Source organism: Desulfovibrio litoralis DSM 11393 (assembly GCF_900143255.1).
Classification (GTDB): Bacteria; Desulfobacterota; Desulfovibrionia; order Desulfovibrionales; family Desulfovibrionaceae; genus Frigididesulfovibrio_A; species Frigididesulfovibrio_A litoralis.
On the sequence record NZ_FRDI01000004.1, the window covers coordinates 1 to 99,142 of the forward strand.

General features: G+C 36.2%; 80 protein-coding genes, 2 tRNA genes and 1 riboswitch. Of the genes, 53 read left to right on the forward strand and 29 right to left on the reverse strand.

Features of this window, described 5'->3' with window-relative positions; translation table 11 throughout:
• The coding region (locus tag BT999_RS04870; protein WP_178139315.1) for a transposase at positions 1–214 on the forward strand (214 nt) is incomplete at its 5' end.
• A 371-nt stretch (positions 215–585) separates the two neighbouring features.
• Here the strand turns inward: BT999_RS04870 and BT999_RS12390 are convergent.
• The 13 genes from BT999_RS12390 to BT999_RS04930 form a co-directional block, all read right to left on the reverse strand.
• Positions 586–1,071: a hypothetical protein gene (locus BT999_RS12390; RefSeq protein ID WP_143145495.1), complete on the reverse strand. Its 486-nt coding sequence runs from the start codon at positions 1,069–1,071 to the stop codon at positions 586–588.
• A gap of 85 nt (positions 1,072–1,156) precedes the next feature.
• Positions 1,157–2,437, reverse strand: a complete 1,281-nt coding sequence (gene sat, locus BT999_RS04875) for a sulfate adenylyltransferase (protein WP_072696668.1) — start codon at positions 2,435–2,437, stop codon at positions 1,157–1,159.
• A gap of 272 nt (positions 2,438–2,709) precedes the next feature.
• Positions 2,710–4,425, reverse strand: a complete 1,716-nt coding sequence (locus BT999_RS04880; RefSeq protein WP_072696669.1) for an FAD-dependent oxidoreductase — start codon at positions 4,423–4,425, stop codon at positions 2,710–2,712.
• 92 nt (positions 4,426–4,517) lie between these two features.
• Positions 4,518–7,163, reverse strand: coding sequence for a response regulator (locus BT999_RS04885; protein ID WP_072696670.1), 2,646 nt, complete (start codon positions 7,161–7,163; stop codon positions 4,518–4,520).
• Positions 7,164–7,310: 147 nt separating this feature from the next.
• Positions 7,311–8,060 carry a transporter substrate-binding domain-containing protein gene (locus BT999_RS04890; protein ID WP_072696671.1) on the reverse strand — a complete coding sequence of 250 codons (750 nt, stop codon included), beginning with the start codon at positions 8,058–8,060 and terminating at the stop codon, positions 7,311–7,313.
• 103 nt (positions 8,061–8,163) lie between these two features.
• Entirely contained in the window at positions 8,164–9,039 is an 876-nt protein-coding gene (gene galU, locus BT999_RS04895; RefSeq protein WP_072696672.1) for a UTP--glucose-1-phosphate uridylyltransferase GalU, read from the reverse strand.
• A 232-nt stretch (positions 9,040–9,271) separates the two neighbouring features.
• The gene (gene glmM, locus BT999_RS04900; RefSeq protein ID WP_072696673.1) at positions 9,272–10,627 is read right to left on the reverse strand and encodes a phosphoglucosamine mutase; all 1,356 of its coding nucleotides are present in this window, start codon (positions 10,625–10,627) and stop codon (positions 9,272–9,274) included.
• A gap of 79 nt (positions 10,628–10,706) precedes the next feature.
• On the reverse strand, positions 10,707–11,426 hold the full coding sequence (locus BT999_RS04905) for a hypothetical protein (RefSeq protein ID WP_072696674.1): 720 nt from the start codon (positions 11,424–11,426) through the stop codon (positions 10,707–10,709).
• A gap of 238 nt (positions 11,427–11,664) precedes the next feature.
• Positions 11,665–12,873 carry an acetate kinase gene (locus BT999_RS04910; RefSeq protein WP_072696955.1) on the reverse strand — a complete coding sequence of 403 codons (1,209 nt, stop codon included), beginning with the start codon at positions 12,871–12,873 and terminating at the stop codon, positions 11,665–11,667.
• Positions 12,874–12,923: 50 nt separating this feature from the next.
• Positions 12,924–15,026, reverse strand: a complete 2,103-nt coding sequence (pta, locus tag BT999_RS04915) for a phosphate acetyltransferase (protein WP_072696675.1) — start codon at positions 15,024–15,026, stop codon at positions 12,924–12,926.
• Positions 15,027–15,258: 232 nt separating this feature from the next.
• Positions 15,259–16,587 (reverse strand): surface lipoprotein assembly modifier, encoded by a 1,329-nt coding sequence (locus BT999_RS04920; protein ID WP_072696676.1) that lies wholly within the window; start codon positions 16,585–16,587, stop codon positions 15,259–15,261.
• Between the two features lie 98 nt (positions 16,588–16,685).
• The gene (locus BT999_RS04925) at positions 16,686–17,990 is read right to left on the reverse strand and encodes a FecR family protein (RefSeq protein ID WP_072696677.1); all 1,305 of its coding nucleotides are present in this window, start codon (positions 17,988–17,990) and stop codon (positions 16,686–16,688) included.
• Between the two features lie 246 nt (positions 17,991–18,236).
• Positions 18,237–19,436 (reverse strand): aspartate aminotransferase family protein, encoded by a 1,200-nt coding sequence (locus BT999_RS04930; RefSeq protein ID WP_072696678.1) that lies wholly within the window; start codon positions 19,434–19,436, stop codon positions 18,237–18,239.
• 415 nt (positions 19,437–19,851) lie between these two features.
• On the opposite strand from BT999_RS04930, the gene BT999_RS04935 reads away from it, so the two are divergent.
• Positions 19,852–20,733, forward strand: a complete 882-nt coding sequence (locus tag BT999_RS04935) for a methylenetetrahydrofolate reductase (RefSeq protein WP_072696679.1) — start codon at positions 19,852–19,854, stop codon at positions 20,731–20,733.
• Complete coding sequence (locus tag BT999_RS04940) at positions 20,730–21,839, forward strand: glycosyltransferase family 9 protein (protein ID WP_245790984.1); 1,110 nt, start codon at positions 20,730–20,732, stop codon at positions 21,837–21,839. The genes BT999_RS04935 and BT999_RS04940 overlap by 4 nt, the downstream gene beginning before the upstream one ends.
• 14 nt (positions 21,840–21,853) lie before the next feature.
• Here BT999_RS04940 and BT999_RS04945 read toward each other — a convergent pair whose 3' ends face one another.
• Complete coding sequence (locus tag BT999_RS04945) at positions 21,854–22,576, reverse strand: sulfite exporter TauE/SafE family protein (RefSeq protein WP_072696680.1); 723 nt, start codon at positions 22,574–22,576, stop codon at positions 21,854–21,856.
• A gap of 256 nt (positions 22,577–22,832) precedes the next feature.
• Between BT999_RS04945 and dapA the strand changes: the two genes are divergently transcribed.
• Positions 22,833–23,711 (forward strand): 4-hydroxy-tetrahydrodipicolinate synthase, encoded by an 879-nt coding sequence (dapA, locus tag BT999_RS04950; RefSeq protein ID WP_072696681.1) that lies wholly within the window; start codon positions 22,833–22,835, stop codon positions 23,709–23,711.
• A 106-nt stretch (positions 23,712–23,817) separates the two neighbouring features.
• Positions 23,818–23,970: a dihydrodipicolinate synthase family protein gene (locus BT999_RS12395; RefSeq protein WP_245790985.1), complete on the forward strand. Its 153-nt coding sequence runs from the start codon at positions 23,818–23,820 to the stop codon at positions 23,968–23,970.
• A 112-nt stretch (positions 23,971–24,082) separates the two neighbouring features.
• Here the strand turns inward: BT999_RS12395 and BT999_RS04960 are convergent, their stop codons facing one another.
• Both BT999_RS04960 and BT999_RS04965 read right to left on the reverse strand, forming a co-directional pair.
• Entirely contained in the window at positions 24,083–24,871 is a 789-nt protein-coding gene (locus BT999_RS04960) for a type III pantothenate kinase (RefSeq protein WP_072696682.1), read from the reverse strand.
• Between the two features lie 151 nt (positions 24,872–25,022).
• The gene (locus tag BT999_RS04965; protein WP_084650597.1) at positions 25,023–25,349 is read right to left on the reverse strand and encodes an IscA/HesB family protein; all 327 of its coding nucleotides are present in this window, start codon (positions 25,347–25,349) and stop codon (positions 25,023–25,025) included.
• Between the two features lie 222 nt (positions 25,350–25,571).
• Here BT999_RS04965 and BT999_RS04970 point away from each other — a divergent pair, with 222 nt between their 5' ends.
• The 12 genes from BT999_RS04970 (at position 25,572) to BT999_RS05025 (ending at position 43,809) form a co-directional block, all read left to right on the forward strand.
• Positions 25,572–26,429, forward strand: coding sequence for a zinc metalloprotease HtpX (locus BT999_RS04970; RefSeq protein WP_072696683.1), 858 nt, complete (start codon positions 25,572–25,574; stop codon positions 26,427–26,429).
• Positions 26,430–26,592: 163 nt separating this feature from the next.
• Positions 26,593–27,249 (forward strand): thiaminase II, encoded by a 657-nt coding sequence (tenA, locus tag BT999_RS04975; protein ID WP_072696684.1) that lies wholly within the window; start codon positions 26,593–26,595, stop codon positions 27,247–27,249.
• Positions 27,250–27,274: 25 nt separating this feature from the next.
• The gene (locus BT999_RS04980; protein ID WP_072696685.1) at positions 27,275–28,495 is read left to right on the forward strand and encodes a bifunctional nucleoside/nucleotide kinase/histidine phosphatase family protein; all 1,221 of its coding nucleotides are present in this window, start codon (positions 27,275–27,277) and stop codon (positions 28,493–28,495) included.
• 233 nt (positions 28,496–28,728) lie between these two features.
• Positions 28,729–28,812: transfer RNA gene (locus BT999_RS04985), tRNA-Leu, on the forward strand.
• 174 nt (positions 28,813–28,986) lie between these two features.
• The gene (gene tig, locus BT999_RS04990; protein WP_072696686.1) at positions 28,987–30,288 is read left to right on the forward strand and encodes a trigger factor; all 1,302 of its coding nucleotides are present in this window, start codon (positions 28,987–28,989) and stop codon (positions 30,286–30,288) included.
• A gap of 145 nt (positions 30,289–30,433) precedes the next feature.
• Positions 30,434–31,036, forward strand: a complete 603-nt coding sequence (clpP, locus tag BT999_RS04995) for an ATP-dependent Clp endopeptidase proteolytic subunit ClpP (RefSeq protein ID WP_072696687.1) — start codon at positions 30,434–30,436, stop codon at positions 31,034–31,036.
• Positions 31,037–31,193: 157 nt separating this feature from the next.
• The gene (clpX, locus tag BT999_RS05000; RefSeq protein WP_072696688.1) at positions 31,194–32,462 is read left to right on the forward strand and encodes an ATP-dependent Clp protease ATP-binding subunit ClpX; all 1,269 of its coding nucleotides are present in this window, start codon (positions 31,194–31,196) and stop codon (positions 32,460–32,462) included.
• Between the two features lie 510 nt (positions 32,463–32,972).
• The gene (locus BT999_RS05005) at positions 32,973–34,208 is read left to right on the forward strand and encodes a lytic murein transglycosylase (RefSeq protein WP_178139316.1); all 1,236 of its coding nucleotides are present in this window, start codon (positions 32,973–32,975) and stop codon (positions 34,206–34,208) included.
• A 78-nt stretch (positions 34,209–34,286) separates the two neighbouring features.
• Positions 34,287–37,574, forward strand: a complete 3,288-nt coding sequence (locus BT999_RS05010) for a PD-(D/E)XK nuclease family protein (protein WP_072696690.1) — start codon at positions 34,287–34,289, stop codon at positions 37,572–37,574.
• Between the two features lie 51 nt (positions 37,575–37,625).
• Positions 37,626–38,732: an NAD(P)H-dependent flavin oxidoreductase gene (locus BT999_RS05015; RefSeq protein WP_072696691.1), complete on the forward strand. Its 1,107-nt coding sequence runs from the start codon at positions 37,626–37,628 to the stop codon at positions 38,730–38,732.
• Between the two features lie 453 nt (positions 38,733–39,185).
• Positions 39,186–42,533 carry a response regulator gene (locus BT999_RS05020; RefSeq protein ID WP_072696692.1) on the forward strand — a complete coding sequence of 1,116 codons (3,348 nt, stop codon included), beginning with the start codon at positions 39,186–39,188 and terminating at the stop codon, positions 42,531–42,533.
• A 202-nt stretch (positions 42,534–42,735) separates the two neighbouring features.
• On the forward strand, positions 42,736–43,809 hold the full coding sequence (locus tag BT999_RS05025; protein ID WP_072696693.1) for a response regulator: 1,074 nt from the start codon (positions 42,736–42,738) through the stop codon (positions 43,807–43,809).
• A gap of 3 nt (positions 43,810–43,812) precedes the next feature.
• Here BT999_RS05025 and BT999_RS05030 read toward each other — a convergent pair whose 3' ends face one another.
• Positions 43,813–45,042, reverse strand: coding sequence for a hypothetical protein (locus tag BT999_RS05030; protein ID WP_072696694.1), 1,230 nt, complete (start codon positions 45,040–45,042; stop codon positions 43,813–43,815).
• A gap of 321 nt (positions 45,043–45,363) precedes the next feature.
• On the opposite strand from BT999_RS05030, the gene mraZ reads away from it, so the two are divergent.
• The 15 genes from mraZ to ftsZ all read left to right on the forward strand — a co-directional run bounded on the left by mraZ (position 45,364) and on the right by ftsZ (position 63,357).
• On the forward strand, positions 45,364–45,822 hold the full coding sequence (gene mraZ, locus BT999_RS05035; protein WP_072696695.1) for a division/cell wall cluster transcriptional repressor MraZ: 459 nt from the start codon (positions 45,364–45,366) through the stop codon (positions 45,820–45,822).
• 141 nt (positions 45,823–45,963) lie between these two features.
• Positions 45,964–46,971, forward strand: coding sequence for a 16S rRNA (cytosine(1402)-N(4))-methyltransferase RsmH (rsmH, locus tag BT999_RS05040; RefSeq protein ID WP_245790986.1), 1,008 nt, complete (start codon positions 45,964–45,966; stop codon positions 46,969–46,971).
• Between the two features lie 11 nt (positions 46,972–46,982).
• A complete protein-coding gene (locus tag BT999_RS12650; protein WP_245790987.1) occupies positions 46,983–47,312 on the forward strand; it encodes a hypothetical protein in 330 nt (109 codons plus the stop codon).
• A 57-nt stretch (positions 47,313–47,369) separates the two neighbouring features.
• Complete coding sequence (locus BT999_RS05050) at positions 47,370–49,481, forward strand: penicillin-binding transpeptidase domain-containing protein (protein WP_072696696.1); 2,112 nt, start codon at positions 47,370–47,372, stop codon at positions 49,479–49,481.
• Positions 49,482–49,485: 4 nt separating this feature from the next.
• Positions 49,486–50,940 carry a UDP-N-acetylmuramoyl-L-alanyl-D-glutamate--2,6-diaminopimelate ligase gene (locus tag BT999_RS05055; RefSeq protein WP_072696697.1) on the forward strand — a complete coding sequence of 485 codons (1,455 nt, stop codon included), beginning with the start codon at positions 49,486–49,488 and terminating at the stop codon, positions 50,938–50,940.
• Complete coding sequence (locus BT999_RS05060) at positions 50,937–52,403, forward strand: UDP-N-acetylmuramoyl-tripeptide--D-alanyl-D-alanine ligase (protein ID WP_072696698.1); 1,467 nt, start codon at positions 50,937–50,939, stop codon at positions 52,401–52,403. The genes BT999_RS05055 and BT999_RS05060 overlap by 4 nt, the downstream gene beginning before the upstream one ends.
• Before the next feature lie 60 nt (positions 52,404–52,463).
• Positions 52,464–53,540, forward strand: a complete 1,077-nt coding sequence (mraY, locus tag BT999_RS05065) for a phospho-N-acetylmuramoyl-pentapeptide-transferase (protein ID WP_072696699.1) — start codon at positions 52,464–52,466, stop codon at positions 53,538–53,540.
• Between the two features lie 36 nt (positions 53,541–53,576).
• Positions 53,577–54,917, forward strand: a complete 1,341-nt coding sequence (gene murD, locus BT999_RS05070) for a UDP-N-acetylmuramoyl-L-alanine--D-glutamate ligase (RefSeq protein WP_072696700.1) — start codon at positions 53,577–53,579, stop codon at positions 54,915–54,917.
• Between the two features lie 2 nt (positions 54,918–54,919).
• Positions 54,920–56,098, forward strand: coding sequence for a putative lipid II flippase FtsW (ftsW, locus tag BT999_RS05075; RefSeq protein ID WP_245790988.1), 1,179 nt, complete (start codon positions 54,920–54,922; stop codon positions 56,096–56,098).
• Between the two features lie 55 nt (positions 56,099–56,153).
• Positions 56,154–57,266, forward strand: coding sequence for an undecaprenyldiphospho-muramoylpentapeptide beta-N-acetylglucosaminyltransferase (gene murG / locus BT999_RS05080; RefSeq protein ID WP_072696701.1), 1,113 nt, complete (start codon positions 56,154–56,156; stop codon positions 57,264–57,266).
• A 36-nt stretch (positions 57,267–57,302) separates the two neighbouring features.
• Entirely contained in the window at positions 57,303–58,676 is a 1,374-nt protein-coding gene (gene murC / locus BT999_RS05085; protein ID WP_072696702.1) for a UDP-N-acetylmuramate--L-alanine ligase, read from the forward strand.
• Positions 58,677–58,934: 258 nt separating this feature from the next.
• Positions 58,935–59,816 (forward strand): UDP-N-acetylmuramate dehydrogenase, encoded by an 882-nt coding sequence (gene murB / locus BT999_RS05090; RefSeq protein WP_178139317.1) that lies wholly within the window; start codon positions 58,935–58,937, stop codon positions 59,814–59,816.
• On the forward strand, positions 59,813–60,664 hold the full coding sequence (locus BT999_RS05095; protein ID WP_072696704.1) for a cell division protein FtsQ/DivIB: 852 nt from the start codon (positions 59,813–59,815) through the stop codon (positions 60,662–60,664). Before murB ends, BT999_RS05095 begins: the two co-directional genes overlap by 4 nt.
• A 66-nt stretch (positions 60,665–60,730) precedes the next feature.
• On the forward strand, positions 60,731–61,957 hold the full coding sequence (gene ftsA, locus BT999_RS05100) for a cell division protein FtsA (protein WP_072696705.1): 1,227 nt from the start codon (positions 60,731–60,733) through the stop codon (positions 61,955–61,957).
• Between the two features lie 53 nt (positions 61,958–62,010).
• A complete protein-coding gene (gene ftsZ, locus BT999_RS05105; RefSeq protein ID WP_072696706.1) occupies positions 62,011–63,357 on the forward strand; it encodes a cell division protein FtsZ in 1,347 nt (448 codons plus the stop codon).
• 321 nt (positions 63,358–63,678) lie between these two features.
• Here ftsZ and BT999_RS05110 read toward each other — a convergent pair whose 3' ends face one another.
• From BT999_RS05110 to BT999_RS05130, 5 genes are all read right to left on the reverse strand, one after another.
• Entirely contained in the window at positions 63,679–63,897 is a 219-nt protein-coding gene (locus BT999_RS05110) for a hypothetical protein (protein ID WP_072696707.1), read from the reverse strand.
• A gap of 443 nt (positions 63,898–64,340) precedes the next feature.
• Complete coding sequence (locus BT999_RS05115) at positions 64,341–65,105, reverse strand: SDR family oxidoreductase (protein ID WP_072696708.1); 765 nt, start codon at positions 65,103–65,105, stop codon at positions 64,341–64,343.
• A gap of 82 nt (positions 65,106–65,187) precedes the next feature.
• Positions 65,188–66,309, reverse strand: a complete 1,122-nt coding sequence (locus BT999_RS05120; RefSeq protein ID WP_072696709.1) for a branched-chain amino acid ABC transporter substrate-binding protein — start codon at positions 66,307–66,309, stop codon at positions 65,188–65,190.
• A gap of 178 nt (positions 66,310–66,487) precedes the next feature.
• On the reverse strand, positions 66,488–67,618 hold the full coding sequence (locus tag BT999_RS05125; protein WP_072696710.1) for a branched-chain amino acid ABC transporter substrate-binding protein: 1,131 nt from the start codon (positions 67,616–67,618) through the stop codon (positions 66,488–66,490).
• A 32-nt stretch (positions 67,619–67,650) separates the two neighbouring features.
• Positions 67,651–68,808, reverse strand: a complete 1,158-nt coding sequence (locus BT999_RS05130) for a branched-chain amino acid ABC transporter substrate-binding protein (protein ID WP_084650598.1) — start codon at positions 68,806–68,808, stop codon at positions 67,651–67,653.
• A 220-nt stretch (positions 68,809–69,028) separates the two neighbouring features.
• On the opposite strand from BT999_RS05130, the gene miaA reads away from it, so the two are divergent.
• Both miaA and BT999_RS05140 read left to right on the forward strand, forming a co-directional pair.
• On the forward strand, positions 69,029–70,003 hold the full coding sequence (gene miaA, locus BT999_RS05135; RefSeq protein WP_072696961.1) for a tRNA (adenosine(37)-N6)-dimethylallyltransferase MiaA: 975 nt from the start codon (positions 69,029–69,031) through the stop codon (positions 70,001–70,003).
• 192 nt (positions 70,004–70,195) lie between these two features.
• The gene (locus BT999_RS05140) at positions 70,196–71,506 is read left to right on the forward strand and encodes a malic enzyme-like NAD(P)-binding protein (RefSeq protein ID WP_072696711.1); all 1,311 of its coding nucleotides are present in this window, start codon (positions 70,196–70,198) and stop codon (positions 71,504–71,506) included.
• Between the two features lie 215 nt (positions 71,507–71,721).
• On the opposite strand, the gene BT999_RS05145 is transcribed toward BT999_RS05140, so the two are convergent.
• Positions 71,722–72,267, reverse strand: coding sequence for a GyrI-like domain-containing protein (locus tag BT999_RS05145; RefSeq protein ID WP_072696712.1), 546 nt, complete (start codon positions 72,265–72,267; stop codon positions 71,722–71,724).
• A gap of 262 nt (positions 72,268–72,529) precedes the next feature.
• Here BT999_RS05145 and BT999_RS05150 point away from each other — a divergent pair, with 262 nt between their 5' ends.
• From BT999_RS05150 to ribB, 3 genes are all read left to right on the forward strand, one after another.
• Positions 72,530–73,357 (forward strand): ABC transporter substrate-binding protein, encoded by an 828-nt coding sequence (locus BT999_RS05150; protein ID WP_072696713.1) that lies wholly within the window; start codon positions 72,530–72,532, stop codon positions 73,355–73,357.
• 181 nt (positions 73,358–73,538) lie between these two features.
• A tRNA-Arg gene (locus BT999_RS05155) sits at positions 73,539–73,615 on the forward strand.
• Between the two features lie 215 nt (positions 73,616–73,830).
• Positions 73,831–73,971: riboswitch (FMN riboswitch) on the forward strand.
• A 92-nt stretch (positions 73,972–74,063) separates the two neighbouring features.
• Entirely contained in the window at positions 74,064–74,705 is a 642-nt protein-coding gene (gene ribB / locus BT999_RS05160; RefSeq protein ID WP_072696714.1) for a 3,4-dihydroxy-2-butanone-4-phosphate synthase, read from the forward strand.
• A 402-nt stretch (positions 74,706–75,107) separates the two neighbouring features.
• Here the strand turns inward: ribB and BT999_RS05165 are convergent, their stop codons facing one another.
• Together BT999_RS05165 and BT999_RS05170 are read right to left on the reverse strand one after the other, a co-directional pair.
• Complete coding sequence (locus tag BT999_RS05165; RefSeq protein ID WP_072696715.1) at positions 75,108–75,464, reverse strand: hypothetical protein; 357 nt, start codon at positions 75,462–75,464, stop codon at positions 75,108–75,110.
• Between the two features lie 46 nt (positions 75,465–75,510).
• The gene (locus BT999_RS05170) at positions 75,511–77,592 is read right to left on the reverse strand and encodes an HD domain-containing phosphohydrolase (RefSeq protein ID WP_072696716.1); all 2,082 of its coding nucleotides are present in this window, start codon (positions 77,590–77,592) and stop codon (positions 75,511–75,513) included.
• 241 nt (positions 77,593–77,833) lie between these two features.
• On the opposite strand from BT999_RS05170, the gene BT999_RS05175 reads away from it, so the two are divergent.
• A complete protein-coding gene (locus BT999_RS05175) occupies positions 77,834–79,054 on the forward strand; it encodes a bifunctional folylpolyglutamate synthase/dihydrofolate synthase (RefSeq protein WP_178139318.1) in 1,221 nt (406 codons plus the stop codon).
• A 61-nt stretch (positions 79,055–79,115) separates the two neighbouring features.
• Positions 79,116–80,588 carry an L-seryl-tRNA(Sec) selenium transferase gene (selA, locus tag BT999_RS05180; RefSeq protein WP_072696718.1) on the forward strand — a complete coding sequence of 491 codons (1,473 nt, stop codon included), beginning with the start codon at positions 79,116–79,118 and terminating at the stop codon, positions 80,586–80,588.
• Between the two features lie 1,509 nt (positions 80,589–82,097).
• Here the strand turns inward: selA and glmS are convergent.
• The 3 genes from glmS to BT999_RS05195 all read right to left on the reverse strand — a co-directional run bounded on the left by glmS (position 82,098) and on the right by BT999_RS05195 (position 85,199).
• The gene (glmS, locus tag BT999_RS05185; RefSeq protein WP_072696719.1) at positions 82,098–83,927 is read right to left on the reverse strand and encodes a glutamine--fructose-6-phosphate transaminase (isomerizing); all 1,830 of its coding nucleotides are present in this window, start codon (positions 83,925–83,927) and stop codon (positions 82,098–82,100) included.
• 117 nt (positions 83,928–84,044) lie between these two features.
• Positions 84,045–84,953 (reverse strand): TIGR00269 family protein, encoded by a 909-nt coding sequence (locus tag BT999_RS05190; protein ID WP_072696720.1) that lies wholly within the window; start codon positions 84,951–84,953, stop codon positions 84,045–84,047.
• Positions 84,954–84,956: 3 nt separating this feature from the next.
• Entirely contained in the window at positions 84,957–85,199 is a 243-nt protein-coding gene (locus tag BT999_RS05195; RefSeq protein WP_072696721.1) for a hypothetical protein, read from the reverse strand.
• A 438-nt stretch (positions 85,200–85,637) separates the two neighbouring features.
• On the opposite strand from BT999_RS05195, the gene BT999_RS05200 reads away from it, so the two are divergent.
• Both BT999_RS05200 and BT999_RS05205 read left to right on the forward strand, forming a co-directional pair.
• Positions 85,638–86,012 carry a response regulator gene (locus BT999_RS05200; RefSeq protein WP_072696722.1) on the forward strand — a complete coding sequence of 125 codons (375 nt, stop codon included), beginning with the start codon at positions 85,638–85,640 and terminating at the stop codon, positions 86,010–86,012.
• 118 nt (positions 86,013–86,130) lie between these two features.
• A complete protein-coding gene (locus BT999_RS05205; RefSeq protein ID WP_072696723.1) occupies positions 86,131–86,784 on the forward strand; it encodes a site-2 protease family protein in 654 nt (217 codons plus the stop codon).
• On the opposite strand, the gene rho is transcribed toward BT999_RS05205, so the two are convergent.
• Positions 86,764–87,999 carry a transcription termination factor Rho gene (rho, locus tag BT999_RS05210; RefSeq protein WP_072696724.1) on the reverse strand — a complete coding sequence of 412 codons (1,236 nt, stop codon included), beginning with the start codon at positions 87,997–87,999 and terminating at the stop codon, positions 86,764–86,766. The genes BT999_RS05205 and rho overlap by 21 nt on opposite strands.
• 303 nt (positions 88,000–88,302) lie before the next feature.
• On the opposite strand from rho, the gene rpiB reads away from it, so the two are divergent.
• The 12 genes from rpiB to nspC all read left to right on the forward strand — a co-directional run bounded on the left by rpiB (position 88,303) and on the right by nspC (position 98,566).
• Positions 88,303–88,752: a ribose 5-phosphate isomerase B gene (gene rpiB / locus BT999_RS05215; RefSeq protein ID WP_072696725.1), complete on the forward strand. Its 450-nt coding sequence runs from the start codon at positions 88,303–88,305 to the stop codon at positions 88,750–88,752.
• 92 nt (positions 88,753–88,844) lie between these two features.
• On the forward strand, positions 88,845–89,630 hold the full coding sequence (locus tag BT999_RS05220) for a DUF1796 family putative cysteine peptidase (RefSeq protein WP_072696726.1): 786 nt from the start codon (positions 88,845–88,847) through the stop codon (positions 89,628–89,630).
• Positions 89,631–89,706: 76 nt separating this feature from the next.
• Positions 89,707–91,029, forward strand: coding sequence for an NCS2 family permease (locus BT999_RS05225; protein ID WP_072696727.1), 1,323 nt, complete (start codon positions 89,707–89,709; stop codon positions 91,027–91,029).
• Positions 91,030–91,095: 66 nt separating this feature from the next.
• On the forward strand, positions 91,096–92,046 hold the full coding sequence (locus BT999_RS05230) for a D-2-hydroxyacid dehydrogenase (RefSeq protein WP_072696728.1): 951 nt from the start codon (positions 91,096–91,098) through the stop codon (positions 92,044–92,046).
• 38 nt (positions 92,047–92,084) lie between these two features.
• Positions 92,085–92,549, forward strand: a complete 465-nt coding sequence (locus tag BT999_RS05235; protein ID WP_143145497.1) for a type II 3-dehydroquinate dehydratase — start codon at positions 92,085–92,087, stop codon at positions 92,547–92,549.
• Between the two features lie 78 nt (positions 92,550–92,627).
• Positions 92,628–93,194: an elongation factor P gene (gene efp, locus BT999_RS05240; protein WP_072696730.1), complete on the forward strand. Its 567-nt coding sequence runs from the start codon at positions 92,628–92,630 to the stop codon at positions 93,192–93,194.
• A gap of 26 nt (positions 93,195–93,220) precedes the next feature.
• Positions 93,221–93,946 carry a Bax inhibitor-1/YccA family protein gene (locus BT999_RS05245; RefSeq protein ID WP_072696731.1) on the forward strand — a complete coding sequence of 242 codons (726 nt, stop codon included), beginning with the start codon at positions 93,221–93,223 and terminating at the stop codon, positions 93,944–93,946.
• Positions 93,947–94,040: 94 nt separating this feature from the next.
• Entirely contained in the window at positions 94,041–94,598 is a 558-nt protein-coding gene (locus BT999_RS05250; protein WP_072696962.1) for a manganese efflux pump MntP, read from the forward strand.
• A gap of 177 nt (positions 94,599–94,775) precedes the next feature.
• On the forward strand, positions 94,776–95,876 hold the full coding sequence (locus tag BT999_RS05255) for a response regulator (protein ID WP_072696732.1): 1,101 nt from the start codon (positions 94,776–94,778) through the stop codon (positions 95,874–95,876).
• Between the two features lie 53 nt (positions 95,877–95,929).
• Complete coding sequence (gene pgl / locus BT999_RS05260) at positions 95,930–96,676, forward strand: 6-phosphogluconolactonase (protein ID WP_072696733.1); 747 nt, start codon at positions 95,930–95,932, stop codon at positions 96,674–96,676.
• A 119-nt stretch (positions 96,677–96,795) separates the two neighbouring features.
• Positions 96,796–97,233, forward strand: coding sequence for an META domain-containing protein (locus BT999_RS05265; RefSeq protein WP_084650602.1), 438 nt, complete (start codon positions 96,796–96,798; stop codon positions 97,231–97,233).
• Positions 97,234–97,354: 121 nt separating this feature from the next.
• Positions 97,355–98,566 carry a carboxynorspermidine decarboxylase gene (nspC, locus tag BT999_RS05270; RefSeq protein ID WP_084650603.1) on the forward strand — a complete coding sequence of 404 codons (1,212 nt, stop codon included), beginning with the start codon at positions 97,355–97,357 and terminating at the stop codon, positions 98,564–98,566.
• Positions 98,567–99,142: the final 576 nt, after the last annotated feature.

The window sequence follows — 99,142 nt, forward strand, 5'->3', positions numbered from 1 at the left end:
AGGTAAGAGTAGCCTTATGATCTATGAGCAGTTTGGCGACCTGAAGTTTAAATATCGCAATAGGGAGTTCTGGTGCCGTGGCTACTATGTTGATACAGTAGGCAAGAATAAGAATAAGATTCAAGAATATATCAAACACCAATTGGAACAGGATAAGCTTGGTTCACAGCTAAGCCTTCCTTACCCAGGAAGCCCGTTTACGGGCGGCAAGTAGCAGAATATGCAAATGCCAGACGGTTATGCACCTGTTAGGGTGCAGCTAGCAACAGAGCCTTACAGGCGCATATGAAAAACCCCCGGCTACGCCGGGGGATATTTATTGTATAAAGAATACCCCCAGCTAGGCTGGGGGTTCTAAAAAGCTTTTAGCTTTGCTTCTGTTATAAAACTCCTTTTGATTTGCTATAACTGACTTGCGGTCTGGCAACTGCATGTCGAACAAATCAAAAGGAGGTCACAATGAGTGACACAAAGAGTTTATCTCATACAAAGTGGAACTGCAAATATCATATAGTTTTTGCTTTGGCGTTGTATTGTTGTTGTCTAGAGGCTTGTTGTAGTTTTTATAACATGTGTTGTCGGTTTTCAATCTCTCATATTAAACTTCATCCATCTTTCCCACGATCTTCTTTCATTTTCTTTGTCCATCTTTTCAATATGGTTTTTTAAAGCACTATCATTCGAATCATCGCTTCGACTATTTCCAAAGTAACCTTCGTCTCTGCAATATTCCGGACCTAGTTTATGAGCTGTTAGTTTGTTGTCTTTGAAAGTAAGTTCGAGAGAGCATAGTCCATAAGGACTGGTGTTTGTATTGAACCACTCCTCAAATATTGTTATATGCTTCGGGGCAGCGTCCCAATGCATACAAAGTTCGTTTTTTTCGTTAACCCAAACTTTTTGTGCTTGACCAAGTATGCGTTCAAAACACTCTTTATCACCACTGTCTTTACATTGCTCGTAAGCCGTTTTTAAAATAGAGGGAAGTACCCCTTGTCGAACTTGTTGAGTCGCACAGCCGGTAAGAAACAAGAATAAAAAAACGACAAAAGCTATTCGTATGATTGGCATATTGTTCTTATTTGTTAATTATTAAAAAAGCGAGAAGTATTAAACTCCTCGCTTTTTATTATTTATTTAACTAAATGTAAGTTAATTACATTTTTGCGCCGGAAGCGGCACCTTGCATTTTGATTTCAACTTTTTCTGTTAAGCCTTCGTAATATTTACGCAAGATAACGAGAACTTCTTCACGTCCAAAGTGATCAGGAATTTCAGCTTTTTCAGAAAGCATCTTACGAAGCTTGGTACCTGAAAGAATAACACGATCTTCCTTGCCATGAGGGCAGGTACGAGCAGAAGCCATACCATCACACTTAACGCAATAGAAAGTCCAGTCAATCTTCATTGGGTCACAAAGAAGTTTTTTCCCGCTATGAGCTGTAGCACAGTCATTTACATAAGGGATACGGTCAAAAATTTCTTGTGCTTCAAACATGCCATAGAAGTCGCCAACGCCAGCGTGGTCACGACCAATAATCATGTTGTTAATACCATAGTTTTGACGGAAGGTAGCGTGTAACAAGCCTTCACGAGGTCCGGCATAACGCATATCAAGCGGGTAACCAGCTTGAATAACATTTTGTTTTACAAAATATTTATCAACAAGAGTATCAATACATTCTACACGTACTTCAGCAGGGATATCACCAGGTTTTAAGTTTCCGATAAGTGAGTGAATAACAACACCATCACAAACTTCAATTGCGATTTTTGCTAAAAATTCATGAGAACGGTGCATTGGGTTACGTAGTTGTAAGGCAGCAACTTTTTTCCAGTTGCGTTTTTCCATTTCAGCACGTAGTTCAGCAGGGCGTTTGTAAACATTAGGATATTTTACAGGATATTCGCCTTCTGAAAGAACTTTAACAGGACCTGCGATGTTATATTTCTTTTGTCCCATAACCATTTGAACGCCGGGGTGATCTTTCAAAGCTGTTTCCCAGAACTTAGCGTCGGCAGAATCGTCTCCGTGTCCTTTAAAGACTTGGTAGCATTCCCATTTTTTGTCGGCTTCGGTCATTTCATAAACTTCTTCAACCTTCATGGTTGCATAAAGTTCATTGTTATTATAAAGAGCCAACTCTTCGCCTACTTTAATATTTTCGTCTGTATCAAGAGTAATAGGAACAGGCCAAAAGGTTCCGTCAGCTAATAAAAACTTTTCACACACGCCTTTCCAATCAGCTTTTTTCATAAAGCCGTTCAGAGGTGAAAAACCGCCAATCCCCATCATGATAAGATCGCCTTTGGCTCTGGCACTGATGTCAATGCGACGTAGTCCGCCGGCTTTTTTAGTTTCAGCTTCTTTTTCTTTGCCTTCGAGCAAACAACAAACGAGACCTTTTCCTCCATGAGGTGGAACGAGTTTAGACATAGCTTTTCTCCAATAAGTTTACATGTTTGTGCCGTGAGCCTTTGGGCATCAACAGCATTGTTAAATACCATACGACTTAACCCAATTATATACTTATCATAAGTTAAAATTATGACAATTATACGATTATTTTAATAAGTATAATCTTTTCAGATTATCTTAGAAGCAAACTCTAACTATATACATGTGAAAAAAAATACAAATTGTCAAGCTTTTGTTATAAGAAAAATAAGGCTGGTTTTAAGCGTGTGAGCTTTTATTATTTTACTAGGCTATTCCAAGCCTCCGAGTTTTTTAATTCCTGCCATACCGCCTTGGACTGTTCTTGTATTATGAAATCCTAGACGATCAAGACTGGCTTGAGCCTCAAATGAACGCAAACCTGTATTACAAATTAAAATTACCGGTTTATCTTTAGGAATTTCGCCAAAGCGTTTGTCCAATTCGTCCTGTGGAATATTATACCAGACATCAGGATATTTTTCAACAAATACCTTTGCGTCTTTTGCGACCCTTGCGTCAATAATTGTATGCCCCGAATGCTTGTTTTCTTTAAAGCCTTTAAGAAAATCTTCTAGGATAATTGGCCTGTTACGACCTTCCAAAATATTTTCCGCAACATTGCCAAGCGTATTGATTATATCCATTGCAGAGGCAAAAGGTGGGGTATAGACAACTTCTAAGTTGCTAAGTTCACTGATATCTGCTTTATTTATCAAGAGGGGAACAACGGGGTTTATTCGAGCAACAACGGCATCGCCGTTTGGTCCAAGGGCTTGAACTCCTAAAATTCTCTTGCTGTTTTTTTCTACTACAAGTTCCATGGACATTAATCCCTTGCCGGGGTAAAAGTGGGCTCTGTCGAGTTGTTCCACATGAACGCTGATTGCGTCAAAACCCTCACGTTTGGCAACTTCAAAAGAAAGACCGGTTCCACAGGCAGAAAGAGAACTTAACTTTATTCCCCAAGTTCCAACAGCCCCTTTAAAGGTAGCTTTTTTGCCTGTTTTATCTGAGGCTAGGTTTGTTCCTATTACTCTTCCTTCTCTGTTTGCCAAAGAGCCAAGGGGATAAAATCCCGGTTTACCGGTTACTAAGTTGCGAATTGTTACACAGTCGCCACCGGCATAAATATCGGGATCAGAGCTTTGGAGATATTCGTTAACGACTATTTGTCCGCGTTCGTTAACGTTAATTCCCGCTTCTTTGGCTATTTCCGTATTTGGCGTAATTCCGGCCGATAATATAACTAAGTCTGCGGGAAGTTCTCTTTTATCGGTAATAACTTTTTCTATTTTTCCGTCTTTTCCTTCAAATTTTAAGACTTTTTCGTTGACAAAAGTATTTATTCCGCCAGCGGTTAAGTCATTTTTTAAGATTTTTGCAAAAGTTGGAGAGACAAAACCCGGTAAAATTTGTGAAGCAATTTCAACAATACTTGTTGGAAGTCCCCACATATCAGCTATTCCAACAGCCATTTCAAGACCAATAAACCCACCGCCGACGACTACAACGTCGTTAACTTTTTGGCTGATAATATTTTTTTTGATCTGTTCGGCTTCATCAAGGTTAGTCGCAGGGCTTATTCCTTTAAGGTCAATTCCCGGAATAGGTGGTTTGTTTGGGCGACTTCCCAGAGCTAAAACCAGCTTGTCATATTTAAGAGTTTTTGTTTCTCCGTTAACCAAGTTTAAAATTTCTACTTCTTTTTTTGCACGATTGATTTTGGTCGCTTGAGTTTGAGTTAATACGTCAATATCTTTGGCAGTTTTAAAAAAAACAGCATCTCTGATTGTTCCGTATGGTGTTTCTTGAAGTTCTTCTACCCTGTTGATTTCACCGGAAACATAAAAAGGAATACCGCAACCACCGTAAGAGATACGGGTTGATTGATCAATTAGCGTAACTTTTGCGTCAGGCATCAAGCGTTTAAAACGGCTAGCGGCTTTTGGTCCAAGTGCAACCGCACCAATAACAACGACATGCATAATTTCTCTCCTCTATGAGGTATGTTGAGGTTTTTGTTGTCGAACAGGGCAACTTTAATACACTTGCATTTTATATTTTATATGAAATTTGGTCAAATAAATATATCGTGTAATTGTTTAACTAATTTTTCATATTCAATAGGTTTGGTCAGGTGGTTATTCATTCCCGCATTTATGCTTTTGTCGATATCTGCTTGTAGAACATGAGCCGTCATTGCTATAATTGGTATATTTTTAATTTCGTTTCTTCCGTTTTTACGAATTTCTTTTGCTGCTGTTAAGCCGTCCATAATAGGCATTTGAATGTCCATAAAGATACAATCAAAGTCGTGGGTTTTTAATATGTCTAGTGCTTCTTGTCCGTTATTGGCTGTTGTAACGTTTATATCGAAATTTTCTAAAAATGAGACTATAATTTCTTGATTTATTTCATTATCTTCGACAACGAGTATGTGCTTGCCGACTAAGTTTTTATTATTTTCTTCTCGTTCTTGTTCTATTAGAATATTTTCTTTTGAGTTTTGAGCTAATTTAAAAGGAATGACAAAATAAAATTCACTACCTTTTTCCGGTTCGCTCTTTATGTGAATACTGCCGTGCATTTGTTCAATCAAAAGCTTGGCAATCATTAGTCCAAGACCAGTACCGCCATATTTTCTTGTTGTTGAGCTATCTGCTTGTGCAAAGGGTTTAAACAGGCTTTGTTGTTGCTCTAACGTCATGCCTATTCCTGTATCTTTTACAGAAAAGTTTAAAGTCATTGTCTCGGAATTTGATTCTATGCAGGTAACAGAGACCGTTACATTACCTTTTTCCGTAAATTTAATAGCGTTTCCACAAAGGTTTAACAATATTTGACTTAATCTCAAATTATCGCCCATGAATTTTATGTTGCTTAATAAATCTTGATCTATATTTTTATTCAGTTTTATATTCTTTTGAAAGGCTAAATGTTCAATAAGGTCAAATACCGGAACCACAACTTCATTTAACGTAAAAGGACGAACCTCTAAGGTTAAGGCGCCTTGTTCTATTTTTGAAAAATCAAGAATATCATTTATAACACCAAGTAATATATTGGCAGAAGACTCGATTTTTTCTAATAAAGTTTTTTGACGAGGAGATGGGCTTTCTTCTAACGCAAGCTTAGTAAGACCAAGAACTCCATTCATAGGTGTGCGGATTTCGTGGCTCATTCGAGCTAAAAAGTCGCTTTTGGCTTTTGTTGCTACTTCAGCAGCATCTTTCGCTTTTAATAGAGCGAGTTCGTTCTTTTTTTGTTCTCTTAAGTCTCTAATATAACTTAAAATACATTGTTGATTGTCAAACTCTACTATTAAGTGAGTAAGTTCGCATGGTAATTGTTTGTGGTTTGGAGTATAAAAATCAACGTTTTCACGCCAAACAGTCTCGTTTTGAATGTTTTTGAAAATAATATTCGCTTTGTTTTGTAAAAAATCTTTTGATTCCCAATAGTTAATAAAGTTTTGTTCTGTTTCCAATTCAAATAATTTTACCGTTCCTTCACTAACGCTCAATATAGTGTTTTCATTCCAAACAATATAACCATCTAAAGAAACTTTAAAAACAGCACGCATAATTGCTTCGAAATTTCTTTTTTTGTTAACGTCTTCTTCTAGTTGGTTGGCATGGGAATATAACTCTGAAAGGTGAGTGCTAAATCTATCTAACAGGTTAGCAATATTGGCTAATTCTTTAATATATATTTTAGGCAACTTTGTGTCTAGTTTGCCATCTTGAATAGCGGCGAGCTTTTCTGATGTTAAACGTAACGGCTTAACAATAAAGACGTATTCTAAAATATAGTATATGGTAAATGAAATAAAAATAAGAAAATATAGCCCTATAGAAGATTGAAAGGCATTATTTGAGGCTGTTGTTATTGACAACATAGAGTTGGCTAAAGAGACTTCGGCACCGGCAGTAACGCTATCGCTCATAATTTTTAAGTTATTGTCTATTTCTTGCCAAATGGTGTTTATTTTTTTGTTTGCTTCAAGTCTATCTTTTTTTATTAGTAGGCTGTGTTCAAAAATACTATTTATGGCTTCTACTTGAGAGTTAATAAATAAGAGCTTGTCCGGGTGATTAATAGAAATTTTTTTGGTGTAATAGTTAACTGTTTGTAAGGTGGTCTTGATTTGATCTTCTAGGTCTTTAAGGTCATTATGGTTTGATGAAAAGACATAATTTTTTTCATTTATCAGCTTGATTATACCGAGGTTGTTTTCTGTGGCTGTTGTGATGTTTGCAAGAGTGATGAGGGTGTTGCTATAGTTTGTTTGAAGTTCTAAGATATTTTGATTTATTTTATCGACTTCGCTTTTTGCCTCAACCAAATCTTTCATAGCAACAACAATTGTTTTAGCTAATTTTTTAAAGTTTGGGTCTTGTTCAAAAATAGATTCTGAGGCAAAGGCTTCTGCGCTAATTCGTTTATTTCTTCTTTCTTTTGGGTTATCGCTACTGCGAATAACTTCAGCAATATATCTAAGTCGTTCAATATTTACTAAGGTTTTTTGGTTTTCGACAAAAGCCGGTAGTTGTGTTCTTGCAATTTTTTCTGAATTATTTTTTATTTTAAAGATACTTTGCAATTCTTTAACGCCAATAATCGCAAAAATAATAAACGCTATTAAAAAACATAATCCTTTAAATACAGCAATACTCAGTTGAAATGTTTTGTGAGAATCATTATATTTCTCCGGTCTGTCCATTCAATCTGTCCTAGTCATGATATAATTGTGTATTGCCATATTATAATGACAATACACAATATATTTTTTATTTGGGTTATAATAAAAAGGTTATTAACAGGTATTTATACAACAAAAGGATTTTTGAAAAACAGTCGCCTCTTAATTTTAATAGATGTCAAATTCAAAATATTTTCTGTTGATTTGTTGATATTCGCCACTATTGCGTAATTTTAAGATTGCTTTGTTGATAGCATCACGCTCTTGTGTCAGTTTTTTATCTAATACAACACAAGAACCGTCGCCTAGTTTTATGGGTTCGCCGGCAATATCAAATTGTTCACCTTTAGGAGTTCTAAGAAATTCATATCCGGGTAAACCGTCAATAAAGGCAAGATCAATATCTTTATTTATAGCCGCTTGAATAATATCGTCAAAACTTTTCATTGGCACGATAGTCGCTATATCGCCATAAGATTTTTTGAGAAAATCTTCTTGAGTGGTTTGGCTTTGCACTCCAATTTTCTTACCTTTTAAAACTTCAGGAGTAATTTCTTTAATACTGGAAAGAGAAATGAACATACTGCTAGAGCGAAAATATTTATCGGAAAATAAAACAAGAGCTTCTCTTTCCGGTTTTTTTGCCATGCCTGCAACACCAATATCAAGTTTACCTGCTACAATATTAGGAATAATATCATCAAAAGGGACAACGCTAATTTCACACTTGCGATTAAGTTCTTTGCATAAGGCTTCTGCCATATCGAAATCAAACCCGGTTAACTTACCTGTTTTAGGGTCGTTATAGGCAAAAGGAGGATAGGGTGCATCAATACCAATGCGCAAAACAGGTTGTTGAGCCAGAGAAAGACTTGTAAAAATCATAGTAAAGATCAAGGCTAATAAAAAAGAACGCATATAACCTCCGTTAAATTTTAAAAATGTATAAACATATGATGGTTTCAGTATGTTATTTGTGTCAAATAATAACGTGGATGTTTGAAATCCAATTAATAGGCATTTAAAATGCGTAAGGCAATAAAGGCTTAAGTTGTTTAACCAGATCGTCTCTTAAGTCTTCATCTTGCAGTGCAAAATAAATATTTGCAGTCAGATACTCTGCCCAATCTCCGGCATCAAAGCGCATACCGCGAATTTTAACAGCCAACATACCTTTTGTGGCGGCAAGTTCTTGCATTGCATCGGTTAATTGAATTTCTCCGCCGTGTCCGGGAGTTTGTCTTTCTAATATTTCAAAAATATCAGGTGTCAAGATATAACGCCCGATAATCGCTAAGCGAGAAGGAGCTTCGTTAATTTTAGGTTTTTCAACCATCTTGTCTATGCGATAAATTCCTGGTGAAACTTCGCGACCCGAGATAATACCGTAACGATTAACTTTTTCTTGAGGAACTTCCATTACGCCAATTACGGGTAAACGTTCAGATTTAGCCACATCAATAAGTTGTTGAATTCCCGGGGTCATTCCAAACATAAGGTCATCACCAACCATAACGGCAAAAGCGTCATCGTTTTCAACAACATCTTTGGCACATAAAACGGCGTGTCCAAGCCCTAATTGTTGTTTTTGGCGTATAGAAATAATATTAGCCATTTGAGCAACTTCACGAATAATTTTAAGTTGTTCGGTTTTTCCGGCTCGTTCGAGTATCCCTTCGAGTTGAAGGTTATAATCAAAATGGTCTTCGATTACGTTTTTATCTCTGTTGGTAATAAAGATAACATCTTTTATGTGCGATCTTATTGCTTCTTCTACAACATATTGGACAACAGGTTTATTAAAAACAGGCAACATTTCTTTGGGAATATTTTTGGTTGCAGGTAGGGAGCGAGTTCCCCAGCCGGCTACGGGAATAACGACTTTGCGAATATTCATGGTCTACTCCTTGACGTTTTATATTTATTGATATTAAGATTGGTTATACAGTAAAATGAGATATAAAACAGTTATAATAGATACATTTTTCTGAATATTTTTTATAATGCTTATTTATTAACTTATTTAAAAAATAATATGTATTTCTTGAAATAGCAACAGTAATTTTACTACTTAAAGTATAATTTCTGTTCAATTATAATATTTTTTTTAACTGTTTTCTGTTTAAGGTTTAGCCTAAGAGTTTTTTTACCAGTGTGGCGAGTTCTGTTGCCAGTTTTTTTACTTGTTCGGCGTCTTCTCCCTCGACCATTACTCTAAGCTTTGGTTCTGTGCCTGAATATCGTAGTAACACACGCCCTTTGTCTTTTAATTCGGCTTCTGCCTCGTTAATTGCTTTTTGGAGGGGTTGACACTCTTCTATTGGGGTTTTTTGTTGAACGACAACATTGATCAGTTCTTGGGGATAAAGTTGGAGCAAACCGGCTATTTCTGATAAGGGTTTTTGTCTTTCTTTTAATATTTTAAGCAGTTGAAGCCCTGCCATAAGTCCGTCGCCCGTGGTGCTGTATTCGTTGAAGATAATATGTCCGCTTTGTTCTCCGCCAAGAGTGGCACCGCTTTCACGCATAGATTCAACCACATAGCGGTCTCCGACTTGGGTACGTGTTAATTTTCCGTTATGTTGACGCATAAAAACTTCTAACGCCATATTACTCATAATGGTTGCAACAAGGTTACGATCTTTTAAACGCCCTGTTCTCATCATGTCTTCGGCAAAAATCGCCATCAGTTGATCGCCGTCTAAAATATTGGCTTTTTCATCAACAACAATTAAGCGATCGGCATCTCCGTCTAAAGCCAGACCTATATCAGCTCTTGTTTCCTTTACTTTCGCTGCTAAAAGCTCGGGATATAAAGAACCGCATTGATAATTTATATTTGTACCGTTTGGTTCAACGGAAAGGGTAAAGACTTCTGCCCCGAGTTCTTCCAAGGCTCTTGGTCCAACTTTATAAGCGGCTCCGTTGGCACAATCGAGAACAACCCTCATTCCGTCTAAAGTCAGTTGGCTAGGAAAGGTGTTTTTAAGATAAACGATATAACGCCCGAGACTGTCTTCTATTTTTTTAGCTCGACCAATATTTTTTTGTTCGGGATATTCCCATTCCCAGTTCTGGTCAGAAATCATTTCCGTTATAATATTTTCTGTGCTGTCAGGTAGTTTATAGCCATTTTTGTCAAAAAATTTAATTCCGTTATCGTGATAAGGGTTATGAGATGCGGAAATAACTACGCCAAAATCAGCACGCATGTTTTTTGTTAAAAAGGCAATTGCCGGAGTAGGAATAGGACCAACTAAAAAAACGTCCATACCTGTGGCACAAAGACCTGAGGTTAAGGCATGTTCAAAGACATATCCCGATAGGCGGGTGTCTTTGCCTATAACTACGCTGTGTCTTCTTTGAGAGCCGGAGTTAAAATAAGTTCCTGCGGCTAGCCCGAGCCTTAGAGCCATTTCGGCGGTCATGGGGTATTTATTGACGGTTCCTCTTAGCCCGTCTGTTCCAAAAAGTCTTTTTGCCATATTAAGTCTCATTTTTTATGTTTTATTTTTGATTGTATTTTTTATGATTAAACCAAGTAAAAGTTATATCTGACAACAGTTATAAATATATCCCAAATTGTTTTAAGATACTAGTAATATTACGCCCAAAGTGAAAATCAAGTTCATCTTGTTTTAGTACCTTTCTCTCAACAACTATGGAGCGAAAGGCGTTATCAAAGTTAGCGGATTCCTCAAGCTCTTTGACCATTTTTTTTGGCAATTTGTTTATTTCAATAAAATTATTTTGTTGGTTGATGAAATAAGTTGCCAGCTCTGTTCCGAGTTGTGTCCAATTTGTACCTGAGCTGTGTGCGGCTTGCAGGGCTTGTTCGTCTGGTGTGGAAAGTTCTGCTCTGGTTAACCTGTTGATTTGATAAGCCTTTAAAATTTGTTTTGTATTTTGACAAAATAAAAGCTTACACTCTTCAGGGTGGTTGGGGTGTAGTTTGCAACCGGTTGTTTTACTTTGCTTTTCCTGTGTTAAAAACATGCAAGCCCAAGGGTATTGAAGAGTTTTTTGGGGATTTGGCTTGATTTTAATAAGTTCTTGTTCCGTTAAACATAATAAAGAGTTTGAGCTGCTATCACTCTCTAAGTTGGGCATGTAAGCGAGTTCACCTTTTAAAATGCTGAAAAGATGAGAGCGTTTAATTTGAGCGTTTTTGATCAAAATATAATCGGCTTGGTGTAAAGCCGGACCACCTTTGAGGCAACAAGTTCCACAACGCAGACAAAGGTTATTTGTTTTTTTTGGGTTAGTGTTTTTTTGTTGATTCATTGATTTGTCAGCCTTAAAAGATATTTGGTAAAGGTAGTTTTTAGTTCTTTGCTATTTATAAATTGCAAAAATGTTTAATTTGATCGAACAATATAAGGCAGAAAAAACACTTATTTGATAGTGAAGTTATTTTGAGACTATTGTGTAAACTTCTCAATATTAATAAAAAACGCCGAGTTGCTTTTTTATTGCTGTTCGGCGTTTTTACTATTTATTAAAGAGAGAAGCTTATAGCTTGTTAAGCTTTTGTAACAATTAAGGTTTGTTCGGCGATTTCCAATTCTTCATTTGTCGGAACAACCAAAACTGGTATTTTTGATTTGGCATCGCTAATTTTGCGAGGTTCTCCTGAACGTTTGTCATTAACTGCTAAATCAATACTTATACCGAGATGTTCAAGGTTGGCACAAACGTTTGCTCTTACTATTTCGTCGTTTTCGCCTATTCCGGCAGTAAAGACAAGGGCATCAATTTGTCCGAGTTCGAGATAATAAGCCCCGATATAATGGCGAATACTATGGCAAAACATATCTAAAGCCAGTTTTGCTTTTTGGTCGCCTTTTTCAATAGCACTATGAATATCGCGCATATCGCTCATGGCACAGATACCTTTTAAGCCACTTTTTTTGTTCATGGTATCATCAATCGCTTTTATATCCATACCTGTGGTTTTTGCTAAATATGCGTGAATAGCAGGGTCAATATCTCCGCAACGTGTTCCCATCATTAAACCGGCGAGTGGGGTCATTCCCATTGATGTGTCGATACATTTACCATTTTTAACGGCAGCAATGGAACAACCGTTCCCTAAGTGGCATGAAATCATAGTAAATTGATCTTTTGCCTTTCCGCAAAATTCGGCGGTTTTACGAGAAACATATTGGTGAGAGGTGCCGTGAAATCCATAGCGACGCACTCTGTGTTGTTCATAGAATTCATAGGGAAGGGCATACATAAACGCTTCCGGAGGCATGGTGGAATGAAATTCCGTATCAAATACTGCAACAGAAGGAGCGTGGGGCAAAAGTTTTTCAGCTACTTCAATTCCCATTAAGTTAGCCGGGTTATGTAATGGCGATAAGGTAAACAAATCTTTAATGATTTTTTTTACTTCATCGGTTACTAAACAGGCTTTTTTTAAGGCTTCTCCACCGTGTACGACTCTGTGTCCTACTGCGGCAATTTCTTTTAAGTCTTTGATAATGGCAGTTTCACCGGTTAATAATTTATCCATTACAGTAGTTAAACCTGCGTAATGGTCTTTAAACGGTAGTTCAAAGCTGAATTTTTTTTCTTCGGCAGTATCAGGAAATTTTTTGTGAATTAGCTTTCCGGTTGTTTCACCGATACGCTCAACCAATCCGGAACATAACGGACGTTTTGTAGCCATATCAATCAGTTGATATTTGAATGATGAACTTCCACAGTTTATTACAAGTATTTTAATCATGTGTATACCTTATTGTTTTTTATTAATATGTTTTTTGCGAAAAACTTTTATTTCTTTTCTGCTTGGGCTTGAACGGCGGTTATTGCCACGGTATTAATAATATCGGCAACGGTACAACCACGAGAAAGATCGTTTACAGGCTTGCGTAAGCCTTGCAATACCGGTCCTATGGCGATAGCATCAGCCGCACGTTGCACAGCCTTGTAAGTATTGTTACCCGTATTTAAGTCTGGGAAGATAAAGACGGTGGCCTGACCTGCGACTTTACTTCCGGGAAGTTTTGTTTTGGCAACATCAGGGTCAATAGCGGCATCGTATTGAATAGGACCTTCGACTAAAAGTTCAGGGGCACGCTCTTTAACGATTTTTGTTGCTTCAATAACTTTTTCAACATCTGCCCCTTTGCCTGAATCGCCAGTTGAATAAGAGAGTAGGGCAATTTTGGGCTCTATTCCAAATATTTTAGCAGTTTCAGCAGAGTTTAAAGCAATTTCCGCAAGTTGGGTGGCGCTAGGGTTAGGGTTAACCGCACAATCTCCAAAGACTAAAACTCGGTCTTTTAAACACATTAAAAAGACAGAAGAGACGATTGAGAAACCGGGTTTGGTTTTTACAAATTCAAGAGCCGGGCGTATGGTATGAGCGGTGGTGTTAATTGCTCCGGAAACCATTCCGTCTGCGTCGCCTTGTTGCACCATCATTGTTCCAAAATAAGTAGCGTCAAGCATAGCGTCGTGAGCTTGTTCCATGCTGATGCCTTTGTGTTTTCTGGCTTCGTAATAGGCGGTTACATATTCATCAAATTTTGGAGAAAGTTCAGGTTGAATAATTAAAACATCAAGGTCGAGGTTTAAGTCTCTTATTTTTGCTCCGATTCTGTCGGCGTTACCTAATATTATAAGGTCTGCCACTCCTCTGCGTGTTAATACATCAGCGGCGTGTAAAATGCGGTCTTCTTCGCCTTCCGGTAAGACAATACGCATTTTATTGCTTTTGGCTTTTTCAAGAAGGTTAAACTCAAACATTTTTGGTGTAATTTTTGTTGAGTGAGAGTTAACAACTCTTTTTGATATTTCTTTAACATCAACACAAGCTTCAAAATGAGCTAAAGCCGTATGAATTTTTCTTGTATCATAAGCTTCTATTTTTCCGTATAGTGAAGATATTATTTGAATTGTTTTAAAAGTATGATCTTTTACCGCTAAAACGGGAACAACACTACCCGCCCAGCCTTCTAAAAGGCGCTTTACGGAAGGGGCAGGTTCAAAGCCGCCGGTTAACAAAATTCCGGCAATGTCAGGATAGGAGTTGGAAAAACGAGAACTTAACGCCGCTAATAATAAGTCTGAGCGATCACCGGGGGTAATTATGAAACTGCCTTGAGCGATATAATTTAAAAAGTTTTCTACCTGCATTGCGGCAATAAGATAGTCGTCAATCAGGTTATCCATTCCGCTCGCACCATATAAAATTTTTGCACCAAGCCATTTTTTTACATCAGATACGGTTGGTTTTCCGAGTATTGGCTCTTCGGGAATAACATAACTTATAAGGCTGTTTGTGCAATGGGTACAATGTAGAGATCGAACTATCTCGGCTTCTTCTTTTTCTGATACATCTGCACGATTTATTAAACAGGCAACAATATCGAGGTCTTTATCTACTAAAGAATCTATTGTGATTTGTGTACTGGAAATAATTTCTTGGGCACTTTTTCCCGCACCGTTGGCAACGAGCAAAATCGGAGCGTTAAGGTTGGCGGCAATTGTTGCGTTTAAGTCAAATTCAAAAGCCGCATCTTTACCGGCATAGTCGGTTCCCTCACACAAAACAAAATCGTATTCATTTTCTAAGTCTTTAAACTTACGCAAGATAATATCAAACATATTTGCTTCTTGACCATTATTAATGAATGAACGAGCTTCATCAAAGGTTAGAGCGTAAGATTGTTTATATGGAGTATCAAGTTCAAAGTGTTGCAACAACAGATCGATATCGTGATCTTTTCCTTTATTCGGTGGAGTATTGATAATTGGTCTGAAAAATGCAACTTTTCCTACATTTTGTAAGAGCATTTGCATCACGCTTAAGACAATTGCGGATTTTCCGCTTTTACTTTCCGATGCACTTATATAAAGAACATTAGCCATTGATGTCTCCTAAATAATAAATTATTTCAACCGATTATAGTTTAAGTGTAATAACTGAGTACAAACTCTATAGTTTTTAATACAGTGTGAATAAAACACAGCATATTAGTAAATGATTAATAGCACAAGCCTTATAAAAAGTAAAACAAAGACTAGAATAAAATTATTTTTTATTATAATCTTTGTTGTTGATATTGAAATAATTTAAGTTGTTATCATCTTTTTTATTTTTCTAAAAACTCCAAGATATCCCTACGCTTGTAAGGTGTTGTCTATAGCGGTAAATATCGCTGTTTGAGGTGTTATGTGTATACTGATAACTAGTTTCAACACTCCAACGCTCATTAATATCATAAGTTAAACCGAGACCGGCTTTTATTACTTCGTCTTGTCTTTTGTTTTTATCTAGTGCTGTTGCTGGTTTATGATAATAATCTTCTCCGTAACTGATAGAAGGGGAAAGGGCGAAATTATACGGAAGTTTAAAAGTGAACCTTGCCATAGATTCCCAACCGTCATAAGAATAGGTAGCATCTTCTGTTTTTCCGCCTGAATATTTTGCACCTATAATAAGATCGTGATTTTTTTCACCGAATAGAAAGCGTGCATATTGTCCGGCTGAGCCATAAGTTCCGTTTCGCTCACGCCCCGAGGAGTTGTCTCTATGTTCTATATCTGCTCTTGTAATAAGGTGGAAGTTGGGTTTTATGGCTCTTAAATATGTTAGTTCCGGCCCAAAAGATAAAATAGATTTTAAAAATTCATAATCCACAACTTCGCTTTTTATGCGTAAGTCTAAAAAATTTTGGCTATCTAGATAGCGTATTCCCGTCGACGCTCTTCCCCACTGCCAATGACGGCTATCTATTTTTCCAAGCGAAGTGTTTTTATATAATCTTGTATAATAGTTTAAATCGCCGACCAGCCACCAAGAATGAGCACCTTGTTTTAAAGGATAGCCCATATCTAAATTTGCACCGAAATAACCGCCTGCGGACGGAATATGTTGTGCGTTATCAAGGTCAACATTCCAGTTTCCAAGCGTTACAGTATTGGAATTTGGTCCTTGATTTGCGTTTGTATCATAAACAAAGCCTGTTTTTAGAGAGCCTTTTATTGTAAAAGGAGATTTTTCTTCAGCGGTTTGTTCAGCATTTTTTTTTGAATTTTGTTTGGCGGCTATTCTAAAATGGATTTTTGCGTTTTCTTCATCGCCAAGAGATTTATATATCTGTGCAATTTCTAGGTTTAAAGCCGTATCGGTAGGATATTTTTCTAATAACTGTTCATAAACCATCAGGGCTTGATGCGGTTGCTTATTTAAACCGGCTGAACGAGCCAAGCCAAGACTTATTTCTTCATCATCAGGGGCTATCCTGAAAAGTCTTTTATATAGTTCATAAGCTTCAGCTACTTTATTTTGCTGTAATAAAGTTACGGCTTGTGCTTTTGTTTGTTCTATTCCACCTTCTTGAAAGGCAGTAACATCAGCAAAAACCGTAACTGGTAAAAGTATCAGGCAGATACAGAGTAGTGTATTTTTAAGTATTATTTTGAACAATTTTCTTCTCTGATTATTTCATTTTTTCTTTATCAATATTATAAAAAATCAATTTTATTTAGGATAATATAAACTAAAAATAAAATCCAGAGTTAATTTTATTGTTTTACTCCGCTAAAGTTTCCGCCGTCTAAGTTCTGATTATTTCCTTGTTGCTTTATAAAATAAGAACCGCTAATTGTATTTCCGTTTTTTATTTTGTTTAAGCTAGCGTGTTGACCATCTCCTAACATGTTGGAACTTGAACCAATATTTCTATTTTGACCATAAAACGTTCCATTACCGGAAAAACCAGTGATGTTCAACCCGTTATTGGTAGCTGTTCCTGTTCCACCTGTGGCACTATAAGTATCAGTAGGGGTTGTTCTGTTGACTCCATCTATTCTGGCGTTATTGATAGCCCCCGAATTTAAGTCAATATTAAAAGAGAATGTACCGCCAAAATTACTGTTTAGAGCTGTGTCATTTAATGTCCCTGAAACAGTACCTGTTGTTGGAGGAGTTGGACCTGGAGGATTTGGCCCTGGAGGATTTGGCCCTGGAGGCGTTGGTGGGATAGGAGTTGGATTTTCTTGATCAATTTCGGCTAAAATAGGGCGTAATTTTTCTTTTAACTCACTTTGAAGTTCGTTCGTTGTGTTCTCAACAACTATTCCGCCTGCATCTTGAGTTGTGGAGGCTGTTGCAACACTTGCCATACTGCTTGAGTCGTCGCTACTGCTTGTGCTGTCTCCGCTTTCGCTATCACTACTACTTTCGCTATTACTGCCACCACTTCCGCTGTTTCCGCTTTCACTGCTTGTGCTTGAATTTGCGGCGTTAGCTTTTAAAAAGGCTCTATCCTTTGCTGTTGCCTTACTTACGCTATTTGAAAGAGAGTCAAACTTAAAACCTACGGGAACAATACTTCCATTAACAATAACGCCGTCTTTTTTTGAAGAACTTTCTACAAAGGTTATTGTTTTTTCTTGTTCAATCAGTGCCGTAATAATTGTTCCTCTAATACCTATTGTTGCCTGAGGTGTTTTCATTTCGAATCCACCGGGATTTTGTTCTACAATTTTACCGCTGATAAATCTTGCAACCCCTTGGGTAAGATTAACATGCATAGCTGAATTGCTTCCGTCTTCTATATATTCATTTATATTTATAGAGGAATTTTTTGCGATAGAAATAGAGCTGTCGTCATTAAAAAAGATTTTTACACGACCAGCGGCATCTGTATGAATAATATCGTTTTCTTTAATAGTATCTTTTAATTGCAAAGAAACACGTTTTCCGTTCCTTTCAACTTCAGCACCGGGGGTTAAAAAAACTACTGTCCCTATTTCTTTTGCCAATGCAACTGATGCAAATAGTAAAACTATAACTATGCAAAATATTTGTGTTATCTGTTTTTTCATAAATCACCTTGAACCCTTTGGTTCACATTACCTATATTGTTAGCCGATGCAATTGTTGCGAATAATAAAACTATCAAAGTCCCTAAAACTTGTGATATTTGTTTTGTCAGTGATATTTTCTTTATCAGTGATATCTTCTTTATCATGGAATCCCCCTAATTAAATGCCATGAACCTTTCAATCCTGTTATAAAAATAACACGTTTTTTATTCTTTGCAAGCAGTTTTTAATAAATTTTTAAGAGATTTATTTTGTTTTTAAGATTTTTTCCAATGCGTTTGCAAATAGTTCTAAATCGTTATCATCAATAGTTAGAGCAGGCAGTAGACGCAAAACTTTTTCTTGGGTTAAGTTTAAAATAAACCCTTGTTTCATAAGTTCTTCCCAAACTTCTTTTCCTTGAAACGTAAGTTCAATGCCAATCATTAGTCCTAAACCACGTATTTCTTTTATTTTTCCCGGACAGTTTTGACTAACTTTTTTAAATCTTTCCATCGCTTGTTTACCGAGTTTGGCGGCTCTATCAGCAAGTTTGTCTCGTTTCATTATTTCAATGCCTTTATTGGCAACGGCGGAAACCAAAGCACCCGCACCAAAAGTTGTGGCGTGGCTTCCCGTTACAAAACCTTGGCTAAATTCCTCTGTACAGATCATAGCGCCCATAGGCAGACCGTTTGCCAGAGCTTTGGCGGTGGTGAGTATATCAGGGGTTACATTAAAGTTTTGAAACGCCCAAAACTTTCCGGTTCTGCATAAACCTGTTTGTACTTCGTCAACCATAAACGCCAAACCGTGTTTACGGCATAATGTTTCTATACCTTTTATAAAAGTTTCTGTTACGGGACGAATTCCGCCTTCACCTTGAATAATTTCAATAAGTATTCCGGCTGTTTTCGGGCTGATTGTTTTTTCTAAAAGTTCAAGATCGCCCCATTCAATTTGTTTAAAGCCTTCAGGCATCGGGGAAAAACCGTCTTGGAACTTTTCTTGTCCTGTTGCGGCAACAGTTGCTAAAGTACGTCCGTGAAAACAGCCGGTAAAGGTAATAATTTCGTAAGCATCACGCATTTTTACTCTTTGTTGGTAACGACGAGCGAGTTTTATGGCTGCTTCATTAGCTTCCGCACCGGAGTTACAGAAAAATGCTTTATTAAAATGGGCAGTAGACAATAAGTTTTTCGCTAAGATCAATTGTTCTTCTTGATAAAATAAGTTGCTGACATGCGTAAGTTTGCGTGCTTGTTTTTCTATAACTTGGCTTATTTCTTCGTTTGCATGGCCGAGGGCAGTAACAGCTATCCCCGTTAAAAGGTCTATATATTCTTTTCCGTCAAAATCATAAAGCCTGCTTCCTTTTCCGTGTGAAACCGCAATGGGGTAACGTCCATAGGTGCGACAGAGTAGGGTTTCTTCTTGTTGTTTTAATTCATCAAATTTTTGGCTCATGATAGTTCCCTTATATTTATTGTTGAAGTGTTTATATATGTTATAGAGACTATTGCACAATAATCTCTAAGTGGCTTTCGCCATGAAGATACTCCAGAAAGATACTCCAAAAAACACGAATAAGGAAAATTTAATTTTCCTGTAAAATGAGTGGTTTTTGTGTCTTAAAACGTTTGATGCTATGTGCATACAGAACCTCAAACGATAATGAAAGCGTACTCAACAGAGTTTTGCAAGGTCTTGTTATAGCAAGAAACAGTATAATATATTAAAGAAATAGAGTAAAATGCTTTTTATTGTTTTGTCAAAAAATAAAACTTTTCAATAATCTTCTAAAATGTTAATATATTCGCTATTAATAAAATTAAGAATATTAAATTTATGATAACATCTGTTTGATTGTTAGGAGTAAAAGTTGAAAATCATTGATAAAATTACTGCTCAACAGGGTAAACCTTTTTATTCTTTAGAATTTTTCCCTCCGAAAGAAAAAGATAATTGGGGCGGATTTATTCAAACCGTTAAAGAGTTGGAAAAAATTAATCCTTTATTTGCTTCCGTTACTTATGGTGCCGGTGGTGGAACTCAAGAAAATACGCTTGAAATTACCGCCAAGGTAAAAAATGAATGCAAAATGGAAACAATGGCACACCTTACCTGTGTTGGTGCTGATAAAAAAAAGATAAGCGATTTTTTATCAAGACTAAAACAAGTCGGCGTTACCAATATTTTGGCGTTGCGCGGTGATGTTCCTAGCGGACAAACGGTTGATTGGGACAAAGCTGATTTTAAACATGCCTCTGATATGGTGGCTTTTGTCAAAAAAGAATTTCCTGATTTTGGAATTTCCGTTGCCGCTTATCCTGCTCCACACCCTGAGGCTTTGTCTTTTAAAAAAGACCGCCTTGATACAGCTTTAAAAATGAGAGTGGGGAGTGATTTTGCCGTTACTCAACTATTTTTTGACGTGCGTGAATATTTTTCTTTGGTTGATGATTTAAAAGCTCTCGGTATCAATATGCCGATTATTCCCGGCGTTTTACCTATTCAAAGTTTAGATTCAATTCGCAGAATTTTATCGTTAAGTGGTTCAAATATTCCCGGAAAGCTTTATTTAAGCTTGGAAGAAGCACAAAACAAAGGCGGCGTTGAAGCGGTTAAAGAAGCCGGGTTGAAATTTGCCATACAACAAATTCGCAGTTTGCTTGACGGTGGGGCTCCCGGTATTCATTTATATACTTTAAATCGTTCAAGTATGTGTCTTAATATAGCAGAAGAAGTCGGAGCTTTGTCTTGAAACCAATAATGCCTTTTGACGATTCTATCCACTTAACAAGGATAAATTCAGACAGCATTAAAACAATTAAAAAAATTTTAATTTGTCAACAGCGTCAAATTGGTGATGTTCTTTTGGCGACTCCGGTTTTGGAGTTGTTAAAAAAACGTTTTCCCGATGCGGAAATTGATTTCTTTACAGAAAAAAAATGTGTTCCTATTTTGGAAAACAACCCTAATATTCATAAAATTCACGCTCTTGATAAGAAAAAATTGAAACATTTTTTTGCGGCGTTGTTTTATTATTATGGTATTGCTCGCAATAATTACGATTTGATTGTTGATTTACAACAACTTCCCCGAATTCGCTGGATTAACCGTTTTTCTCGGCAAGCTATTCGTTTAACCTTTACTCCACCTTGGTATCGCCGTCTTTTATATACTGATTGGGTGGATATTCAAAAGGGTTATGCTGTTGCGGAAAAAGTAAGTATTTTAAGGGTCTTTGATATTATCTGGCAGGGTGAAATTCCGCGTATTTATCTTAAAGATAGTGAGATTCAAGACGTAGACGTTTATTTGAAAAGTTTGGGTTTAAAAGATAATACCACTTTAATTACTGTTGATTCAACGCATAGACGTATTACAAGGCGTTGGCCTGCTGAGTATTATGCAAAGTTAATGGTTCTTATTGCTAAAAAAAGTCCGAATATGGTCTTTTTACCCTTGTTTGGACCGGGTGAAGAAAAAGACATTCGAGAGCTTATAGAACATTGTGAAAAGCTTGAGCCGGGTTTTTCAAAAGAAAATTTATTAATTACAGACAGAATGTTAACTCTTAGAGAAATGGCGGCGTGTATCGCAAAAGCCAAAGTACATATTGGAAACTGTTCATCTCCGAGACATATTGCCGTGGCGGTTGATACGCCAAGTTTTATTGTTCTTGGTTCTAACTCCGGTTGGACTTTTCCTTCCATAAAGCATACAGATGTCTCAAAGGGATTGGCTTGTCAGCCTTGTCATTCCAATGTGTGTCCAATAAATTGTAAGTGTTTATACGACCTTGCACCGGAAGAAGTTATTAGTGCTTTTTGGGAACATCTGGAAAATAACAATATTAGTTTATAATTTGTTTTTTAGGCTTAAATACGTACCAAGATCGACGTTCCCATAATGCACAAAAACATATATAAAATACGCCTAAACATTTTTTCGCTGATACGTTTAGATAAATCTATTCCTATGCTGTTACCAATAAAAACAGCAATAGCACCCGCCAATACAGACATAAATACTTTAGTGGAATAAAGGTTTGCCATTGCTTGCGAGGTTACTATTATTATGCATGTAATAACGTTAAAGATGCTTAGGGCTGATTTTAAATCATCTTTATTGAGACCAGATAAAGAAAAATAGATCACCAAAGGCGGAGCGTTAAAGCCTAAGGTTGTTCCAAAACTGGTTGAGACAAAACCGGCAAGATAACCCCAGTTTGGAGAAATTACTTTTTGTGTATCCAATTTTCCAAATAGACTCCAAAGAGAGTAGATAATTAAAAAAGAGCCAAACCAAAGTTTCATTGCTACTTCGGGCAAATAAAAAAATAAAGTTAAACCAAATATTGCCCCGGGTATTGAGCCGATTATAATACCTTTACTACGGGTTATATCTTTAAATGTTCTATATTTATATGTCATATGAATACTGGCAAGCAAAACAATTAAAGTACACGCAGGTAAGGCAATATCAAGGCTTATTCCCAATGCCAAAATAGGCATTGCAATCATAGCCGCCCCGAACCCGGCTATTCCGTTAATTATTCCGCCAAGTAGCCACGCAATAAAACTATAAAGAAATAATTCCATAATCTCAAAAAATCTTGTTTAATGTTTGATAAGTATCATTATTGAAGGGAACGAGACAATTGAAAACAAAATAAAATATTATAAAAGTTTAATAATTTATGTTGACGAAATTAACTCTCGATGTCAAGTATATCTTTAGATTACTTTATGTATTTTTATAATTTTTTATATTTTACCTTGAAGTTTGTTTGTATTTAATCAATACAAAATTTTTTCAATATAATTCAGCCTGATAAAAACTAAAATAGGAGGCCTTATGATCTTTAGTGGAACTTTTACTGCATTAGTAACCCCATTTAAAAACGGTAAGGTAGACGAAGAAAGTTATCGAAACCATATTGAATGGCAAATTTCTGAGGGGGTAAACGGATTGGTTCCTTGCGGAACAACCGGAGAGTCGGCGACTTTATCTCACGACGAACACGAACAGGTAATTAAAATTTGTATTGAACAAGCTAAAAAACGTGTGCCTGTTTTAGCCGGTGCCGGGTCTAACAACACGAAAGAAGCTGTTAGTTTGGTGCGTTTTGCCAAAGAAGTTGGTGCTGATGGTGTGTTGTTGATTACGCCTTATTACAATAAACCCACTCAAGAGGGACTTTTTCAGCATTATAAATATATTGCTTCTGAGGTTTCTATTCCTATTATCGCATATAATGTTCCGGGAAGAACCGGAGTGAATTTGTTGCCGTCTACTTTAGGTAGAATGTTTAGAGAAATTCCTGAAATTTGCGGTGTAAAAGAGGCAACAGGGAACTTGCAACAAGTTGCTGATATTATAGAAGAATGTGGTGATAAACTTTGTGTATTATCAGGCGATGATTTTACTGTTTTACCAACATTGGCAGTAGGCGGACACGGAGTTATTTCTGTTGTTTCAAATATTGCTCCGAAATTAATGTCTTCTTTGTGTGTTGCCTATAAAAATGGAGATTTAAAGACAGCTCAAAAAATTCATTATCAGCTTAATGCTTTGAACCGTGTGTTATTTGTTGAAACTAACCCGATTCCTGTTAAAACAGGCTTGCATTTAATGGGTCGTATGACTGACGAATTTCGTTTGCCTTTAGTGAGTTTGCAACCTGAAAGTTTAACAAAACTTAAAAACGTTATGCAAAAGAGCGGTTTAATTTAGCAACTTTTATTTTTTAAATTTAATAAGCTACCCTGAGTTTGTTTTGAACAGACTTTGCGTAGCTTATTTTTTTTGATATAACAATGATAACATATAGTTGAACCGTGTGTTATTTGTTGAAACTAACCCGATTCCTGTTAAAACAGGCTTGCATTTAATGGGGCGTATGACTGACGAATTTCGTTTGCCTTTAGTGAGTTTGCAACCTGAAAGTTTAACAAAGCTTAGAAGCGTTATGCAAAAGAGCGGTTTAATTTAGCAACTTTTATTTTTTAAATTTAATAAGCTACACTGAGTTTGTTTTGAACAGACTTTGTGTAGCTTATTTTTTTTGATATAACAATGATAACAGACCGTTGATAAACATAACTTTAAATCAAGCGATGTTCCTTACACAAAAAAAACAGTCCGTCTAATAATAATTCAGGGTATACCTGATCAAAACAGTTTGTTACCTTTGCAAGAGCTGTGGCAAAGCCACCGGTTGCGATAATTAAAGGTTTTGACGGCATTGTTTCGGCTATTTTGTTACATAAACCTTCGGTCATAGCGGCAAAACCAAAGATAAAACCGTGGTTTAGGCTTGTGCTTGTACTTTTTCCGATAATGGGTTCATTTTCTTCGATCATAAGGCTTATGCGTGGTAATTTTGCGGCTTTAGCGGTTAAAGCCGACGCTGAGGAATATATTCCGGGACATATTAATCCGCCAAGGTAAGCGTTATTTTCTATACAGTCAAAAGTTGTGGCAGTTCCAAAATCAATAGAAATAATATTTTTATATTCGGGAAAGGCTTTGCGAGCGGCAAAAGCACCAAGCAGGCGATCTGCACCGACTTCTTCCGGACGTGCATAGCGGTTTTCCATAGGAATTGCGAGTTCTGTCGGTATAAACAATAACTCGAGTTTTAAATAGCGTTTACAGGCACTAAGCAAGATAAAGTTTAAATCAGGTACAACCGAAGAAGCCAACGCTGTTTTAAGTTCACAAATTGAACATTCGGCATTTTGTAAAACCTGTAAAATTTTCAGACCTAAAGAATCAGAGCTTTCACTGCGGTCAGAGTTTAAGGCGTATGAGGCAATAACGCCTTTAGCGTTGGCAATTCCTATTTTAATATGTGTATTGCCTATATCAAAGAGAATAAGTTTATACTGCATAATTAGCTCGTAGTTATGTTTATTTATGAAAAAAAGACTACCGTAAATAACAGCAGTCTTTTATTTAATCAACGAGTTATCAGAGTTATATTTCAGTAAAAGCATAATCAAAAAGTTAAATTTTTAACTTCCGGAACTATTACTGAGAATATTAGTGTGAACTGCCACAACCACCGCTGGTAGAACAGCTTCCACAGCTTCCGCCACCACCGAGAGAGTTGCTAGAGTCAACCGTAAAGCCCATATAGCTCAAATCAATACGGATAGTACCGGCTTGTTGTAAAAGGTCTTTATTAATGCAGAATTTGAATCCGCCTTCTTCAAACACTTGATCATCATCTGTTGGCTCGTCCAGAGCCAATGCTAAGCGTGGACCGCTTCAACCGCCGGGAGATAAGTATACTCTGATGGTTGCTTTTTCTTTATCCGCAAAGTATGATTGTAATTCTTTGCTTGCACTTTCTGTTAATTCGAGCATAAGCCCTCCATGATTAGTATTCATTACTTATCTTTAAGAACTCATGAGCCACTTGTCAATATATGTTTTTTAAAATAATATATTTATAAGATTGTTGTCATGAGATATGTTGTTTTTTTATTGTATAAATCAAAATAAAACTAAACTCTTGTCTATTTCTAAATATGTATTATCTTGAAGTTTAATATCTTGTTATTAATTGCTTAACATGAGGATTTAATTATGACAAATCAAATAAAAACTTTTGTATTGCTTGCGTTGCTTTCGGGTTTGTTTATTGTTCTTGGCTCTGCTATGGGCGGAAGAACGGGCTTGATTATTGCGTTTGCTTTTTCTTTAATTATGACTTTTGGGTCTTATTGGTTCTCTGATTCAATTGTGTTGCGTATGAATAACGCTAGGGAGTTATCACCAACCGAGTCTCCGGCTTTATACCGTATGGTTGAACAACTTGCCATAGAGGCAAATATTCCACGCCCAAAATTGTATTTGATAGAAGACCCCGTGCCTAATGCGTTTGCAACAGGTCGTAATCCGGAACATGGAGTTGTGGCGGTTACCGCAGGTTTGATAAAACTTTTAAATCCCGATGAAATCAAAGGTGTAATCGCTCACGAAATAGCCCATATAAAAAATCGGGATATTTTGGTTCAAAGTGTTGCCGTTGTTATTGGCTCAAGCATTGTTGCAATTGCCAATATGATGCAATGGGCGGCAATTTTTGGAGTTGGTAGTTCAAACGGAGAAAATAGAAACGGAAGTTTTCTAGGTTCTTTATTGATGATAATTTTAGCACCAATTGCTGCTTCCATTATTCAGATGGCTATTTCTCGCTCTCGTGAATATATGGCAGATGCTACTGGGGCGAGCTTAACTCATAACCCTTTGGCTCTTGCCTCCGCCTTACATAAAATTGATGCTTATAGTCGTAATGCTCATAGCACCGCACTAAACCCCGCTACTGAATCGTTATATATTATTAATCCTTTTTCAGGACGCAGTATTGCTTCTTTATTTAGCACACACCCGGCAACGGAAGACAGAATTCGCAAGCTTGAAGAACTAAACAGAAGACCTTAATAGGTTGTTTTTTCGTTTTGGTTTGAAAGATTTGTTATTGTGTTATAGGGATAAAATTAGTAAATTTAGCTTGTTGTTTTAGTAATTGAATTAAAGGCGTAGTGTTTTTTAGCTTTACGCCTTTTGTGTTTTTATAAAAAATTTAACTAATAACGGATTTATAATGTCTTTATTATTTAGCGAAGAGATGTTTTCTAAAGTTGAGCCTATTCTTGATAAAATATATAATCACCAATTTGTGAAAGAGTTGTGTGATGGAACTTTAGCCAAAGAAAAGTTTGTCTATTATATGCAACAAGACAGTCTTTATCTTGTTGATTATACTAAAGCTTTGGCACTCGTGGCGGCAAAGTCATATTCTGAGCAAGATATTTCTTTAAATTTAGACTTTGCTCAAGGGGCTTTACTTGCCGAACGTTCTTTACATGAAGAATATTTTACAGAGTTTTCGGTTGTTACTGTGCTTGAAAAAATGCCGGCTTGTTTTGCTTATACTTCTTATCTTTTAAATATTGCCGCACTTGATAGCGTGCATGAGAGCATGGCGGCGTTGTTGCCCTGCTTTTGGATATATAACGAAGTTGGAAAACATATTTTGAAACAGGCTAAGCCTAACAATCCATATCAAAAATGGATCAATACTTATTCCGGCGGTGAGTTTGAAAAAGTTACCCTTCAAGCTATTGACTATACTGATAAACTTGCAAAAGAAACCACGGGCTTGTTAAACGAACGCATGAAAAATGCCTTTATAAAGTCTTGTAAAATGGAATATTATTTTTGGAATGATGCTTATAATTTAACTAGCTGGGCTGTTTAACCTTTTTATCTGAACGGAGAAAGCCATGCAAAAATTGTATATTGTGATGGTCGGGTTACCGGCGAGAGGTAAGTCTATTGTGGCAAGGCGTTTGCTCGAAGGCTTGGAAGGCTATGGGTTAAAAGTTAAGATTTTTAATAACGGCGAGTTACGAAGGTCGCAATTTGGCGTATCTTCGGCGAGCCCTGATTTTTATTCTCCAGATAATTTAAGTGCAAGAAAATATAGGGAAGATATTTATTATAACAATATTGCCTATGCAAAATCTTTTTTGGAACAGGGTGGTCATATTGCGATTTTAGACGCCACCAACTCAAGCCCAGAACGTAGGAAAAGTATTGAACACAAAAGCGACGGTATTCCTGTTTTTTTTATAGAGTGTATCAATGAAGATGAAGAAATGCTTAATACCAGTATTTTGCGAAAGAGTATGTTGCCTGAGTTTGATCAACTCGATAAAAAAACGGCGATAAAGTGGTTTAAAGAGCGAATTGAGCAATATAAGCGTGTTTTTGTCGGGTTAAAAGACGAAAAAAACTATATTAAATTTGATACGTTAAATAGTTGTATTTTAGACGAGAAACTAGACGAAACTCTTCCATATTATGTTGAAATGAGAGATATTCTCATATCTGATTGGATTCAACACCTTTATCTTGTGCGTCATGCGGAAAGTCAATTTAACCTTGAACATCGTATTGGCGGCGACCCGTCTTTAACCCAAAGAGGGTGGGAACAGGCGAGGGCGTTGGCAAGACATTTTCAGGCAATTCCCGTACCTTTTGTGTTTACGTCAACTAAAAAACGCAGTCAGGAAACCGCTTCAATTTTGATTGAACAACAAAAAAAATGTATTGTACACGCCTTACCGGAGTTTGATGAAATTCATGCCGGAATTTGTGAGGGTTTGACCTATAAAGAAATAGCAGAGCGTTACCCCAAGGAGTATTTGGCGAGAAAAAAAGATAAATATAACTATTGCTATCCTCAAGGTGAAGGTTACGCAAGTTTATATGAGCGAGTTTATCGTGGTTTAAAAAAAGCCTTGTTTTTATCAGGGGCAGCCGCAGGCACGATGATAGTCGGGCATCAAGCGATTAATCGTATGATTTTAGCCAATTTCAACTTTAGACGAACCAGAAATGTGCCTTATATTTCTATCCCGCAAGAGCAATATTTTCATATAATCTTGACCCACAGAAAAAAGATGGTTGAGATGGTACCTATTGTCCCTTTATTAAAATAATCTGTAAACTTAGAAGAAAAAATAATAAATTTATCATAAATCTTGACATGATAAAAGAAGCCTGCTAAAAAGACTATTCTTTGTTGAATTTAGAACTTAAAAGGTTAATGCCTGATGATCTAAATTAAAACGAAAAATATAATTTACTTGTATAATTTATGTTTTATTGCTAAACTTAATACTTCCTTAGAAGTGTTTCTTTTAAGTAGTTTTTCAATTGTTTTTTTTTAGTTGCGAGAGTGGCGGAATTGGCAGACGCACTAGACTTAGGATCTAGCGCCTTAGGCATGGGAGTTCGACCCTCCCCTCTCGCACCAAATTATTTAGATGCTTTTTGAATATAGTTGAGTTACATCAAATGTTGTTTGAATGATTTTAAATACTGTGTCAGGGATTAACAGTTTTATTTAAAATGTTTTTAACTGTTTTGTTGGACGCAACTTTTTTTTTATCTTTTATTTATTATTTGTATTTTTAAGGAGCCAAAGTTTATGGATTATACAGTTGAAGACCTCTCTGCTGTTAAGAAAAAAGTTTCTGTTACCGTACCTGTTGAAGAGGTGGAGGCAGCCTTGTCTACTGCTGTTTCCATGTACCGTAGCTCTGTGTCTCTTGATGGTTTTCGTAAGGGAAAAGTCCCTGTTAGTGTTGTTGAAAAACGCTTTAAAGATTCTATCTATCGTGAAGCGACAACAGACCTTGTTAATGTTCACATCAACCAAATCATTACCGAGTTAAAGTGTAACCCTTTATCTCGCATTGACTTTAAAGGTAAAGAGCTTGAAAGAGGCAAAGAGTTTAAATATGAGATTGCCTTTGAAGTTGCACCTGAAATTGAATTACCTAATTATGAAGGTTTTGAAGTAGAGTATAACAAGCCCGAAGTAAACGAAGCCGAAGTTGACGAAGTTTTAGCACGCATCAATAAAAACATGAGCGAGCTTGTTGCGGTTAGCGAAGAGCGTAAACCACAAGACGGCGATATAGCCAGCATTGATTTTATCGCTTATGATGAAAACGGTAAGGAAGCAGAAGGCATTAAAGCCGATAACTTCCAAATGCATATCGGTGAGCGTCAGGCTTTGGAAGATTTTGAAAACCTCGTAAAAACTATTCCTTTAGGAAAAGAAGGCGAAGGCGATATTACTTTCCCTGCTGATTTTATTAACCCTGAGTTTGCTAATAAAACTTATACAATGAAAATTAAAGTTCACGCTATTCAAGAGCGTAAACTTACTCCTTTAGATGACGAGTTTGCCAAAAAAGCCGGTAACTTTGAAAGTCTTGAAAAAATGAAAGAATCAATTCGTGGCTCTTACATGCAAACAAGAGAAAATCTTGCCAAGTCTCAAGCTCAACACTCTATGGTTGAAGGCTTGTTAAAGATGGTAGATTTTCCTCTGCCTGAAGGGCTTGTCGATAATTATATGAATAATATCCTCGTTGATATGAAAAATAAATTGGAACGTCAGGGTAAAAACCTTGAGTCTTTAGGTAAAACCCCTGAAGAGTTACGCAATGGTGCCAGATCTGATGCAGAAAGCCTTGCGAAAGTTCAACTTTTCTTACTTGCTGTTGCTAAAAAAGAAGGCTTAAGCGTTGAAGAAGAAGAGGTTGACCGTGAGTTGCGTAGTATCGCCGTTCAAGGTGGACATGACTACAAACAACTTAAAGACCATTATATTCAAAACAACTTAATTTTTGCTTTGCGTGATCGTATTCTTGGCGATAAAGCTATGGAACTTATGTATTCAAAAGCAAAAGTTGTTGAAGTAGAGAAAAAAGCAGAATAAAACAACGTTATCGAGCTTTGTTTTTCTGATATTGATTTTTTATAATAAACGAGGATAGAACAAAACAACTCTATCCTCGTTGATTTTTTTGAAATAAAATAGTATAAATCATTTGTTATCCATTATACAAACAAGAGGATTTAATATGAATATACCTATGGTTGTTGAAACGAGCGGGCGTTCGGAAAGAGCTTATGATATATATTCACGCTTGCTCAAAGACCGCATAGTTTTATTGGGTTTGCCTGTTGATGATCATATCGCTTCATTAATTTGTGCCCAGCTTCTTTTTTTGGAATCGGAAGACCCTGAGAAAGAAATCTTTTTATATATCAACTCTCCGGGCGGTTCGGTTACTGCCGGTTTGGCGATTTATGATACAATGCAATATATTTCTTCGCCGGTTTCTACTTTATGTATGGGACAAGCCGCCAGCATGGGTGCTTTGTTGCTTTCTGCCGGTGCAAGCGGAAAGAGATATTCTCTGCCCAACAGTCGTATTATGATTCATCAGCCTTCAGGTGGGTTTAAAGGACAGGCAACAGATATTGATATTCAAGCCAAAGAAGTTTTACGTTTAAAAGAAATGTTAAACGAGATTATGTCGAAACATACCGGAAAAGATATTAAAACAATTGTAAAGCATACGGAAAGAGACCACTTTATGAGCCCTGATGAAGCGTTGAAATTTGGCTTAATTGACCGTATTTTAACTTCTCGCTTAGATTTAAACTCTGAGTTGGAATAAATATCACCAGTATAATATTCAGCTAAGATGTTTATCAATCAATAGACCTTAGAAGGTCTTTAAGTTAGCTGATTTTTTAATGTTTTTAAGTTTGTTTATAAAAATCACAAATTATATTTGTTAAATAATATACCATTTTTCATTAAGGTTTATCAAAATGGATACAAAAAATAAAAAACTTCGTTGTTCTTTTTGTGGAAAAAGTGAAACTGATCGAGGTGTTGAGCGTATTATTACAGGTGCGGATAACTCCGCTATTTGTAATGAGTGTATTAATGTTTGCAGGGGAATGTTGTCAGATGAAAAAATTGAAGATATTCACAATAGTGGAGTGTTGTTGCCACCTGCCGAAATAAAGGCTCGCCTTGATGAATATGTTATTGGACAAGAAAATGCCAAAAAGGTTTTATCTGTCGCTGTGCATAATCATTATAAACGTGTTTTCTTTCAAAATGAAATAGGCGACGACGTAGAGCTTGAAAAAAGTAATATTTTGCTTTTGGGAGCGTCGGGAAGTGGTAAAACCCTTTTGGCGAAAACTCTGGCAAAAATTTTAAAAGTACCTTTTGCTATTGCTGATGCAACTACTTTAACCGAAGCCGGTTATGTTGGTGAAGACGTTGAAAATATTTTGGTTCAACTATTGCAAAATGCTGACTATGATGTTGAAAAGGCTAAAAAAGGCATTATCTATGTTGACGAAATTGATAAAATATCGCGTAAGGGCGATAGTGCGTCAATTACCAGAGACGTTTCCGGAGAAGGCGTTCAACAGGCTTTATTAAAAATTATCGAAGGTACAGAGGCCAATATTCCTCCAAAAGGCGGAAGAAAACACCCACAGCAAGAATTTATTCGCCTTGATACCTCAAATATTTTATTTATCCTTGGTGGGGCTTTTGTTGGTTTGGAAAAAATCATAGAAAAACGCACCAAAGGAAAAACCATGGGTTTTGGTGCCAAGGTTTTGATTTCACAAGATGAAAAAGAAAATAATTATTTAGAGCGAATTCACCCGGGCGATTTAATTAAGTTTGGTTTAATTCCCGAATTTATTGGACGTATTCCTATTATTACCCATGTCGACGAACTTAGCGAAGATAATTTAATCAGGGTTTTAACCGAACCGAAAAACGCCTTGGTTAAACAATATCAAAAACTTTTTGAACTCGATAAAGTGAAGTTGCGTTTTACCAACAATGCTTTACGCACGGTTGCAAAACTGGCCCTTGAACGTAAAACCGGAGCCAGAGGTTTGCGTAACGTTTTGGAAAAATCAATGCTTGAAATTATGTATAATTTGCCGAGCGAAAAAGACCTTGTGGAATGTGTTGTTAATACTGAGGTGATTACCGAAGGTAAAGCTCCGTTAATGATACGTAGCTCTGAAGCAAAGGTTTTGGCTGATTCTGCTGTTAATAATTAGACGTTTGTAAAAAAATAAAAGATCAAGATATGACGCTAAATCATGTCTTGATCTTTTTTATATAAATAATGTATATATAAAAGTAAGACCATTGCAAAACTCCGCTTTGCGTGCTTTGTCGTCGTTTTATGTTCTGTATACACATAGTCTAAAATCTCTTAAGGCACAAAAACACTAATTATTTGTGTTTTTACAGTGTCTTTCTGACTAAAGTCGCTATGAGACCAAAGACTTATTTAGTCTGATGAGCTTGTTAAAAAATTTTGGCTTAAAAATATATTTAGTTGTTTTTATTAATTATTATATTGAATATTCTACTGTACAATAAAAAAATTAGTCTTATTTTGTGATTGTTTTAAATTAACAATATAATAATCAGGTTTTTATTTTATGTTAAAAAAGATTTTTTATTTATATATGAAAAGAAAGCAAAATATAGGGAATAATTTACTAAATTTATCTATATATCTTTCTGTTTTCTTTTGTTTTTTGTTTCTGCCTATTAATGTTATGGCAAATACCAATTCTCATGCCTTTTTGCTTTTTAATGAGAGAGCGGGAATTTCTCCCGAGCCGACTTTTAAAAATTTGATTGATATAAAAGAATTATTGGAAAAAATTTATCAGCCGGCAATATCGGCACCAATATCGGCGACAACACCGGATACAACACCACTTGTTGAAGAAAAAAAAGAAACTAAACCTAAAAAATTTGATGCCAACGCCCCTGATTTGTGGGAGCCTTTAATCCAAAGATTGATAGCAGACGGTTTTGATGAAACAAAAATACGTTCTGATTTTCAACAGTTGGGAATAAAGTTTACCTCTGTACCAATGGGCAATAAGATTATGGAACTTTATAGCCTGCGTTACGGGGGCTTTTCGTCTTATCATAAAGATAACACCAACCTTGATTTTGAGGTTGATGATGAACTTAAACCCGTAGCCGAATCTTCGTCTTTAGCTTCTTGTCGTAATTTGGTTAAAGAAAATAAAGAACTTTTTGCGGAAGTCGAAAAAAAATATGGAGTGCCTTCCCATATTATTGTTTCTCTTTTACTTGTTGAAACCAACTTAGGACAAGACCTTGGAAGCGAACCGGCCTTTTATAACCTTGCCAGTATGGCTTTAAGCAATAGTATTGACCACGTTGCCACTCGTATTTCAAAGCTTAAACTAGGACAGGGGCAGAAGAGTTTTGTGGCTCAAAGTCTTTTAACTAAATCAGATTGGGCGTATGAAGAATTAAAGGCTTTATTAAATTATGCCACGGCGATAGATATGGAAATAATGAAAATACCCGGTTCAATGTATGGTGCGGTGGGTATTTGTCAATTTATGCCGAGTAATGTACCTCTTTATGGTGTTGATGCCGATGCTGATGGAAAAATAAATTTATTTCAATTGGCTGATGCCGTGCACAGTGTTGCCAGCTATTTACAACAAAACGGCTGGCGAAAAGGGCTTACCCCGATACAACAACTTGCCGTTTTAAGAACCTATAACCATGATAGTGTTTATGCGTATACTGTTCAAGCCGTTGCAACTCGTTTATCCGCCAAGGGCAAAGCCTCAAATGCAATGTTAGCACAAAACCCACTTAACCTTGTACGCCCTGCGGGAGTATATCGTTACAGAGGGGCGAGAAGTGGTGTAAAGTTAAAACCGGTGCGAGGTTATTCTGATTTACTTGGAATTAACCCTAATCCCAAGCCGTTATCTACTTTAAAGAAATTAGAAAAATAGAGTTTACAATTTTTAATTGTTCACTTATGTTTTTTCTTTCTTCATCAAAATAACCATTGTATTGTCGGGTATGATTATATGTCGTTTTGTTCTGATTTTATACTGATTCCTTGGCAGGAAGACTTTATTTTTACCCTTAGTTCTTTAATTATGAAAGAAACAGAAGGGCAACCCAATAAAGCTCTTGTGGTTTTTCCTCACTCCAGACCGGCACGTTATTTAAGAGAAGCGTTTTATAAAAACCAAACTATCCCAAAACCGGTTTTGTTACCTGAATGTATCACGGTACAAGAATTAAGAAGGCTGATTTGTTCCAAGGCTTTGAAAAACAAAGCAAATACTATTGGCTTGCTCGATCAACTGGGTTTTTTACACCAAATTATCCTTGAATTAAAAAAAGAAGCACCGGAATTTTCAAGTTTGCACAAACTTCCTTTAGATGACTTTTCGCTTTTTTTACCTTGGGGAGTTCGCCTGATTAATTTGTTTGAAGATTGTTGGCAACAAAACAAAGATCCGGAAAACTTAGATTTTTTAGAAGGCGAGGTGCAAGAGTATGCTTCTGCTCTTTTGGCATCGTTAAGGGCGATTTCTAATAAATACAGTTTGTTGTTACAAGAAAAAAAACTGACTACCAACGGGTTTGAGGCTTTTAAAGCGGCCGCCGTTATTAGCGAGCTTGATAATTATACAGCTAGTGGATATAGCAAAATCAACGGTATTATTCCGAACTGGACTCAAAATTTTTTGGTGAATAAAAAAATTCTGCTTGCCGGTTTTTATAATCTGGAAGAAACCGAAGAAGTTATCTTTAAAGGGCTTTGGAGACACTTTGATACAAAGCTTTGTTTGCATTCTGCTCCTGAGTTACTCGAAGGGCTTGAAAATATCCACTGTCTGGAACATAGTGCTTTAATCAAACGTTGGGGGGCAAGAGTAGAAGGTTTTAGTCTTAACCCCAAATCTTTTAACGAAAAAACCAAGCAAAAACCAACGTTGCGTATTTGGGAAGGCTATGATCTTCATTCTGAATTAACAGCTTTAAGGCATGAATTTGATTCTGCAAAAAACGTAGATATTTTTTTGGAAACCTCAGGTTCGGTTACGCAATCAACAGTTTTGGAATCAACCGCCGTTATTTTGCCTTATACTGAGTTACTTTTACCGACTTTACACACAGTCCCAAATAAAGATGTGAATATTTCCATGGGTTATCCTTTGGCTCATTCTTCTTTGTTGCGTTTGATTGATTTAATTATGCGTTTGCGAGAAAATGTTAATATTAAAGAACAAATGTCGTCGCTTACAAGAGAAACGATTCAGGAAAATCCTGATAATTTAATGTATTACTGGAAAGATTTGCAAGAACTCTATCGCAACCCGCTTTTAAAAGCGTTAAATCACCCCGAGTTGGGTTCTTTTGCTTCGTTATTGCAAAAACTTGAAACCAAGCTATTGGAAGGTGAGCCTTATATTTCCATAGATGTGTTGCTTAACAAGATTCAAAATGAGCGTTTTGATGAGGGGCGTTTTAGTCCAGCAGAACGAGACGCGATATTTTTGTTGCATAAAATATGTCTTAAAAACTTTGCTCAAATAAGTACGGCAAAAGAATTAAGCTTGGCATTAGTCGAATTCGTTTTGTTTTTACAAGAACATGCAGAGAGCCGAGCAAAGTCTTTAGACCCTTTGCAAATGACCAATTTGTGGGAACATTTTTCTTTAGATGCCGAATGTTTGTATCGTCTTTTACAAAAAATTATTCCTGAGTTTGCTAATTCTGTATTGAGTGATAAAACCCTACCCATTTTTGCGTTATTTGCCTTATTGCGTAATATTTTGGAAGGGGAGCGAGTTCCTTTTGAAGGTGAGCCTTTAACCGGACTTCAAATTATTGGTTTTTTGGAAGCAAGGTTGTTAAATTTTAAAAAGCTTTTTATTCTTGATTTAACCGAAGACAAACTACCGGGAAACCCGCCTCAAGATCCTTTATTGCCCGAAGCGTTAAGAGCGGAACTTGGCTTATCTTCACGAGCTGAAAGAGAAGATATGTTGGCTCATCATTTTTGGCGTTTATATGCCGGGGCTGATGAGGTTGTTTTATTTACGCGTTCTGAACAAAGTGCCGGAGCTTTGCTTGATGAACGTAAACAGCGTTCTCGTTTTATCGAAGAGCTTATTTGGGAAGCGGAGCAGGAAAAAGGTCGCCTTTTGCAACCTGAACAGACTCAAGAGAACATTTTGGAAAAAAATGAATTAAAATATAAAGAAGATGACCCTTTAAGAATTATTTTATCCGACGTAAAGGGCATTAAACGCAATTTTATTTCCATTCCCAAAACCCAACCTTTTATTATAAAGATTTTAAAACAGCTTGAACAGGGCGGAGTTTCTGCAACTTTTTTAGATGCTTATTTGCGTTGTCCTTTTCGTTTTGCGTTAGAGCGTTTAGCAAAATTAAAAGAATTTGAAGGGGTTAACGAAGAAGATGATCCTAGAGAAGTCGGAAAATTATTACATCAAGTGTTGTGCGATTTTTTTAAGCCTTATTTGAACAAGGTAATAGAAAAACAAGAATTAGACTTTAACGAGCTAAAAAGTATCTTTTTAAAACGTCTTAATGAATTGAAATCTGAAGTTCATTTACCTGCTGATTCATGGCTTATGTTGGAAGTTACAGGTATAGAGAGGTTAAGGCGTTTAATTGAAAACTTTCCGGAAACTACTCAAATACTACACTTAGAACATAGCATTCACGGAGAACTCATCTTAAATCTTAAAGATAAACAACTGTTTTTAGAGCAGAGTTCTACCTTTTCAACTGTTTTAAAAAACAAAACAACTTTGCATTGTAAATTATATGGCGTTATTGATAGAGTTGATCAAAGAGCGGGCGAAGTTTATATTTTAGATTATAAAACAGGTTCGACTCCAAAAATCAAAGAACAGTTTTGGAAAGATGAAGAACTTTGGGAAAGACTGGAAAAATGGAATAAGGAAATATATTTTGATAAAAATAAAAGCTGTGATTCAGAAGGGTTAGAACTTTTTAACCTTGTGTCTGATTCTGTTGAGTCTTTACAAATGCCACTTTATCTTTATATGCTTAATAAAACATCAAAAAGTCAATATGAACATCTCAAAAATGCTTTTTGGGTTGAACTTTCCGAGTCATCAACAGAAAACGCTTTGTTTTCAGATAAAGTGAGTGATGAATTTTTAAGTGAGATTTTAGATATAAAACTTCCTGTTTTACTGGAGTTTATTTTAATTCATCTTTTATTTTCTCCTTTTTTCTATTCTCGTGAAAATCGTTCTTGTAAATATTGTGCTTTTATGTCATCATGCAAGCCTAACATTTTATAGGCTTTATGTAATAATTCGTTGGTTTTATATAACCGACATAAGGAGAAATAAATGTCTTTACCAAGTTTACAACTCGGTGATAAAACTGCTAAATATGCAATTATTCAAGGTGGTATGGGGGTTGGAATTTCTTTGCACAACCTTGCGGCTGCTGTTGCGAATGAAGGCGGAATCGGCGTTATCGCTGCTGCAATGATTGGTATGCGTGAACCTGATGTTGCTCAAAATCCTTTAGAAGCCAACCTGCGTGCAATTAGAAAAGAAATTGCCAAAGCCAAAGAACTGAGTATTGGTAGCAACGGTTTGCTTGGCATGAATATAATGGTTGCTCTGACTAACTTTGCCGAAATGGTTAAGACGGCTGTATCTGAAAAAATTGATGTTATTTTTTCCGGTGCGGGAATGCCTCTTGAACTTCCTAAATATCTTTTTGAAGCTTGTGAAGAAAGAAAAGAAACCTTCAATACAAAACTTGTACCTATTGTTTCTTCTGCGAGAGCGGCTTCACTGCTTTGTCGTAAATGGTTGTCAAAATTTGATTATTTGCCTGATGCCTTTGTTGTTGAAGGTCCAAAAGCCGGTGGACACTTAGGTTTTAAGCTTGAGGAACTTGACAGCAAAGATCATGAGTTGGAAGAGCTTGTGCCACAGGTTGTCGAAGCTGTTAAAGCTTTTGAAGACAAAAAAGGTTGTGCTATTCCGGTGATTGCTGCCGGTGGAATTTATACCGGTGCTGATATTAAAAAGTTTTTAGATTTAGGAGCATCAGGAGTGCAAATGGGAACTCGTTTCGTTGCTACTCATGAATGTGATGCCGATATTAGATTTAAAGAGGCCTTTATTAACGCCAAAGCGGAAGATTTAACAATTATTAAAAGCCCTGTGGGTATGCCGGGTCGAGCTATTCGCAACTCTTTTATTGAAGCTGTTGAAAAAGGGCAAGTAAAGTTTAAATGTATTTTTCAGTGTGTTACTACCTGTGATCCTAAAAACTCTCCTTATTGCATTGCCTCTGCGTTGCTTAACGCTATGAAGGGAAATCTTGATAAGGGTTTTGCTTTTAGTGGGGTAAATGCATATAGAGTTGATACGCTGTTATCCGTTAAGGAGTTAATTGCTTCTTTACAAGCAGAATATGATGCGGCTGTAAAGGCTTAAAGTATCTTCTTTAGAGCTTTATTTGTAGATTTTGTTATCATAGTTAATAGATCCGACAGTTTTGAAAGCTGTCGGATTTTTTGTATTTATAACCTTTAACTAATATAAGACCATTGCAAAACTCCGTTTTGCGTGCTTTTATCATCGTTTTATGCTCTGTATGAACATAGCATAAAACGTCTTAAGTCACACAAACCACTAATTTTACAGGAAAATTTAATTTTCCTTATTCGTGGTTTGTGGAGTGTCTTTCTGACGAAAGCCACTTTGAGCCTATTGTGCAATAGTCTCAATATATTATATTTATTATAAAAAACTTGTGTTTTTAAAGTTTTTTTTGTATTTTTATTTTGTTCCTTTTGATTCACCTTTGATAAAATAAGATTACACCTGTGTGCGCTGAGTTGTTCTCCTTTTGCTATAATACTGCTTTTTGCTCCGGAGTTTAAAAAGATGAATACAGTTGGTTTTAAGTCTGTTTCTAAGAATCATAATAAAGCGGTTTTAAAATTTATTTTTTGGTTAATCTTACTCTGGACTTTTTTGGTGCTGTTGTCTTTATGGTCAAGCCTCTCTCGGGCGGAACGGCAAAGCGAAGAAGATGCCAGAATTCAAGCTCGTACCATATTTGAAAAAGATTCCTCTTTAATCACCTGGAATGTCGCCGTAGGTGGAATATATGCCCCTATTGGCGAGGAAATACGCCCTAATCCTTATCTTGCTCCTTATGGTCGCGAAGTAGAAACACCAACCGGGGAAATATTGACTAAAATCAATGCTTCTTTAATGGTGCGTCTTATTTATGAAATGAGTGCTTTAGAGTCTGGCGTTGTGGCAAGATTGGCGAGCAATAATCCTTTGCGTCCGCTTAATATGTCTGATGAGTGGGAGTTTGAGGCTCTTAATTTATTGGAAAAAAAACAGGTTAATGAAATTTCGTCAATAGAAACTATTAATAATAGCCCCTATATGCGACTTATTCGCCCTTTGATTTTAGATAAAAACTGTTTAACCTGTCATACTCAACCTCAAAATACCTTGGGTGCAATTCATGGTGGTATAAGTGTTTTGGTTCCTATGGAACCTTTTACTCAAATTGCACAAGAAACTTATTTTCAGATGATATTAAGCCACTTAGCTTTATGGCTTATTGTTGTTATTTTAATTTTTTGGGGCGGGAATTATCTCAACACAAATATGAATGCCAAAGAAAAGGCGGAACAAGACCTTAAAAACTTGGCTTGTGAACTTGAAGATAGGGTAAAAGAGCGCACCAAAGAATTGGCGTTAAAACAAAGCCAACTTGTAGCTTTTATGAATAATTCAGATGCAGGTATTTTCTTAAAAAACAAGGTGGGAGAATATGTTTTATGTAACGCATATTACGCCGCCTTACTCGGGAGAACCACTAAAGAAATCAAAGCTTGCGTAGATACAATGCTTATGCCGTCTGAGTTATCAAATAAAATCAAGACTGCTGAAAATGCCGCTTGTAAAGATTTGACCGCTGTTGAAATTTCCGGACACTTTGATCTAAATGATAAAAGCGAAATCTTTGTTGCTCATATTTTTCCTATAATTAACGAAAAAGGTTTAATTGATGGAGTCGGCGGTATTATTATGAATGATACCGAGAGGATAGCCAGTGAAGAGGTGTTAAAAAATGCCAAAGCCGTCGCTGAATCTGCCAGTCGTTCAAAGAGTGATTTTTTGGCAAATATGAGCCATGAAATTCGTACTCCTTTAAACGGAGTTATCGGTATGGCTGATTTATTGTTGCAAACAAAGCTCAACCAAGAACAAGCATCAATGGCGGCGACTATTAAAAATAGTGGCGATAGTTTACTTGTTGTTTTAAACGATATTTTAGATTTTTCTAAGATAGAAGCCGGTAAAATGTCTATAGACTCAGAACCGTTTAGTCTTAGAGATATGATATTTGGTGCAGTAAAAGCGATTGCACCGATTGCTTATAAAAAGAATTTAGAATTAATTGTAGATATAAATTCCAATATTCCCGATCATTTAGACGGAGATAGCAACAGAATTAGACAGGTTGTAACAAATTTTTTAAGTAACGCCATTAAATTTACCGATAGCGGTGAGGTTAGTTTAAGCGTTGAGTTGGTTAATTTACAGGCAAACAAAGTTTCTTTGAAAATTAAAGTTCAAGATACCGGAATAGGCATTCCGTTTGAAAAACAAAAAAATATTTTTGATTCTTTTGAACAGGGAGACTCTTCGACGACTCGCAAATATGGCGGAACTGGGCTTGGTTTAACGATCTCTCATCGCTTAACAGTATTGATGGGCGGTGAAATTTCTTTAGAGAGTGAACAGGGCAAGGGTAGTACCTTTTCTGTCAGTTTGGAGTTGCCGTTTTTAGTTGATTCTTCCCTTTCAAAAATTGGTATGTCGACGGTACAGTTTAAAGGTTTAAAAGCCTTGATCGTTGATGATAACGCCACAAACAGAAGAATTTACTCTGAATATCTTTCTTCGTGGAATTTTAGCGTCCAAGATAGCGTAAGCGTCGATGATGCCATGCATCATTTAAAGCTTGGGCTTAATTCTCATAGAGCTTTTGATATTGTTTTATTAGATGTACATATGCCGGATAAAGACGGTTTTTATATGTTGGAACTGATGCGTTCTAACCCTGATTTTCAAGATGTACCCGTGATTTTATTATCCTCTGCCAATGTCTTTCTTGATAGTGATGAGTTAAAGAGCTATGATGTATTGTTGTCTAAACCTATTCGTCCGGAAGAATTAATGTTGGCTATGGGCAAGGCACTTGGGCTTTGTAGCAATGAACTTTGTATTGACAGTAACGCCAGCTATATCGACAAAGATGTAACGGCACGTATTCAATTAAATATTCTTTTAGCAGAAGATATGGAGATGAACCAACTTGTTATCTCAAAAATGCTTTCTACGTTAGGACATAATTATACAATTGTTGAAAATGGACAAAAGGTTTTGGAGGCGTTAGAGAAAGCTACTTATGATCTTGTTATGATGGATATTCAAATGCCGATCATGGACGGAATTAGAGCTACTCAGCTTATTCGAGAAAAAGAAAAAAACAATAACTCAGGTCAATATACTCCAATTATTGCGTTAACAGCAAATGCTTTAAAAGGAGATCGTGAAAAATATCTTGCAATAGGTATGGATAATTATGTTTCTAAACCTATTCAGCTTGAAGCCCTTTCTAAATCTTTAAATGATATTATGGCACGTTTTATAAGTGCAAAACTGAATAATTATACTGTTAACAGTGGCGTTGTAAGTATTATTGGAACAACAAATAGCGAGCCTCTAAATTCACAAAACTCTGATTTTTTAGATAACAAAATTGATTCTGGAAATGTTGCCGCCCTTGCTGATTTAAAAGAAAATCAAAAAGAAGAACATAAAAGAGAAAATATACCAATAGAAGGTATAAGTGATAGTATAGATAAAGCAGTTGTTTCCAATGCCTTTGGTGGAAATAATGAATTGATTGCCGCAACAATGGACGTTTACTTTAGAGATGCACCCATTCAGCTTAATGGTATTTTAGAGGCAATTAATGAAGGTAATAACGAATTGTTAGTTTCTTCGGCTCACTCTCTTAAAGGAATTTCAAGTTATTATAGTCGTGGAGCGGTTTATCAGACTTGTTTGAAAATAGAAAAATATGGAAGAGACAAAATGTTGCCTGATGCAAAAGAAGAACTTACCAGCGAATATTATTATTTATCTAAAAATATGGAGGCTCTTATCCTGAGTATGAAAAACTTTTTTAAGGAATAGTCTAGTCAGCCCTTTTTTATAATCAATAAAAGAAGCTGATTTTCATATAAAACGTTTATTATTTGTTTTTAAGTTTTTTTAAAATATAACCTGATTTTGCCAAATATGATAAATATTCTTTTTTTATTTAGATTTTTTTTATTTTTTAAAAAAATATTGTTTCATATATCTTCATCAATACTACAACCAGCGTGAGCATATTATGCATATTTTAATAGCAGAAGATCAGCTTATTTCTCGCATGATTCTTTCAGATCATCTCCGTAAATGGGGGCATCAGGTTACTGATGTCTCTAATGGTAAAGAGGCGTTAGAAGTTTTATTCAACTGTGGTTCTGAAATTGATATGATTATAACTGATTGGGAGATGCCGATTATGGACGGTATTTCTCTGGCGAAAGTAGTTAGAGAAATTAGTGCAACTTCTCATTATATATATATTATTTTGTTAACAGGTCGCAATGAATTTACTGATATTGTTGCGGGTTTTAGCGAGGGTGGGGTTGATGATTATATTGTTAAGCCTTTTGAAGTTTTAGAGCTTAAATTGCGTATTCAGGGTGCCATTAGGTTGATTAAATCTGAACGTGCATTAAGAGAATCTAATGATAACCTTGAACGTTTAGTCAGAAAACAAACTCAAGATATTAGAGAAACCCAAGAAGAGATAATAAGCAGGCTTTTTAATGCTTTAGAATCAAGAGATCAAGAAACAGCCCAACACGTTATGCGTATTGCCGCAATGAGTTCTTTTATGGGAGGTCTGTTAGGTTGGGCACCGTCTCGCCTTGATGCAATTCGTGCGGCTGCTCCTTTACATGATATTGGAAAAATAGGTATAGCCGACTCAGTTTTATTAAAGCCTGATGCTCTTACTGCTGAAGAGTTTGAATTAATTAAAGGACATACGCAAATAGGCGCGAAGATTTTATCGGGGTCTCATAATCCTATAATTCAAATGGGCGAGGTAATTGCACATTCACATCATGAGAACTGGGACGGAACGGGCTATCCTAAGGGTTTAAAAGAAAACGAAATTCCGATCGTTGCTCAAGTCGTTTCTATCGTTGACGTTTATGATGCTCTTTCTTCAGATAGGGTTTATCGCAAAGGTATGCCTTTTGACAAAGTAATGGCAATTATCAGTGATAGTGTTGGTAAAAAGTTTTCCCCTGGGATTGGCGAGTTGTTCATAAAAAACATAAAAGATATTCAAGAACACTGTGAAACCGTTAATTACTCTATCGCAAAAAGAGAAGAGAATAGCCCGGATTAACCGTTATTTTTTAGTTTTTGAACTGAGTTTTTTTATTTTATTTTTTGAGCTTTTTATTAAACTTACGCTTGAGGCTTTAATTAAATTAAAGTTTTTTTGAGCGTGAGTTTTTGTAATTTGTAAAAGCTGTGTTGGTTTTTGGCTTAATTTGTTTAAAAGTGATTTTTTCTTTGAGGCGTCGTTTGAAGATTCATTATTTTGAAACTCTTTTTGATTGTTATCTATTGGTATTTCTTTATCTTGAGCTTGTTTATTGTTTTTAAATATGTTGTCTTTGATTTTTTTTATAATGGTTTGAACTGTTTCGTTGCTCAACTCTTTTAGCCAAGAACCTGATTCTTTAAAGACAGCCCCCCTTGAGGGAAGTTCCTCAAGATTAAGGTGTTGTTTATATAAATTTCTTGTAATTAAACCAACTCTGATTAATAAAAAACTGTTGGCAGCTCCTTCGATACAAGAGCCGGTTAATTTTTTTAAAGCATTTCCCACAAACGGAACTTGAGAGGCCCCTAACGCCGGTGAAATTGCCCGCCCGAGTTCTAATAAACTTCCGCTTATTTCGGCACCAAGATCAAGCTCTTCAAATGAAAAAGCCAAAAAAGTAGAATAAGCGACATTGCGGTAAAGGTTAAAAAGCTCCAAAGGGTGAAGTTTATGATTATAAATCTTTGCAGTTAGCCAAACCGTTCGGCATAAAGCAAAAAATACAATAACCGAATCAAGCTTGCCGTTTTGTGAGAGGGCTGTTCCGACAAAAACTTTTTTTGACATGGACATAATTTCTTTTTTTGCTTCTTTGTCCAGTTGTTCATAACACAAGCTTAAAGGCACTTTTTGTTTGTTTATGATTATAAATTCGTCTTGTGTTGTTTGAGCTATTAGCGATTGCTCCGGGGCTGATTCGTTAATTTTTACTGATTGTAAAAAAAATTTGTTTTTTAAAATGGGGTTTGTGTTTAAACCAAGGTTAAGAGCGTTGCGAATTGTTTCTTTTTCTTGGGCATTATAGTTTGATTTTAAAATTATTTTTTTATTCGAAAAGACAAGAGGATATAAAAGATAGATAAAGCCCAACCCCACTAAACTCAGCAGACCCAAAAACACAAAACGCCCAGAACCGTTAAACGCCAATTCCGAGAGTTCAGACAAGTCTTTTATTATAGAAAATAAAAAAAGAACTAAAAGAATAATAATTAGGTAACTCGCCAGATTAAAAATTTTTTTTATATTCACGCTTATTCCGTAGGGCTTTTAGTATTTGTTATTGGAAATTATTTCATAATAATAACAGAATGTTTTTAATAAGACAATCTTGTAACTATAGATATTTACTAGATATTTTATAATAAAAGTCTATAGTTTTTTCCTTTCTGCAAGATAATTATTTTTATTTTATTTTTTATTTTTCCTAATTAAGTTTGTGTAATCAATGTATTAGACTTTAAAAAAAATTTTTGGTAAATAGTGGTAAAATGTGGAATAATGTGGTAGTTATTATTCATGTGTTCAATTCAATATTTTGCCAGATAAAAAAAATGATATTTTAAGGTTGTTATGTCTAAGTTGAAATTATTTAGAGGGCGTTTTAGCCGAAGCGTAGATGATAAGGGGCGTTTAATGCTTCCTACAGAATTGCGTTCGGTTTTGGAATCACGCAGTGAGTCTTCTAAGATAATTTTTACAACTTATGACGGCTGTATAGTTGGATTCCCTTTACCCGATTGGGAACAGCTTGAAGAAGCTTTTTATCAACTTAAAAATCCTCCCTTAACAGTAAGAAACTTTAGGCGTTTGGTAATAGGCGGAGCCGAAGAGTGTAACATTGATGCACAAGGAAGAGTTCGTTTATCAAAAACCCACCTTGAATATTCAGGAATAGAGTCAGAATTGATTATAGTCGGGCAAGGTCAAAAGCTTGAATTATGGCAACCTCAGAAGTTGGAAGAAGTCTTAAAACAAGATTATGACGTTGCTTCTTTGTTAGCTGAAAGCGGTGTTGATTTTTCTTTTTAATATTTATATACAATCTCTAGAAATATTTTAAATATTTTCTATATTATGACGATAAGCAAGATAAAGGCTTAGTCAACTATAATTACTAGAAAAATATTTTCAAAAACATAAATTAATATAATAAGATAGTGAGCAAGGATCATGGCATTTCAAAATACACAAGAAAAACAACAAGAAAATATGAACAGAGGAGCATATACTCCGAAGCATATTTCTATTTTGTTGTCTGAGTGTATAGATGCTTTAGCATTAAAAGATAATGCCTTATATTTAGATGCAACTTTAGGCTTGGGCGGGCATTCTGAGGGTATTTTACAAAAAGCACAGGCTATGGGTTTAAAAAACTTTAAGTTGCTTGGCTTTGATAGAGACCCTGATGCTTTAGCGTTTGCTACCAAGCGTTTAGCTCCGTTTGGTGAAGCTTTTCAAGCTGTGCAATCTTGTTTTAGTAATGTTGATGCCGTTTTAAGCGAACTTGGTTATTCCGGGGCTTGTCTTGACGGTGTTTTGGCTGATCTCGGAGTTTCTTCCATGCAACTTGATTTTGCCGAACGTGGGTTTAGTTTTTTGCATGATGCCCCCTTAGATATGAGAATGAGCAAGGCGGGGCGCAGTGCCAAGAATGTGGTTAACGAGAGTGAAGAGTCTGAGTTGCAAAAAATTATAGCCGAGTTTGGTGAAGACCCCTTAGCGGGACGCATCGCTAAGGCAATTGTTCAGGCACGTTTTAAAAAAAGCATCGAAACTACTTTAGAATTAGCTCAAATTGTCTTTGATGCTTATCCTGCCAAGTGGCGTTTTACAGCAAGAAATCATCCGGCTACTCGCACTTTTCAAGCCCTGCGTATTTTTGTTAATGAGGAACTTTTTGAATTGAATAAATTTCTTTCAACAATTGTTACAAGGTTAAAACCCGGAGCAAGACTGGCTTTAATCAGTTTTCACTCTTTGGAAGACCGAATTGTAAAACATTTTTTTAAAGAAGAAGCCAAGGCTTGTGTTTGTCCTCCGGCTTTTCCGATCTGTAGATGTAATAAAAAGGTTACCTTAAAAATAATTAGCTCTAAACCAATTTTACCGTCAAAAGATGAAATTGTTTTTAACTCTCGCTCTGCCAGTGCTAAACTCAGAGTTGCAGAAAAAATCTAGAGGATGAAATTATGAACCTGACTAAGATGGTTACAACGAATGGTGATGTAAAAAACGGTGGCATATTTAACTTAAATATGTGTGTTGTTGTACTTATTTTATCTGTTGCTTTTAGCCTTGTTTTGGGTTTAAGCCTTGTTTGGTTTAATATTGAACGAATGGACATGGCGTATGATCTTAAAAAACTTCAAGGCGAAGTAGACAAAAGAATTTCTTTGACTGCTAAACTTGAAATAGAAAGAGATAGGCTCACAGCCCCTAATATTTTATTTAGTAAGGCGGGTGAATTTAAAATGTATCCTGCCAAGTTAAATCAGATTCGCCATATTTCTCAACAATAGTAATTTTATTAAGTTTTTCCCGAGTGATAAAAGTTTTTTAAAGAGGTTATAAATACAATGAAGTGGCAGTTAAGCAAAGAGAGAGACAAAAAACGTAGCTCTAGAAACAGTAGACAGAAAAAGACTTCTTTTTTTTCTAAAACTGTTAGTAGTCATACGACTTCTCTTGATGCTACAACAACAAAAAGCACAGGACAAGTTGACTGGACACGCAGGCGTATTAAAATTGTCGGCGTTGTCTTTGCTTTGCTTTGGTGTCTATTGTTGGCTAAAGCGGCTCATGTTCAAATAGTAGATGGTCAACGCCTTGCTCTTGTTGCTCTAAGACAACATCAAACCACAGAATTGATTACCGGGAAAAGAGGCGATATTTTAGATCGTAATGGTAATGTTTTGGCTCGTAGCGTTGAATTTCGTTCTGTTTTTATTCAACCTCAAGATGTTGTCGAACCTCGTGTTGTGGCTCAACGGTTGTCAAAAGCTTTAAATATGCCTGAAAAACAGGTGTATGCGGCATTAACTGAAAAAAGGCGTTTTGTTTGGCTTGCTCGTAAGTTAGATGACCAAACAGCTTTAAATGTGAAAAATGCCAATTTGCCGGGAGTTCATTTAACGACTGAATATGAAAGAGTTTATCCGATGAAACATTTGGCCGGGCAACTGCTTGGTTTTGTTGGAATTGATGACAGAGGTCTTGAAGGACTGGAACTTGCTTTTAACGAAAGTTTATCAGGGCAGGGAACTCGTAAAATGGTTATGCGTGATGCTGCCGGAAGAAAGCTTTATTTAAACAGTCAAGAAGGCATGGACGGTGCATCAGGAGCAGATTTAAAGTTAAGTTTAGACATTAACGTGCAATTTTTTGCCGAAGAAGCCTTAGAAAAAGCGGTTTCAAAAAATAAAGCCAAGTGGGGCGGTTGTCTTGTTGTTGAAGTTAAAAGCGGAGACATCTTAGCTTGGGCTGAATATCCGTTTTTTAATCCGAACAGCATTACAGCAAGTAATGGTTTTATAAAACGCAATAAGCTTGCTATGGACGCTTTGGAACAAGGCTCGACAATTAAACCGTTTTTATTGGCAGCCGCCCTTGAAGAAAAAGTTATTACCCCAGATTCAACATATTATTGTGAAAAAGGTCGTTGGCGTATTAATGGGGTTACTATTCGTGATACTAAACCTTACGATAAGTTACCTGTTAATAAAATATTACGTTATTCAAGTAACATAGGTATGGCTAAGATAGGTATTCAGCTTGGTTCTGAAAAATATTATTCTTATTTGTCTCGTCTTGGTTTTGGACAAAAGACCAATATTCAATTAGCCGGAGAAAGCCGTGGTATTTTGCGTCCTTATAAGCAATGGCAACCGATTGACTTAGCCGCAACATCTTTTGGACAAAGTTTTTCGGCAACAGGTTTACAGGTTGTTCAAGCCTATAATACTTTAGCCAATAATGGAGTTAAAAAAGCTTTACGCTTGGTTATAGATAAAAATGAGGCTTCTTTTCCTCCTGAACGTATTTACTCCGAAGAGGTAAGTAGGCAAGTGCGTTCGATGATGCGTGAAGTTGTTGAAGAAGACGGAACAGGTAAACAGGCAAGAATTCCCGGTATCTCCGTTGGTGGTAAAACAGGAACAGCTCAAAAAGTTGATAAAGGCGGAGCAGGATACGGCAGCGGGCGAGTGGCTTCTTTTGTCGGAATGGTGCCTATTGAAGAACCTGAATATTTAGTTTTTGTAGTTTTGGACGAACCAACTCTTACTTCATATGGTGGTGTTGTTGCGGCCCCTGTTTTTCAACAGGTTGCTTTAAGAACTTTAGCTTATTTTGGACACGCTTCAAATATTCAATTGGCTGCTTTTAATGAACCTATTGTTGAAGAAATTTCTGAGGGTGCGGCTTTACCCGAGGGTGTTGATCTTGGCGGTGCGACTATCGAAGCGGCAATTAGTGATTTAGTAAAACAAACAACGCGTCCCAAAGTTATGCCTAAAATCACCGGGAAAAGTGTGCGTAGCGCCGTTGAACAATTGTCGAGTTATGGTTTTGTTCCTGTAATAAACGGAAAGGGTAGTGTTGTTGTGCGTCAAGACCCCCAACCCGGAGCGCCTTGGCCTGACCCTGAAAAAAACAATGTAAAGTGTACCTTATGGTTGTCGGAGGGTTAGGATAATGCTCTTTAGTGATTTAATTAAAAAAGTTAAAAACGAAAAGCTTCCTGTATATACTCATTCGGCTAAGGTAGAGGCGGGTTCTGTTTTTGTTGCTCTTCCTGCTTTGGCTAATTTAGCCCAAAGTGGAGAAGGTTATATAGCAGAAGTTTTAAAATTAAAACCTTTTGCTGTGGTTTGCAGGCCTGAACTGGTTAAAGAGTTTATAAGCTTGGCAGAAACAAATAAGGTAACTTTGATAGAGGTCTTTGACCCTCGGTTTGCTCTTGGTGAGTTGGCAAAGGCTTATTACGGAACAGATTCACTTCATCTTGATATTATAGGTATTACCGGAACTAACGGAAAAACAACAACAGCTCACTTATTAGATTATCTTTTTAGTCATCATGGAAAAAAAGTCGGGATTATAGGAACAATCAGTTGTCGTTGGGGTTCTCATTACCACGATTCAAATCTTACAACTCCCGGTTGTTTGGAAAACCATGAACTTTTTTCACAAATGGAAAAAGACAAGGTCGACCTTGCTTTTGTTGAAGTTTCTTCTCACGCTTTAGATCAACAGCGCTTGGCAGGTCTTAAGTTTAAGGTTGGTGTTTTTACTAACCTAACCCAAGATCATCTAGATTATCACCAAAATATGGAGGCATATTTTCAAGCAAAAGCTCGTTTATTTGCCCCTGATACCAAAGGTGAATTTTTGGTAATTAATGCAGACGATTCTTATGGGTTGCGTTTGTTACAACAAGATAAAAGTGCAATTGCATACGGATTAAATGATTTTAGTTTGGATAACCCTTATTTACACGCTGAATTATTGGAAAATTCCACAAAAGGCTTACATTTGAAAATGTCTTATTTAGGTGAAAGTTGGGAGTTGAAATCTCACTTATTGGGGCGACATAACGCCTTAAACCTACTTGCCACTCAAGCAACAGCTTTGGCTTTGGGGTTAAAACCTAATGATTTTAAAGTTTTGGAGGATTATTTAGGCGTTAATGGGCGTTTTGAACGTATTATTAACAATAAAGGTTTGGATATTTTTGTTGATTATGCTCATACTCCTGATGCGTTAGAAAATGTGTTGCATACTTTAAAAGATGTTGGTTTTAAAAAAATAATTACCCTTTTTGGTTGTGGTGGAAACAGAGATAAAACAAAACGCCCTTTAATGGGGGAAGTTGTTTCAAAATATTCAGATATAGCAATTTTAACTTCAGATAACCCCAGAAAAGAAGAGCCGCTTGAGATTATGCGTGATGTTGCAAAGGGTTTGGAACATTGCAAAAAAGTTTATACAGAAGTCGATAGGGCTAAAGCTTTAGCCTTGGCGGTAAAAATCATGCAACCCGGTGATGCGTTAATGGTTGCCGGAAAAGGGCATGAATCATATCAAATTATCGGAGAAACCAAGTATCCTTTTAGCGATCAACAAACTTTAAAGGAGCTGTTAATATGAAACTTACTCTTTTGGAAATGACCAAAGCTTTGGGTTTGGATCTAAATAACTTACCTGCTCCGAATAAAGAAGCTTGGAATCTTGTGCCTAGTTCTGTTATAAGTGATAGTAATGAGGTAAAACAGGGTTCTTTGTTTGTTTGTGTAAAAGGTACCAGAGTTGATGGGCATGATTTTGCCGAAGATGCCGTAGATCAAGGAGCTTGTGCGATTTTGGCGTCTTATAATCCCTTTGGACCTGTTCCGCCTGTACCTGTTATTTTATATTCAGATGTGATTTTGGCACTCGGAAAAATTGCCCGCAGACATCGTGAGGATATGAAAGGAAAAGTTATTGCTCTAACGGGAACAGCCGGAAAAACCACAGTAAAAGAAGTTTTGGCTCATATTCTTTCTCAAGTTGCTTTTTGTGAAAAAAGTCCAAAAAATAAAAATAATCAGCTTGGCTTACCTTTGTCGATGTTGTCATCCTCGGAAAACGCAAAGTTTTGGATCATGGAACTTGGAATAAGTCAGGCTCATGATATGGACGAACTTGGTCAAATTATCAATCCTGATTATGCAGTTATTGTCAATGTTGGTGCCGGACATTTGGAAGGGCTTGGTAAACTTGGCGTAGCTTATCATAAAACTCGTTTATTAAAATATTTATCGGATTTAGGGGAAGGCGTTGTTTGTGCCGATTATACCGATTTACAAGAAGAGGCGTTAAAAATTGGTAAACCGATTTTATTTTTCAGTAGTAAAAATAAAAAGTATGATTGTTTTGCTAGTTATGTCGGGCCGGCTGCTGATGTAAAAATGCAAGAAGGCGGAATCAGAAAAGGTGTTTATAGTGTTTACGTTTTTGGTGAACAATTTGATGTAATTACACCATTCAGAGGTTCTTTTGGAGCAGAAAATGTTGCGGTTATTGTAGCAACAGCGAAACGTCTTGGTTTAACTAATAATGAAATTAAAAAAGGTTTTATGACGGCGGTTTTGCCGGATAGTCGTTTTTTTTGTAAAGAACTTTGCGACAATATCATTATTGACGACAGCTATAATGCGAATCCCTTATCCATGAACCGTATGCTTTCAACGGTTGCAGAGTTGGCCGAAGAATCAAAATCCGAGGTTTATTTAATGCTTGGCGAAATGCGAGAACTTGGAGAAGAAGCTCCCGGAGCTCATGCCTCTCTTGGTGTTGAAGTTGCGACTATCGGACCTAAAGCGATTTTTTGGAAGGGAGCTTATGGCGATGTTATTTTAAACTCTTTGCGAACTTCAGGTTGGAAAGGATTTTTTAAAGTTGTCAATAACTCCGAAGATTTTTTATCTGCCTTACCTGAACTTGGAATTTTATCATGTACTCAAAGCAAAAATAATTTGAAAGGTAAGCATGCCGTGTTTTTGATTAAAGGTTCTAGAGGTAATAAACTTGAAGAAATTTCAAAAGCCCTAACTGAATATCTCCAAGCGTAGTTTTTAAGTGATTGTGTTTTTCTTGTTTCAAAAAAATTAATTCTATTTATCGAGTGTGTTATGTTATATCATTTTCTTTATCCTCTAGCTTCCGAATTTTCTGTTTTTAACGTTTTTCGTTATATTACTTTTCGCTCTGTTTGGGCGTTATTAACGGCTTTGGTTTTAACTATTTTGATTGGACCTTGGTTTATTCGTTTTTTACAACGTCTTAAATTTGGACAATACATTCTTGAAGACGTTAACCTGCATAGCAAAAAAGCAGGCACGCCGACTATGGGCGGTCTTTTGATTGCTTTTTCGTTGGTTACAAGTGTTTTATTGTGGGCTGATTTAACAAATATTTATATTTGGTTATCTTTACTTGCTTTTTTAGGTTTTGCTTGTGTTGGTTTAATTGACGACGGTCTTAAGATTTGGCGTAAAAATAACCGAGGCTTAAATTCCCGAAATAAATTGTTGGGGCAGATTTTAGTCGCAACGACCGTGATGTTTATCCTTGTGCAACACCCTGCGTATTCAACGGTTTTATCTGTACCTGTTTTTAAAAATGTTGCCCCTGATTTAGGGTGGCTTTATTTAGTGTTTGCTATTTGCGTTATGGTGGGAGCTTCAAACGGAGTTAACTTAACTGATGGTCTTGACGGACTTGCAATCGGGCCGGCAATTGTTACGGGAATTTGTTTTGCTATTTTTATTTATGTTGCCGGTAATAGCCAACTTGCGAAGTATTTACAAATCCCCGGTGTTCCGGGTGTTGGTGAGGTTACTGTTTTTTGTGGGGCTTTAGTCGGGGCTTCACTCGGATTTTTATGGTTTAACGCTTATCCGGCACAAGTTTTTATGGGTGATGTGGGTTCTTTATCTTTGGGCGGAACTTTAGGATTTTTAGCAGTTTTGGCAAAACAAGAATTAATTTTGATAATTGTTGGTGGTATTTTTGTGGCGGAAGCCGTTTCGGTTATTTTACAGGTTGGATATTTTAAGGTGAGCGGTGGAAAAAGAATTTTTAGAATGGCACCATTACACCACCATTTTGAACTTAAAGGTATTCCTGAGTCAAAAATTATTATTCGTTTTTGGATTGTTTCGGTTATTTTGGGCTTAGCCGCACTTTCGATTTTAAAATTACGTTAAAAATTTATATTACGGAAAAAAATAGGACAATTTAAGATGAACGGGCTTAACGACAAACTAATAAAAAATAAACTCTTTGAAAAAGGCGACTTGATACTGGTTGTTGGTGCCGGTGTTTCCGGTGAGGCGGCGGCATTATTGGCGGCTAAACTTGGTGGAAAAGTCAGAGTTTTGGAACAAAAATCTACTGCGATTACTGATAAGTTTTCTGCTTTGGCTAAAGAGTTTGGGATAGAGATTCAAGTTGGCGAACATAAACCCGAACATTTTGAAAACGCTGTTCTAGCTGTTTTAAGCCCCGGTATTCACCCTGAAAAAATAGAAAACTTTCTTAAGGGAAAAAGTAAGAGCCAAAAAGATATTCCTTTGATGGCAGAATTGGAATTTGCCTCTTTGTTTACTGATACACCGATGATTGCAATTACCGGTACGAGCGGAAAAACAACAACGGCAAGTTTAATGGCAGCCATGCTTAAAGAAGCCGATAAAAAAGTTTTTTTGGGCGGAAATATCGGAACGCCTTTGTCTGAATATATTTTATCCGAAAAAGAGGCTGATGTTTTGGTTTTGGAAGTTAGCAGTTTTCAGCTTATGACTTGTCAAACCTTTCACCCTCAAGTGGGAATTTTGTTGAACCTTGGTTTAAATCATCTGGATTGGCATAACGATATGCAAGAATATCAAGACGCTAAGTTTAAACTTTTTTCCAAGCAAAATGCAAATGATTTGGCTTTAATTAACACAGAATTAAAACAAGAAACAGCCCAATATAATTTACAAGCTCAAGTTAAATTTGTTGATTCGAAAACGCTTCAACCTCGTTTTAAAAAGACTAACTTGTTGGGTGAACATAATCGTTTAAATGAAGAATTTGCTTTTTGGGCAGTAGAATTTTTTGGAGTAAGCGAGGCGTGTGCCGCTCTTGCTGTTGAAAAATTTCAAGCCTTGGAAAACAGACTAGAGCCGGTGATTGAAAAAGACGGCGTACTTTATGTGAATGATAGTAAAAGTACAACTGCTGCCTCTTTAGGGGTTGCTTTGGAGACCTTTGCCAACTTATCGGTTAAACGCCCGGTTATTTTATTGGCAGGTGGAAAATTTAAAGGTGGCGATTTAAAGGGTTTATCGACTCTCATCAAACAAACCGTTAAAAACGTTATTTTGTTTGGAGACAGTCGAAAAGTTTTTGAAGAAGCATGGTCGGATCTTACTGATATTTCATGGTTTCCTGATATGGAAATCGCTTTTAAGAAAGTAAAAGAAGTGGCTCAGAGCGGAGACGTTGTTTTATTGTCTCCGGCAACGGCAAGTTATGATTTATATAAAGATTATACCAAACGTGGTGAACATTTTCGCCTTTTGGCAAAGGGAATATAATTATGTCAATGTTTCAAAATACTTTTGGTGCTTCGTCTTCATTTTCTGATTCCTCACATTTTGTTGGAGTTAACAGTAAAGCAGTTTCGGCTTGGCGTTCTGATTATTACTTACTTGGAGTCGCTTTAACTTTACTCGGAATTGGCTTGATGATGGTTTTTTCTGCGAGTGGTATTCGAGCCGAATTGGTTTATTCCAATAAATATTATTTTTTTGAACGTCAGGCATTATTCGCCTTGGTGAGTCTTATCTTTATGATCATTGCTTGGCGTATGCCTCGCAGTATTTTGCATGGAGTACACTATTTTGGCTTGTTTATTTCTTTAGTATTGTTGCTATTAACGTTATCTCCATTTGGAGACGAGGCAAATGGTGCTCAACGTTGGATAGGCATAGGTAATTTTAAAGTTCAACCTATGGAATTTGTTAAAATTGCCATGGTGTTTTATTTAGCTTATTTTTTAGGTAGTAAACAAGATATTATCAAAACTTTTAGCCGTGGAATTATTCCTCCTTTTGCTATTACCGGATTGTTTTGCGGCTTGTTGTTATTACAACCTGACTTCGGTGGTGCGGCGGTTTTGGCAATGTTATTGTTTTTTATGTGTTTAGCCGGCGGAACTCGCTTTATTTATTTATTTTTCTCGGCGATGCTTGCATTGGGCGGAGCGGCGATGTTGATTGTGAACTCGCCTTATAGAGCCAGACGTCTAATGTCTTTTGTTGACCCTTTTAAAGATGCCTCTGATTCGGGTTATCACGTAGTACAATCTCTTTATGCACTAGCTCTTGGCGGTTGGACGGGGCAAGGGATAGGAGCGGGTAAACAAAAATTATTTTATCTTCCTGAAGCTCATAACGACTTTATTGTTGCGGTATTAGGCGAAGAAATGGGTTTTGTAGGTATTTGTGTCGTATTTTTGTTGTTGGCAATATTTTTTTGGCGTGGTTTAAAGATTGCTGTTGCTCAAAAAGATGTGAGAGATAAGTTAGCGGCTTTTGGCTTAACTTTGATTGTTTCTATTTCCGCAGTTTTAAATATGGCTGTTATTATGAGTCTTGTACCGCCTAAAGGTGTTCCCATGCCGTTTTTAAGTTATGGTGGAAGTAGTTTGTTGTCTACAATGTTATGTGTAGGTTTTTTATTAAATTATTCTCGTACGGCACGAGACGAAAGTTAACTAAGCGTAATTTTTTTATAAACGATCAGAAAGCTAAGAAAAAAAGAGTTATTTGATGAACAATCCACAGTCTAAAAGTATAATTTTAACCAGCGGTGGAACCGGCGGACATATATTTCCTGCTTTGGCTGTGGCTGAAGAGTTAAAAAAAAGTAATCCTGATATACGCATTGTGTTTGTTGGCGGTCTTTATGGACCGGAGGCAAATTTAGTAAGTAAGGCGGGCTTTGAGTTTATTGGCTTGCCCGTTAAGGGCGTTTTAGGGCGAGGATTATCAGGGGTTAAGGCTCTATTTGCTTTATTTTTTCAATCACTGGCTTTTAAAAAAGAATTGAAAAAAATTAATCCCTCTGTTATTGCCGGGTTTGGCGGATATGCGTCTATTCCTTCTTTGCTTGCCGGAGTTTTTTCGGGTGTGCCTGTGATAATTCATGAACAAAATAGTGTTCCGGGTTTATCTAATCGTTTGATGTCTCGTTTAGCAAAGAGGGTATGTCTATCTCTTCCTCAAGCTAAGGTTTATTTTAATGAAAAAAAATGCGTAGTTACGGGAAATCCCGTGCGTTCTGATATTTCAGGTTTATTTCATATAGATCGCAGTAATCCGCAAAGACGCTTGTTAGTATTGGGCGGAAGCCAAGGGGCAAGAGCTATTAATCTGGCACTTGTCAAAGCTTTGCCTGATTTAATAGCCACAGAGGTTAAAATAGTTCATCAAGCGGGAGCGAGCGGTTTGGAAGAAACCAAACAAGCTTGTCTTAAACTTGGCTTACCATTGAGTGAGCTAGAAGAAAGCGGAAAGTATCATTTAACCGCTTTTATTGATAACATGGGTTCCTATTATGAAAACAGTGATTTAGTTTTAAGTAGGGCGGGAGCAACCAGTATAGCCGAGCTTTGTGCGGCGGCTTTACCTTCTGTGCTTGTTCCTTTTCCTTTTGCCACACACGACCATCAAACTGCCAATGCCAAGGCACTGTCGGATAATAACGCCGCTATTTTGTTGACACAAAAAGAATTGGAAGCAAACGACTTTGATTTGGCAAAATTTGTTTGTGTGTTGTTAAACAACCCTGCCAGATTGGCTGTTATGTCTGACTCTGTGAGACTTTGTGCCAAGCCTGATGCGGCTCGTATTTTAGTCGACGAGTTACTAAAATTGGCATAATTTTAATATTTTATAAAAACATTTGGAGCATTATTCATGCAAAGTAAATTAAAACGCATACATATGGTAGGTATTGGAGGTTCGGGGATGAGCGGTATAGCCGAGGTTTTGTTAAATCTTGGTTATCAAGTGAGCGGTTCTGATTTAAGCGATTCTCCCGTTGTGCAACGTTTGCGTAGCCTTGGAGCAATCATACATCAAGGACACAGAGCGGAAAACGTTGGCGATGCACAAGTTTTAGTAAAATCAACGGCAGTACAAAAAGACAACCCTGAAGTTGAGCAAGCCAGAATAAACGCCATACCTATTATTCCAAGAGCCGAAATGCTTGCGGAATTGATGCGTTTAAGAACAGGAGTCGCTATAGCCGGAACACACGGAAAAACGACAACCACATCACTTACTGCGGCAATTTTTGATGCGTCTTGTACCGATGCAACCGTTATAATAGGCGGACGTTTAAATACTTATGGTGCAAACGCCAGACTTGGAACTGGTAAATATTTAATCGCCGAAGCTGATGAATCAGATGGTTCTTTTTTATGCTTGTTCTCTATTATGAACGTAATTACCAATATTGACTGTGATCATTTGGATTTTTATAAGAACCAAGAAGAAATTGATGCGGCTTTTATTGACTTTATGAATAAAGTACCTTTTTACGGGGTTAATGTTGTTTGTGGTGATGATGTTGGCGTACAAAGAATTTTGCCTTTTATTAAACGCCCGATTATTACTTACGGTTTTGCTCAAGACAATGATATAAGAGCAGAAATTAAATCATGTAGCAGTAAGAGCATTTTTACCGTTTATGTGAAAGGTAAGTCGCTTGGAGAGTTTACCTTGACTCAACCCGGAAAACATAATGTTTTAAATGCACTGGCGGCAATTGGAATAGCTTTGGAGGCCGGTTTGTCCGTTGAAGCCTGTAAGGAAGGGTTATCTCGTTTCTCAGGGGTTGGGCGACGCTTTGAACTTAAAGGCGAGGCAAAGGGCGTACTTGTTGTTGACGATTATGGTCATCATCCGGCTGAAATCGCCGCAACTTTGGAGACGGCAAGACAATGTTATCCTGATAAACGCTTGGTGGTTGCCTTTCAGCCCCACCGCTTTACTCGCACTCAAGCCTTGTTTGGTGCTTTTTGTACTTGTTTTAATAAGGTGGATAAACTTTTGTTAACAGAAATTTATCCCGCTTCTGAGGTTCCTATTCCGGGCGTTTCCGGTCAAAGCTTGGCTCATGGTATTCAGCAAGTCAGCAAGGTGGACGTTGAATATTATCAAAATTTTGATGAAATTGTCACAGCTTTGCCTCAGATACTTCAAGAAGGCGATTTGTTTATAACCATGGGTGCAGGTAGTATTTATACGGTAGGACAACGCTTTTTGGCAGATGCTGAAACAAAATAAGTTTTTATTATTGTCGATAAAAGATAGGTTTGAACAGAAAATGTTTTAAGAAACAGCGTGTTATAATAAAAGTAATTTTTTTTTAAAATTTAGTAAATATTTGATGAAAAAATTTCAATTTAGAGTTAGTGTATACTTATTCTAAAGTTTTTTGAATTGAAAAATTAATTGACTTCTTATTATGTTTTTAGTTTTTTATAATATTTTTAGTTTTTTGTTGAAATTATGTGTGCAATAGAAATAAATCATGAACCATTAATGTCAAAACTGACCAGTTTAAAACTCGGCGGTCGAGCTATCGCCGAACTTGTTTTAACTGATGAGAATGACGTTTTTTTGTTGCCTGATTTAGTTAAAAAGTTTGGCGTGGAAGTTAAAGCAATCGGACGCGGTACCAATATTTTATGTAGAGATTCAAAACAGCTTTTACCCTTTGTTCTGTTAAGGTCTAACTTTAATACTGTTCCGTTTATTTTAAAAAACAACGAAAGTGAACAAGGGGACAATATAGCTTTTGTTAAAGTCTCTGCTTCGTGTAAGCTTCCGGTCTTATTAAGTTTTTTTGCTAGAAACAACTTGAGTGGGCTTGAGGGATTAGCCGGAGTTCCGGGGAATGTTGGCGGAGCTGTGGCGATGAATGCCGGTTCGTACGGCGATGAAATTGCCAAATGTTTACATAGTGTAATGATATTCAGCTTTGAAAGAGGCTTGGAAGTTTTGGAAAAGGCTGATTTTGAGTGTTCTTATAGAAGTTTTAAAATCAAGCAAAATATTAATAAACAATTTTTTATGATTTTAAATGCTGTTTTTAAAATGAATATTTCAGATAAAAACAGTATAACCGCTAAGATGCAAGAATGTCTTTTGAAAAAACATCAAACCCAACCAGTAAAAGCGAATAGTGCCGGTTGTCTTTTTAAAAACCCTGTTTTAAATAGTGCCGGAAAATTGCTTGATGAAGCCGGTTTTAGAGGAAAAGAGCTTGGCGGAATGGCGTTTTCCGAATTACATGCAAACTTTTTGATTAATAAAGGAGAAGGAACAAGCGAACAGGCTTTTGAGCTTATTGGCTTAGCCAAAGATGAAATTAAAAAAAGATACAATATTGAACTTGAGACAGAGGTCAAAATTTTTCCATGACCAGAAAAAATAAATCAAAAATCGACTCAAAAAAAATTTTTTCTCGCGGGGGAAACACTCGCGTAGTAAAATATACAAACAATAGAGAAAGTTTTGTTAATTTTTCTTCGGTGAAAAATTCTTTTGGGTCTTTGTTTCGCATCGGCACTTTTTTTTCTATTAGCTTGTTATTATTAATCATACTTAGTTTTGGCTTGATTTTTTCTTATAATTATATTACTTCTTGTAGATATTTTTCAATTAAAGAAATAATTATTTCAGGAAATTTACGTTTAGACTCTAGAGAAATTCTAGAAACATGCCGAATAAGTAATGGAGGGAACTTGTTAGCAATAAATCTTGATGAAACAAAAGGTTTGTTGACTAAAAATCCTTGGGTTAAAGAGGCTTCTGTTCAACGGATTTTGCCAGATACTTTATCAATCAAAGTAGAAGAAAAAAAACCCGCTTTTTGGATAGAAGATCAGAGCGTTTTATATTACGCCGATATAAACGGTAATAAAATCGCTCCGGTTTCCAAAGAACAGTTTACGTCTTTTCCTACCTTGGTTATCGAACCTGGGGCGGAAGTTTTAAAAAACAAATTGCCTGATATTGTTCATTCTTTAGCAAATGCTTCATTGCCGATTAATATGTCGGAAGTATCTTGGATACGTCTTAGTCTTGGAAACGGTGTTGAGTTGGCTTTAGAAAGTATAGATCTTAAAATTAGTATTTATTACGACAACTGGGCTGAAAATCTTAATAATTTGGCACTGGCATTAAGAGATATGGCTGCTAGGGGTGAGTTGAAAAATATTTATGATATTAGGTCTCAAAGCAATAACGTTTGGGCAACAAAAAAATAGATAAGTTAAATTTTTATATTGGTTTATTGAGTTACAAAGCATAATTTTATTGAAGAGGTGTTTGGAATGGCTAGGTCAGATTTAATAGTAGGGCTTGATATAGGCACAACAAAAATTTGTGCTGTTGTCGGTGAAACCACCCCTGATGGAGTGGATATTGTCGGCATAGGCACCAGTCCTTCGACCGGCTTAAGAAAAGGTGTTGTTGTTAATATAGAACAAACCGTTCAGTCCATTCAAAAAGCCTTGGAAGAAGCAGAGCTTATGGCGGGTTGCGAAATTCGCACTGTTTATGCCGGAATAGCAGGTAGTCATATTAAAGGCTTTAATAGCCACGGCGTTATTGCGGTTAAAGGCGGAGAAGTAACTCAAAAAGATATGGAAAGAGCAATGGACGCTGCTCGTGCAATTGCCATTCCGCTTGATCGTGAAGTTATTCATACCTTACCACAAGAATTTATTGTTGATGATCAACGAGGCATTGCAGACCCTTTAAATATGTCCGGGGTAAGACTTGAAGTTAAAGTGCATATAGTTACCGGTGCGGTAACTAGCGTTCAAAATATTTTAAGATCATGCCATCGCAGCGGTCTTGATGTGGGTGATATTGTGCTTGAGGCGTTAGCGTCTTCTAAAGCAGTTTTAAACAATGAAGAACGTGAGCTTGGGGTTGCTCTTGTTGATTTGGGTGGTGGAACTACCGATATTGCGATTTTTGCAAATGATTCGATAAAATACACCGGTGTGCTTGCTTTGGGTGGACAAAACTTAACTAATGACATAGCGTTTGGTCTTAGAACACCTATGCAATCAGCAGAAAGTATTAAGGTTAAATATGGTTGTGCCATGGTTGATCTTGTACATAGCGATGAGCTTATCGAAGTTCCAAGCGTTGGTGGGCGTGAGCCAAGACGATTGTCTCGTACTCTTTTGGCGGAAATTTGTGAACCAAGAATGGAAGAAATTTTATCTTTGGTGGATCAAGAGCTTGTACGCTCTGGTTTTAAAAGTCATATTGGTGCCGGTGTTGTTTTAACCGGTGGAACAGCTTTAATTGATGGTTGTCAGGAACTTGGAGAACAAATTTTTAACCTTCCTACTCGTATCGGCTACCCGCGTGATGTTGGTGGTTTGAAAGATGTAGTAAATAGTCCTAAATATGCTACTGCGGTTGGTCTTTTACGGTTTGGAGCCGAAAAAGAAGGGTTTGATCAAAAATTTCGTATTCGAGACGGAAACGGTTTTAATAAGGTTTTATCTCGAATGAAAAAATGGTTTTCAGATATTTCATAAGTAGTTAAAACTTCGGGGAGTGGTTTGGCTACATAATTAATAGGAGAGGCTCAATGTTAATTACAGATATTTATGCAGATCCACCTGCTAAGATTAAAGTTATAGGTGTTGGTGGTGCCGGTGGAAACGCCGTTAACAACATGATTATGTCAAATTTAAGTGGCGTAACCTTTATTGCTGCTAATACTGATGTTCAGGCTTTAGGCGTTTCACAAGCAAGTATTAAGATTCAACTTGGTGAAAAATTGACCAAAGGTCTTGGTGCCGGAGCGATTCCTCAAGTTGGTTGTGATGCTGCTTTAGAAAGCTTAGATCAAATTAAAGCTGCTATTGGTGATGCTGACTTGGTTTTTGTTACCGCCGGAATGGGCGGTGGAACAGGTACCGGGGCTGCTCCCGTAATTGCGAAAGCCGCTAAAGAAATGGGTGCTTTAACCGTAGGTGTTGTTACCAAGCCATTTTCTTTTGAAGGAAAACGTCGCCTTAATTCGGCGGTTAACGGTATAGCCGATTTTCGTCAACATGTTGACTCTATCATTACAATTCCAAACGATCGCTTAGTTCAGCTTGCACATAAAAAAGCAACCTTTGCAGAAATGTTAAGAAAGGCAGACGAAGTTTTATATCATGCGGTAAAAGGTATTTCAGACGTTATTATTGTTCCGGGTTTAATTAACCTTGACTTTAACGACGTAAAAACCGTTATGAGTGAATCAGGTCTTGCAATGATGGGTTCAGGCCTTGCATCAGGAGAGGGTAGAGGGCGTGAAGCTGCTATGCGTGCGATTACCAGCCCATTACTTGAAGATGTTTCAATAGACGGAGCCAGAGGGGTTTTAATTAACCTTACAAGTAGTTCTGATGTTGGAATGGAAGAAGTCGCCGAAGCCTCAAACGTTATTCAAGAAGCAGCTCATGAAGATGCCAATATTATTTTTGGTACTGCTCTTGATGATGAAATGGGTGATGCTATAAGAGTTACGGTTATTGCTACCGGTTTAAGCAATTCTGCTTTTGAAGCTGTTTCCGCTAAGGCGGCAAGCATTCAAAATACGGTTGTTTCTCCGATGAATCCTAACCCGACTACTAGAATTAATCCAACACATAATCAGCATAATAATGCCGGTTATCAACAACAAAATACTTACAACCAACAACAAGGTTATAATAGAAGCCCTTCCCCTGTTGAAACTCACCTTGGAGCAGGTTATTCTTACGATCCTTCAAGAAAACAACATTTTCTTGGAAACTTATCGGAAGAAGAACGCAATCAGCCTAGCTTTTTGCGTAACCCCGTAAATAAAAATTCGGCGGTACATACTCCCGGAGATATAAGCTTTAGCTTTGATGACGACGATACTTACGGAACTCCTTCTTTTATGCGTAAGCAGGCTAACTAATTTAATTAGCTATTTCATATAAACTACTTGTAATATTTTGTAGGTAGTTGACAGCTATCCCTTTTTAGAAGCCTCAAGGGATTTAGTCTGTTGTTTAAGAGTCGCCGGTCCCCGCCGGTGGCTCTTAGTTTTTTACAAAAAATAGACCGTTACAAATGTATTATTTAGCATGGTAACGGTCTTTTCTGTTTAAGACTATTGCAAAACTGCGTTTTACGTTCTTTTATCATCGAGTTATGCTCTGTATACACACAGCATAAAACGCCTTAAGACACAAAAAACACTATGAGACTATTGTTACATAGTGATTATTTAATTTGCTTATTGTGGGCGTGAGGTGCTTGGATAAAGGTTTAAGCCTGTTTCGTTGGCGATTAGCATGGCTTCTGTCAAAAACATTAAGTCAGTCCACATATGTTCGTTTAAAGCGGGGTTATTGGCTATTGTTTCTAAATCAATAGTACAACCGGAACGTTGAAAGGACATTTGATCAACAGATTCGGGACCAAGTAATGGAAAAGGAAACTTGCTATGCAACATAAAGAAAAACTCCGGTAATTATTATAAAAAATTCTTACCGAAGTTATAGCAAATTATAAACCAAGTTAATAAAATCAGATAGTTATATTTATTTTGAATCTCTTTGCCCGTTGAATGACAAAATTACGGCAGTTTTTTCCTTTTTTTCTATGTAAAATATATTTATTTTGACACATAGGGGATATGGCTAATTTTGGGACTAGATAGGGTTACAAACTTAAAAAAGAATGTAGGTTCTTTAATAAAAGTAAAAAACAAGTATAAAAAAGCTACATGCTTTTCTGAGGCAAAAAAGTGTTTATTTTTAAAGTGCGTTAGCCAAGATTTAACAGCTACAAATACTGCTATTTTTTGTCGCCTTTAAAACGTACAATGGGAATGCGTTTTCTGTGCAGACTTTTCTATGGAAAAGATATTTATTTTGACACATAGGGGATATAAAATTAGCTTTTATAAACTTGTAACGGAGACCAAGACTGACTTGTTGGCATTACCTCAATATTGTTAATATTGATATGCTTAGGCGTTGTTGCAACCCAATAAATCATATCAGCAATATCGTTTGGTGTAATTGGGTGAGCTCCTTTATAGAGATTGTCTGCTTTTTCTTTGTCGCCTTTAAAACGTACAATGGAAAATTCGCTTTCTGCCAACCCCGGTTCTATATTTGTAACTCTTAGCCCCGTTCCGTGTAAATCAGTTCGCAGATTACGGGAAAACTGTCTAACAAAAGCCTTGGTAGCCCCATAGGTGTTACCTCCAAAATAAGGATTAGTAGCGGCAACAGAACCAAGGTTGATAATATGACCTTCTTCTTGTTTGATCATTTTCGGAAGCAGTAAACGCGTACAATATAATAAGCCTTTTATATTGGTATCAATCATGGTTTCCCAGTCTTGAAGGTCGCATCTTTGTGCCGGCTCTAAGCCAAGCGCCAAACCGGCGTTATTTACAAGCACGCTTATTTTACTAAATTTTTCAGGAAGGTTGGATAGATTTTTTTCAACGGCTTTATTGTCGGTAACATCAAAAGCTAAAGTTAAGGTATTTTCCTCTCCAAGTTCTTTCGCCAAGCTTTCAAGACGCTCTTGTCTGCGTCCTGTAATAATACAGTTCCAACCGTTTTGTATAAACTTTTTGGCGGTGGCTGTTCCAAAACCAGAACTTGCTCCGGTAATACAGATTACTTTTTTGTTTGGTTGATTCATTGTCGGTTCCTTTAGTCTTTTGGTAATAAAGTAGTTTATTGCCTCTATAAGATTTAAAATTATAGTTTATTATTGTTTGAAATTAATCAATAGCAATAAACTTGCCGTTTTTTATTTTGTACATTTGAAAACCACCATCTTTTAGGTCGCCATATTTATCAAAACGTATAGTTCCGAGAGGGGTTTCGGTTTTTTGTGTTTTCAAAGCGTTTAAGACCTTGTCCGTTTCGGTGCTTTGAGCTGTTTCAATGGCGTTCGCCAAAACCAACATTGCGGAATAAGCTTCAAAGTAAAAACCAAGAGGTTCTTTGTTGTAGCGTTTTTTTAGTTCTTCTGTTGCTTTTTTATTTAGAGGGAAAGGTGAACAATTTTTTGTTCCGGCAAGATACACGTTGTCTGTATTATTGCCTAGAAGTTGAAATATATTTTCTGTGTAAAGGCTAACCGAAGAAATAAAGTTAACTTTGATATTGTTTTCTTTTAGTTTAAGAATTAACTTTGCGCCTTCGGGGTGGTAACCTCCAAAAAATACGGTATCTGCCTTGCTTTTGATTATTTTTTGAACAATATCATTATAATTGACATTATTTTTTGAAAATCCTTGAAATAATACAACAGAAGCATATTCGTCAGTTTGAACCAAGCGGTTTACAAAACCGGCATAAGTATTGCCGTAGTCGCTTTTATCGTGTATAATTGCAACTTTTTGGGCATTAAGTATATTTAAAGCAAAATCGGCACAGAGTTTTGATTGTAGATTACTGGGCGGAATAGTTCTAAAAAAATACGGAAAGCTTCCGCTCTTTGTTAAATCAACATTTGCGGCTGATGGTGAAATCGTTATTATTTTTTCTTCGGTATAAAAAGGTAAAGCTGATTTCGTCGCCCCGGAACAAAGATGACCAATAACAGCATCAACTTTATCATTAATCAATTTTTTAGCGATATTAACAGCTAGATCGGGGTTGCAGTTATCGTCTCCGACTACAATTTTTATTTGCTTGCCTAAAAGTCCGCCGTGTGCGTTTAAATCATCTACTACGACAGAAACTCCGTCTAAAACAGACTTTCCAAGCATTGCGAAATCTCCGCTTTGTGGGGTAGCTACGCCAATAGTAATTACATCGCTGGCATGGGCTGAACATGATATTAAAACAAGGCTGAAGATAAGTAGGGGTGCTCGAAATAATTTATGGAATATCATATTGTTTGCCTGATGATTTTATGGTGAGTATAATTTTTATAACCTTAGACATTAATACATTAAAATATAGGTATGAATTTTTTTAAATTGTATTGTATTATAAAATAACCACATATATGTTAGTGTTTTTATATATGTGGTTATTTTAATAGAGTTTATAAAGTTAATCTTTAGCCGATTATTTTGAGCTTATCGGCACATATTTTGCGTTTTTAACTTGATACATTTGGAAACCGCCACCAACCAAATCACCTTTTTGATCAAAGATAATTTCGCCAAGAGGGGTAGCTGTTTTTTTAGTACGCAATACTTCTAAAACTTTATCGGGGTCTGTGGTTCCGGCAGTTTCAAAAGCGTTGGCAAGAGCTAGCATTGCGGCATATGCTTCAAAATAAAAATTGCCCGGTTGTTTGTTATAGACTCTTTTCATATCAGCATCGGCTTTTTTGTAAAGCTCAAGGTTAGAATTATCTATTGTACCTGCGGCGTATACTCCTTCGGAGTTTTTACCGGCGAGTTTTATAAAAGTTTCTGTTCTGATGCTTTCAGATGAAATAAAAGGAATATCAAGACCTTTACTTTTCATTTGCATGACTATCTTTGAGGCTTCGGGGTGATAGCCACCAAAAATCAAAGCGTCAGCACCGGAATTTTTCACTTTTTTAATAATCGCCGAGTAGTCAACCTGACCGGGAGTAATTCCTTCAAACAATACAACAGAGGCTTTTTTATCGGCTTCGATAAAATCTTTGGCAAATTTAACATAGTTTTTGCCGTAGTCGCCTTTGTCGTGGATAATTGCGATTTTTTTTGCCTTAAGTTGATTTTCTACTAAATCAACGGCAATTTTTGATTGCAAGTCATCAGGCGGTATGGTTCTTAAAAAATAAGGGTATTCTCCGCTTTGTGTTAAGTCAACGCTAGTGGCAGCAGAAGAAATTACGATTATTTTTTCTTTGGTATAAATAGGTAAGGCGGCTTTAGTAGCACCGGAACAGATATGTCCGATAACTGCGTTTACTTTTTCCGAAGCCATCTTGGTAGCAACGTTTGTCGCAAGTTCCGGTTTACACTGGTCATCGCCGGGAATAATTACTACTTTTTTGCCTAAAATTCCACCTTTTGCATTTAGCTCATCAGCAACTATTTTTGCCGCTTCTAAAGAGGGTAAACCATATTGGGCAAAGTCTCCGCTTTGAGAGGTTGCTACGCCAATTTTGATTACATCTTCCGCTTTTGCAACAGAGCTAAGCAGGGTAGATCCTAAAATAAAAGCAGATAATACTTTTATTGGGGTTTTTATGTTCATTATTATTTCCATGTTCGAGGTTTATAAGCTTATTATTTTACTTCTGTGTATTTTCCATTTTTTACTTGGTACATTTTGAACTCTACGCCTTCGGCATCGCCGGCTTTAGTAAAACGGATTTTTCCAAGTGGAGTTTCTATATAGTCGTTATGTAAAACTTCCATTATTTTTGCACTATCAGTTCCGCCGGTTTTTTCGATAGCATTAATTAAAGCCATCATAGCGGAATAGGCTTCAAAATAATAGTTGCCGGGGTCTGTTCCAAACATTTTTTTATGAGCGGCAAGGGTTTCGGCATATAGTTTTTCTTGAGAGTGGTCTTTTAAACCGGTGGCGTAAACGCCTTCGGCATCTTTACCGGCAAGCTTTAAGAAAGCGTCGATTTTTATACCGTCTTCAGAGATAAAAGGAGTTTGCATACGTTTTTTACGCATTTGTTGAACTAATTTAGAAGCTTCTGGGTGGTACCCGCCAAAGATGATTGCGTCTACGTTAGCACTACGTACTTTTTGAATTACAGCGCCGTAATCTACTTGTCCGGGGGTAATTCCTTCAAATAAAACAACTTTACCACGTCCGCTCTCTTCGATAAATTTCTTTGCGTATTCTGCATAAGTTTTACCATAGTCGCCTTTATCGTGTAAGATAACAATATTTTTAGCACCAAGTTTATCAAGGGCGAGTTCTACTCCTAATTTTGCCTGCATGTCATCAGAGGCAATAGTGCGGAAGAAATATGGAAACTGTCCTGATTGAGTTAAGTCCGGGTTAGTGGCTGAAGGAGAGATTGCAATAATTTTTTGTTCGGCATAAATAGGTAAAGCGGCTTTGGTTGCACCGGAACAAATATGCCCCATAACAACGTCAACGCCCTCAGAAACAAGTTTGGTGGCAACGTTGGTCGCAAGTTCAGGTTTGCACTGATCATCGCCATCTACTATTACTAATTTTTTGCCATTAATTCCGCCTTTGGCATTAATTTGTTCTACAATAACTTTAGCGGCGTTATAACTAGGCATTCCGTATTGAATCAAATCGCCGCTATGAGCGCCGGCTACGCCAATTTTAATAACATCACCGTTTTTTGTGGCGGCGTTTGCTTCAAAGCTGATTAAGCCTGAAAGTGGCAAGCAGAGCAAAGCAAACATTAATGAAGATGAAAAAAATTTAATCAAAGAAGATACTTTCATGTGAAACTCCTTTAAAAATGTTAATTAAAATGAAAAAGCGTTTGTTTTTTTGTTAAAAAAACAGCTTAAAAAAGCTTTTACTTCACGTCATTTTTTACTATAGTCCGAGCGTGCAACTCTGTCAAATATTTCAATAAGATTTTTTTATGTATCTTAATAAAAAAGTGTTGTATTATTAAGATTGTTACAATTAATTATATCAGATTATTTTTTTAAACTTATGAACAGCATCTTCCAAAAAAAACCTCTACTTATTTTTTGTGGACCTACCGGTTCCGGTAAAACGGCGAGTTCTTTATATTTAGTCGAACATCTGCTAAAGACAACCAATAATCAAGAATATAATTCATGTGTCATTATCAATTCCGATTCGCGTCAGCTTTACAAAGACTTTCCAATTATTACAGCACAACCAGACCATGAAGAACAAAAGCACTGTTTGCACAAGCTTTTTGGGGTTATTGAAACCAAAGAGAAAGTTACTGCTACAACATATTCCGAGTTGGCTAAAAAAGAAATTTACGAGTGTTATGCCAACAAGCAATTACCCATTTTAGTTGGTGGAACCGGGCTTTATCTTAAGGTTTTGTTAGAGGGAATTGCTCATATCCCTGAAATTCCCGAAGAAATATCTCAATATTGGCGAGAGCGTTGTTGCCTTGAGGGTTCTGTTGCTTTACATAAAAAGTTGGAAGAAGTAGACGGGGTATTGGCGAAACGCCTTCACCCAAATGATCAACAACGCATTGTCAGAGGGCTTGAGGTTTATACGGCGACTCAAAAAGCTTTGAGCGAGTGGCAGGCGGAACAAAAAAACTCAGAACCCGAGTTTAATTTTTTAAAAATTGGTATTGGTGATAGCTTCCCAAATAGCTTATCATTGCTTGAACCTCGTTTAAAGTTGCGTATTGATAGAATGTTAGAACTTGGAGCTATAGAAGAAGCTCAAAAAGCTAAAGCCAAATGTAACGATTATAAGGCTTCGGGGTGGTCGGGTATAGGTTGTTCCGAATTATATCAATATCTTAATAACGAATTAACGATTGAAGAATGTAAGCAACTTTGGTATAAAAATACTCGTGCTTATGCAAAACGCCAACTTACGTGGTTTAAAGCCGATAAAGAAATTCATTGGTTTAAACCTGATGATATGGAAAGCGTTTTAGCTTTGGCTATAAAATTTATAACTTGTTAAATTACAAATAGTTTCTGTTATAAATTACTTCATTGCTTGCTCATTGTTGTGTTTTGAGCTAAAGTAGAGGCGTTGTATTAAATTACAGGTCTCTTTTTTAAATAAATAATCTGATCTTGTTATAATATTGACGTTTTGTGTTTAGTGGTGTTTAAAATTAATTGTTTTTAATCTTCAAACGAGGTTTTTATAATGGCTTTATACACAAAAGAAAATGCACTGGATTATCACGCTAAACCCCGCCCCGGCAAAATAGAAGTTTTGCCGACAAAACCTTGCGACAATCAAAAAGATTTGTCCATGGCTTATTCCCCCGGTGTTGCCGAAGCTTGTTTGGCAATTAAAGCAGACGAAAGTTTGGTTGATGTTTATACCGGGCGTGGAAACTTGGTTGCGGTTGTATCTAACGGAACCGCTGTTTTAGGGCTTGGAAATATTGGACCAAAAGCCGGAAAGCCGGTTATGGAAGGTAAGGGCATTTTGTTTAAAATGTTTGCCGATATTGATGTTTTTGATATTAACCTTGCGGAAACCGACCCTGATAAAATCGTGGCTATAGTTAAAGCTTTAGAGCCGACTTTTGGTGCGATTAATCTTGAAGATATTAAGGCTCCGGAATGTTTTTATATTGAAGAAACTTTAAAAAAAGAAATGGGTATTCCCGTTTTTCACGACGACCAACACGGAACAGCGGTAATCTCAGCCGCAGCCTTGATTAACGCTTGTGAAATTACTAAACGCAATATTTCAGATTGTAAAGTTGTCGTATCCGGTGCCGGTGCGGCGGCAACAGCCTGTACGAACTTATATATTTCTCTTGGTGTTAAAGTTTCTAATGTTTATATGTTTGATACCAAAGGTCTTATTCATAAAGGGCGTACTGATCTAAACAAATATAAAGCGGCGTTTGCTCAAGAAAAAGATTGTTCTTTTAAAGAAGCAATGACCGGTGCTGATGTCTTCTTAGGTCTTTCCGTTGCCGGTTTGGTAACTAAAGATATAGTTAAGAGCATGGCAAAAGATCCTATTTTATTTGCTATGGCAAACCCTGAACCTGAAATCAGCTATGCCGATGCCAAAGAAGCTTCTCCTAATTGTATTATGGGAACAGGGCGTAGTGATTATCCGAACCAAATCAATAACGTTTCCGGTTTTCCATTTTTATTCCGTGGAGCTTTAGACGTTGGGGCAAAAGAAATTAACGAAGCCATGAAAATTGCGGCGGCAAAATCTTTGGCTGCTCTTGCAAAAGAGCCTGTTCCCGAAGAAGTTTCCAAAGCATATGGCGGTGAAAAATTTAGCTTTGGCATTGATTATGTTATTCCTAAGCCTTTAGATCCGCGTATTTTAGTTTGGGAGACTCCGGCTGTTGCTCAAGCGGCGATGGATTCAGGTATTGCTCGCAAACCGATCAAAGATATGCAAGCTTACAAAGAAAGCCTTGTAAAACGTGTACAAAAATGCCGTGAACGTGCGGACTCTTTATATAAAAGTTATTTATAATAACTTAGCATTATTAGTTTATTAAATTAAAATAATTCATTATATTATTACAACGATTTTACTTTAGCATAATGCTCAAAGATAAAATCGTTGTAATTTTGCAAAAGAACCAAAATTTATTTCTAAAAATATTATTTAAAGACAAAACTATTAAAAAACTTCAAAAAGAAGACTCTTTATTAATTGTCGTAGCAAGCTTTTAAACAACACATAATCTATTGTTCTATAAAAACACGGTAAATAATTTTTTTATTAGGTACATCATATATTTCCATTACCGGCAAGTTTTCAGGCAAATTATTTTCTTTTAAATACTTAGTTAGAGCAGGATACACACGCCATATTCCCAGAAGAATAGAGATTAATCCATTATAAGGCATTTCTGTAACAATATAATTTTGTTCTGGAATAATTTTAGCTGAATATTTATCAAGTTTTAAACTGTCTATAGTCAAAGTTTTATCTTCGAGCAAACAACCAGATTCGGAACGCAACTTTGCAGCATCAACTTTACGAGGGTCATCATAAAAAATGCCTGCCCCTTTAAAAGTCTCTATATTATGTGTGTTTAACAAATAATAATAAACCGCATCTGTAATTTCACCTGTTAGTTTATAATCGCCGACTACACTTTGATAAACAAAAACTTCGCCCCCTTGTTTTTCTTTGCGAAATACAATAGCCGAAAAACCCCCATAATAAGCATATAAACAAACTATTATGATTAACAAGAGAATGATAATACCTAATACAATTTTCATAATACATACGCCTTATTGTTAGTTAAAATTACAAAACAGGGATAGTAAAGATATTTTTATATTTAGCAAACATTATTTTAAAACGATTTAATTTTAATAAATCAAGCTCTGTTTATTCATATATTATCTTATCTCTTTAATATAAATAAATTATTTAAAAAAGCATATCACAACATAGTATCTATTATTTATACTTGCATAAACTAATAAGTTTTATTATGCTCAAAAAAGCATACGTAATTTATAATTCTTGGAGGAAAGAATGAAAAATTTAATAAAAACTTTTTTAATGTTAGTGGCTGTGTTGTGCTTACCTTTTAGTGCTAGTGCTAAAGATTCAATCATGATGGCGACAACGACAAGCACTCAAGATAGCGGTTTATTAGATTATATTAAGCCAATTTTTGAAAAAGATACCGGTGTTGAATTAAAATGGGTTTCAGTCGGCACGGGGAAAGCTCTTGAAATCGGTAGAGCAGGGGACGCTGATGTTTTATTAGTACACGCACCCGCCGCAGAAAAGAAATTCGTTGCCGAAGGTTATGGAGTTGATCGCCGTTTAGTTATGTATAATGATTTTATTTTTGTAGGACCTAAAAACGACCCTGCAAAAGTAAAAGGGTTAAGCACTACAGAAACCTTGAAGCGTTTATCAGCCGATAAAGCAAAGTTTATTAGCCGTGGTGATGATTCCGGTACGCATAAAAAAGAACTTGATTTATGGAAGAAAGCAGAGCTTACAACTCCTGATAAAGAAGATTGGTATGTGAGTTTAGGTCAAGGCATGATGGCTGTATTGCGTTTTGCTGCTGAAAAAGATGCTTATACCTTTACTGACCGTGGCACTTGGATAGCTTTTGAAGATGTTCAAAAACCAAATCCTTTAACTATTTTGGTTGAAGGCGATAAAAGCTTGAGAAATCAATATAGTGTTATTATGGTTAACCCTGAAAAACACCCTAAAGTTAAAAAAGAAGCTGCTCAAAAGTTTATTGACTGGTGGGTTTCTCCCGCTGCTCAAAAGGCTATCGCTGATTATAAACTAAAGGGTAAACAGTTGTTTTTCCCTAATGCCGGAGAAAAAGATTAATATAGATATTATCATAAATATTATTGATTTCTAATGTATATTTTAAAATCAATAAGAATTGTTATTAAGCTAACTAAGTATCAAAAGAGGCTTGGTTAGCTTATTTATAAGAAAAATCTAAGAACATAAAATAAAAGCTTGCAAAATTTATTTTCTTAGCTTATTTAAGCGTTTGTATTGTGCGTCTGTAGCTCAGTCGGATAGAGCAATTGCCTTCTAAGCAATCGGTCAGGGGTTCGAATCCCTTCAGACGCACCACTTAAATTTCAAAGACTTACGTGCTATTTAGCATGTGAGTCTTTTCTTGTTTTGCGACCATATTGCGACGGCAAAGGACGGCAACTTTACACCAAAGGACTCAATATTTGGGTCAAGCGACCATGTCAATTTTGCAGAACCAATTAAAATAACTTCAATTATCAAAAGGGTAACTTTAGTTGTTTGCACTGAATTATTTTTTGTGATAGCGTCATTGATATTCTCAGGGCGGGGTGTAATTCCCCACCGGCGGTAACCAATTAAGGGAGTCCGCGAGCGTTTTTCTTATGAAAGAGTCAGCAGATCTGGTGAAAATCCAGAACCGACGGTAATAGTCCGGATGAAAGAGAATACGACGAAATAACAGGGATATAGTATCTCTTATTGGTGCTTTGTGCTCCGTTTAGTCGTGCGCCCTGATTCTGGCTTAACCTGAAAGGAGGTATTTATGTGCCGGAATCTGTTGTCTTACTGGGGTTCTTCTAAAGAACGTATTTTTAATGCTGTTTCATCATTACAAAAAGGTAGAGGTGTCCTTATCGTAGATGATGAGGACAGAGAAAATGAGGGCGATTTAATATTTTCTGCTGAAACCATTACCAACGCACAAATGGCTATGCTTATTCGAGAATGTAGCGGAATTGTTTGTTTATGCATTACTAAAGCAAAAGCACAGGCTTTGTCTCTGCCACAAATGGTTCAAGATAACACCAGCTCATATGGAACAGCGTTTACCATTTCAATTGAAGCTGCTGAGGGTGTAACCACTGGTGTCTCTGCGTCAGACCGCGTTCAAACAATTAAGGCTGCAATAGCATATAATGCTCACCCAAAAGACCTGAAACGGCCAGGACATGTTTTTCCTCTTGTTGCTAAAGATGGTGGTGTTTTAGAGCGTCAAGGGCATACAGAGGCGACTATAGATATTATGAAGATCGCAGGGCTTCAACCTTATGGTGTTTTATGCGAGGTAACAAACTTTGATGGCACCATGGCGCGTTTGCCAGAAATTCATGATTTTGGGATATTGCATAAAATTCCAGTTTTAACAGTGCAGGATATTGTTGAATTTAAATTGCATAGTGTTTAATAGCTAGTTTATATTTATCAGTGTTTTTTTATATGTCGTTCGTTTATGTTTATAAGAAAAAATATTGATGTTATCATTTTTTTGCACCATTTTAAAGATTAGCGAAGTCCCATAAAGCCCTAAAATCCTTATAGGACTTTGCTTTATGGCAGTATGCCTTTTTTATTAGATTTTTTCTACCTGCCACCATCTTTGAGGGAGAGCCCCTAAATTTCAAAGACTTACGTGCTATTTAGCATGTAGGTCTTTTTTTGTATAAAGAATACCCCCAGCTAGCTGGGGGTTCTAAAAAGATTGGGAAGAATACCTCAAAGCTTTTGTTATAAATTTCAAATTGACTTATGAATAAAAAACTTTCAGGGAAACAAAAGCAGCTTTTTATTAGTAATATAATTATGATAGTTACTTTATACTTAAAATTAATTTTTCCAAATTATTAGGCTCACCGGGCTTGTGATCATCAGGGTATAGTAACGCCGACATATAAAAAAGAGAACCAAGTTGCAGGGCGTTGTTGGCACCGTTTGAAAAGGTTCTGAGCTTGTCTTCTATTATATCATCGGACAATTCAGGTTTTTCTTTGATGAGTTTCTCATATTCATTGGGAAGAGTTAAAAGACACTTAGCTTTTTTTACCATAAGCTCTTTATATTCTTCTTTATTATAATCAGGTTTTGTTAATAATTTTTTTGCATCATCTTCAAGTTTGAAGATTTCTTCACTTGCTTTTAGCAATAAACTTTTTAATGGGCTATTCATAATAATTTCACAATGTTAAGGTTATAGCAAGTAGTTATAGCGTTAATTAGGTTAAATTAGCTTGAGGGTGCATCTCGTTCTGTAGTTTATCATCAAATTTTAATTGAATTGATAAGAGTATATCTTTAACTTCATCTAAAACAGAGACAATAGAAGGGTCAAAGCGTATACCTGAATCTTTTTTAATTTCTTCTATTGCTTTATTTAGAGGGTAAGCTTTTTTCCCAAAACGTTCGGTGCAAAGAGCGTCGAGCGTATCGGCTATTGCGACTATGCGTGCCGGAATAGGAATATCTTCGCCTGCTAAGAGCGGAATATCTGTGTGTCCCGTATAACCTTCTCCGTTCCATTTTTGATGGTGGTGCAAGGCTATTTGTTTCGCCATTTCGTCTACGCCGACTTGGCTGTTGTTAAATAAACAGGAACCAAGGTAACAATGTTTTTCCATTTCTTTAAATTCAGAGGTGCTTAACTTTGCCTGTTTTTTTAGTATGATATCAGAAATTCCGATTTTGCCTATGTCGTGTAACATAGCGGCGTTATAAATTTGGTCTTTAATTTGAAAAACTCTATCATAATCCATGCCCATTTTTTTTGCCCAAGCCACAAAAATTTCGGCTGAATAAGCACCGACTCTTTGAATATGATAACCTGTTTCAACCGGGTCATGCAAGGCGGCCATACTTAACATTCTTACGACAAGGTCTCTGTTTGTATGAGCTTTATCAACGGCGGTTACAGCCTGACTTCCCAAAACTTCTATTGTTAACTCATCATCGCTTGTAAACGCCACAATTTTATTATTTACTTTTTTGTTTTCTAGCTTTAACACAGCGATTAATTCATTACTGAAGTTACAAAACGGAACGGCTAAAACAGAAATAGTTTTATTTTCTGAGTGATCTTCTTGCAACGAGTTGTACTTAAATTGCGTTGTTTGATTGATATAATGTACATCGGGAATATTGACTATTGTTTTTGTTAAGCCGGCATAACCGCAAACAGAGTTGGCAGAAAGCGGAATCTCTATACGTGAATAAGTATGTTTGCTGTTTTGATGTTGCTTTTCGTTTTGAGAAAAAGACAATTGTAAACAGTTTTGCTCTTTGTTGAAAAGATAAAAGGCACCTGATTCGGCGTTGGTAAAAGAGCGAGCTTCTCTTAAGATGAGGTCGAGTATAGTGTTTACGTCTTTATAACCTGATAAGGTTTGAATAAAGCGATTAACATGTTCTAAAAAATGTTCATGTTTTTTTATACTGGTTTCTTTTCCGGGGTAAATTATACCCATTCCTTCACTTGCCATATGTAAAGTAATTGGCAAATGAGAATATTTATTACGTAAGTTTGTTAAGCTTTGTTCTAATTCGGCATCTGTTTTACTTGTACTATGGTGAATAAAATAAAGGTGTTGTATTCCGGCTTGTACTGCAATTGGAATCCACATGCTGTATGAGGAATGTCCTAGACCTGCAAATAGTTCATATTCATCATCGTCATAACTTGCATCAACAATTGCGACCTCAGCACCTTTCATGAGCTCTGCAATATTGTTGCAAATATCGATATGTTCTTGGGTTGGAGTATGTCCTTTTACAATTCCTTCATGGTCAGTACAATATACAAAAGACCAGTTATCGGCAGAAATTCTAAACGCCGAACAAATGGTGGCATGATAGGTTTGGGTTGTTTCTATTAAAATATCGCCGATTGAAAAACTTTGTCCGGGGTTAAAGTCGATAAAGTTAATTTGAGCCGGAAGGTCTTCAAATTTAGAAGGAGTTAAAGGAGGGCTTAATAAAGTTTTAACAACTTCTTTTGTTGTATGTTTTTCGATAAAGGGGCTATAAATATTGACCTGACTGTTTTGTTTGTATAAAGGCATAAAATAAGGAATGCCGTATATATGCGATAAATGTGTGTGAGACAATAAAATATTGGCTTGGATTTCTTTATCTTTAGCGACAAGTTCGTTGCCTATTATTTGCAAGCCGGAACCGGCATCAAGGATCAAAGTTTGTCCGTTATATGTCTCTATTTGCAAACAACTCGTGTTTCCACCATATTTTACTGTGTTGGAATTTAAAAGGGGATTTCCGCCTCTTGTTCCAAAAAATTTAATACGCATGAGCACCATTCCTTAACTTATTGATATTTTATAAGATATTATTGTCTTGGTTAAATGAGAGTTGTGTTTTATTTTTTTTTGTTTATAATTTAATATAGTCTATTTGATTGCTCTTTGTCTATAGTCTGTTTTAGGTTTTTTTATTTGATAGTTCAATAATAGGGATTTATTTATTTTAATGCAACATTTTTCATCTTTTATTAGTTTTTATGAATGGTTAGAAAACAAAAGCAGTTTTCATATGAAACTTGGTCTTGAACGTATTGAAACCGTTTTAAAAAACTTAAATATTTATCAGCCAAATTATAAAATTATTCAAGTCGTTGGGACAAACGGAAAAGGTTCAAGTTCTAGTTTTATATCTTTTTTAAGCCAATATAACGGTTATAAAACAGGGCTTTATACTTCACCTCATTTTATTTCAGTGCGAGAACGTATTTTAATTGATTCAAAACCTTTGCCAGAAGAATTATGGCTTGAATATGCCAATATTATTATTGATGCAGGTGGTGAGGTTTTAACTTATTTTGAATTTATCACCGTTTTGGCTGTTTTAGCTTTTTCTAAAAATAAAGTGCAAGTTGGAGTTTTTGAAGCAGGCTTGGGCGGACTGAATGATGCAACCAGTGTGCTTGACGCCGATTTACATCTTTTTACACCTATCGCCTTAGATCATAAGGCTATTATAGGTCCTGAGTTGAAAAATATAGCCGAAGACAAAAGCGGAGCAATTTCAGCACGCAGTATTGTTGTTAGTACAACCCAAAAAGTAGAAGTAGAAAATATTTTATCAAAAGCGGCACAAGAAAAAAATGCTTTATTTATTAAATTAGATAAAAAGCAGTTTTCTTTGCCTGAAGAATTTTTGACCGGGGCAAAACAGTTGGGGCTTTTGGGAAAACATCAACAAGAAAATGCCTTGTTGGCTCTTACCGGGTGGCGTTTATTTGCCGAAAAACACGCCTTTAACAATGATGAAAAAATGAATATAAAAGCCTTGGAAAAAACTTTTATAGCCGGGCGTTTACAGCGGGTTCAATTAAATAGAGCCGGAAAACCTCATTTCTTTTTATTAGATGCGGCTCATAACCCTCACGGCATGGCGACTTTGGGTAAAAGTTTAGGCGAGGCGGGCGTTCGCCCCTCTGCCTGTGTTTTTACCTGTATGTCAGATAAAGATATTAATGGCTTAGTTGCTAATTTACGGGTTTTATGTCCGGCACCGGTTTTTATTCCGGAACTTTTTAATAACCCAAGATCTGTGGCTGCTTCTGTTTTGGCTGAGAAAATAGGTATGGCGGCTATGGCTGTGAAAAACTTTGAAGAGGCACTAAACAAAGCTTGTGAATTTGCAGAAAAAGAGGAATTAAATATAGAAACCCAGCCAATTCTTATTTGTGGTTCTTTATATTTACTTGCTGAATTTTTTACTGTGTATCCTGAATATCTGATAAAAGATTAACTCATTTATTTTACTTAATATTTTTAACTTATACAATTTTATAAAACAGTGGTTATAAATAATGTCAAAAGAAAACAATAAAAATAATAATCAAGCAAAAGAAATTCAAACCACAGAACAAAAAAATTTGTTTCGGGCTTTACCTTCTATGGATCTTGTCTTAGAGCGTTGTGAGGTAAATTTATCAGAGTTAAGCTTACCTTTTTTGTTAACTCGCACTTTGCTTAAAGAATATATCGGCTTATTTTTAGATCAAATACGCCGTGATATTGTTATTGGTAAAATACAAGATAAGGCTTCGTTAAGTTTAGAGGTTTTGATGCCGAATTTGTTAGGTTTTGTATATAAAAAAGCCAAACCTCATTTCCGCAGGGTTGTAAACGCCACAGGTGTTGTGATTCATACAAATCTTGGGCGTTCTTTACTGGCGGAAAGTGCAACAAAGGCAGTTTTAGAGGCTTCCTCTTATTATTCTAATCTTGAGTTTGATTTAAACAGTGGTGAACGTGGCAGTCGTTACAATCATGTTACGGAATTGTTGCAAAAATTGAGTGGGGCGGAAAGTGCTTTAGTCGTAAATAATAACGCCGCCGCCGTATTGTTGGTAATTGATACGCTTTGTAAAGGGCGAGAGGTGATAGTTTCACGAGGAGAACTGGTTGAAATAGGCGGTTCTTTTCGTATCCCTGAAGTAATAGAGCGAAGCGGGTGTATTTTAAAAGAAGTTGGTGCTACTAATTGCAGTCATTTATATGATTTTGAACGTGCTATTTCGCCTGAAACTGCGGCTATTTTAAAGGTGCATACTTCAAATTTTCGCATAATTGGCTTTACGGAACAACCGAGTTTAAATGAACTTGCAAAACTTGCTCATAAACACGACTTGCCTTTAATTAAAGACTTGGGAAGCGGAAGTTTATTTGATTTTTCCGAAGTCGGGTTGCAGATTTTGGCTGATGAACCGACAGTGCAACAAGTTGTTGATGCTGATGCCGATATTGTAACTTTTAGCGGCGATAAAGTCTTGGGCGGACCGCAGGCAGGCATTATTGTCGGAAAAGAAAAATATATTGCACAAATTAGAAAAAATCCACTCAATAGAGCCTTGCGTATTGATAAAATGACTTTAGCCGCTCTTGAAGCCACTTTACGTTTATATACCGATAAAAAACTTGCCAGAGAACAAATTCCTACTTTAGCCATGCTCACGGCAGAACCCGAGCTTTTAAAAGAAAAGGCATATAATTTAGCACAGATGCTTCGTTCTGAGTTGAACTCTTCTTTTAATATCAATTGTGTAGGCGGAAGTTCAAGAGTTGGAGGCGGGGCTTTTCCTGAAAAAGATTTGCCAACGACCTTGGTAAGAATTGAATCAGATAAGTTTAGTGCCGATAAAATAAAAAAACTCTTGTTAGAAGCGGATACGCCTATAGTTGGGCGTATTGAAAAAGAAGCCTTTTGTTTAGACCCTCGAACTTTGCTTGAGTCAGAGTATGCGTTTATCTTAGGGGCGTTGAAGGGGATTTTGGGGTAGTTGAATGGGGTTTTAGGGTGGTTGAAGGATTTTGCGAGGGGGGAGTATAAGGTTGTTAAGTGATTGTTAATTCAATTTTTATTATATTCTATTATAATTTATTAACAAACTAACACTCCCACGAAACAAACCTCTTTCGGTCGCCTCATATATTTATAATAAAAATGAATTTTATTATAAATATATTACTTCGCTCAATATTCCCACGAAATAAATTTTGTTGGTCGCCTCCGGCGGGCACGGGCTTTATGTGAAGCCCTTTGCATTCCCCACATAAGGGGCTGGTCGCCCCTTAACCCTACTGCCGCAAATACATTAGTTGATGCCTATCGGCATCAAAAGTGGGTACGCACGTTAGTCTCTTTCATTGGCAAACTAAAACTATGCTGTTGGAAAAGATTAATAGTATTTGAAGTTTTAAAATGGGCGTTAAGCATGAATGTAACACTTAACCATTGGAAAAGATTAATAGTGTTTTGAAGCATCGTACAGAAACTTCAAGTTCATGGGTACATGTGGTTAAATAAAAAACAAAGACGACTCAAAGAAGTTCATTTTGTGAAAGCGTTAGTGTTTTAATGGGTTGTGAAAAAAGATTAAATCTAACAAATACATGTTATTATATTGATTTTACAACTTACGTTTTTAGTTGCCGTTAAAATCAAGAAAGTTTCAAACTATAATTCCCATTAAAAGACACCATGCTAATCTAAGCGAAAACGGTTGTTGCAATATGCCGAAACGAAGTTGTTGTTAAATACACATACTCACGTCATTTTTTTTTGTTGTTAAGATGCCAAAGTGAAGTTGCCATTAAAAGGAACCATCGTGCGTTTAAACTTTTGATGCCGACAGGCATCAACTAATGCGTGATGCGTTCGTGGGGTTAAGGGGCGACTAGCCCCTTATGGCGGGAATGCAAAGGGGAAAACATTTTCCCCGTGCCCGTCGGAGACGACCAATAAAATTAATTTCGTGGGAGTAAAAGGGATAAAAAAATGTTTTTTTTATAATATATGGAGACGACTTAAAATCATGTTAATTTCGTGGGAGTGTAGTGTTTAAATAAAAAGTAAAATATAATAAAAATGAATTTTGTTATATGAATAGTTGGAGGCGACCTAAAGAGGTTGATTTCGTGGGAGCGTAGGGATTAAATAATAAAGTTATAATAAAAATGTAATTTTATTATATGAATAGTCGGAGACTCCCTAAAGAGGTTGATTTCGTGGGAGCATAGTTTTTAAATATAGTACAATAATTAAGTATAATTATTATATATTGTTGTATACGACCTAAAAAGGTCTATCTCGTGGGAGCATATTTTAAATAAAACAAAATATAATAAAAAACACTCCCAGTAAAATAAATTCGTGGGAGTGTTGGGTTTAATTAAAAAATTTATAATAAAAATAAATCTTCGTAGATAAATACAATCAACTTATATGCTAATTAACTTATCATGCTAATAATATTATATAAATTATAAAAAAACTACGCTATATATTTCTACTCTACCGTTACGCTTTTCGCAAGGTTTCTTGGCTGATCAACGTCTTTCCCTAGATAATCGGCGACTTCATAACTAAAAAGTTGTAAGGCGGGTAGGGCAATAAATGAATTTAAAACGCCCCAAACTTCCGGAATAATCCAAAGATTATCCACAGTTGTAAGACTTGTTTTTTCATGGGTTAAGGCAATGACCTTACCTTGGCGAGCTTGAACTTCTTCAATGTTTGATTTTACTTTAGGAAAAAGACTGTCATTAAAGGCTAAGGCAAAAGTAGGGAAGTCTTGATCAATCAAAGCGATTGGTCCATGTTTCATTTCTCCGGCGGCATAACCTTCGGCATGAATATAAGAGAGTTCTTTAAGCTTTAAAGCCCCTTCTTCGGCGAGAGGGTAACAAACTCCACGCCCCAAGAAAAAGAAACTTCTTGCACCTGAATAGAGCAGTGCCAGTTCTTGAGCTTTTTCTCGTAATTTCGGAAGTACTTTGTTGAGTTCTGGTTCAAGCGAACTTAAACCCTCAAGTGCATTTTTTAGAATATCTTTGTCTAAATTGTTTTGGCGTTTGGCAAAGTAAAGAGCCATTAAGCTAAGAAGGATCATTTGGCTGGTCATTGCCTTGGTTGAGGCAACACTTATTTCAGGTCCTGCTTGAGTATAAATAGAGGCATTTGCTTCTCTGGCGATAGAAGAACCCACAACGTTGGTTAAAGCAACAACGGGAATACCTTTTGATTTAACTAAACGCAAACAAGCCAAAGTATCGGCGGTTTCCCCTGATTGGCTGATGACTAAGACTAAATCATTTTTATTTAAGATAACGTCTCGATAGCGAAATTCGGAAGCTATTTCTACGGTTACGGGAATTTTTGCCCATGATTCAAACAAGTGTTGTCCCCATAATCCGGCATTGTACGAAGTTCCGCAAGCAACAATATGTAAACGTTCAGGCGTTGGAAATTCATTTAATTCAGGAAGTTTAACTTCGCTTTTTCCTTTGTCTATACGTCCGACAAGACAATCGCTAATGACTTTTGGCTGTTCAAATATTTCTTTAAGCATGAAGTGTTTAAATCCACCCTTGCTTGCTGCCTGCATATCCCAGTTAATGCGTTGTACTTTCTTTTCGATTAGACCAAGGTCAGTAATACTGCGTAATTCCCAACTGTTGGCAGTAATTTTAACGAGTTCGCCATCGTCTAAAAAAACAACATCTCTGGTATAATTTAAAAAGGCAGGTACGTCGGAAGCGACAAAATTTTCGCCGACTCCCAACCCTAAAATTAAAGGGGCGTGCATTCTGGCTGCTAAAATGCTGTCAGGTTCTTCTTTTGACATGAGGGCAACAGCGTAAGCTCCGTGAGCTTTGTTTAAAGCGTTAGCAAAAGCCTGCATTAAGTTGGTTGTATTTTTACGTTCTTCTGAAATAAGGTTTACTAAAACTTCTGTGTCAGTATCAGAATAAAATTTATATCCTTTAGCGAGAAGATCGTTTTTAAGTTCTTGGAAGTTTTCGATAATTCCGTTGTGAATAATACTTAAACTACCATCAAAAGATTTATGAGGGTGAGCGTTACGCTCAACGGGAATACCGTGAGTTGCCCATCTAGTATGACCCATTCCTACAGTCGCAAGGATATTTGGCGAATTACTGAGTTTTTGTTCAAGAGCATTTAACTTTCCGGCGGCTCTAACAACGTTTAATAATTCATTATTTTGGATAAAAGAAACTCCGGCAGAGTCATAACCACGATATTCAAGTCGTCTTAAACCTTCTATGACTACGGGAACAGCCGGTCTGTGTCCTGTGTATGCAATAATTCCACACATATTAAATCCTTATATCATTAAATTGTTCAGTGTTTTTGAGTTTAAATTTTTTATTAAGTTTTTATGTTATTTATAATAAACATTAAAATAAGTTAAGCAAAAATTATTTATTCGGAACTATTTGTTTGGTTCAGAGTTAACGAGTTCTTTAATTCTGCAAATACTGCATAACTCCACCGAAGTTGGATAACCGCATTTTGTGCAGGCTGTTAGCTTGGTCGTATTTTGTTCATCAGTTTGAAAGGCAGGGCGACCACGCTCTAAAAAACCTTGATAAAAATCAATTTTACGCCCGGGGCTTTCTTCTTCAAGGTTAAACCAAAAATATTTTAATTTTGTAAAACTCGCACCACGACTATAAGGGCAAGTACTGATATGATGATCTATTTTTTTTAAAAAAGCATAATTTGCAGTTTCAAACTCAGATAAACGCCAAAGTGGTTTAACTTTTTTAGAAAAACCATTTTCAGCAGGTAGGCTCGGACCTTGGTCTGATAAATAAGCTTTATCCCAACGTAGAGTGTTGCTGGTTAATCTGGCGACTTCATCATCTAAATTATGTCCCGTTGCCAAAACATCATAACCGTTTTCGATAGCGATTTTATTAAAAAAATGTCTTTTAATTTTTCCACAAGCGGAACAAATAGGTCGGTTTAGGCGTTTTTTTATAAAAGGAATCATTAAATTTTCATCTTTTAATTCTTTTATAATGAGCGGAAGCGAGTGTAATTGACAAAAGTTTTCCACAATACTGCGAGCTTGAACGGAAGAATTTGGAATCCCCAAGTCTATATGAAGCCCGGTTATATTATAACCCAAGGCTTTAAGTTCTAACATTAAAGCAAGAGAGTCTTTTCCGCCTGATAATGCTACTAAAATTTTATCATTATGAGTAAAAAGTTTGTGTTGTCTTATACCTTTTTCTACTTGATTAGTAAAAAAGCGTAAAAAACAAGGTTCACAAAAACCGGCATGATGACTAGGAAGAGAGACAACGGCTTTTTCTTTACAGGCTGTACATTTCATATTTTAACCCTCTGAGATAACTTTGCGAATTGTGATATGGTCGTTAGTAAGAATGCGGTCGTCAGGGGTTAAAAGCTCCGTATTGTTTCTGATTGCCAAAGCCATGCCGGCTCTTAAACCTAGTTTATTAAAAAGCTGTAAAACTGTTTTAGGGCGAGGAAATTCCTGTGTTTTGTCTGATGGTAAAATAGTTAATGTAATAAGAGGCTTCTCGAATTTTGTATATTTAAGTTCTTTTTGATCCATATATTTAAAATCTTTATATTTTTAGTTAAACTGTGTATAAATAATGTATGTTTTGTAATTGTCTTGTTTAAGAATAAAACGATACTGTTGATAGTTTTTCTTTAAATGACTTTGCCTGACTAAGCAAGCATTAGTATCATAAAATAAGAGCATTGCAAAACTCAGTTTTGCGTGTTTTTTCATCGTTTTTCACTCCTTATAAAACATCTAAAACCACAAAAAACCACTAATTTTACAGGAAAATTAAATTTTCTCTTTAAGCACTAATGCATGTTTTTTGGAGTGTCTTCTTAGTGGAAGCCACTTTTAGGCTATTATACAATAGTCTAAAAATATTTTCAGTTGTGTATTGTTGTTTTCTTATATTGGTGTTATATGTAAAATGTGTTATAAGAAAATAATTTTAACTTATAAAAATGAGACGAAAAGGGGGAAGTTATGAATAAGCGACATAAAATATTAGTTGTTGATGATGAAAAACATATTCGCATGTTGTATCAAGACGAACTTGAAACAGATGGCTATCTTGTTGCCACAAGTGATGGCTCTGAACCTATTTTAGCAGTAATCACACGAGAAAAACCCGAACTTGTTATTTTAGATATTCGTATTGAGCCAAATACTTCAGGGCTTGACTTGTTGCAAGAAATCAGAGCAAACGAAGCAACCAAAGAGTTGCCCGTTATTTTAAGTACTGCTTATGACAGCTTTCAATATGATTTAAAATCTATTGCTGCTGATTGTTATGTTGTAAAGTCAGTTGACTTGAGTGAATTAAAGGTTAAAATTAAATCACTGTTAAAAGCAAAATAAAGATTAAATAAACATTGCTTTAATTTTGAGTTTCTCTATTATATTGCTTGGTTGTTTATTATTGGCGTTTTGCTGTCTATTGTTTCTATCATTTTTTTGACTGTTATTTTGGTATTGTATGGATTTTAATATAAATATAGAACGTATTCTATTGATGATATTCCCCATGTTGGTTGGAACTATCTTGCATGAATTGGCACACGCCTTTGCGGCTTATAAACTCGGCGACCCAACAGCAAAACATTATGGGCGGTTAACCTTAAACCCTATCGCACATTTAGACAAAGCCGGTTCTCTGGTCTTTATTGTTACGGCTCTTTTTGCCCCTTTTGCTTTTGGCTGGGCAAAGCCTGTTCCTATTGACCCTCGTTATTTTAAAAATCGCCGATTAGATGAGATTATTGTTTCTGTTGCCGGTCCTCTTACGAATTTTTTGGTTGCTTTTGCCTTTTTTATATTTTTGGTGCTGAGTGGCGGCAAACTGTCATTTGACAATAATGAACATTGGTATCAAAACATGCTCTCTTTTGGTGTAGTTGTTAATATCACTTTAGGGTGGTTTAATTTATTTCCTCTTCCGCCTTTAGACGGCAGCCATATTTTAGCCAATATCTTGCCTCGTAATCTTGCCATTGAGTATGAAAAGCTTGCCGGTTATTCCATGATTATTTTAATGCTTTTGTTGATCACTGATGTTTTTAGTGCAATCATGCGACCTTTGATTTTTAGCACTATTGATGTCTTTGAGGTGCTAATCTCCTATATTCTTTAAGAGATATTTTAAGCCTTCGATGTGAGATAATTTTTTTAAGTTAAGGCGTAACTCTTGATTTTTTTCGTGTCTTTTATCGCCGATGATGAGTTCTTCTTTTTTGGTAAAGCTGTAACTAAAATCAATTGCCGGTGAAACACCTTGTTCGGCGAGTTCTGCGTTTAAGTAAATATATGCGTTTGCCATTGGCTCTAACTCTTCAAAGATCACTTGTTCGCTTATGTGTTCAGTGTTTGAACAGGCTGTTGCGAGTATTGTAATGCTTCCGCCTTGTTCTAAGTTTCTGGCACTGCCAAATATTTTTTTGGCTTTTTGTATGGCGAGAGCTTCTATTCCGCCACTTAAAGTTTTTGTTCCAACTGAGGAAAACGCATTATAGGCTTTTGTTAGTTTTGTGATTGAATCTAACATGATAATAATGTTTTCTTTTCTCTCGGCTTTTCTTTTGGCTTTTTCCGTAAGCATTTCAACAACGGAGATATGTTTTTGCGGAATTTCGTCAAAACATGAAGATATAAACTCAATATTTTTAATTTCTTTCACTTTTTGTTTGAGTTCATTAATGTCTTCGGGGCTTTGATCTATCATTATTAAAAACACGGTGGTATCAGGCTGGCAGGCTGCAACTGCAATAGCTAATTGTTGAAATAGTATTGAGTTAACACTTGCATTTTCACCATGAATGATACAGCGTTGTCCAAAACCCAAGGGTAAGATGTTTTCCAATAGGTGGTTTACCGTGCTACCTTTTGAGTTATTTGAAAGTTTGAGTTGCTCGGTTGGATAAATAGCAGTTAATGATTCAAAGGGAGTTAGCGTTTTTGCTTCTTCGGGTTGTCTTTCGGCGATACTTGAAATTTTTAAAAGGGCAAAATAGCGTTCTCCCTCTCTCGGAGGGCGAATTTCCCCAACAATATATTCCCCTTTACGCAGAGAAAATAAGCGAATTTGAGACGGAGAAATATATATATCGTCGTGGCTTGGTTGATATGTGGCTAAAGAAGAACGCAAAAATCCAAAGCCATCAGGTAATATTTCTAAATATCCCTCGCTATACATGCTGATATTGAGTTCAAAGTTGCGTCTGGTAATAAACAAGATAAGATCTTGTTTGGAATAATTTACAACCTGTTCTCGTTCAGCATCACGGGCAAGTTCTGAGGCTAAGTGAATTAACTCTTGGGTTGATTTATTTTTTAATTCTGTAAGATTCATTGTTGACCTCAAAACATTAAGCATGATTCCGATAATTATTTACATTAATATATTTAAAAAGATTATGCTTTTATATCGGGTACTGTCAAGAAAAGAAGTGAAAAAAGCTGTGTTTTAAATTAGGTTGTTGTTATTAAAAACTTTTTTATCTAACTACATAATTAAACTTAGCTAAATTTTTTCTTTGAAGAATAAAAATAAATAGTATAAACTGGTTTTTTAATTTACTAAGGCTGTTGTTTAACTCTTTATGTAGTTTTTTAAATTAATATTATTAAATATTTCAATAGATACGGAGAATATATGAGTAGGGTTTTTACTGTTTTTATTGCTTCTGATCATGCCGGTTTTGAGTTGAAAAAAATATTGTCTGAATATTTGATCGAAAACGGACATACTGTTGTCGGCTTTGGTGCAAACGACGGAACAAGTTGTGATTATCCGCCTATTGCCCAAGAACTTTGCTCTGAACTTTTAAAACATCAAAACACAGATCAAAACTGTTTTGGTGTTTTAATTTGTGGAACGGGAATAGGTATGAGCATTACCGCAAACCGCATAAAAGGCATAAGAGCCGCTCTTTGCACGCATGAGTTTCACGCTAAAGCAAGCAGGGAACATAATGATGCTAACGTGATTTGTCTTGGTGAACGTATAAGCGGGGTAGGGCTTGCCTTATCAATGCTTGAAACGTTTATGAATACAAGCTTTGCAGACGGCAGGCATAAAAGACGTATTGATTTAATTGATTAAGACATAGTTAATGTATTTTGTTGTATGATTTATTATATTTTTTATTTTATCTTATAATCTAACTGTCTTTATTTTAAAATATGTGGTGTTTTATGCATTTTATTAATAAAACTTTAAATAAATTTGATCTTGCATTAACTCGGCGTAGTCGTATTGCGGCAACAGAACAACAACTAAAAGAAATAAATAAGACAAAAGCAATAATGAAATATTTTGCAGTGGATTTTGTTGTTAGTGTAGGTAGTGCTTGTAGGACAGCATTTTATTTGCGAGAAGCTGGTTTAAGGCAATGCACTAACCCATTAGATTGGATGTATCGTTATTCATTGAATTCTGTTTTAGATCTCTTTAAAACAGAATTTAATAGTTTTTTTGTTGATGTAGAAGATATTACTCCACCAAAAGAATCTCAAGATAGACATATTCGAGACAAGACTACTGGCATGATTTCTTTACATGACTTTTCTCAAGCAAATAGCATTAATGATGAACTAGAATCGTTTCATAAAAACATGGAACGTAGATTCAGGCGAATGCAAAAGTGTATATTGTTATCAGATAAAGTGTTGTTTGTATGTAATAGACAAGATTCTGAGGAATCATTATTGTCTTTTATAACTTCTGTTTATGAAATGTATAAAGTGCCGTGTGTTCTTTTAAATATTAGGCATTCTACAGAACTCAGTGGTTATTTTGTAAAAAATATAAATAACGATATAACTTTTATAGAATATACATTTAATGACATTCATGCTGATGGTTCAGATCCTATAATTAATAAATGCTTTTGGCATGGCAACAAGTCTTTATGGATTCCAATAATGAATACTATAACTATTTCAAATAAATTAAACTCTTTTATTCGTGATTTTCAATGATGTTAATATTAGAATAGGCATAAATCATAATTTCAAAAAACAAAAAAAAATTAAAAGATCAAAGGTACCAACAGCTATGAGTGCTCAAAGTAGTTTTTTAGACAAGTTTTTTTCTATTTCAAAAAAAGGCAGTACGGTTAAAACAGAAATTTTAGCCGGGGTTACTACTTTTATGGCGGTTTCTTATATTATTTTTGTAAACCCCAATATTATGCATGATGCGGGAATGCCAAAAGAAGCCGCAATTGCCGCCACTATTTATGCCACAATTTTTGCCTCTCTTTTAATGGGGTTGTGGGCTAATTTCCCTATTGCCGTTGCTCCGGGAATGGGGCTAAATGCGTTTTTTGCTTATTATGTTTGCGGAAAACTCGGCTTACCTTGGCAGGTAGCTCTTGGGGCGGTTTTTCTTTCGGGAGTAATTTTTATCTTATTGACGGTTACAAATATTCGAAAAATTATTATTGAATCGGTTCCTCGCAGTTTGAAAAGTGCGATTGTGGTTGGAATTGGTCTTTTTATTTCTTTTATCGGCTTACAAAATGCCGGAATTGTAGTCAGTAACCCAAATACTTTTGTAAGTTTAGGTCATATGTCTGACATTAAACCTATCTTAACTTGTATTGGCTTGTTGGTAACGGCTATTTTAATCAGTGTGCAATTTAAGGGTGCGATTTTGTGCGGAATTTTAACAACAACTATCTTAGGTATGGCCTTTGGTGATGTTGCTGTTCCGCAAAGTTTAGACCAAATATTGAGTTTTAATTTGCCGAGTTTAGCCCCGGTTTTTTTACAGCTTGATATAATGGGTGCTTTAAATTATGGAATTTTTTCAATACTTTTTACTATGACTATTGTTGAGCTTTTTGACAATGTGGGTACTTTGATTGGCGTTAGCAGTAAAGCTAATATGATAGATAAAGACGGGCATATTGAAAACCTTGATAGAGCCTTAATTTCTGATGCAACAGGCACTATCGCCAGCAGTTTAATCGGAACTTCGACTGTAACCTCTTATGTTGAGAGTGCTGCCGGTGTTGCGGAAGGTGGAAGAACAGGGCTTGTCGCCATTGTTGTTGCGATCTTGTTTGCGTTTTCATTGATTTTTGCACCGCTGATTGGAGTTGTTCCGGCTTTTGCTACTGCTCCCGCTTTAATTATTATCGGGGCTTATATGTTAATGGAAATAACACATATTAAGTTTGATGATTTTACTGAAACTTTTCCTGCTTTTATGACTATTATTATGATGCCTCTAACTTACAGTATTGCCAGTGGTTTTGGCTTTGGGTTTATCAGTTATACGCTTTTAAAGGCTTGTTCGGGAAGAATAAAAGAGGTAAGTTTGATAATGTGGCTTATTAGTTTGGCGTTTGCCGTTAACTTTTATTTGCGTTAAAGTTGCTTTTCGATGTAAATGTAAAAACGATTGAACACCTTAAACATAAAAATAAGGAATATAAATATGAATATCGTTGTCTTAGATATAAATCCGCTTAAACCCGAAGCTTTTGAAGCACTACAAGCTTGTGGTCAAGTTTCTTTATATCCGAAAACTACGCCCGAACAAGTTTTGGAAAGGGCAAAAGATGCGGAAATTTTGTTGACTAATAAAACAAAGTTAAACGCAGACATGATTAACGCCTTACCAAACTTAAAATATATCGGTATGATTTCCACTGGCTTTGATGTTGTAGATATTAATGCGGCAAAAGCAAGAGGTATTCCTGTTTGTAATGTTCCTGATTATTCAAGTGAATCAGTAGCACAACATGTTTTTTCTTTGATTTTTGCTTTATATCGCCGAGTTGAATATCATAATCAAAGCGTTCAGGTTGGGTGTTGGGAACGCTCTGAAGCCCCGTTTTATTGGCATACTCCTCAAAGGGCTTTAAATGGACAAACAATCGGAATAGTGGGGTTTGGACATATTGGTAAAAAAATTGCCAAAGCCGCCAATGGTTTTGAAATGAACATTCTGGCTTATTCACCTCGCCAAAAAACTCCTACCAATTATGAAAATTTTGCTTATGCAGAACTTGACGAATTGTTTGCAAAATCAGACATAGTCGCCTTGAGTTGTCCTTTAAACGACAGTAATAGAGGGTTTGTTAACGCAAGTTTAATTAATAAAATGAAGGCGAGTGCTATTATTATTAATACTTCTCGTGGCCCTTTAATTAATGAACAAGATTTGGCTTTAGCTTTACGCACTGGTAAAATATGGGGGGCCGGTTTAGATGTTTTAAGCGTTGAACCGCCTTCAATAGATAATCCTTTAGTTGGTGCAACTAATTGTATTTTAACGCCTCATCTTGCTTGGGCGACTGATATTGCCTTAAACAAGCTTTTAAAGACTGTTGCTGAAAATATTAAGGCTTGGCAGGCAAATAAAACCCAAAACCAAGTTAATTAGTTATCTTTTAATCATGTAACTTACTTTATTTATTATTTATTATTATGTATAAAATATTGATTTTAAACGGGCCGAATCTTGGAGCTTTGGGCGTGAGAGAGCCTGAGATTTATGGGAAACAAGGGCTTGATCAAGTTCCTGCTTTGATACAAAGAGTAATGTGCTGTGATTTTGCTAAAATACAGCTTGAATTTTTTCAGTCAAACAGCGAAGGTGCTTTGATTGACCGTTTAGAACAGGCAAAGAAAGATAAAGTTGACGGTGTTGCTTTTAACGCCGGGGCTTATACACATACGAGCCTTGCTTTAGCCGATTGTTTGGCTTGGATAAAAATTCCTTGCGTGGAAGTTCATATCAGTAATGTTTTTGCACGCAAAGAGGAAATTCGCAGGCAAAGTTATATGGCAACTCAAGTTATTGGCATTATTTCAGGTTTTGGAATTAATAGTTATGCTCTGGCCGTTAGGGCTTTGTTTGACTATTTAGAAAACAAACCTAAATAAAATATTCCTATTGTTTTTTATGTTTGTATTGTTTTTAAAACTATATAAATAAATTTATCACATAAATTTGGAGGATTAATGTATTCTACTACTGATTTTAAGAAAGGCTTAAAGATTGAAGTTGAAAAAATTCCGTATGAAATTATAGATTTTCAACATTTTAAACCGGGTAAGGGCGGTGCGATGATGCGTACTAAGTTACGTAATATCCTTAATGGACGCATTCAAGAAATTACTTTTCGTTCCGGTGAAAAAGTTGAACGCCCAGACCTTGAAACTCGTAAAATGCAATATTTATATCGTGAAGGTACAGACCTTATATTTATGGATCTTGAAAGCTATGAACAAATTAATATTGCTCAAGAAGTGCTTGCTTCAAAGGCCGGTTATTTAAAAGAAAGTCAAGAAGTTGAGATCCTTACATATCAAGGTAGACCTCTTGACCTTGAGCTTCCTGTTTCTTTAATCTTAAAAATAGTAGACACAGAACCCGGTGTTAAAGGCGATACTGTCAACAACGTTACCAAACCGGCAACTTTGGAAACAGGAATAAGCATTCAAGTGCCTATTTTTGTTAATATTGGTGATATGGTTAAAGTTGATACTCGCAGTAACGAATATTTAGGTAGAGAGTCAACAATCTAGTTATTAGATTTGTAAAGGAGTATATTATGTCTCAGTTTGGAAGACCCGAAGGCGTTCAACGCCCTCAATCTCAAGCGATAGAATATGTTAACACTGTTTTTATACGTGGTGTTTTTTTGTGGATGACCCTTGGGCTTGTGTTTACGGCTGCTGCGGCCTATATGACGCTCAATAATCGAGCTTTGTCTGAACTTGTTTTTGGCAATCAGATTATGTTTTGGGGTTTAATTATTGCTCAATTTGGTCTTGTAATGGCGATTTCCGGTGCTATTAACCGATTGTCCGGTGCAACCGCTGTTGCCCTGTTTTTACTTTATAGCGGTTTAAACGGTCTGACCTTGTCTATGATAGCGGTTATTTATACGGGTGAATCTATCGCACAAGCTTTTGTGAGTGCGGCGGCAACCTTTGGTGTTATGAGCGTTTATGGTTATGTAACCAAAAAAGATTTGACTTCTATTGGAAGCATGGCGTTTATGGCCTTAATCGGGATAATTATTGCTTCGCTTATCAATGTGTTCTTTTTTTCAAACGCAATAGCCTCTTTGGTTATTAATATTCTTGGTGTTTTAATCTTTGTGGCTTTAACCGCCTATGATGTTCAAAAGATTCGCCAAATGGGTGAAGCTTTGAATCATAATGATGCTAATGCCGTTCAAAAAGGTATGATTTTGGGGGCTTTAACATTATACCTTGATTTCATTAACTTGTTTTTATTTTTATTGCGTATTTTTGGCGATAGACGCAGTTAAAATAAATAAAGCAAATATAATATGGCGAAGATGCTGAATTGTTGGCTCTTCGCCTTTGCTATTTGATTCACTCTTAACCTTAATTATAAAAAATATGTCTATAATAGAAATAATTACAATTGCGATCGCCTTAGCGTTAGATGCCTTTGCTGTTGCAATCGCCACAGGGATTCAGTTGAAATGTGTTAACGCAAATCAAACTATCAGAATGTCTTTGTTTTTTGGCGGATTTCAAGCGGTTATGCCAATTATTGGTTGGTTTGTCGGGGTACGCATTCACCATTTAATAGAAAGTTTTGATCATTGGATTGCCTTTAGTTTATTGACTTTTGTTGGTGTTAAAATGATTTATGAAGCTTTGAAAAAAGATGATGAAACGGAATGTACCCTTGACAATACTTGTGGCTCTCGTTTGGTTATGCTTTCTATTGCGACCAGTATAGACGCTTTGGCGGTGGGTTTATCTTTAGCTGTTATTGGTGTTGATATTTGGTTTCCGTCTTTTATAATCGGGGTTGTTTGTTTGTTGTTTACCGCTCTTGGTTTACACTTAGGTAAGATTATAGGAAATTTTGAATCTATAGGTAAAAAAGCTGAAGTTGTTGGCGGGCTTGTTTTAATTGGTATTGGAATAAAAATTTTTATAGAGTAAATATATATAGCTTGACCTTTCGCTCTAGTATTTGATAAATATGTTATGATTTATTTAAAAGTCAAATAAATAAATAAGATGTTATGTTTTATTTAGAAAATATATTGACAATAACCCAAGATAGACTATGATTTAACTATGATTATGTCTTTTCTTCGTTATTAATTAGGAGCTGTTGTGGAAAATATTGATTCTAAACCGACTTTGTTGTTGGTTGATGATACGCCAGACAATATTACTCTCTTGTGTTCTCTTTTAGGTGGACAATACAGAAATAAGGTTGCTACCAACGGACAAAAAGCCTTGAAAATTGCTTTTGCCGAACCTCATCCTGATTTGATTTTGCTTGATATTATGATGCCAGAGATGGACGGTTATGAAGTTTGTCGTCAACTAAAAGCTAATCCGGCTACAAAAGATATTCCTGTTATCTTTTTGACTGCTAAAAATCAAGAAGATGACGAAACTAAAGGGTTTGAGCTTGGGGCTGTTGATTATATTACAAAGCCTATCAGCCCGCCTATACTGCTTGCCAGAGTTCATACTCAATTGACTTTAAAAGATGCTCGCAGCTTTTTAGAAAGACAAAATGAAATTTTAGAAAAGCAAGTTGACCAAAGAACTCAACAACTTGCTTCTTTGCAAGATGTTATTATTATCGCAATGGCGTCATTAGCCGAAACCAGAGATAATGAGACAGGTTTTCATATTCGCAGAACTCAAAACTATGTGCGAGAAATGGCGGCTCATCTTCAAGAACATCCGCGTTTTTCGGCTTATCTTGATAAAAAGACCGTAGAGCTACTCAAAAAATCTGCACCTCTTCACGATATTGGTAAGGTCGGAGTCCCTGATAGAATTTTATTAAAGCCCGGAAAACTCACTGAAGAAGAGTTTGAGATTATGAAAAAACATACGATTTATGGGCATAATACAATCCTTGAGGCTGAAAATAACCTTGGTTCTCCGGAAAGCTTTTTAAGTATTGCCAGAGAAATAGCTTATTCACACCACGAAAAGTGGGACGGTTCCGGTTACCCGCAAGGCTTAAAAGGAGACGAAATTCCTATTTCCGCTCGCTTAATGGCAATTGCCGATGTGTATGATGCTTTAATGTCAAAACGTGTTTATAAAGAAGCAATGAGTCATGAACAGGCGAAAGAAATTATCGTAAATGGCAAAGGAACTCACTTTGACCCTGATGTTGTTGATGCTTTTATTGCGATACAAGATAAGTTTTCTCTTATTGCCGTAGAGTTTGCAGACGAGGTTCAATAGCCTTCTTTGGATCGTTTTAGCTGTTTAATTTATGTATTTAAGGTGTAATAATTATGATTCGTAAAACTCAATTAGCGTTATATGTTGCGGAAGATACCGAGAAAATGGCAGAGCAGGCGGCTGAACTTATAGAAGCCAAAAGTGTTGAAGCGATTAAAGAAAGGGGTATTTTTAATATAGCCTTATCTGGTGGAAGCACTCCCTTACCTCTTTTTCGTCTTTTAAGCTCTTCGGCTTGGCGTAAGCGTATTAATTGGGATAAAACGGCTATCTATTGGGTTGATGAACGCTGTTACGGTCCTGATCATGAACAGAGTAATTATAGACGGGCTAAAGCTGAGTTGTTGAGTAATATCAGCTCGATAAAAATATATCGTATGCGCGGAGAAGAAGACCCAGTAAAAGCAGCGTTAGATTATGAAAACATGCTTAAAGAACATTTTAATTGTACGGGCGATGAAATTCCACGTTTTGATTGTGTTATCCTCGGAGTAGGGGAAGACGGGCATGTTGCCTCTTTATATCCCAATATGCCGGGGTTGAAAATTAAAAACAGACTGATTGTTGACCAATATGTTCCCTCGCTACATAAAGCCCGTTTGACAATGACGCTTGAGCTTTTAAACAATTCACGTTGTTGTATCTTTTTAGCATCAGGCAAGAAAAAATATCATGTATTGGAAACAGCCTTAAACTTAATGAAAGAACCTGTTTTGCCGGCTCAAATGGTGCGTCCTTATAACGGAAGTTTGTGTTGGATTATTGACGAGGCTGCCTATCGCGGTGAAAAAAGCGAATAAGTTTGATTATTTTTGTTTATTTTTTAACCGTTATAATTTAAGAGTTATAACGGTTTTTTCTTGTTTGAATAAAATTATAAATAAGTTATTGTATAAAAAATATCTTATTGAGGTGAATAATGATGAAAAAGTATCTTTCTTTGCTAAGTGTGATGTTAGTGTCTGTTTTTCTTGTCTCTTGTGCTTCTACTCAAAACCAGGGATATGTATTGGATAAACAAAAACTCTCAAAACGTAGCTTTGCCTTGGTTAGTGTCAATGGTAAAGAAATAAAAATAGAAAAAGCTCCGACTCTTGAGTTTGATGAAAATCTTGGAATTTTTGGTGGTATTTGCAATCGTTTTTTCGGTCAGGCCGAGCTAAAGGATAGTGTTTTAACAGCGAAACAGTTAATGTCGACCAATATGTTTTGTGCAGAATCCGGATTAATGGATTTAGAGTCTAAATTTTTTCAAATGCTTGCATCAGGTGCAAAAATTACCATGCAAAAAGATAGACTTACTTTAATTCAAGGCGACAACACTCTTGTTTACGCTTTTAAAGGTTTTATAAAATAAAAAAATATCTTTGAGTTAAATAACTTTTTAATAACCCTGACACTTTTTGTTTAGGTTGTTAATCTTTTTTAATGTTTAAAATCAGCTTGTTTGGATCAAGTATTTTTTGGTGAATATAATTATGTTAAAAAAAGATAGTTCTCTTTTGGTCGATAACTTTCCGTCTCCTTGGAATGCTCAAAGTTTAAAAGAAGCACCAAGCCCAAGTTTTATCGTGAGTGAAACTTTATTAAAACGCAATTTGGAGATGTTGAAAAACATTCAAGACAGAACAGGGGCAAAAATACTTTTGGCTCTTAAAGGTTTTGCAATGTGGAGCGTCTTTCCTCTATTGCAAAATGTTTTGCATGGAGTTTGTGCCAGCTCGCCCAATGAGGCTATTTTAGGACGTGAAGAGTTTGGTAAAGAAGTTCATGCTTTTGCCGCCGCTTACAGCGATAGTGATGTGCAAACCTTGTTGCCGATAGTTGATCATTTATTGTTTAACTCGTTTAATCAGTGGCAAAAATTTAAACCTTTGTTAGAACAACAAAAGAAAGATATTGAAATTGGTTTGCGTATTAATCCGGAACATTCTGAGGGAGCGGTTGCTATTTATAACCCTTGTTCCGTTGGCTCTCGTTTGGGTATTCGTTTAAAAGATTTTGAGAAAGGCGTAAAAGATTTTGGGTTGTCGGGGATAAGCGGTTTACATTTTCATACTTTGTGTGAACAAAACAGTGATGCTTTGGCGAGAACTCTTGATATCGTTGAACAAAATTTTTCTAAGTATTTTAAGGGATTAAAATGGCTTAATTTTGGTGGTGGACATCATATCACCAGAGAAGATTATGATGTTGACCTTTTATGTCGTTGTATTGAGCGAATTCAAAATAAATATAAGTTACAGGTATATTTAGAACCGGGAGAAGCGGTCGCTTTAAACACAGGGGTTTTTAAAACAACGGTTTTAGATGTTGTTCAGGCCGATCTGCCTATTGCTATTTTAGATAGCTCTGCTCCTACTCATATGCCTGATGTGCTTGAAATGCCATATCGCCCCAATATTTTTGGAGCGGGAGACGCAGACGGCGGAACTAACGTAAAAAAATATCTTTATCGCTTAGCGGGGAAGTCATGCCTTGCCGGTGATGTGATAGGCGAGTATAGTTTTGATGAGCCTTTAACGCCGGGAATGAGCCTTTACTTTTTAGATATGGCACATTACAGCATGGTCAAAACGACTACTTTTAATGGTTTGGGTTTGCCTGATATTACCTTGTTAAAAGAAGATGCGAGCCTTAAGATAATTCGTACTTTTGGATATGAAGATTTTAAAATGCGTTTATCTTAAATTAAACTGAAAAAAATAAAGATCATTTTTTTAGTATATTGCTCTGTTTAAGGCTAACATTCCAACACATTTTGATAGATAGCTTTAAATAAATTATTTTTTTATAGCCTATTCAAAAACTAACGTTTTTACAAAGTTAATTTCACGAGAGTAAAATAAATAGGGTTTAGATAACGTTAGAGAGGGTTTTGTCTTAAAATATAAGATGTTAGCTTGGTTTTTATAAAGAAAATTGTGTTTATAATAGTCATTAAAAGGAACCAATGTGCGTTCAAACTTTTGATGCCGATTAGGCATCAACTAATGCGTGATGCGTGTATGGGGTTAAGGGGCGATTAGCCCCTTATGGGGGGAATGCAAAGGGGAAAACATTTTCCCCGTGCCCGTCGGAGACGACCAACAAGATTTATTTCGTGGGAGCATAGAGGTTTAAAGATGAAGTATAATTTAATTATATATTTCAAAAAATATTGCTTTTGTAATTTTACTTTCACGAAATAAACCTTTTTTGTCATCTCATGTACCTATAATAAAATTACATTTTTATTATAACATTTTCTTTCCCCACTATGCTTT

Bases quoted from the DNA above. Each gene is read 5' to 3' on its own strand.
- BT999_RS12390 (WP_143145495.1), bottom strand. From the start codon at position 1,071: ATGCCAATCATACGAATAGCTTTTGTCGTTTTTTTATTCTTGTTTCTT.
- sat (WP_072696668.1), bottom strand. From the start codon at position 2,437: ATGTCTAAACTCGTTCCACCTCATGGAGGAAAAGGTCTCGTTTGTTGT.
- BT999_RS04880 (WP_072696669.1), bottom strand. From the start codon at position 4,425: ATGCATGTCGTTGTTATTGGTGCGGTTGCACTTGGACCAAAAGCCGCT.
- BT999_RS04885 (WP_072696670.1), bottom strand. From the start codon at position 7,163: ATGGACAGACCGGAGAAATATAATGATTCTCACAAAACATTTCAACTG.
- BT999_RS04890 (WP_072696671.1), bottom strand. From the start codon at position 8,060: ATGCGTTCTTTTTTATTAGCCTTGATCTTTACTATGATTTTTACAAGT.
- galU (WP_072696672.1), bottom strand. From the start codon at position 9,039: ATGAATATTCGCAAAGTCGTTATTCCCGTAGCCGGCTGGGGAACTCGC.
- glmM (WP_072696673.1), bottom strand. From the start codon at position 10,627: ATGGCAAAAAGACTTTTTGGAACAGACGGGCTAAGAGGAACCGTCAAT.
- BT999_RS04905 (WP_072696674.1), bottom strand. From the start codon at position 11,426: ATGAATCAACAAAAAAACACTAACCCAAAAAAAACAAATAACCTTTGT.
- pta (WP_072696675.1), bottom strand. From the start codon at position 15,026: ATGGCTAATGTTCTTTATATAAGTGCATCGGAAAGTAAAAGCGGAAAA.
- BT999_RS04925 (WP_072696677.1), bottom strand. From the start codon at position 17,990: ATGAAAAAACAGATAACACAAATATTTTGCATAGTTATAGTTTTACTA.
- BT999_RS04930 (WP_072696678.1), bottom strand. From the start codon at position 19,436: ATGAGCCAAAAATTTGATGAATTAAAACAACAAGAAGAAACCCTACTC.
- BT999_RS04945 (WP_072696680.1), bottom strand. From the start codon at position 22,576: ATGGAATTATTTCTTTATAGTTTTATTGCGTGGCTACTTGGCGGAATA.
- dapA (WP_072696681.1), top strand. From the start codon at position 22,833: ATGATCTTTAGTGGAACTTTTACTGCATTAGTAACCCCATTTAAAAAC.
- BT999_RS04960 (WP_072696682.1), bottom strand. From the start codon at position 24,871: ATGCAGTATAAACTTATTCTCTTTGATATAGGCAATACACATATTAAA.
- BT999_RS04970 (WP_072696683.1), top strand. From the start codon at position 25,572: ATGACAAATCAAATAAAAACTTTTGTATTGCTTGCGTTGCTTTCGGGT.
- tenA (WP_072696684.1), top strand. From the start codon at position 26,593: ATGTCTTTATTATTTAGCGAAGAGATGTTTTCTAAAGTTGAGCCTATT.
- BT999_RS04980 (WP_072696685.1), top strand. From the start codon at position 27,275: ATGCAAAAATTGTATATTGTGATGGTCGGGTTACCGGCGAGAGGTAAG.
- tig (WP_072696686.1), top strand. From the start codon at position 28,987: ATGGATTATACAGTTGAAGACCTCTCTGCTGTTAAGAAAAAAGTTTCT.
- clpP (WP_072696687.1), top strand. From the start codon at position 30,434: ATGAATATACCTATGGTTGTTGAAACGAGCGGGCGTTCGGAAAGAGCT.
- clpX (WP_072696688.1), top strand. From the start codon at position 31,194: ATGGATACAAAAAATAAAAAACTTCGTTGTTCTTTTTGTGGAAAAAGT.
- BT999_RS05005 (WP_178139316.1), top strand. From the start codon at position 32,973: ATGGCAAATACCAATTCTCATGCCTTTTTGCTTTTTAATGAGAGAGCG.
- BT999_RS05010 (WP_072696690.1), top strand. From the start codon at position 34,287: ATGTCGTTTTGTTCTGATTTTATACTGATTCCTTGGCAGGAAGACTTT.
- BT999_RS05015 (WP_072696691.1), top strand. From the start codon at position 37,626: ATGTCTTTACCAAGTTTACAACTCGGTGATAAAACTGCTAAATATGCA.
- BT999_RS05020 (WP_072696692.1), top strand. From the start codon at position 39,186: ATGAATACAGTTGGTTTTAAGTCTGTTTCTAAGAATCATAATAAAGCG.
- BT999_RS05025 (WP_072696693.1), top strand. From the start codon at position 42,736: ATGCATATTTTAATAGCAGAAGATCAGCTTATTTCTCGCATGATTCTT.
- mraZ (WP_072696695.1), top strand. From the start codon at position 45,364: ATGTCTAAGTTGAAATTATTTAGAGGGCGTTTTAGCCGAAGCGTAGAT.
- rsmH (WP_245790986.1), top strand. From the start codon at position 45,964: ATGGCATTTCAAAATACACAAGAAAAACAACAAGAAAATATGAACAGA.
- BT999_RS12650 (WP_245790987.1), top strand. From the start codon at position 46,983: ATGAACCTGACTAAGATGGTTACAACGAATGGTGATGTAAAAAACGGT.
- BT999_RS05050 (WP_072696696.1), top strand. From the start codon at position 47,370: ATGAAGTGGCAGTTAAGCAAAGAGAGAGACAAAAAACGTAGCTCTAGA.
- BT999_RS05055 (WP_072696697.1), top strand. From the start codon at position 49,486: ATGCTCTTTAGTGATTTAATTAAAAAAGTTAAAAACGAAAAGCTTCCT.
- BT999_RS05060 (WP_072696698.1), top strand. From the start codon at position 50,937: ATGAAACTTACTCTTTTGGAAATGACCAAAGCTTTGGGTTTGGATCTA.
- mraY (WP_072696699.1), top strand. From the start codon at position 52,464: ATGTTATATCATTTTCTTTATCCTCTAGCTTCCGAATTTTCTGTTTTT.
- murD (WP_072696700.1), top strand. From the start codon at position 53,577: ATGAACGGGCTTAACGACAAACTAATAAAAAATAAACTCTTTGAAAAA.
- ftsW (WP_245790988.1), top strand. From the start codon at position 54,920: ATGTCAATGTTTCAAAATACTTTTGGTGCTTCGTCTTCATTTTCTGAT.
- murG (WP_072696701.1), top strand. From the start codon at position 56,154: ATGAACAATCCACAGTCTAAAAGTATAATTTTAACCAGCGGTGGAACC.
- murC (WP_072696702.1), top strand. From the start codon at position 57,303: ATGCAAAGTAAATTAAAACGCATACATATGGTAGGTATTGGAGGTTCG.
- murB (WP_178139317.1), top strand. From the start codon at position 58,935: ATGTCAAAACTGACCAGTTTAAAACTCGGCGGTCGAGCTATCGCCGAA.
- BT999_RS05095 (WP_072696704.1), top strand. From the start codon at position 59,813: ATGACCAGAAAAAATAAATCAAAAATCGACTCAAAAAAAATTTTTTCT.
- ftsA (WP_072696705.1), top strand. From the start codon at position 60,731: ATGGCTAGGTCAGATTTAATAGTAGGGCTTGATATAGGCACAACAAAA.
- ftsZ (WP_072696706.1), top strand. From the start codon at position 62,011: ATGTTAATTACAGATATTTATGCAGATCCACCTGCTAAGATTAAAGTT.
- BT999_RS05110 (WP_072696707.1), bottom strand. From the start codon at position 63,897: ATGTTGCATAGCAAGTTTCCTTTTCCATTACTTGGTCCCGAATCTGTT.
- BT999_RS05115 (WP_072696708.1), bottom strand. From the start codon at position 65,105: ATGAATCAACCAAACAAAAAAGTAATCTGTATTACCGGAGCAAGTTCT.
- BT999_RS05120 (WP_072696709.1), bottom strand. From the start codon at position 66,309: ATGATATTCCATAAATTATTTCGAGCACCCCTACTTATCTTCAGCCTT.
- BT999_RS05125 (WP_072696710.1), bottom strand. From the start codon at position 67,618: ATGAACATAAAAACCCCAATAAAAGTATTATCTGCTTTTATTTTAGGA.
- BT999_RS05130 (WP_084650598.1), bottom strand. From the start codon at position 68,808: ATGAAAGTATCTTCTTTGATTAAATTTTTTTCATCTTCATTAATGTTT.
- miaA (WP_072696961.1), top strand. From the start codon at position 69,029: ATGAACAGCATCTTCCAAAAAAAACCTCTACTTATTTTTTGTGGACCT.
- BT999_RS05140 (WP_072696711.1), top strand. From the start codon at position 70,196: ATGGCTTTATACACAAAAGAAAATGCACTGGATTATCACGCTAAACCC.
- BT999_RS05145 (WP_072696712.1), bottom strand. From the start codon at position 72,267: ATGAAAATTGTATTAGGTATTATCATTCTCTTGTTAATCATAATAGTT.
- BT999_RS05150 (WP_072696713.1), top strand. From the start codon at position 72,530: ATGAAAAATTTAATAAAAACTTTTTTAATGTTAGTGGCTGTGTTGTGC.
- ribB (WP_072696714.1), top strand. From the start codon at position 74,064: ATGTGCCGGAATCTGTTGTCTTACTGGGGTTCTTCTAAAGAACGTATT.
- BT999_RS05165 (WP_072696715.1), bottom strand. From the start codon at position 75,464: ATGAATAGCCCATTAAAAAGTTTATTGCTAAAAGCAAGTGAAGAAATC.
- BT999_RS05170 (WP_072696716.1), bottom strand. From the start codon at position 77,592: ATGCGTATTAAATTTTTTGGAACAAGAGGCGGAAATCCCCTTTTAAAT.
- BT999_RS05175 (WP_178139318.1), top strand. From the start codon at position 77,834: ATGAAACTTGGTCTTGAACGTATTGAAACCGTTTTAAAAAACTTAAAT.
- selA (WP_072696718.1), top strand. From the start codon at position 79,116: ATGTCAAAAGAAAACAATAAAAATAATAATCAAGCAAAAGAAATTCAA.
- glmS (WP_072696719.1), bottom strand. From the start codon at position 83,927: ATGTGTGGAATTATTGCATACACAGGACACAGACCGGCTGTTCCCGTA.
- BT999_RS05190 (WP_072696720.1), bottom strand. From the start codon at position 84,953: ATGAAATGTACAGCCTGTAAAGAAAAAGCCGTTGTCTCTCTTCCTAGT.
- BT999_RS05195 (WP_072696721.1), bottom strand. From the start codon at position 85,199: ATGGATCAAAAAGAACTTAAATATACAAAATTCGAGAAGCCTCTTATT.
- BT999_RS05200 (WP_072696722.1), top strand. From the start codon at position 85,638: ATGAATAAGCGACATAAAATATTAGTTGTTGATGATGAAAAACATATT.
- BT999_RS05205 (WP_072696723.1), top strand. From the start codon at position 86,131: ATGGATTTTAATATAAATATAGAACGTATTCTATTGATGATATTCCCC.
- rho (WP_072696724.1), bottom strand. From the start codon at position 87,999: ATGAATCTTACAGAATTAAAAAATAAATCAACCCAAGAGTTAATTCAC.
- rpiB (WP_072696725.1), top strand. From the start codon at position 88,303: ATGAGTAGGGTTTTTACTGTTTTTATTGCTTCTGATCATGCCGGTTTT.
- BT999_RS05220 (WP_072696726.1), top strand. From the start codon at position 88,845: ATGCATTTTATTAATAAAACTTTAAATAAATTTGATCTTGCATTAACT.
- BT999_RS05225 (WP_072696727.1), top strand. From the start codon at position 89,707: ATGAGTGCTCAAAGTAGTTTTTTAGACAAGTTTTTTTCTATTTCAAAA.
- BT999_RS05230 (WP_072696728.1), top strand. From the start codon at position 91,096: ATGAATATCGTTGTCTTAGATATAAATCCGCTTAAACCCGAAGCTTTT.
- efp (WP_072696730.1), top strand. From the start codon at position 92,628: ATGTATTCTACTACTGATTTTAAGAAAGGCTTAAAGATTGAAGTTGAA.
- BT999_RS05245 (WP_072696731.1), top strand. From the start codon at position 93,221: ATGTCTCAGTTTGGAAGACCCGAAGGCGTTCAACGCCCTCAATCTCAA.
- BT999_RS05250 (WP_072696962.1), top strand. From the start codon at position 94,041: ATGTCTATAATAGAAATAATTACAATTGCGATCGCCTTAGCGTTAGAT.
- pgl (WP_072696733.1), top strand. From the start codon at position 95,930: ATGATTCGTAAAACTCAATTAGCGTTATATGTTGCGGAAGATACCGAG.
- BT999_RS05265 (WP_084650602.1), top strand. From the start codon at position 96,796: ATGATGAAAAAGTATCTTTCTTTGCTAAGTGTGATGTTAGTGTCTGTT.
- nspC (WP_084650603.1), top strand. From the start codon at position 97,355: ATGTTAAAAAAAGATAGTTCTCTTTTGGTCGATAACTTTCCGTCTCCT.